Origin of the sequence: Belliella filtrata (assembly GCF_022549775.1) — a bacterium.
Taxonomy (GTDB): Bacteria; Bacteroidota; Bacteroidia; order Cytophagales; family Cyclobacteriaceae; genus Belliella; species Belliella filtrata.
The window spans coordinates 1-115343 of record NZ_JAKZGP010000005.1 but is presented as its reverse complement, the minus strand read 5'-3'; the positions used below and the strand labels follow the sequence as shown (position 1 = coordinate 115343).

97 protein-coding genes, 2 tRNA genes, 1 pseudogene and 1 riboswitch (1 of these 101 running past the window's edge) are annotated in these 115343 nt (G+C 36.5%); of the genes and pseudogenes, 48 read left to right on the top strand and 52 right to left on the bottom strand.

Annotated elements, in window-relative coordinates; translation table 11 throughout:
- The 6 genes from MM239_RS03880 to MM239_RS03855 all read left to right on the top strand — a co-directional run.
- On the top strand, positions 1–1171 hold the final stretch of the coding sequence (locus MM239_RS03880; RefSeq protein WP_241346753.1) for a SusC/RagA family TonB-linked outer membrane protein. The gene continues 2063 nt to the left of window position 1, outside the view; only the last 1171 of its 3234 coding nucleotides appear in the window; its start codon lies off the left edge, out of view; it ends in the stop codon at positions 1169–1171.
- A gap of 40 nt (positions 1172–1211) precedes the next feature.
- The gene (locus MM239_RS03875) at positions 1212–3269 is read left to right on the top strand and encodes a RagB/SusD family nutrient uptake outer membrane protein (RefSeq protein ID WP_241346751.1); all 2058 of its coding nucleotides are present in this window, start codon (positions 1212–1214) and stop codon (positions 3267–3269) included.
- Positions 3270–3297: 28 nt separating this feature from the next.
- On the top strand, positions 3298–4113 hold the full coding sequence (locus MM239_RS03870) for a DUF3823 domain-containing protein (RefSeq protein ID WP_241346749.1): 816 nt from the start codon (positions 3298–3300) through the stop codon (positions 4111–4113).
- Between the two features lie 154 nt (positions 4114–4267).
- On the top strand, positions 4268–6475 hold the full coding sequence (locus MM239_RS03865) for a hypothetical protein (RefSeq protein ID WP_241346748.1): 2208 nt from the start codon (positions 4268–4270) through the stop codon (positions 6473–6475).
- Positions 6476–6543: 68 nt separating this feature from the next.
- Complete coding sequence (locus tag MM239_RS03860; protein ID WP_241346746.1) at positions 6544–8862, top strand: GH92 family glycosyl hydrolase; 2319 nt, start codon at positions 6544–6546, stop codon at positions 8860–8862.
- A 65-nt stretch (positions 8863–8927) separates the two neighbouring features.
- Complete coding sequence (locus MM239_RS03855; protein WP_241346743.1) at positions 8928–11429, top strand: glutaminase family protein; 2502 nt, start codon at positions 8928–8930, stop codon at positions 11427–11429.
- 21 nt (positions 11430–11450) lie between these two features.
- Here the strand turns inward: MM239_RS03855 and MM239_RS03850 are convergent, their stop codons facing one another.
- From MM239_RS03850 to MM239_RS03815, 8 genes are all read right to left on the bottom strand, one after another.
- The gene (locus tag MM239_RS03850; protein ID WP_241346742.1) at positions 11451–13958 is read right to left on the bottom strand and encodes a Kelch repeat-containing protein; all 2508 of its coding nucleotides are present in this window, start codon (positions 13956–13958) and stop codon (positions 11451–11453) included.
- A 187-nt stretch (positions 13959–14145) separates the two neighbouring features.
- Positions 14146–14376, bottom strand: a complete 231-nt coding sequence (locus tag MM239_RS03845; protein WP_241346740.1) for an acyl carrier protein — start codon at positions 14374–14376, stop codon at positions 14146–14148.
- 152 nt (positions 14377–14528) lie between these two features.
- A complete protein-coding gene (locus MM239_RS03840) occupies positions 14529–17687 on the bottom strand; it encodes an efflux RND transporter permease subunit (RefSeq protein ID WP_241346739.1) in 3159 nt (1052 codons plus the stop codon).
- Between the two features lie 2 nt (positions 17688–17689).
- Positions 17690–18742 (bottom strand): efflux RND transporter periplasmic adaptor subunit, encoded by a 1053-nt coding sequence (locus MM239_RS03835; protein WP_241346737.1) that lies wholly within the window; start codon positions 18740–18742, stop codon positions 17690–17692.
- Between the two features lie 2 nt (positions 18743–18744).
- A complete protein-coding gene (locus MM239_RS03830; RefSeq protein WP_241346736.1) occupies positions 18745–20112 on the bottom strand; it encodes a TolC family protein in 1368 nt (455 codons plus the stop codon).
- Positions 20113–20183: 71 nt separating this feature from the next.
- On the bottom strand, positions 20184–20648 hold the full coding sequence (locus MM239_RS03825) for a GbsR/MarR family transcriptional regulator (RefSeq protein WP_241346735.1): 465 nt from the start codon (positions 20646–20648) through the stop codon (positions 20184–20186).
- A 152-nt stretch (positions 20649–20800) separates the two neighbouring features.
- Positions 20801–21205, bottom strand: a complete 405-nt coding sequence (locus MM239_RS03820) for a GNAT family N-acetyltransferase (protein ID WP_241346734.1) — start codon at positions 21203–21205, stop codon at positions 20801–20803.
- A gap of 49 nt (positions 21206–21254) precedes the next feature.
- Positions 21255–22700: a protein adenylyltransferase SelO gene (locus MM239_RS03815; protein WP_241346733.1), complete on the bottom strand. Its 1446-nt coding sequence runs from the start codon at positions 22698–22700 to the stop codon at positions 21255–21257.
- 173 nt (positions 22701–22873) lie between these two features.
- On the opposite strand from MM239_RS03815, the gene MM239_RS03810 reads away from it, so the two are divergent.
- The gene (locus MM239_RS03810) at positions 22874–23452 is read left to right on the top strand and encodes an RNA polymerase sigma factor (protein WP_241346731.1); all 579 of its coding nucleotides are present in this window, start codon (positions 22874–22876) and stop codon (positions 23450–23452) included.
- On the opposite strand, the gene MM239_RS20970 is transcribed toward MM239_RS03810, so the two are convergent.
- Both MM239_RS20970 and MM239_RS20965 read right to left on the bottom strand, forming a co-directional pair.
- Positions 23424–23537, bottom strand: coding sequence for a virulence RhuM family protein (locus MM239_RS20970; RefSeq protein ID WP_262918436.1), 114 nt, complete (start codon positions 23535–23537; stop codon positions 23424–23426). The genes MM239_RS03810 and MM239_RS20970 overlap by 29 nt on opposite strands.
- A gap of 113 nt (positions 23538–23650) precedes the next feature.
- A complete protein-coding gene (locus tag MM239_RS20965; RefSeq protein WP_262918433.1) occupies positions 23651–23866 on the bottom strand; it encodes a virulence RhuM family protein in 216 nt (71 codons plus the stop codon).
- A 181-nt stretch (positions 23867–24047) separates the two neighbouring features.
- Between MM239_RS20965 and MM239_RS03800 the strand changes: the two genes are divergently transcribed.
- The 5 genes from MM239_RS03800 to MM239_RS03780 all read left to right on the top strand — a co-directional run bounded on the left by MM239_RS03800 (position 24048) and on the right by MM239_RS03780 (position 33171).
- Entirely contained in the window at positions 24048–25010 is a 963-nt protein-coding gene (locus MM239_RS03800) for a FecR family protein (protein ID WP_241346729.1), read from the top strand.
- A 79-nt stretch (positions 25011–25089) separates the two neighbouring features.
- Positions 25090–28566, top strand: coding sequence for a SusC/RagA family TonB-linked outer membrane protein (locus MM239_RS03795; protein ID WP_241346727.1), 3477 nt, complete (start codon positions 25090–25092; stop codon positions 28564–28566).
- Positions 28567–28577: 11 nt separating this feature from the next.
- A complete protein-coding gene (locus MM239_RS03790) occupies positions 28578–30038 on the top strand; it encodes a SusD/RagB family nutrient-binding outer membrane lipoprotein (RefSeq protein ID WP_241346725.1) in 1461 nt (486 codons plus the stop codon).
- A gap of 11 nt (positions 30039–30049) precedes the next feature.
- A complete protein-coding gene (locus MM239_RS03785; protein WP_241346723.1) occupies positions 30050–31324 on the top strand; it encodes a DUF5689 domain-containing protein in 1275 nt (424 codons plus the stop codon).
- Positions 31325–31602: 278 nt separating this feature from the next.
- Entirely contained in the window at positions 31603–33171 is a 1569-nt protein-coding gene (locus MM239_RS03780; RefSeq protein WP_241346721.1) for a calcineurin-like phosphoesterase C-terminal domain-containing protein, read from the top strand.
- Between the two features lie 80 nt (positions 33172–33251).
- Here MM239_RS03780 and MM239_RS03775 read toward each other — a convergent pair whose 3' ends face one another.
- Together MM239_RS03775 and MM239_RS03770 are read right to left on the bottom strand one after the other, a co-directional pair.
- The gene (locus tag MM239_RS03775; protein ID WP_241346720.1) at positions 33252–34589 is read right to left on the bottom strand and encodes a S41 family peptidase; all 1338 of its coding nucleotides are present in this window, start codon (positions 34587–34589) and stop codon (positions 33252–33254) included.
- 55 nt (positions 34590–34644) lie between these two features.
- Positions 34645–35034 (bottom strand): Dabb family protein, encoded by a 390-nt coding sequence (locus MM239_RS03770; RefSeq protein WP_241346718.1) that lies wholly within the window; start codon positions 35032–35034, stop codon positions 34645–34647.
- 77 nt (positions 35035–35111) lie between these two features.
- On the opposite strand from MM239_RS03770, the gene MM239_RS03765 reads away from it, so the two are divergent.
- The 3 genes from MM239_RS03765 to MM239_RS03755 are packed head-to-tail and all read left to right on the top strand — an operon-like array spanning position 35112 to position 38493.
- A complete protein-coding gene (locus tag MM239_RS03765) occupies positions 35112–36098 on the top strand; it encodes an aldo/keto reductase (protein ID WP_241346716.1) in 987 nt (328 codons plus the stop codon).
- 18 nt (positions 36099–36116) lie between these two features.
- Positions 36117–37424 (top strand): glycosyltransferase family 4 protein, encoded by a 1308-nt coding sequence (locus MM239_RS03760; protein WP_241346714.1) that lies wholly within the window; start codon positions 36117–36119, stop codon positions 37422–37424.
- A complete protein-coding gene (locus MM239_RS03755; protein ID WP_241346712.1) occupies positions 37399–38493 on the top strand; it encodes a DegT/DnrJ/EryC1/StrS family aminotransferase in 1095 nt (364 codons plus the stop codon). Before MM239_RS03760 ends, MM239_RS03755 begins: the two co-directional genes overlap by 26 nt.
- 589 nt (positions 38494–39082) lie before the next feature.
- Here the strand turns inward: MM239_RS03755 and cas6 are convergent.
- A complete protein-coding gene (gene cas6, locus MM239_RS03750; RefSeq protein WP_241346710.1) occupies positions 39083–39865 on the bottom strand; it encodes a CRISPR-associated endoribonuclease Cas6 in 783 nt (260 codons plus the stop codon).
- 1072 nt (positions 39866–40937) lie between these two features.
- Between cas6 and MM239_RS03745 the strand changes: the two genes are divergently transcribed.
- Both MM239_RS03745 and MM239_RS03740 read left to right on the top strand, forming a co-directional pair.
- Positions 40938–41945: a HipA domain-containing protein gene (locus tag MM239_RS03745; protein WP_241346708.1), complete on the top strand. Its 1008-nt coding sequence runs from the start codon at positions 40938–40940 to the stop codon at positions 41943–41945.
- A gap of 4 nt (positions 41946–41949) precedes the next feature.
- Positions 41950–42372 carry a HipA N-terminal domain-containing protein gene (locus MM239_RS03740; RefSeq protein ID WP_241346705.1) on the top strand — a complete coding sequence of 141 codons (423 nt, stop codon included), beginning with the start codon at positions 41950–41952 and terminating at the stop codon, positions 42370–42372.
- Positions 42373–42826: 454 nt separating this feature from the next.
- On the opposite strand, the gene MM239_RS03735 is transcribed toward MM239_RS03740, so the two are convergent.
- Both MM239_RS03735 and MM239_RS03730 read right to left on the bottom strand, forming a co-directional pair.
- Positions 42827–44089 carry an IS4 family transposase gene (locus MM239_RS03735; protein ID WP_241346703.1) on the bottom strand — a complete coding sequence of 421 codons (1263 nt, stop codon included), beginning with the start codon at positions 44087–44089 and terminating at the stop codon, positions 42827–42829.
- A gap of 509 nt (positions 44090–44598) precedes the next feature.
- On the bottom strand, positions 44599–45069 hold the full coding sequence (locus tag MM239_RS03730) for an HIRAN domain-containing protein (RefSeq protein WP_241346702.1): 471 nt from the start codon (positions 45067–45069) through the stop codon (positions 44599–44601).
- A 414-nt stretch (positions 45070–45483) separates the two neighbouring features.
- On the opposite strand from MM239_RS03730, the gene MM239_RS03725 reads away from it, so the two are divergent.
- The 10 genes from MM239_RS03725 (at position 45484) to MM239_RS03680 (ending at position 55584) form a co-directional block, all read left to right on the top strand.
- A complete protein-coding gene (locus MM239_RS03725) occupies positions 45484–46059 on the top strand; it encodes a peptidylprolyl isomerase (RefSeq protein ID WP_241346700.1) in 576 nt (191 codons plus the stop codon).
- A gap of 28 nt (positions 46060–46087) precedes the next feature.
- Complete coding sequence (locus tag MM239_RS03720; protein ID WP_241346699.1) at positions 46088–47053, top strand: vWA domain-containing protein; 966 nt, start codon at positions 46088–46090, stop codon at positions 47051–47053.
- A gap of 15 nt (positions 47054–47068) precedes the next feature.
- Positions 47069–47929 (top strand): hypothetical protein, encoded by an 861-nt coding sequence (locus tag MM239_RS03715; RefSeq protein WP_241346698.1) that lies wholly within the window; start codon positions 47069–47071, stop codon positions 47927–47929.
- 250 nt (positions 47930–48179) lie between these two features.
- A complete protein-coding gene (locus MM239_RS03710) occupies positions 48180–49358 on the top strand; it encodes an acetyl-CoA C-acyltransferase (protein ID WP_241346697.1) in 1179 nt (392 codons plus the stop codon).
- A gap of 84 nt (positions 49359–49442) precedes the next feature.
- A complete protein-coding gene (locus MM239_RS03705) occupies positions 49443–50540 on the top strand; it encodes a toxin-antitoxin system YwqK family antitoxin (protein WP_241346696.1) in 1098 nt (365 codons plus the stop codon).
- A 104-nt stretch (positions 50541–50644) separates the two neighbouring features.
- Positions 50645–51580: a phosphoribosylaminoimidazolesuccinocarboxamide synthase gene (locus MM239_RS03700; RefSeq protein ID WP_241346695.1), complete on the top strand. Its 936-nt coding sequence runs from the start codon at positions 50645–50647 to the stop codon at positions 51578–51580.
- Between the two features lie 175 nt (positions 51581–51755).
- Entirely contained in the window at positions 51756–52136 is a 381-nt protein-coding gene (locus tag MM239_RS03695) for an STAS domain-containing protein (protein ID WP_241290745.1), read from the top strand.
- Positions 52137–52138: 2 nt separating this feature from the next.
- A complete protein-coding gene (locus tag MM239_RS03690; RefSeq protein ID WP_241346693.1) occupies positions 52139–53056 on the top strand; it encodes a ribonuclease Z in 918 nt (305 codons plus the stop codon).
- 2 nt (positions 53057–53058) lie between these two features.
- Positions 53059–53880 (top strand): queuosine precursor transporter, encoded by an 822-nt coding sequence (locus tag MM239_RS03685; protein ID WP_241346691.1) that lies wholly within the window; start codon positions 53059–53061, stop codon positions 53878–53880.
- A 432-nt stretch (positions 53881–54312) separates the two neighbouring features.
- A complete protein-coding gene (locus MM239_RS03680) occupies positions 54313–55584 on the top strand; it encodes a hypothetical protein (protein ID WP_241346689.1) in 1272 nt (423 codons plus the stop codon).
- A 93-nt stretch (positions 55585–55677) separates the two neighbouring features.
- Here the strand turns inward: MM239_RS03680 and MM239_RS03675 are convergent, their stop codons facing one another.
- From MM239_RS03675 to agaR, 4 genes and pseudogenes are all read right to left on the bottom strand, one after another.
- Complete coding sequence (locus MM239_RS03675) at positions 55678–56397, bottom strand: SDR family oxidoreductase (protein WP_241346687.1); 720 nt, start codon at positions 56395–56397, stop codon at positions 55678–55680.
- 17 nt (positions 56398–56414) lie between these two features.
- Positions 56415–56645 (bottom strand): annotated as a pseudogene (locus MM239_RS21140) (GlsB/YeaQ/YmgE family stress response membrane protein); the annotation flags it as partial.
- 12 nt (positions 56646–56657) lie between these two features.
- A complete protein-coding gene (locus MM239_RS20960; RefSeq protein WP_262918431.1) occupies positions 56658–56780 on the bottom strand; it encodes a GlsB/YeaQ/YmgE family stress response membrane protein in 123 nt (40 codons plus the stop codon).
- A gap of 116 nt (positions 56781–56896) precedes the next feature.
- Positions 56897–57658, bottom strand: a complete 762-nt coding sequence (gene agaR, locus MM239_RS03670; RefSeq protein WP_241346685.1) for a transcriptional repressor AgaR — start codon at positions 57656–57658, stop codon at positions 56897–56899.
- Positions 57659–58030: 372 nt separating this feature from the next.
- Between agaR and MM239_RS03665 the strand changes: the two genes are divergently transcribed.
- On the top strand, positions 58031–60358 hold the full coding sequence (locus MM239_RS03665) for a glucosamine-6-phosphate isomerase (protein ID WP_241346683.1): 2328 nt from the start codon (positions 58031–58033) through the stop codon (positions 60356–60358).
- 37 nt (positions 60359–60395) lie between these two features.
- Here MM239_RS03665 and MM239_RS03660 read toward each other — a convergent pair whose 3' ends face one another.
- From MM239_RS03660 to MM239_RS03635, 6 genes are all read right to left on the bottom strand, one after another.
- Positions 60396–62933, bottom strand: coding sequence for a phosphocholine-specific phospholipase C (locus MM239_RS03660; RefSeq protein ID WP_262918429.1), 2538 nt, complete (start codon positions 62931–62933; stop codon positions 60396–60398).
- Between the two features lie 84 nt (positions 62934–63017).
- Entirely contained in the window at positions 63018–64427 is a 1410-nt protein-coding gene (locus tag MM239_RS03655) for a Gfo/Idh/MocA family protein (protein ID WP_241346679.1), read from the bottom strand.
- A gap of 68 nt (positions 64428–64495) precedes the next feature.
- Complete coding sequence (locus MM239_RS03650; RefSeq protein ID WP_241346677.1) at positions 64496–66394, bottom strand: beta-N-acetylhexosaminidase; 1899 nt, start codon at positions 66392–66394, stop codon at positions 64496–64498.
- Between the two features lie 37 nt (positions 66395–66431).
- Positions 66432–67337 (bottom strand): hydroxypyruvate isomerase family protein, encoded by a 906-nt coding sequence (locus tag MM239_RS03645; RefSeq protein WP_241346675.1) that lies wholly within the window; start codon positions 67335–67337, stop codon positions 66432–66434.
- Between the two features lie 2 nt (positions 67338–67339).
- Positions 67340–68644 (bottom strand): Gfo/Idh/MocA family protein, encoded by a 1305-nt coding sequence (locus MM239_RS03640; RefSeq protein WP_241346674.1) that lies wholly within the window; start codon positions 68642–68644, stop codon positions 67340–67342.
- 136 nt (positions 68645–68780) lie between these two features.
- Positions 68781–69767, bottom strand: a complete 987-nt coding sequence (locus MM239_RS03635) for a formylglycine-generating enzyme family protein (protein WP_241346672.1) — start codon at positions 69765–69767, stop codon at positions 68781–68783.
- Positions 69768–70045: 278 nt separating this feature from the next.
- Between MM239_RS03635 and MM239_RS03630 the strand changes: the two genes are divergently transcribed.
- Together MM239_RS03630 and MM239_RS03625 are read left to right on the top strand one after the other, a co-directional pair.
- The gene (locus tag MM239_RS03630; RefSeq protein WP_241346773.1) at positions 70046–70399 is read left to right on the top strand and encodes a septal ring lytic transglycosylase RlpA family protein; all 354 of its coding nucleotides are present in this window, start codon (positions 70046–70048) and stop codon (positions 70397–70399) included.
- A gap of 27 nt (positions 70400–70426) precedes the next feature.
- On the top strand, positions 70427–71749 hold the full coding sequence (locus MM239_RS03625; protein ID WP_241346670.1) for a DEAD/DEAH box helicase: 1323 nt from the start codon (positions 70427–70429) through the stop codon (positions 71747–71749).
- A 94-nt stretch (positions 71750–71843) separates the two neighbouring features.
- Here MM239_RS03625 and ppk1 read toward each other — a convergent pair whose 3' ends face one another.
- From ppk1 to MM239_RS03600, 5 genes are all read right to left on the bottom strand, one after another.
- A complete protein-coding gene (gene ppk1 / locus MM239_RS03620) occupies positions 71844–73964 on the bottom strand; it encodes a polyphosphate kinase 1 (RefSeq protein WP_241346669.1) in 2121 nt (706 codons plus the stop codon).
- A gap of 137 nt (positions 73965–74101) precedes the next feature.
- On the bottom strand, positions 74102–76063 hold the full coding sequence (gene gyrB, locus MM239_RS03615) for a DNA topoisomerase (ATP-hydrolyzing) subunit B (RefSeq protein ID WP_241346667.1): 1962 nt from the start codon (positions 76061–76063) through the stop codon (positions 74102–74104).
- A gap of 227 nt (positions 76064–76290) precedes the next feature.
- Positions 76291–76656 carry a CoA-binding protein gene (locus MM239_RS03610; RefSeq protein ID WP_241346666.1) on the bottom strand — a complete coding sequence of 122 codons (366 nt, stop codon included), beginning with the start codon at positions 76654–76656 and terminating at the stop codon, positions 76291–76293.
- Positions 76653–77609, bottom strand: a complete 957-nt coding sequence (locus MM239_RS03605; protein WP_241346664.1) for a GNAT family N-acetyltransferase — start codon at positions 77607–77609, stop codon at positions 76653–76655. The genes MM239_RS03610 and MM239_RS03605 overlap by 4 nt, the downstream gene beginning before the upstream one ends.
- Positions 77610–77614: 5 nt before the next feature.
- A complete protein-coding gene (locus MM239_RS03600; RefSeq protein WP_241346661.1) occupies positions 77615–78436 on the bottom strand; it encodes a 1-acyl-sn-glycerol-3-phosphate acyltransferase in 822 nt (273 codons plus the stop codon).
- A 366-nt stretch (positions 78437–78802) separates the two neighbouring features.
- On the opposite strand from MM239_RS03600, the gene MM239_RS03595 reads away from it, so the two are divergent.
- The 3 genes from MM239_RS03595 to MM239_RS03585 all read left to right on the top strand — a co-directional run bounded on the left by MM239_RS03595 (position 78803) and on the right by MM239_RS03585 (position 82507).
- The gene (locus MM239_RS03595; RefSeq protein ID WP_241346659.1) at positions 78803–79702 is read left to right on the top strand and encodes a class I SAM-dependent methyltransferase; all 900 of its coding nucleotides are present in this window, start codon (positions 78803–78805) and stop codon (positions 79700–79702) included.
- A gap of 107 nt (positions 79703–79809) precedes the next feature.
- Positions 79810–80991, top strand: coding sequence for an aspartate aminotransferase family protein (locus tag MM239_RS03590; RefSeq protein ID WP_241346657.1), 1182 nt, complete (start codon positions 79810–79812; stop codon positions 80989–80991).
- Positions 80992–81121: 130 nt separating this feature from the next.
- Positions 81122–82507 carry an exonuclease domain-containing protein gene (locus MM239_RS03585; protein WP_241346655.1) on the top strand — a complete coding sequence of 462 codons (1386 nt, stop codon included), beginning with the start codon at positions 81122–81124 and terminating at the stop codon, positions 82505–82507.
- Between the two features lie 85 nt (positions 82508–82592).
- Here the strand turns inward: MM239_RS03585 and MM239_RS03580 are convergent, their stop codons facing one another.
- The gene (locus tag MM239_RS03580) at positions 82593–84146 is read right to left on the bottom strand and encodes an AbgT family transporter (RefSeq protein ID WP_241346653.1); all 1554 of its coding nucleotides are present in this window, start codon (positions 84144–84146) and stop codon (positions 82593–82595) included.
- 121 nt (positions 84147–84267) lie between these two features.
- Here MM239_RS03580 and MM239_RS03575 point away from each other — a divergent pair, with 121 nt between their 5' ends.
- On the top strand, positions 84268–85179 hold the full coding sequence (locus tag MM239_RS03575; protein WP_241346652.1) for an SMP-30/gluconolactonase/LRE family protein: 912 nt from the start codon (positions 84268–84270) through the stop codon (positions 85177–85179).
- 7 nt (positions 85180–85186) lie between these two features.
- Here MM239_RS03575 and MM239_RS03570 read toward each other — a convergent pair whose 3' ends face one another.
- The 6 genes from MM239_RS03570 to MM239_RS03545 all read right to left on the bottom strand — a co-directional run bounded on the left by MM239_RS03570 (position 85187) and on the right by MM239_RS03545 (position 92128).
- Positions 85187–85573: an acyl-CoA thioesterase gene (locus tag MM239_RS03570; protein ID WP_241346650.1), complete on the bottom strand. Its 387-nt coding sequence runs from the start codon at positions 85571–85573 to the stop codon at positions 85187–85189.
- Positions 85570–86052, bottom strand: a complete 483-nt coding sequence (locus tag MM239_RS03565) for a PAS domain-containing protein (RefSeq protein ID WP_241346648.1) — start codon at positions 86050–86052, stop codon at positions 85570–85572. Before MM239_RS03565 ends, MM239_RS03570 begins: the two co-directional genes overlap by 4 nt.
- Positions 86053–86227: 175 nt before the next feature.
- Positions 86228–88594 carry a 5-methyltetrahydropteroyltriglutamate--homocysteine S-methyltransferase gene (metE, locus tag MM239_RS03560; protein WP_241346647.1) on the bottom strand — a complete coding sequence of 789 codons (2367 nt, stop codon included), beginning with the start codon at positions 88592–88594 and terminating at the stop codon, positions 86228–86230.
- Positions 88595–88835: 241 nt separating this feature from the next.
- A riboswitch (cobalamin riboswitch) is annotated at positions 88836–89031 on the bottom strand.
- A gap of 266 nt (positions 89032–89297) precedes the next feature.
- Positions 89298–89921 carry a hypothetical protein gene (locus MM239_RS03555; RefSeq protein WP_241346646.1) on the bottom strand — a complete coding sequence of 208 codons (624 nt, stop codon included), beginning with the start codon at positions 89919–89921 and terminating at the stop codon, positions 89298–89300.
- 73 nt (positions 89922–89994) lie between these two features.
- The gene (locus MM239_RS03550; RefSeq protein WP_241346645.1) at positions 89995–90951 is read right to left on the bottom strand and encodes an aldo/keto reductase; all 957 of its coding nucleotides are present in this window, start codon (positions 90949–90951) and stop codon (positions 89995–89997) included.
- A gap of 229 nt (positions 90952–91180) precedes the next feature.
- Positions 91181–92128, bottom strand: coding sequence for a succinylglutamate desuccinylase/aspartoacylase family protein (locus MM239_RS03545; protein ID WP_241346642.1), 948 nt, complete (start codon positions 92126–92128; stop codon positions 91181–91183).
- Between the two features lie 87 nt (positions 92129–92215).
- On the opposite strand from MM239_RS03545, the gene murB reads away from it, so the two are divergent.
- Positions 92216–93229, top strand: coding sequence for a UDP-N-acetylmuramate dehydrogenase (murB, locus tag MM239_RS03540; RefSeq protein ID WP_241346640.1), 1014 nt, complete (start codon positions 92216–92218; stop codon positions 93227–93229).
- Positions 93230–93391: 162 nt separating this feature from the next.
- Here the strand turns inward: murB and MM239_RS03535 are convergent, their stop codons facing one another.
- Positions 93392–93874 (bottom strand): deoxycytidylate deaminase, encoded by a 483-nt coding sequence (locus tag MM239_RS03535; RefSeq protein WP_241346637.1) that lies wholly within the window; start codon positions 93872–93874, stop codon positions 93392–93394.
- Positions 93875–94006: 132 nt separating this feature from the next.
- Here MM239_RS03535 and MM239_RS03530 point away from each other — a divergent pair, with 132 nt between their 5' ends.
- From MM239_RS03530 to MM239_RS03515, 4 genes are all read left to right on the top strand, one after another.
- Entirely contained in the window at positions 94007–94288 is a 282-nt protein-coding gene (locus tag MM239_RS03530; protein ID WP_241346635.1) for a DUF202 domain-containing protein, read from the top strand.
- Between the two features lie 58 nt (positions 94289–94346).
- Entirely contained in the window at positions 94347–95333 is a 987-nt protein-coding gene (locus MM239_RS03525) for a TerC/Alx family metal homeostasis membrane protein (RefSeq protein WP_241346634.1), read from the top strand.
- Positions 95334–95380: 47 nt separating this feature from the next.
- Positions 95381–95590 (top strand): hypothetical protein, encoded by a 210-nt coding sequence (locus MM239_RS03520; RefSeq protein ID WP_241346632.1) that lies wholly within the window; start codon positions 95381–95383, stop codon positions 95588–95590.
- A 105-nt stretch (positions 95591–95695) separates the two neighbouring features.
- Positions 95696–96586 (top strand): Ppx/GppA phosphatase family protein, encoded by an 891-nt coding sequence (locus MM239_RS03515; protein WP_241346630.1) that lies wholly within the window; start codon positions 95696–95698, stop codon positions 96584–96586.
- A 110-nt stretch (positions 96587–96696) separates the two neighbouring features.
- Here the strand turns inward: MM239_RS03515 and fahA are convergent, their stop codons facing one another.
- The 8 genes from fahA to MM239_RS03475 all read right to left on the bottom strand — a co-directional run bounded on the left by fahA (position 96697) and on the right by MM239_RS03475 (position 101162).
- Positions 96697–97944, bottom strand: coding sequence for a fumarylacetoacetase (gene fahA / locus MM239_RS03510; protein ID WP_241346772.1), 1248 nt, complete (start codon positions 97942–97944; stop codon positions 96697–96699).
- A gap of 144 nt (positions 97945–98088) precedes the next feature.
- Positions 98089–98226, bottom strand: coding sequence for a DUF2256 domain-containing protein (locus MM239_RS03505; protein WP_241346629.1), 138 nt, complete (start codon positions 98224–98226; stop codon positions 98089–98091).
- A 74-nt stretch (positions 98227–98300) separates the two neighbouring features.
- A complete protein-coding gene (locus MM239_RS03500) occupies positions 98301–98639 on the bottom strand; it encodes a nucleotide pyrophosphohydrolase (protein ID WP_241346628.1) in 339 nt (112 codons plus the stop codon).
- On the bottom strand, positions 98636–99088 hold the full coding sequence (gene dtd / locus MM239_RS03495; RefSeq protein WP_241346627.1) for a D-aminoacyl-tRNA deacylase: 453 nt from the start codon (positions 99086–99088) through the stop codon (positions 98636–98638). Before dtd ends, MM239_RS03500 begins: the two co-directional genes overlap by 4 nt.
- A complete protein-coding gene (locus MM239_RS03490) occupies positions 99085–99813 on the bottom strand; it encodes a Rossmann-fold NAD(P)-binding domain-containing protein (protein ID WP_241346626.1) in 729 nt (242 codons plus the stop codon). Before MM239_RS03490 ends, dtd begins: the two co-directional genes overlap by 4 nt.
- Before the next feature lie 6 nt (positions 99814–99819).
- Positions 99820–100245 (bottom strand): YkvA family protein, encoded by a 426-nt coding sequence (locus MM239_RS03485; RefSeq protein ID WP_241346625.1) that lies wholly within the window; start codon positions 100243–100245, stop codon positions 99820–99822.
- Positions 100246–100248: 3 nt separating this feature from the next.
- Positions 100249–100770 carry a DUF7935 family protein gene (locus tag MM239_RS03480; RefSeq protein ID WP_241346624.1) on the bottom strand — a complete coding sequence of 174 codons (522 nt, stop codon included), beginning with the start codon at positions 100768–100770 and terminating at the stop codon, positions 100249–100251.
- Positions 100771–100883: 113 nt separating this feature from the next.
- The gene (locus MM239_RS03475) at positions 100884–101162 is read right to left on the bottom strand and encodes a hypothetical protein (RefSeq protein ID WP_241346623.1); all 279 of its coding nucleotides are present in this window, start codon (positions 101160–101162) and stop codon (positions 100884–100886) included.
- 768 nt (positions 101163–101930) lie between these two features.
- On the opposite strand from MM239_RS03475, the gene MM239_RS03470 reads away from it, so the two are divergent.
- The 8 genes from MM239_RS03470 (at position 101931) to MM239_RS03440 (ending at position 107000) form a co-directional block, all read left to right on the top strand.
- Positions 101931–102022, top strand: a tRNA-Ser gene (locus MM239_RS03470).
- A gap of 7 nt (positions 102023–102029) precedes the next feature.
- Positions 102030–102103 (top strand) — tRNA-Pro (locus MM239_RS03465).
- A 287-nt stretch (positions 102104–102390) separates the two neighbouring features.
- Positions 102391–102522, top strand: a complete 132-nt coding sequence (locus MM239_RS20955; protein ID WP_262918427.1) for a hypothetical protein — start codon at positions 102391–102393, stop codon at positions 102520–102522.
- 1497 nt (positions 102523–104019) lie between these two features.
- Positions 104020–104235, top strand: coding sequence for a hypothetical protein (locus MM239_RS03460; RefSeq protein ID WP_241346621.1), 216 nt, complete (start codon positions 104020–104022; stop codon positions 104233–104235).
- A 440-nt stretch (positions 104236–104675) separates the two neighbouring features.
- A complete protein-coding gene (locus tag MM239_RS03455) occupies positions 104676–104894 on the top strand; it encodes a helix-turn-helix domain-containing protein (protein WP_241295052.1) in 219 nt (72 codons plus the stop codon).
- On the top strand, positions 104891–105217 hold the full coding sequence (locus tag MM239_RS03450; protein ID WP_241346619.1) for a HipA N-terminal domain-containing protein: 327 nt from the start codon (positions 104891–104893) through the stop codon (positions 105215–105217). The genes MM239_RS03455 and MM239_RS03450 overlap by 4 nt, the downstream gene beginning before the upstream one ends.
- A gap of 83 nt (positions 105218–105300) precedes the next feature.
- The gene (locus MM239_RS03445; protein WP_241346618.1) at positions 105301–106287 is read left to right on the top strand and encodes a HipA domain-containing protein; all 987 of its coding nucleotides are present in this window, start codon (positions 105301–105303) and stop codon (positions 106285–106287) included.
- A gap of 371 nt (positions 106288–106658) precedes the next feature.
- Positions 106659–107000 carry an SdpI family protein gene (locus MM239_RS03440; protein ID WP_241346617.1) on the top strand — a complete coding sequence of 114 codons (342 nt, stop codon included), beginning with the start codon at positions 106659–106661 and terminating at the stop codon, positions 106998–107000.
- 67 nt (positions 107001–107067) lie between these two features.
- On the opposite strand, the gene MM239_RS03435 is transcribed toward MM239_RS03440, so the two are convergent.
- The gene (locus MM239_RS03435; protein WP_262918435.1) at positions 107068–107262 is read right to left on the bottom strand and encodes a winged helix-turn-helix domain-containing protein; all 195 of its coding nucleotides are present in this window, start codon (positions 107260–107262) and stop codon (positions 107068–107070) included.
- Positions 107263–107308: 46 nt separating this feature from the next.
- Positions 107309–108040 (bottom strand): flavodoxin family protein, encoded by a 732-nt coding sequence (locus MM239_RS03430; protein WP_241346615.1) that lies wholly within the window; start codon positions 108038–108040, stop codon positions 107309–107311.
- Positions 108041–108856: 816 nt separating this feature from the next.
- Here MM239_RS03430 and MM239_RS03425 point away from each other — a divergent pair.
- Complete coding sequence (locus MM239_RS03425) at positions 108857–109432, top strand: hypothetical protein (RefSeq protein ID WP_241346614.1); 576 nt, start codon at positions 108857–108859, stop codon at positions 109430–109432.
- Positions 109433–109551: 119 nt separating this feature from the next.
- On the opposite strand, the gene MM239_RS03420 is transcribed toward MM239_RS03425, so the two are convergent.
- The 4 genes from MM239_RS03420 to MM239_RS03405 form a co-directional block, all read right to left on the bottom strand.
- On the bottom strand, positions 109552–110685 hold the full coding sequence (locus tag MM239_RS03420) for a glycoside hydrolase family protein (RefSeq protein WP_241346613.1): 1134 nt from the start codon (positions 110683–110685) through the stop codon (positions 109552–109554).
- A gap of 3 nt (positions 110686–110688) precedes the next feature.
- Positions 110689–111828 carry a UDP-galactopyranose mutase gene (gene glf, locus MM239_RS03415; protein WP_241346612.1) on the bottom strand — a complete coding sequence of 380 codons (1140 nt, stop codon included), beginning with the start codon at positions 111826–111828 and terminating at the stop codon, positions 110689–110691.
- Entirely contained in the window at positions 111825–112979 is a 1155-nt protein-coding gene (locus tag MM239_RS03410) for a glycosyltransferase (protein ID WP_241346611.1), read from the bottom strand. Before MM239_RS03410 ends, glf begins: the two co-directional genes overlap by 4 nt.
- A gap of 711 nt (positions 112980–113690) precedes the next feature.
- Positions 113691–114539: an SDR family oxidoreductase gene (locus tag MM239_RS03405; protein WP_241346609.1), complete on the bottom strand. Its 849-nt coding sequence runs from the start codon at positions 114537–114539 to the stop codon at positions 113691–113693.
- Positions 114540–115343 lie beyond the last annotated feature (804 nt).

The window sequence follows — 115343 nt, the reverse complement described above, 5'->3', positions numbered from 1 at the left end:
CACTTTGGGTTATGATTGGTTCCCTGGTTGGATTTACCCAGAGACAAGTGGCAATGCAGAACAAGGGTACTACAATACTAGGCCTCCGGGATACATGTTTGACTCAAGATTTGTATATGGAGCTTCTTTAATTGTACCAAACGAATTACTTACTTGGTGGACTGCAAACACATTCAATATTGGTATGGACTTCGATGCTTGGAATGGTTTGTTTGGCTTCTCTTTCGATTACTTTGATAGAAGAAGGTCTGGTCTTTTTGCAAATCGATCTGGAGAAGTCCCGACAGTAGTAGGTACTGGAGCTCCAAGAGAAAACCTCAATAGTGATAGACAATTTGGGTTAGATTTAGAAATTTCACATCGGAACTCAATAGGTCTATTCAATTATCAAGTTCGAACAATTGGAACTGTAACCAGAAGGCAACATATGGTTGCTGTACAGCAAGGACCATATGGTAACTCATATGAAAGGTGGAGAAATGATAACCTAACCAATAGGTATCAAGGTGTTCAGTTTGGGTATCTCTCTGCAGGAAGATTTGAAAGCTGGGAAGATATATGGAATTTTCCTCAATATACTGGAAATGCTGTATTGCCAGGAGATTATAAATATGTTGATTGGAATGGTGATGGAGAAATCAATCACTTAGATCAGCATCCTTTTGCCTATGATCAAACTCCCTGGGTAAATTTCAGTTTGGCCTTCGATAGCAATTACAAGAATTTTGACATGAATTTTTTGATCCAAGGTACTGCTTTGGGGTCTATGCAATACCAAGAACCACTTTATTCCATTTGGGGAATAAATGGTGGTGGCACACTACAGCAGTTTATGGATAGGTGGCATCCAGTAGACCCGACCGCTGACCCATATGACCCTTCGATTGAGTGGAATAGTGGATATTATGGATATACAGGAAATTATCCTATAGGTAATTCTGAATTCAATAGAGTAAGAACTGATTATATCAGGTTGAAGAGTATTGAGCTCGGATATACATTAAGACCAAACAAAAACCCAAACACTAGTTTCAGATTCTTTGCAAATGCATACAATCTATTAACTTTTACAGGAGTGAGATTTGTAGATCCAGAGCATCCTGACGATGATTTGGGAAGAATGTATCCGTTGACTAGGACTTATACTGTAGGTGTCTCAGCTCAATTTTAATTTACTCTGAAAGTGTGTTAACATTAAATTGAAAGTAACCATGAAAATTCAAAATATATTTATTCTTATCAGTTTGTTATGCATAGCATCTTGTACAGACCTGGATGTCCCACCTCCAAATGTGATAGGTGATGAAACCTTGATGTCCAGCGAATCTGGAATGGATGTCTACATGGCTAGAATGTATGGTAGGATGCCATTCGAAGACTTCAAGTATATGGCACAATGGGGTGTTGAGTTCAATTCTTGGCTTGGCGCATTGGGCATAGAAGGTACAGGGGAGTCTTTAAATAGAGATGGAATTAGTGCTGCCTTTACAGGAGAAAGAACTGCATATTGGGGTCAAGCACTGGCCCTAATCAGAGATGCCAATTACCTTATCGAAAGATTGCCAGATTTCCAAAGTTCATTTCCAGAAGTTACTTATAATCACTACATAGGAGAAGCATACTTTGTTCGTGCATATGTATTTGCAGCTATGGCAAAGAGGTTTGGTGGTGTTCCTCTTGTTACCTCTGTATTGCGATACCCAAGCGCAGATAGTGATTTAGAAATCCCGAGATCTACAGAAGAAGAAACATGGGATCAAGTATTGTCAGATTTTGATACAGCGATTGAATTACTCCAACCAATAAGTCCTAAAAGAGGATATTCAAATAAGTATGTAGCCCTTTCATTCAAGGCAGAAGCCATGCTATATGCTGGAAGTGTTGCAAAATACAATGAAACTGTGCCAGGTAGGCTTACAGGAAATGGGGTCAAAACAGGTGTTAGGGTAATTGGCTTTTCAGAGCAAACAGCCTTGACTGCTTCTGCAAGATATTTTGGTGAGGCTTATAAGGCTGCCAATGAAGTGATCAATAGTGGTCAATATGATCTATACCGCAGAAGATGGGCTCCAGGAGATCGACAAGCTCAATATCAAAACATGGTGGACATGTTCAGTGATCTTACAAGTCCAGAAAATATTTATGTCAAGGAGTTTGAATTTCCAACAGTAACTCATGGCTATGATGCATATAGTGCTCCATTTATCTTCAAAGCACCATTAGCATCAGGAACATGCCCTACTCTTGATTTTATTGAATTGTTTGAAGGATTTGAAAGATATCCTGATGGGAAAATCAAAGTTACCACTGGAAATTCAATCACTGAAGGGAATTATTTAATGTATGATTCACCAATGGACTTTTTCGCAAATGCAGAGCCTAGACTCAGGGCTTATGTAATTTTCCCAAGTGATGTATTCAAAGGAAGGGAAATCGAAATTAGAGCTGGTGTTTACACAGGTTCCGAGCCTATTCGGCCTTTGTTTAATAATTATTCATTTGCAACTGCAGAAGAAAGATATCAACATTTGCCTGCATTTACAGGTAACCCAAAAACACTTTACTTAAGTCCCCGAGAAGGTAGCGGACAACAATCAGCACCATTCCAAGGAGGTACAATTCCAGCAGCAGGTGAAAATGGACCGTTCTTCGACAATGGTGAAGGGTGCTTGACTGGATTGTATGGCCGTAAATGGTTAAATCCTGATCCTTCTTTTGAAGCTGCGGAAGGTAGATCTGCTCAACATTTTGTAATCATGAGATATGCAGATGTATTACTTACAGCAGCAGAAGCAGGTGTGGAGCTTGCTATGGCGGGGGTGCCATCTCCTGATGGATCTGATATGCTTCAAGTAGCTACTATGGCTATCAATGATATTAGGGAACGAGCCGGGGCTTCGCTTTTGAATGGAAACCTTACTGGTGATATCACAGGAAGAAATATAGTGAGAAAAGAACGAAGAAAAGAGTTAGCACTAGAGCACAAAACCAAATGGGACCTAAGAAGATGGAGGGTTCAGCATTACGAAGGAAGAGATGGTTTTTGGGGTGAGAATCGTCCAAAAGAAGACTTTAGTGTAGATACAAGATATCGATTTAGAGGACTATATCCTTTCTTGTCAGCAGAGACTGGAAGATACTTCTTTGATGCAAGATTCCAATGGGTGAGTTTGAAGACATTCGAGTTCAATATTGTGGATTACTACTTCGGAATCCCAAATGGAGAAGTAGCCAAAAGTCCAGTCATAGATCAACAGCCTAACAGGTAGTATATTATTTATTTAAGGAAATACAAAAATGAAAAAGCTATCAATTAAAATATATATTCTCATACTTGCACTTACTAGCTCATGTGCATTCTTTGAGCTTGACAATTATGATGTTCCCTCTGAGACGATCAGAGGTGAAGTGGTAGATGTGGCTACTGGTGAGCCCATACTTACGGATCAAGGAAGTGAAGGAATCAGAGTGAGACTTACAGAATTGAGCTGGGGAGAAAATCCAACATGGAACCCTGATTTTTTTGCTATGCCTGATGGTACATTTCAAAATACACGATTGTTCAAGGGAACTTACAATGTCCAAATAGATGGGCCATTCATTCCACTTGTCAGGGAAGATGAAAGAGGTGTGCCTATTGCAAATGAATCTAAAACACTAGATATACATGGCGTACAAGATGTTAGATTTGAAGTACAACCATTTTTAAAAGTAGAATGGGTTGGAGAACCTGAGGTGATCAATGGAAGGGTGAGGGCTCAAGTTAGAGTTACCCGCGGTGTATCTACTGATGAGTTTCAAAGCAAAATTCAACCAATGGGTGGGTACAGCAGTAGTTTTCAAAACGTCACTGATGTGAGACTTTTTGTGAGCTACTCGTCTTCTGTAGGGTATAGAGCTCGTGATGAAAGGTGGTCAAACATGATTGAGTTCTCTGGATCTGCATTTAATGCTCAGCTGGGACAAATCATCACTATTGAATCTACAGGTACTATACCTGAAGGAAGAGTTGTGTTTGTAAGAGCCGCCGCACGTATCAATTATGATACACCGAGAGGTAGTGGTATAAGAAGATACAATTACAATGAAGCTAAACAATTGATGGTACTTTAAACCTCAAGCCTATTAAGGAAGCTAGTCTCATCATGATTAGCTTCCTTCCAATTTTCAATTGATTAAAAAGACTCTCTTCCAAAACCATGGAGAACATTTTAAAGCACATTAATTAAATGCAGGAGTCAATGTTAAAAACCTAGACAGCCAAAACATGAAGAAAAATATCAAGCTTTACCTTGTGATTTTGTCAATATGCTTCCAAGCTTGCTCACAAAACTCAGGTGAAGGCCAAGAAAAAACTTTAGTAAGAAAAGAAAAAACAGCATTTCAGACATCAAACCCATGGAAGTCAGTCACAGATGTTCGAGCTGACGTTGCCATTGTATATAGTATCAAAGATCACCACAAGAAAGGAAATATGACTTTCGAAGATAGGGTTCAATCATGGAGAGATAGAGGATACAATACACATTTTATGACAGGGATAGCTTGGGGAGAATACCAAGATTATTTTACTGGCAAGTGGGATGGAAAAATGCACCTAGATGAAGGTCAAGTCACGCAAAAAGGCGATACCATATGGCATGGTAAAATGATTCCTTACATAGTTCCATCTATGAATTTCATTGATTATATCAAAGAGACGGTAATTAAAAGAGTCATAGATGCTGGAATCGATGCCATATACTTAGAAGAGCCTGAGTTTTGGGCAAGAGCTGGGTATAGTGAAGCATTCAAGAGAGAATGGAAAGACTATTATGGTTTTGACTGGAGAGCTCAGCATGAGTCTGCAGAAAATACTTACTTGGCCAACAAACTGAAATATCATCTGTACTACCGTGCCTTAGACGAGTGCTTTACTTTCGCCAAAGAGTATGGCAAAAGTAAAGGTATGGAGGTAAGATGTTATGTTCCAACACACTCATTGGTGAATTATTCCCAATGGAAAATTGTGAGCCCTGAAGCCAGTCTTGCATCAATGCCTGCCATGGACGGTTACATAGCTCAAGTTTGGACTGGTACTTCTAGGGAACCAAATTTCTTTGATGGTAAAGAAAAGGAAAGGGTTTTTGAGACTGCCTTTTTGGAATATGGCTCCATGGAGTCAATGACTGCTCCAACTGGAAGAAAGATGTATTTTCTGACAGATCCTATAGAGGATTGGCCAAGAGATTGGGTTGATTATAAAAAGAACTATCAGGCCACTTTTGTTGCTCAGCTCCTATACCCTATGATAGCTGATTATGAAGTGATGCCTTGGCCCGATAGGATTTATGAGGGGCTTTATCGCACAAGTGCGGATACTGATCATAAAGAGCAGATACCTCGCTTCTACTCTACTCAGATGCAAGTGATGATCAATACACTCAATGACATGCCCCTTTCGGACAATAAAGTGAATGGCACACAAGGTATTGGTGTATTGATGGCCAATTCTTTGATGTTTCAGAGATATCCAACACATGAGGGGTATGATGATCCTCAACTATCTAACTTTTATGGTCAAGCATTACCTCTACTCAAGAGGGGAATACCCGTAAAGACAGTCCATTTGGAAAATGCTTCTTACTCCAAAACTTGGGAAGATATCAACATTCTTCTGATGTCTTACTCCAACATGAAGCCAGCTGATGAAGCGTCTCATACTCATGTAGCAAATTGGGTAAAAAAAGGTGGCATATTGGTATATACAGGTAGAGATGATGATCCATTCCAATCTGTACAAGAGTGGTGGAATACAAATGGGAAAGATTTTGAAGCACCTTCGGAGCATTTATTTCAATTATTGGGAATAGATCCCCCTTACTTAGCTGGTGAATATAAAGTTGGAAAGGGAAGGGTTTCAATTATCAGAAAGGATCCCAAAGAGTTTGTTCTCGAAAAAGGAAAAGATGAAGAATACATAAAACTTATAAATAATCTTCATAAGAACACCCTAAACAAAGGGAATATAGTATTAAAAAATCATTTTGTTCTTCAGAGAGGAGCATATGATATAGTCTCTGTATTGGACGAAAATTCAGATACATCCCCATTCATATTGAAAGGAACATTGATAGATCTTTTTGACCCAGAAATCCCTGTCTTGAATGAAAAAAGCGTGAAACCTGGCCAACAAGCCTTCTTATTCAATATTGACCGTGTCAAGGATAAGCAAAAAGCTCAGGTATTAGTAACAGCAGCCAGAGTTGAGCAAGAGCGACGCAACAAGAACAAATACGAATTTGTAGCTAAGAGTCCACTGAATACCAATAATGTCATGCGTGTATTGATTCCAAAATCACCTGAAGATGTGAAAATCACTAATCATCAAGGTATGAATGTAAATGCAAATACCTCATGGGATGATAAAAGTAAAACATATTTTATTGGATTTGAAAATGACCCAGAGGGAGTAAACGTTTCCATTACTTGGTAATTCAAATTCATTGAACCTAAGTCAACACTTCTACATCCGTCATGGAAACTCACAATTATAGTATAATAATGAATATAAAATCGCTTCATATCATTGGTCTCGTAGTCTTGTGTATTTCATTCCAATCATTTGCACAGGAAACAAAACCTATTGATCACGTAAATATCTTAATGGGTACAGACTCAAAGCCCAGTTTATCTAATGGTAATACCTATCCAGCAATTGCTTTACCATGGGGGATGAATTTCTGGATGCCACAGACTGGAAATATGGGCAGTGGGTGGGCATATACTTATACTGCAGATAAAATTAAAGGATTCAAACAAACTCATCAGCCTTCTCCATGGATGAATGACTACGGTCAATTCTCCATTATGCCAATGACCGGTAAGCCAATATTTGATGAAGAAGAACGAGCGAGCTGGTTTTCTCACAAATCTGAAATTGCTAAACCTCACTATTATAGCGTGTATCTTGCAGACCATGATATTATTACAGAAATCACACCTACAGAGCGTGCGGCTAGATTTAGGTTTACATTTCCAAAAACCGATAGTGCTTATGTGGTAATCGATGGATTTGATAAGGGATCATATATTAAAATCATACCAGATGAACAAAAGATCATAGGCTATACTACAAAAAACAGTGGGGGTGTTCCAGACAATTTTAAAAACTATTTTGTGATTTCATTTGATCAGCCTTTTGAGGGCAGTGGAATCTGGAATAATGGAGCATTTGATTTTAACTCAGATGAAATAGCGTCAGATCATGCAGGTGCTGTGGTTCGATTCAAATCAGCTCAAAGAGGTCAGCAATTGAACGCTAAAGTAGCATCATCCTTTATCAGTTTTGATCAGGCACTTTTAAATTTGGAGGAAATTGGAAATCGAGATTTTGAATCCGTAAGACAAAGCGGTGAAGAAATTTGGAATCGAGAATTAGGGAGAATTAATGTATCAGGTGGTTCTATAGACCAAATAAGGACTTTCTATTCCTGCTTATACCGAACACTTTTGTTCCCAAGAAAATTCTACGAAATTGATGAGAGTGGAAATGTAATGCACTACAGTCCCTACAATGGCGAAGTGCTCTCAGGTTTCATGTTTACAGATACGGGGTTTTGGGACACTTTCAGGTCATTATTTCCATTTCTCAACCTTATGTATCCTAGCCTTAATGCACAAATACAGGAAGGTCTTGTCAATGCTTATAAAGAAGGTGGATGGCTTCCAGAATGGGCTAGTCCAGGGTATAGGGATATAATGGTAGGAAACAACTCCGCTTCTGTAGTTGCAGATGCATACTTAAAAGGTGGCTCAGGATACGATATCAATACGCTTTACGAAGCGGTACTCAAAGGTGCTGAAAATGAGGGGCCATTGAGGGCTGTTGCAAGAGCTGGAGCATCATATTACACAGACTTAGGCTATGTACCATACGATGTGGGAATTCATGAAAGTGCAGCAAGGTCATTGGAATATGCCTATGATGATTTTGCAATCTATCAATTGGCTAAAAAACTAAATAGACCAAAAGATGAAATAGAAAAATTTGCTTTAAGAAGTCAAAACTATAGACACCTGTTTGATTCCGAAAGTGGTCTGATGAGGGGGAAAAATAAGAATGGAGATTTCCAATCACCATTTAACCCATTCAAATGGGGCGATGCTTTTACTGAGGGAAACAGTTGGCATTACACATGGTCTGTTTTTCACGATATAGCTGGTTTAATAGATTTGATGGGAGGACATGATCGCTTTATAAGTCAACTTGATACCGTTTTTTCTTTACCTCCTATTTTTGATGAAAGCTATTACAACAGTGTCATTCATGAAATCCGGGAGATGCAAATTGCAAATATGGGCCAATATGCTCATGGGAATCAACCAATCCAACACATGATCTATTTATACAATTATGCGGGAGAACCATGGAAGTCACAGTTTTGGGTAAGAGAAACTATGGATCGGATGTATTCGCCTATACCAGATGGATATTGTGGTGATGAAGACAATGGTCAGACCTCAGCTTGGTATGTTTTCTCTGCAATGGGTTTTTATCCAGTCTGTCCAGCAACTGATGAATACATTATTGGTGCACCTCTGTTCGAAAAAATCAACTTAACCTTAGAGAATGGGAAAAAAATAGAAATTGAAGCAAAAAATAACAGTAGGCAAAACAAATACATACAAAGTATGAAGGTCAATGGAAAGAAATATTCTAAAAATTGGCTAAGCCATGATGCTTTGATGAAAGGGACAAAAATAAAGTTCACCATGAATGATGTTCCCAATAAGGAAAGAGGTATTTCAGAATCTGACTTCCCCTACTCTATATCAAAGGAACTGGATTTGATTCAAAATGATAAAACCACGAAGAATTAATAATCTAAAAAACTAATAGCAATCTTAAAATCAAATTATCCTATTATAACCAAAAATTAAATTTCATGTATAATAAACCTTTGAATGGAATAATAGCCATTATTATAGCTTGCTTTACAGCAACCGCTTGTGCTCCTTCAAGTGCCCAAATGGAGGATACTGGAGCTTCACTTAGAGCTCCAGCATTTCCATTGATTACCATAGACCCATATATTAGTGCCTGGTCTACATCGGATAACCTTTATGATACCCCCATCAAGCATTGGACTGGAAAGAATCACTCACTTATAGGTGCTATTCGAGTAGATGGAAAGGTTTATAGGTTTCTGGGAAAAGAAGATATTCCGCTTGAGCCTATTTTACCTAATGCACAGTATGAGCCTTGGAGCGCAAAATTTGTCACAGAAAAGCCAAATGATGGATGGGAAAAACCAGATTTTGATGAAGCCTCTTGGAAATCAGGTCAAGCAGCTTTCGGAACTCCAAATACAGGTGACACCCAGACTTCATGGGAAACTGACGAAATTTGGGTCAGGAGAGCATTTGAAATAGAGGATGCATATGCAAATAGTGATCTTTATTTAGTTTATTCTCATGATGATGATTTTGAGTTGTATTTCAATGGTGAAAAAATTGTAGACACAGGGAATCGTGCTAAAAGTAACATTATCCTAAAGCTTGATAAAAGCCTTATCAAGCCAGGGCAAACAAACATTATTGCAGCTCATTGTTTAGATCGAGGTGGACTTGCATATGTTGATTTCGGTATATTCAAGGAAAGTGATATCAAACCTATATTTGGTGAATCGGCGATACAGAATGATGTAAAAATCACTGCTACAAAAACCAAATATAAATTTACATGCGGCCCTATAGACCTAAAAGTTGAATTTGTTTCTCCACTTATAATGGATGATTTAGATATCTTATCTCGTCCAGTAAACTATATCAATTATAGCACGACTTCCAATGATGGTGCAGATCACGAGGTTCAGATTTACTTTGAAGCTACTCCAGAATGGTCTGTAAACGAACTCAATCAAGAAGTTGAAGTCACAACTGGTCAAATTGGAAATGTCAAGTATGCCAAATCTGGCACAATCGAGCAGCCAATCCTTAAGAAAAGTGGTGATAATGTGAGAATTGATTGGGGATACTTCTACTTAGCTACTCAAGAGTCGGATAGCAAATCTGTTTCCATTGGAGACTTTGTGAGTGTAAAGGAACAATTTATAAATGAGGGAACAATCCAAAATGAAAAAAAGCAATTAAACGCTGTTATGTCTAAAAAAATGCCTGTCATGAGTATTACAGAAAATCTTGGAATAGTAGGTTCCAATTCTGAATACGGTTATGTAATGGTTGCCTATGATGATATAGAATCGATTCAGTATTTTGGTAACAACCTAAAAGCCTGGTGGACTCAAGATGGAAAGGTATCTTTCAATGAGGTGCTACAAGCATCTGCAGACGATCACAAAGAAATTTTAAAGCGTACAAACAGCCTTGATGAGCAAATCTACAACGAAGCTTTAAATGTTGGCGGGGAGAACTATGCAAGATTATGCCTCTTAGCTTACAGACAATCTATCGCCGCACATAAATTAGTCAGGGACAATAAAGGAAACATGCTGTTCTTATCGAAGGAAAATTTTAGTAATGGATCTATTGGAACTGTTGATGTAACCTATCCTTCAGCACCGCTATTTTTGAAATATAATCCTGATTTACTTAAGGGTATGCTCAACCCTATATTTTACTATTCCGAAAGTGGTAAATGGACAAAACCATTTGCAGCTCATGATGTGGGAACTTATCCTCATGCCAATGGTCAAACATACGGTGGAGATATGCCTGTGGAAGAGTCTGGTAACATGCTGATACTTACCACAGCAATAGCTGTGAAGGAAGGAAATCCAAAGTATGCCGAAGAACATTGGGAAACACTTACTACATGGGCCAATTATCTTATGGAGAAAGGATTAGACCCAGAAAATCAACTTTGTACTGATGATTTTGCTGGTCATTTTGCTCACAATGTCAATCTATCCGTAAAAGCCATAGTTGGAATAGCTGGGTATGGAAAACTAGCTGAAATGTTAGGTAAAAAAGATATCGCAGAAAAATATACCAATGAAGCTAAAAGAATGGCAAGAGAATGGATGAAAATGGCGGACGATGGAGATCATTATCGTTTGACTTTTGACAAGCCAAACACTTGGAGTCAAAAGTATAATTTGGTTTGGGATAAATTACTGGATTTGGAAATTTTTCCAAAAGAAGTTGCTCAGAAGGAAGTGGCTTACTACTTAACAAAGCAGCATAAATTTGGTTTACCTCTTGATAACAGACGGACCTATACCAAATCAGATTGGGTAATTTGGACTGCAACTTTGGCAGATGATAAGGAAACCTTCCAGCAGTTTATTAATCCTTTGTATGATTTTGTTGTTTCCACTCCAGATCGAGTTCCGATGACTGATTGGTATGAGACTCCAGATGCAGCTCAAGTAGGCTTTCAAGCCAGATCTGTTGTCGGTGGATACTTTATTAAAATGCTAGAATAATACTAAAAAAAAGTGAATAGCTTATTGAAGTTTGTATGGGTTCGGATAATCTGAACCCATTACTTTTTTATACCTTATCATAAAAGACTCTAGTTTAATCTTAGCTTCATCATGATGTTTCAATTTGTGAAACGATTGAACCTGATAATTAATAGCAATTTCACTCAAGGGGTCAATGTTGAATATGGCATCTGCTATTGCAATTGAATCTTTATATTCACCATTTGTAAAGCTTTTTTCTATAGCAAGAAGCAAATATGGCTCGAGTTCCTTTTCAATAGTATCTTTAAAGGAGTCGAATATTGGATGATCAAAAAAATGTAGAAATTTTCCTTTCCCAATGATCTCAATCATCTCTCTACGAGCATCCGAGTTACCTGGTAAGCCTACAATTTCATGACATCTGAAATAATCGCAATAAAACTCATCAGTGTATACAATTTTGAAATGTCCTTTTTCATAAATAAGCTCAATTCCATCAAGTTCATTTAGTGCCTTTCTTAAATTATTGATTGATACACCCCTAGAGTTTTTAACTTTATTTGCTGGCTTATCTGGCCAAAATACATTACTTAGGTACTGAGAAGTGATGCCGCTTTCTGAAATACTATATTGAATAACTAAGCATAATATTTGTTTAAGTTGCGTGCTAAACATATAGGTAATATCCCTATTCTTGCGATCCCTGACGGTGAATTCTCCAAACAAATAGATTGCATTCGGTCTATAGTATCTTTCTACAGGTTTGAATTCCAAAGCATTACTTGGTAATATGACTTGATTCTCTTCTATAGCCTTAAGTCTTCGCTTTTTGCGAATAAGAAGGATTGTACCTACTGAAATTATTGCGAAAATTAAAACGCCTAGAATTTGATACAATAATGATTTTGAATTTGGTTGTTGAAATGACGCTAATTGTTGAGCAGTAACTGGAGGAAAAGCTAATGAATAGACTTTCAACTCAGAAGAAATATCATCATCAAATTCTTGTACCAAGGCATATAAATTATTTAACCCTTGATCATAATACAGATTTGCATGGGTATTTATTTTATCAGAAAATATTGGAATTGAATCTCCTAATATTTCGAAACTTCCATCAGAAATTGAAAACTTGTATAACCTCAGTTTTGATTCTGAGAAATGCTCAGGATAGCAAAGTGTATAAAAATAGTTTTCATCTAAAAGAACCATACCACGTACAGGTACCATATTGTCATTTTCCCATGGGATTTCCCACAGTTTTGTAACTTCATTTGTGCTTAAGTTCACTTGATACAAATCATAATAATATCTCCTTCCTACAGTCTGTTCACCAGATTCATTGCCCATTCCACCAAATACATAAAGAGAATTATTTTTTTCCAAATAACCCATAGACGAAAAATAGCGAGGAGAAATCAAATCTCCGGTAAACCCATCTAAAACTCCCCAATCATTATCTTGGTATTTATAGACATAGAAATTTTTACTGTAGTGCATGTTTCCAAATCCACCAAAAATAGTATAATCTTGTGTATTATTATTATAAAATGTACCATGATGATGTAATTGGGTCGGTAATTGACTATCATTTTTAACTGTCCAAGTTAGCGTTTCCAAATCAAGCTTCGCAAAAGTAGAACCACTGTAAGGCACGTCATAGTAAACTTCATATGCATTGAGGGTATTATCTATGTAATCAATATAATTCGTTCCTAGTTTTAATTGAACTGGACATTGCTCTTCAAAAATCTTCAAAGACAATTGGCCTGACCTGACATTGTAGAATTGAATAGAATCTTTATTGAAATAAAGGATATCTTTAGTTATTGGATTATAATTCGAACCTGCTACTGATTGTGAATTGAAACTTTTAAGATATTTCCAATGATAAGCGTCATTCATCATCCATTCAGGATTCAGTACTCTCCCCAATACTTTATTTTCTATCTCGTGTACGACACTTCCTTCAACTTCTTTCAACGGGAAAATGTATTTTGTTTCATTACCTACCATAAGGTTTTTAATTGCAAAGGAAGGTACATCAATAATATGATCACTTTTGCCAAATAGAATAACTGGAGTATACTTTTCTGGTAGTTGAGGACTTGCAGCATGAAAAGTTTGATCATGAATTGTCATGTCTATAAATTTTTCTTGGAGATTAAATTGAACCTTTATGTCAAACCAATGAAGATCCAGCAACTCCTCCTTATTCATTCTAGCAACAGTTAATACACTTGTCCCTTCTTCGCTTAAAGTAAATACCAAATCACTACCTTCACCATTATAAAAAAGATTAAAGACTTTATTCGAGTCCTTATTTTTGATCCTAAAAATATAGCCAATTTCAGTTGAAGGATATAATGATAAACTAAAATTCAAGTCAAATTTATCAACAAAAGCTATGCTTTTGTCCCCAAATACATCATATGAGGTACGTTGATTTATAGGTTGATCACTACTTTGAAACATCAAACCTCCAGGTGATTGATCTTGAGCAAATAATTTTCCAGATCCTAAAAGGACAAAAACGCTCGAAGCCAAAAGGTTAATTAACCAATATTTTATTTCACTTGAATAATCTTCATGTATCACTGTTAATAGGGAATTTGTTGGTTAGTTTGGAAAGAACAAAGTAAACCAAAATATTTAATCTGGCAATTATAAATCAATTTAGCCATTTCCCTATTACAAAAAAAACTGCCACAATATCTGTGGCAGCCTTTAACGTCTAATTCATCAACAACTCAATTAACTGTGCTGGAGCATGAATTTCCTTGACATGCTCATCAGCTATCTCTTTTTGGAGCTGATATTCGAGTTCAAATATTAACCCCATTACAAACACCTTATCCATTTTTAAATCTTGGTCAAATCTCGCAAACTTTTTCCTGCCAGTAAGGACAATTCCATAATCATGGAAAACTCTAGATATTGTTTTTAATTCTTTATATCCTTTCATGATTTACATTTTTAAATAATCAAAACTTAAGTTGTTTGACAAGATGTATACTTCCATTGAGAAGACGTATAGTTGCCCAATCTTGTCTTACTAGTTTTCAGGATTTTTAATAAATAAACTATAAACTTAACTTTTATTAATATCTCATTTGATCAAACATACTCAGCAGCTTCTGATTCAAATTCCTCAATTGGAGTATCTTCTAGAATAATCTCTTTCTTTCCTCCTTTACCTAGTTTTGCCATCAATCGATCAAACAAATAGTAGATTACTGGTACCACAACCAAAGTCAAGAACATAGATGATATCAACCCACCTATAATCACCCATGCGAGCCCATTTTTCCATTCCGAACCGGCTCCACTCGCTAAGGCTATTGGAAGCATACCAAAAACCATCGCAAGCGTAGTCATCAAAATGGGTCTAAATCGTATTTCTACTGCTTTTACCAAAGCCTTCTTTACCTCAACACCTGCTTCCTTGAGCTGATTGGTAAAGTCAACCAGTAGGATTGCATTCTTAGCAACCAGACCCATCAGCATGATCAAACCCATGATACTGAATATACTTAATGTTCCTTTGGTCAAGGCCAAGGCTAAAAAAGACCCGATCAATGCCAATGGCAAAGAAAACATCACCACCAAAGGATACACATAAGAGTCATACAAGGCCACCATAATCAGGTAAATCATCAAAATAGAGGCTATCAATGCAAGTCCCAAACTTCCAAAACCTTCCGATTGATTCTTCATTTGACCTTCATAGTTGATCTCTACTTGATTTGGAAGATCTAAAGCTGCAACTCTCTTACTTACTTCTGCACCTACATCTCCTGTAGTAAATCCAGCTACTTGTGATGATACATTCACTGAAGGTACCCTATCTCTCCTTTCCAATCGTGTCGCACCCTCTGTCTGAACGATGGTAGCAAACTGTCCTAATTTGATCAATGATCCTTTGTTATTGAGTAAGGTAACATCTTCTAAATCAGAAATTGACTTTCGGTCAAAGTCATTTAACCTTACCAAAATATCATATTCATATTCTCCATCAGTGTACTTTGAATCATCATTTCCGTTGAATGCTACTTGCAGTGCACCTCCTACCACATCCATGGTTAATCCAAGTTCATTCATTTTCAATCTATCTACCTGCACCTGAAGTTCAGGATTGCCTTCTTCTAGAGATGAAGTCACTTTTCTTGTCCCTTTGATTTCTTCCAAAATTTCTTGAATCTGATAAGACGTCTCATAGACATCAGTACGCTCTGGCCCTGATACCACTACTTGAATAGGTGACTCATCTGCTGTTCCTAGGACAGAAATAGGTACTGCGGTATATTCTGCTCCATCTAGATGTTCTTCGAGATAGTTTTCTACCCGCCTAGAAAGCTCGGGAGCGGTAAAACTCCTATGTTTAGCATCTACCAATTTGACGGCTACTTCAGCTGTGTACGGAACTGATTGTGAGCCTGTAAGTGAACCACTTGTCACCCCTACCGTTGAATATATTTGTGTAACTTCTGGAATGGAGCTTAGGTATCGCTCTACCTCTTGAGTTTTGAAATTGGTCTGTTCTAGCGTGGCATCTTTGGGAAGTTCCACCCTTATGATGAATTCACCTCTATCCCCTTGACTGACGAATTCACTTCCTATAAAGCCATTGGTCACCAACAAAAAAGATGAGAAAAACAAAACAATGGTCATCACGATAAGTGCAAGTTTATTTCTAAAACCCCAATTCAATATTTCGACAAGCCATGCAACAAAAGCATCTAGCCCCTTTTCAAAACCATATATGATCTTACCAAAAAGAGAATCAGGATTTAAATGCTCCAATTTTGAGAACCTAGAAGTCAACAATGGGATCAAGGTAAACGCAACAATCAATGATATCAGGGTAGCTGTAGCAACTGTAATCGCAAATTGTGTCAAAATTCCAGCAATCAGACCACCTGTCATTGCCAAAGGAACGAATACTACCACAATCACCAAAGTAATAGAAACCACAGTAAATCCTATCTCTCTAATACCATCATAGGAAGCTTGAGCTATGCTTTTCCCTTTCTCCAAATGCCTATAAATATTCTCTATCACCACAATCGCATCATCAACGAGAATACCTACTACAAGAGACAAAGCCAATAAGCTCATCAAGTTCAAAGTGAACCCAGCCAAATACATCACTGTGAATGTGGCTATGATTGATGCTGGTACTGCGATCATCACAATGATTGCATTCCTGATACTGTGTAAAAACAATAGCATGATAAAGGCTACTAACACGATAGCTATTACCAAATCCATAATCACATGGTTTGCCGCTTCTAGTGTAAAAATTGAGCTGTCTTGATAGGTCTCGAAAACCAACCCTTCTGCCTTGAATGTTTCTTCAAGCTTTTTGAGTTCTTGGTTGACTACGTCTGATACTTCTACGGCATTGGCATCGGATTGCTTTTGGATAGTCAGGCCTATGGCTGCGTTTCCATTGAGTCTTACGAGGATTTCTGTGTCTTTGAAATCATCCCTTACCTCTGCAATTTCTTTTAGATAAATAGGAGACTCATCTGTTCTGTAAGCTATGGCCAAGTTTTTCATCTCTTCAATTGAAGAGAATTTCCCAGCAAGTCGAATCAGTATCTGAGTATCTTCATTTTTAATTTTACCAGTTGGAAAATCAAGGTTAGAGGTTTTGAGTACTTGTACTACTTGAAGTGGAGAAATACCAAATGCTTCAAGCTTGTTTCTATCCAAACTGACATTGATCTCTCTTTCTGTTCCACCTAACATGTTCACTTGGGCGATTCCTTGAATCTTGGATAGTGAAGGAAGTACCCTGTTTTTGACCAAATCATAAAACTGAGCTGGATCAAGATCAGCGTATACGGCCATTTGCATAATCGGAAGATCTGCAATATCAAATTTGCCTATACTTGGCCTTTCGGCAGACTCGGGTAAATCATTGAGTATTTTATTGATCTTTTGACTTGCATCTTGTACGGCAAAATCTATATCAATATCACCTTCCATCATGATCGTAACGACAGAAACACTCTCCTGAGACAAGGAGTTTATATTTTGGATACCTTCTAGGGAAGCTAAAGCATCTTCAATATGCTTGGTCACGGATGTCTCTACCTCCGAGGGGGCTGCACCAGGGTATATTGTTGTAACAGTGAGTACATTTTGCTCAAACTTGGGTAATAGCTCATAAGAAAGCTGATTGTAAGAGAACAAGCCAAGTAAGGTAAGTACGGTAAAAAGCACAACAACTAGTGTAGGCCTTTGTATAGATAGTTTGGTAATTTGCATGATTACTGAACTTTTACTTTTGTTCCTTCTTTGATATTGATCAATCCTGAAGAGATAACTTCATCACCTGAATTCAATCCTTCTACTACTTCTACAAAGCCGTCTTTAAGTGGGTTGATTTGAACTTTTCTATAGGCTGCTTTATCATTGTTGATGACATATACTCCAGGTTCTTTGAGACTTCCCACGATAGATTTCCTGCTTAATTGTAGTACATTTTCTTCTTGAGCAAATTCAAATGAGGCAGTTCCATACATTCCTGGTTTGATTTTCTCAACGTCTCCTTGATTAACCAAGATCCTCACTTCATACTTGAAAGCTGCATCAGCCTTTTCTGAAATGAACTCGACTTTTCCTTTGAACACTTCGTTGGGAATCGCATTGGCTGACAAGGTAACTTCTTCTCCAAGTTTGATCCTAGCTATTTCGCTTTCTGAAACTTGAACGCGAAGCTTCAAAGGATTCTTGTTGATTAAGTTGACCACAGGCATACCAGGATTCAGAAGAGTACCTGTTTCATAAAAGTCTTCATTGATAAATCCTGCTATTGGCGCCTTGATATTGGTATCATCGAGACGTTTCTCTAATGCGATGAGCTGATTTTCGGTGATTTGAAAGGACATCTCTATGTCCTCAAATTGCTTTCTGGTAATGGCTTCCGACTGAGCCAAATTGGTATATCGCTTTAGGTCTCGCTCGGATTGGTCTCTGTTCAATTTTGTGATATTATATTCTGACCTGATCAGTCTATCATCTATCTGAATGATTACCTCTCCTTTCTTCACATAATCTCCCTTTTTCTTGAAGATTTGTACAACTTTGCCACTAGCTTCTGACATGACTTGAAGCTCTTGAAAGGGCTCAAAGACTCCATTGGATGTGAAATTCCTAACAATTGACCTTGGTTGTACTTTTTCAGTCGTCACAGAGATATAGTCACTTGTTTTCATGGCGATTTCTGCAGTCTCATTTAGCTCGACTTTATTGTTGTACAAAGTATATGCTGTGGCGGCCACTCCACTGAGGAGTAAAACGACAATGATTAGTTTTTTCATTTTTATAGATTGATAAGGTTTTTGATATTACCGGTCGATTTTAGAATTTCCAGTTGGGCAATTCTCACTTGGATGATTTGATTATTGTAGTTGCTTTGTGCAGCTCTTAAAGTAGATTCTGCTTCAAGGACATCAGTAAGTGGGCTAATTCCTTCTTTGTATAAAAGCTCTGTCTCTTCCATTACTTCTTTTGCCAGTTTTAAATTTTCATGCAAAGCATTCAGCGTATGTATAGAATTGAAATATTTACTTGTTGCGCTGTGATAATCCAAGTTGGCAGATTCTTCAGCCATGGCAATATCATACTCCAGCTGTCTGGCCTTGACTTTGGATTGAGCAGCTTTAGATCTATTGACAAAGCCATCAAAAATGGGGATATCTAGTTTTAAGCCAACCAAAAAACCCTGATACCAACTTTTGCTTTGGCTGAACCAATCGAAGCTATTTCCGAAAGAGTTTGTATTAAAATCTGCAAACCCAACGAGCTGTGGCTGATTTGTAGCTCTTATATTTTTTAATTCATAATTGTATAACTGCTGCTGAACTGACAAAATCTGAAGGTCTTTTCTTCTTCCCAAATCAAGATCTTCAAGTTGAAAGCCTGGAAGATCATTGTCCTTTTCCCCAATCTCCAAATTCAAGGAAATGGGTGTATCTACTGGAATTCCCATTAGTAAATTGAGGTATCCTTTACTTCTTTCAATATTGATATCAAGATTCTCAAGCTCACTTTCTAAGCTTGTCAAATTGACCTTCACACGATTCAAATCGACTTTTCTACCCAACTCGTTTTTGTATTGAGCATGTAGTATTTTTTCTAAACCTTCCAATTGGTCAATATTTGCTAAAAGGTTCTCCCTTTGGAGCTCCATCTGAACTGTACTGAAATAGTTTAGCGAAATATCATAGATCACATCTTCCTCTGTTTGCTGAGAAAGTAGCTTATAAAACTCCTCTCCTGTTCTTGCAGCTTTTAATCCCACCAAATAGGAATTACTGAAAATCAGTTGGTTCAATTGGGCTCCAGCTTGTATTGATTGTGGTACACCAAATGCCACCACATCAATACTTCCAGGGGTTCCTCCGAAGAATTCACCTGGAAGCGCCTGCGGAAAAACATTGATAAAGTTTCTATACTGCCCATAGCCATTTAGCTGCGGAAGACCTGCACCTCTGATTTCATTTCTTTGAAATCTTGCACTTTCTTCATCCAAATAGGCCTTTTTCAATGATCGGCTATTTTCTAAACCTATTTTCAGACTTTCTGAAAATGTCAATTTGCCCTGACTTGGCCCCTGCATGTCCTGTTGAGCTTCCAGCTGTATTGGGCTGATCAAGAACATTGCGTAAAATAGATACTTCCGTAACATAGATTTAATTTATATAATATTATTAAAATGTAGTTGGTTCTGAAAATAAAGAACTAAAATTTCAAATTTTTTTAGCTCCCCTTTTGCTGCTTATATTTTTCGATAAGAACAGGAATTTCCATTTTTATAAATTTGATAAAATTCAAAAACTCTTTCAATGAACAATTAAAATCTGCATTGGTCTCTCCTCTTTCTACCAACACTTCTTCCAATACTTCTTCAAACTTGACTATTTCCATCAATTCTTTTTCCATATCACTGGTGAAGTCTTTCATCGGTAAGTGAAAATATCGCTTTCTATCTCCTGGCTTGGTATGATAAGCCACTTTACCAGTTGCTTGGAGAAAAGTAAGTGCATTACTCACTGCGCTTTTACTTACATTAAGTTCTTCAACGATTTCATCAAAAGTAACTTCTGCACGCTCATGCACCAGCATTAAGCCTAGTATCCTTCCGAATAAGGGTTGCATTCCTTTAAATTCAAAATGTACCCCTATCTTCTCTATCAATGCCCGCTTTTTCTCACTTAATGCCATAGGTTATTTTGTTAAAATATAGTTGATCAACATCACCTTGATAAGGATTGCTGTAATGTTCATAGGTCTATAACGGCACAAATATAATTAAGTTTTTTTAATTCTGTAATTACAGAACCAAAATTTAAAATATTTTTCCCCTTTCGATTTTTTCAAAGTTCTCTTTCCATTACAACGTATTCTAAACCAGACTTTTCAAAAGTTTTATTTGTAGTGCTTAATCCAAAGTTTGAATAAAAGTCAACCTTAGATGCACGTGCATTACACCAAATTCTAGATAAATTTTGCTTTTGTGCAAAGCCTATCATATAGACTAAAAGTTTGCTTCCATACCCTCGCCCTTGATAATTTGGCAATGTGGCAAACTTTCTAAATTGCGCTCCATCAGCTTTTTTGAAGATAGAGACAACTGAAATGAGCTTTCTATCTACAAACAATCCAAGATGTGTTGCTTGATCATCACCTGGCACCCTAACAAAATCGAGATCCTTGTCTGGCCACATGGCCACATGCCTTATGGGTAAAGCTTCATTTAGGGTTATTTCTTTAATTAGCATGTTCTATTGGGTTATTTTAGGTTTGGGTTTGCAAAATAAGAGAATAAACTTAAGTTCCACAGAAAGTTTGATACCCTAAATCTCCACCTACAGGTGGAAATTTATAAGCGGTAAATTTTTCATTGTTGTGGTATGGGTTGCTTATTATTTTTAACAACTCCTCAAACTGATCAAAATCGTTTGATTGACTTGCCTTGCTTAGTGCCGATTCTACCATGTGATTCCTCGGAATAAAAACTGGATTGTAGCCCTTCATTTTCTCAATTGCTTGATCCAATGCTCGCCCTTCAATGGTTGCTCTATACATCCAATGAATACTCCACTCTTGAAACTCAAAGCTATCAAGAAGCGAAGAATCAAAATTTTCTCTATTAGCTATTGCTAAAAATGTATTGGTATAGTCTGCGCTATATTTATGCATCATGTGCAGCAAATCATCTATCAAATGCTGATCTGCATCTTGTGCTCCCTCCCAGCCTAGCTTATTTCTCATCATATTAAGCCACTTGGATTCATATATTTTGGGAAAGGAATTGATAACTGCTTGGGCCATCTCTACGGCCTGCTTTGGATCTGGATGAATTTGATCTAAGAGCGCTATGGCCAATCTAGAAAGATTCCATTGAGCGATCCTAGGCTGGTTACCAAATGCGTACCTCCCTTGGGTATCAATAGAACTAAAGACTGTCTGCGGATCATAGCTGTTCATAAAAGCGCATGGCCCATAGTCAATCGTCTCTCCAGCTATACTCATGTTATCGGTATTCATTACGCCATGAATAAAACCTACTCTCATCCAATTGACAATCAAATCAGCCTGAACTTCCATCACTTTCTTGAGTAATTCCAAGGCATGATTTTCTGTCTCTTCTAACTCAGGATAATGCCTACGAATAGCATATGCTGTCAAAGCCTTTTGATCTTCGATAGTCCCGTATTGATAGGCATATTCAAATGTCCCAACACGAAGGTGACTTTTAGCTATCCTTGTCAATATACCACCTTCTTGCTCCAACTCTCTTTGTACTTTTTCGCCTGTTTTTACCACAGCAAGGGATCGCGTGGTGCTTATTCCCAGGTGATACATAGCTTCCGAAATCAAATATTCTCTAAGCATCGCAGCAATAGTAGCTCTTCCATCCCCTCCCCTAGAGTAAGGCGTCCTACCTGACCCTTTGAGTTGAATATCTACTATTGACTGACCTTTGGTCAAAAACTCTCCTAGCAAAACAGCTCTGCCATCACCAAGCATGGTAAAATTCCCAAACTGATGCCCAGCATAAGCTTGCGAAATGGGGTTGGTATCACTAATTACCTGATTCCCTGAAAGAATAGAAACCCATTTCTCTTGATTCATTTTAGGTAAATGAACGCTATTGGCCAATGAATCATTGAATATCAATAGGCTTGGATTTTTAACAGCAACAGGTCTTTGATAAGAATAAAACTTGTCTGGTAAGTTTGTATAATGGCTTTGAAGTTGTAAAGAAAGCATCTTTTTGGTAATAGGTTGAGCCTTTTTGTTCAGGTAAATTGTGAAAGTCGAATTTCTTCAAATTGTACTTTAGGAACGTAGACTTTCTTATAATGATTCAATTATGTTAGATGAAGTTTACCTTATGGGATTTTTGATAAAGAAAACATAACATCGAAATCAAAACATAATTTATGTGCTTATCTAACTTTATTGCCCGTAATGAGCAAGAGTCTTTAAGAATGTTACTGATCAAAAACCAAAAACAGTTTGAATCTATCTTCAATGAATATTGGGAGACTTTATATCAAGCTGCATACATACGTATCAAAGATCAAGCAATCACTGAAGATATTGTTCAAGAAGTTTTTATAGACCTTTGGCAGAGAAGATCAGCTATCACTATAAAAAGCTCACTTAAAGCCTACCTCCTGACTGCAGTTAAGTATAAGGTACTTAAGTACTTCAAAGTCACAAGTAAAGCTTCATTCGAAGTATTAGAAAGTATTGATGAATTGGCCGAAGAGACAGAGAACACTGAAAATTTTGAGATTCTTTATAGCCAATTAGAAGTTGCCATTGAGAAACTAAGTCCAAAATGCCGTTTGATTTTTCGCCTCAATAAAATAGAAGGATTGAGTACAGAAGAGATCGCCGTAAAGTTGAACCTATCAAAACAAACTATACACAATCAATTGAGTAAATCTCTCGCCTTGGTAAGAAGTGAAATGAAGCATGCAGCTCCTATTCTATTAGCTTTATTAAATGCCTAATTATTTTTTGTAAAAGCAATTTGTTTTGTGTTTCTGCAAAAAACATTTGTGTTGCATTGTCTGATGGATCATAATCGCTGCGCAAAGCAAACAATTCTCTAATTTTTTGATAAAAACTTTTTATTTAGCTCTTATCTCTGGAATTCGTTCTAGAAATTCATAAAAATAATGGAGTCTTCCGTCAGGATTCTTCAGACGTTAATCATCCATTAAAAAGCCTTTTATAGGATAATCATTTAGATGTTTGTTTGTCCAAATCCTGAATTGAGTGCCACCCTTGCTTCGCACCCTAAATCCAATTGCCAATACCATATCGAGCGAATAAAAAGTAACCTTGTAGTCTTTACCATCAAAGGCAGTTATTCGAAAATTTCGAATAACTGAATTTTCATCCTTCCAGGCTATCTTTATCATTCGCTATTTTAGTTAGCCTATTTTATATATCTCAAAAAACTGTGTTTGTAATATTTGCCTTCTCTTTACACATCATATTTTCTCTACATTAAGTCCTAGGACTTACAATTAACTTTTTGATAACCTCAAAACATGGTAATCACAGACCACTTTGGGAACATATTGGTAAGAAACCAAAAATATGCACCAAAATATATTAAGACTTTTACACAAGCTTTTTCAAGGAAAAGCTAATCCCGATGAGATTGAACAGATCAATAAATGGTATGAGGCTTTTGATAAGGAAGAAGATACGAGTATCACAGATCATCAAAACAGGACCAAAACTCAAATCAAAGCAGCGCTTTATCAAAATATCCTTCAACGCATTGATCATAAAAAAGCAAATCGTAGAAGAGTAATAAGATTGATCACAACTTTGGCTGCGTGTATTTCCATTGGTTTTTATGGACTGTTTAACATACTCAATCAGACAGAAGCTCAAGAAAACATGCTTATCCATGAAGTCCTTACTTTTTCTAATGAAGAAGGAATGATCAAAATGATCAAGTTACCTGACGGGTCCAAAGTGTATTTGCATCATAACAGTGAAATTGAAGTCAACCCTGATTTTTCGAATTCAAGAAGCATTTCTTTAAAGGGAAAAGCCTTCTTTGATGTGGTGCCAAACCCAAGCCTTCCATTTGTGATCAAGACAGAGAACCTTGAAACCAAGGTATTGGGTACATCTTTTAGCATCAGTGCTTATCAAGGAATGCCAGAATCTGTTGGGGTCAAAACTGGAAAAGTAGCGGTAAGCTCAAATGATAACCAATATCATGAGCTAACTCAAAATGATCTACTCCAATTTGAAAGCGCTAAAGTAGCGCTTTCCAAAATCCAAAAGCCTGATTTATTCTTTGGCTGGACAGAACAGACCCTTGTGCTGATCGACTCCGACATAGATAGCTTGGTAAAATCAATTGCAGCATGGTACGGTGTATCTGTTGCTTACGAAAAGCCGAATCAACACAATTGTAAGGTTACTGGCACTTATCAAAAGTTAAGCTTAGATGAGATGCTTCAAGCGCTAGAATTTATTATCCCACTCCAATATGAAATAAATGGTAAAGAAGTAAACATCAATTTCTCTGAATGCAAATAGGTGGAGTCGGTGCAACGACCCCACCATAAATACCCATGATTTAGTCTTAGTCAAAACTTAAACACGAATGTTCAAAATTATGAAAAAAAACTTACCCAGCTTATTTAAGCGAATAAAACAGAGGGCAATGTTGATTTGTTGCTTTCTGGGTTTATTGCAAAATTTTGCAATAGCAGCCAACACCAATGCTCAACAGCTTTCCAAAGTCATTATCAATCTGTCACAGAATAATCAAAAGGTAGAAAACCATTTCAGAGATATAGAATCTCAATCCAGCTTCAAGTTTTCTTATCAGTCTGGAACCAATTTGAAATCTGAAGTAAGTATTTCTAAGAAAGAAATGCCTCTAGATGAATTGCTCCAAGAAATAGCAACAAAAAGCAACTTGCGATTTAAGCAAGTCAACCAAGTCATAGCGGTCAATCAAGTAGCATCTACTCAAAATGAGCAACTTGTGATTGTCAAAGGAAGGGTGATAGAAGAGCTTACAGGAGAAGGACTTCCAGGGGTCAATGTGGTGATTCAAGGTAAAAATAAAGGAACTATTACTGGAATGGATGGTGAATACAGCATTTCAGTAGAGGTTGGTGATGTTTTGATATTTTCTTACGTAGGTTTCAAAAGACAAGAATATGTCATCGGAAATGAAACTACAATTGATGTTACCCTTACTGAAGATGATTCGCTTGCAGAGATAGTAGTCACTGCACTGGGAATCAAAAGAGAGGAAAAAGCACTTGGATATGCTTCTACAACTGTTAATGGCGAAGAACTTACTGATGCACTTCCTAACAATTGGAGTGATGCGCTTACTGGTAAAGTTGCAGGTCTTAATTTGATCAAATCTGGTGGTGGTCCAGCTGGTTCTACACAGATTATACTAAGAGGGGAAACTTCCCTAACTGGTGATAACTCAGCACTTATTGTAGTAGACGGTGTAGTGATTTCAGGAAGTAGTGGTCAGCTAACTGGCCAAGGAAGTGGTTCATATTTAAGTGCTGACTCACCCGTTGACTTTGGTTCAAGTCTTTCGGATATCAATCCAGATGATATAGCTAGTGTAACAGTACTCAAAGGTCCAGCAGCAGCGGCATTGTACGGAGCAAGAGGTGCCAATGGTGCTATCATGATCACTACAAAAAGCGGTAGCAGTACACAAACCAAAGGTCTAGGAATCACTTTTTCTTCCAATACAGCCTTTGACATGATCAATAGGTGGCCAGATTATCAAAACGAATATGGTCAAGGAAATGTGGGAGGAGATCTGTATTACAGCTATGGAGCGACAGAGGATGGACCTAGCACCTACTCTACCAGCTCAGCTTGGGGACCAAGATTTGACGGACAGTATTACTATCAATACAATCCAGATTTTCACAGACTTGCTCCTCCCGAAAGGACGCTGTGGCAAGCTTATCCAAATAACAGAAGAGCGTTTTTTGAAACTGGTAAAACATTTACAAACAACCTTGCCATACAGGGCGGGAATGCTAGAACGAGGACGAGGCTTTCATTTACAAACATGAGAAATGAATGGATCGTACCAAACACTGGTTATAACAGAACTACAGTCGCATTTAGCTTGAACCATGATATCACTGATAAATTAAGCATCAGCACTAAGGTAAATTATAACTACAGACAATCTGACAACTTACCTACCACAGGTTACAATAATCAAACGATTATGTACTTTATCAGAGGTTTGGTTCCCAATGCAAATATGGACTGGTTTAGAAATCCCTGGGTTCCTGGACAAGAAGGAGTTTTGCAAAACAGGCCATTCTCTAATTTACTAGATAACCCCTACTTACAGGCTTATGAAATGCTCAATGCTTCAGAAAGAAACGGGTATGTAGGAACGGCGCAAGCATATTACAGTTTCACAGATGAGTTGAAACTAATGGTAAGGACTACCATAGACATGATGTATGAGTCTAGAAGTCAACAAAGACCAATGGGAACTCAAAAGTTTGTCGATGGAATGTACAGAGAGCAAAATATATATGCGCATGAAATCAATTCAGACTTCCTTCTTTCTTACGATTACAAGCGGAATAAAGCTTTTGACTTTAGCATGTCAGTAGGTGGTAGTTTGATGAAAAATACCTACAAAAAGGACGAGTATAGAGCAGAGAGACTTCTTTTTCCAGGCATCTACAGCTTTGCCAATAGTAAAGATGTATTGATTTCTCTTCCTTTCAGAAGAAACTATGCAGTAAACAGCTTGTATGCTTTAGGTACCTTCAGTTATAAGAATGTTTTGTTCCTTGATGTCACCGGCAGACAAGATTGGGCAAGTACATTGGCATCGCCTGTCACAGGAAATGTATCTCCTTTCTTTTATCCTTCTGTCAACCTGAGTGCGATCCTATCTGATGCGATCAACATGCCAAGACAAATTGATTACCTTAAACTTAGAAGCTCTTATGCCTCTGTCGGAGGAGGTGGTACCACGGCATATTTGACAGATTATTCATATGGAGCTTTGGCCACTTTCCCAGGTGGGTTGACTAATCCAGGAGCAATACCTGATCCCAACCTAAGCTTTGAAAGAACCAGAAGTTATGAGATTGGTACAGATATGAAAATGTTCTCTAATAGATTTGGTCTGGATGTGACTTTATACCACAGCAACTCTTTTGATCAAATCTTGAGTACACCAGTAGATCCAGCGAGTGGTTACAATTCCAAGATTGTGAATGCAGGAAATGTACAGAACCAAGGGATAGAGATCGAATCATATGTAGTTCCTATAAGCATAAAAAATGGCTTGAATTGGAGAGTATATGGAAACTTTACACACAACATGAGTAAAGTTATTGCCCTTGCAGATGGAATGGAAAACATGGTACTGGGGACGGTTTTTGGCAGCCGAGGTACAGTGGAAGCTAGACCAGGTGGACGTTTTGGAGACCTATATGGTCTTGGCTATGAAAGAGCTCCAGATGGACAGATTTTGTATGAAAATGGCTACCCTGTTCTGGGAGATTCTATCTTGTTTTTAGGAAATGCTACTCCGATTTACAGATTTGGATTTGGAAATGAGTTCAAGTATAAGCAATTCAGGGTTTCTATACTATTTGATGGACAGTTTGGAGGTGAAGCTTACTCTTTGACACATGCTGTGCTTATGGAAGAAGGAAAATTGAATAAAACCCTACCCGGTAGATACAATGGCATCATTGGAGACGGTGTCATTGCAAACGGAGATGGTACCTATAGACCCAATGATGTAGTAGCTACGTCGATCAGAGATTACTACTTCAGACATTTCAATAGAGATAACTTAGAATCTAATATTTTCAGTACTGATTATATCAAGCTTCGAGAGATGAGGGTGGATTATAAGATCCCTCAAAAATACCTGCAAAGGTTAATGCTTCAAAATGCGACTGTTGGGGTTTATGGTAGAGACCTGTTTGTATTCACTCATTGGCCTTCATTTGATCCAGAGTTTGGAACCCTTGGCAATGGGGACATATCCAAAAGTGCTGAGATTGCACAGTTCCCTTCTACCCGTACGATAGGTTTCAATATATCCCTAGGCATTTAATATTCGAGATCATGAAAATCAAATCAATATACAAATCAATTTCAGCAGCTTTGATTATAGCTGTGACCGCTTCGTGTACTGCAGATTTTGTGGACATGAATATCAATCCTAATACTTCTGTAGTAGCCAATCCTGAATCGCTACTTGCCCCTACCCTTCACGACTTGGTTTGGAGAAATCAAAATCGTGCCATTAGGCTTACAAATGAAATCATGCAAGTGCATGTGACTACAGTGGACTCAAGAGAATTTCACAGGTATTTTATCAGACCTACAGAATCTGACTACATGTGGCGCAACTGGTACCTTAAGCTTACAGATATCAAGGATATCTATAACAAAGCTGAAGAGACCCGTACTGATGGTTTTGAAACTTTCAAGGGATTATCTAGGGTACTTGAGGCTTGGACCTTTTCACTACTCACAGATATGTTTGGAGATATACCATATTCAGAAGCAAATCAAGGAAGGATAGGAAACGTTACACCTATTTTTGACCCACAGCGCGATGTATATTTTGGACTATTCGAATTACTTGAAGAAGCCAATACCTTACTGGCTACTAGTGGTAATCTACCAGGAACTTTAGCAGAATATGACCCTTTGTATGAGGGAAATGCTTTATTATGGAGAAAATTTGGGAATTCAATATACTTAAGGCTTTTGCTGAGAGCATCAGATAAAGCAGAGGTAAATGCCGCTCAAAAGATCCGAGAAATCATTGAAAACCCTAGTCAGTATCCCATTTTCAATAGTCCATTAGAGTCTGCAGTTTTACCTTTAGGAAGTCAGCAGCCTTTGACAAGTGCTTTTTGGAACTTTAGAGATTTTGATTTCAATGGAGACAAAGGTTATACTGAATTCTTCATCAACAACTTGAACTCTTGGCAAGACCCAAGACTACCTATATGGTCTACTATGGCTTCAGGGATCTATGCAGGAATCCCCAGCGGCTGGTCTTCCGGACAAATTCCCGAGCGCCAGAGTACTTTACAGGTTGGGTTGAAAACTGACCCTAGGATGGGAAACATCATTAACCATGCTGAAGTACAATTTATACTCGCTGAATCAGCATTAAAAGGATACATCAATGGTAATCCACAAGACTACTATGAATCAGGAATTATAGCTGCACTTGCACATTGGGATTTAGAAGCTCCAGAAGGGTTTTTAGAAAGACAATTTTTGGCATGGGAGGATGATTGGACATTTGACGAAAAGATGGATGCTATTCTTAAGCAAAAGTATTATGCACTCTTCTTTACGGATTTTCAACAATGGTATGAACACAGGAGAACTGGTCACCCAATTTTGATTCCAGGAGAAGGAATGCTAAACGGAGGAAGGATGCCGGCTAGATTTGGCTACCCAATCAATGTTCAAGCTTTGAATGCCAGAAATTATAATGAAGCGATTCAAAGGATGGGACCTGACAATATCAATACTAAAGTTTGGTGGAATACTGAAGATTAATCTTAAATACCATGAAAAAATATTCAATCCTAAGTCTATACATATTGAGCGGCTTGCTCATCTTATCTTCTTGTCTCAAAGAAGACGATAATCCAGCCAGTGGCACTCCAAATCCAGTTGCTGCGCTTCCTGTAGTTCACAACCTATACAAAGGCGAGTCATTAGAAATCACCCGTGAGAGCCTATTTGGAGCTTACATCACACAAGGATATGTTATATCAGATCAAAGTGCTGGAAATATCCCCGCTGGTCAACTTACAATCAGCTACAACTGGAGAAGTGTCAACAGGGGTTTGACTTTGTTTCTCTCTCCAGAGGTAGCAGCAGGATATGAACCAGGAGATTTTATTGAAGTTAACTTAGAGAATACCAGGTTAGAAAGAGTGAATGGAACGCTAGGCGTTACAGGTCTTCAGAGTACACAGATCAGTCGTATAGATAGTAATAATTCTCTTGATGTTGCTGCATTGGATATCGCTAGGCTCAAATCTAATTTTTCTCAATTCGAAAATACACTCGTGATGGTTACGGCTGATCTTGTAGAATTTCCTGAGAATGGAAAGACACTTGCTGGACGCACCATGATCGTAGATGGAAGTGGAGAGTCTGTAGCAATCTATGTAGATCCTGCGGCTGATTTCAGTGACATAAGACTTGCTCCAAGCGCATCTTTTAGAGGAATTGCGTTTCAAGGTGAGGAAGGTATCGAAATACGATTGAGAAATGCAGCCGATCTTGTAGAGCCAAGTGGCCCTCTGTACTTAGGCTATCCTGAAGATTATGAAGATCCTGTAGCATCTACCAAGCCAAGCTATAACATGGTCGCTATAGACAATATTGTAGAATTGAAAACTGGTCCATGGCAGATGTTCCAATCGATTCTGGGAGATATTCAGAACAGAGACCGCCATGTTAGTGGTATTCAAGCGGTAAGATTTCAGCAAAATTTGACGGTGTCGGCTTTCCTAGAAATGAAATATGATCTACCAAAAGGAGCTTCAAAAGTTACTTTCTGGTACGGTTCATACTTTAACGATCAAGGTTGTACTTTCCAATTGGAGTATTCCACAGATCAAGGTGAAACTTGGGAAATCGTGGGCGAACCTATTACAGACGCTCATACTTTTGCAACAAGTGCGATTGCTAAGCAAGCTTCTTTTCTTGTAGATATTCGAGAACCAGTAAGGTTTAGGATCAACAAACTTGGACTTGGACCAAGCAATGGTACTACTGTCCGAAATGGAAGGTTAGGCATAGACGACTTTGCAGTTTATGAAAACTACTAATTTATGGATCATTTAACGGCTAAATATTCATAATACCATAAACAAATTGGCTTTTCTTCTATCTGGAGAAAAGCCAATTTCGTAAAGCCAAAAACTAAAGCCTAAAATCTATAAATTAGAAGAATTTCATCAGTACTAAATACTATATTAATCTAATTTTTAACACTATAACAACCTTGATATAAACCTTAAATTTAACATAGTGCTACATTTTAGATGGGCATTGATTCAGTGAAAAACTATTGTCATTAAATAATACTTTCTACAAAACAATGAAAATGAAAAAAATCACACTACTATTCATAGGAGTACTATGTAGTACGATGGGAATAGCTCAAGAGCTAGCCAAAGGCATAGTCTATGAAGATCTTAATGGAAATGGGAAAAAAGACAAAAATGAAAAAGGTGTTTCAGATGTAGCTATTTCCAATGGTAGAGATGTAGTAAAAACAGACACAAAGGGAGCCTACAGCATCGAAGTAAAAGATGGTGATTTGATCTTTTTGATCAAACCTTCTGGTTATGCTGTTGCATTAAACGAATTCAACTTCCCACAGCACTATTATATTCACAAACCTTCAGGTTCACCTTCTGGGTTGAAATACCCAGGTTCTGAGCCTACTGGGAAGCTTCCAAAGTCCATAGATTTCCCGATTACAAAACAAGAAGAGCCTAAGGCGTTCACCGCATTGGTTTTTGGTGACCCTCAACCTTACAACCTTACAGAAGTGGACTACTTCTACCAATCTGTGGTCAAAGAAGTAGAAGGAATCAAAGGAATTCCATTTGGAATTGCCCTTGGAGATATAGTAGGTGATGATTTGAGCCTATATCCGGCATACGCTAAAGTAATCGCTAAAGTTGGTGTTCCTTGGTATCATGTCATGGGAAATCATGATCAAAATTACGATGTAGAGGAAGATAAACTGACAGATGAGACCTTTTCTAATCATTTTGGCCCGGCCACCTATGCATTCAATTATGCAGATGCACACGTCATCGTTTTAGAAAATATACTGTATCCAGATCCACGAGATGGCAAAGGATATTGGGGAGGTTTCAGAGAAGATCAATTGAAGTTCGTAGAAAATAACTTGAAGCATGTCTCTAAAGATAAGCTTGTCATCGTGGCTATGCACATTCCTTTGTTTGAAGAAGGAGATTCATTTAGAGATGCTGACAGAGAGCGTTTATTTGAATTGCTTGAAGAATACCCACATACGATGAGTATGTCTGCACACACACACTACCAAAGACAAGACCTAATGGGAGAATCTTATGGTTGGAAAGGTGAAAATCCACATCATCACTACAATGCTGGAACACCTTCTGGAGACTGGTACAAGGGTCAGTTAGATGAAAACGGTCTACCTATAGCTACCATGAGAGATGGGTCACCAAGAGGTTATGCCTTTTTGGAAGTAAATGGTAATCAATATAAAATTAACTATAAAGTACCTGGAAAACCTTCTGATTATCAAATGGACATTTTTGCTCCTAAAGTAGTAGAAGCTGGCAAAAGAAATACCGCTGACATTTATGTCAATTTCTTTATGGGAACTGAAGAAAATGAGGTTCGCTTCAGAATCAACGATGGCAAATGGATCAAAATGGCTTATCTTGAAGACTATGATCCCAAATATATGCTTGATCTATTTGATTGGGACAGGTCAGAAACCTTACTTGAAGGTAGAAGGCCTTCATTACCTGCAAAAAGTACACATTTATGGCGAGCTAGTGTTCCAAACAATCTTCCAGCAGGTACTCACACGATAGAAGTCGAAGCGACAGACCTATTCGGTACAAAACATAAGTCTAAAGCACAAATTGAGGCTGTTGAAAAATAATACTCAACTCAAACCTAAATTAACCATATAGTCAGCTATTGACTGGCATTTAGACTTGCCAGTCAATAGCTGATTTTCATTTAATACACAGGAAATTCTTTCCAAAGTCCCTCAAAATCATCAATCATATTCCACTGTAAACTTGATGATTGCGGTGCTATTCTTACACTAGAAACAGAACCAGACCTGATGTATTGCAAAGCAGCAGATAACCTCAGCTCCTCAAGATTCCCCCAATCTCTACTAGGATCATCCATTACAGGGAAATTTACTGGAAAACCTTCAAAATAGTCAGCACGACCATTGGCATTATCAATTGCAAATGTGATTGGGACTACTTCCACATCATTTTCTACCAATAATCTATTGTCAAAAGATAGTGGAAAAGAACCCACTGGCTTACCAAAGGTATTTTCTCCAATTAAGATCACCTCAACATAAGGGTCAAGACAGTTAATCAACAATTCTGATGCTGAAGCAGAGCCTCTTGATGTTATGAAAATAATTCTACTCAGATTCAAATCACCTCTTTTACTGAAATTCACTGATCGATTATTATTTGATCTTGGCGCATTATGCCTGTTTGTGTACATCACTTGTCCAGAATTCGCCTGTGGCACCAAGTAATTTAGTATTTGCTCCGTCACTGCAACAGAACCACCACCATTGTACCTCAGGTCAATGATCAAATCATCTATTCCTTCCTGAGAAAAATAATTGAAAGTATCTTCTACTTCTTGGCTTCTGACAGGATTTGTCAGCCCTGGTGTTTGTCTGAAGCTTTGATAAACCCAATACCCAACCTTCTTATCATCTTGTTCTATTACATTGCTATACAATACCGAATTGGATTGAAATTGAGCTTTTGCTATTGTCGTTGATTTTTCTGAACCGTCAGGTAGCTTAAGCTTGAAGCTGTTTGTATAGCCGACTTCATTAGGTCCCAATTGAAAATTGAAACCATTACTAGTTCTGTACTCAGATATTGGCTTTCCATTGATCTCTATTACTTCCCAGCCCCTTTTCCAGCCATCTATACCAGCTGGAGCTTCATTATAGACAAATGAGATAAACATCCTATCATCCATCATAGAAAAACCAAAGCCATGAGCACCAGTAATGGTTCCCTGGAAAGATGCATTGAACGCTGCACGTGTAGTGATATAAGACCATCTATCGAGATCTTTATAGATGATGGCGTCCAAGAGCTCTTGATTCGAAGCATACCTTGTGACATCCACATTTTCAGGTAACCTTTCATTCCAAAAATACCACCGTCGCATCGACTCTACGATAGCATTTTGAACTGCATTTTCAACTCTCGAAGGATCTGGATTCTCTTCCTTTGGATTACATGAAATGATAAACCCAATGGTCAAAGCCAAAACAGCACATTTAAGAAAGAACCTGATAATCATAATTTTAATCTATAAATTTAACATCTATATAAACGATTTTTTTATATCATTCGGTTCATACTGTGTAATCATAAACTTTGACTTCGGCAAAAAGATGTCCATATTCTTCTATGAATTGTAAATGAAGTGGGTCTACTTGATAGGCATCATGATCCTCTACCGAATCAAAAATAACCAAACAGGATACATGGAAGCTGTGATCTACCACATCTCTGCGCTTGGTAGGTGCTGGAGTTCCTATTACAGATTCAGCTACAGTTTTGCATCTCCCAAGCATTTTTACACCTTCCAAAAAATTTGGAATTTCATCTTCTGAAGTAAGCCAAAAAAAGACTTGATGGTACATTTGTTTTTTGGGAGCAGTTTTTGCGATCAAACTGCTTGATAACGAGGTTGTAGCTCCAGCTAATGCTACTTTTTTGATAAAGTTTCTTCTAGATTTCATAGGATTTGATTTGAAAGTTATAAATATAAAAATTTAAATTGCTTCCTCATCTCCCATTACTCAAAAGATTATTAAATATGCAGTACAGAAAATTAGGTAAAACAAATCTTCAAATATCAGAAGTAAGTCTAGGCACGTGGCAAGTCGGAGGAGGCTGGGGTGGTCAGTTTGATCATCAAGTGGCTTATCAAATACTTCACAAAGCATTGGATGAGGGAGTTAATTTTCTGGATACCGCTGACGTTTATGATAGTGGCTTGAGTGAAGCGTCCGTAGGAAAAGTGGTTAGAGAACGCAGCGAGCGTGTTTTTGTCGCTACCAAATGTGGTAGACAAATCAATCCACATGTTAATGAAGGCTATACCCCTACTGTTTTAAGAAAGTATGTGGAGGCATCTTTAATCAATCTTGGGCTAGAGACAATAGATTTGATTCAGCTACATTGCCCACCATCAGAAGTGTATCAAAGGGATGAAATTTTTGAGCTTTTTGATAGGTTGAAAACAGAAGGGAAAATTCAAAATCTAGGGGTTAGCGTAGAGCTTGTGGATGAAGCTAAGGCAGCGTTGAAATATGAAAATGTTAATTCAGTGCAAATCATTTTCAACATGTTTAGACATAAGCCGGCTGAGGAATTCTTTGCTCTTGCAGATAAAAATAATGTAGGTATCATCGCTAGAGTACCTTTAGCAAGCGGTTTATTAACTGGAAAACTTACTGCAAGCACAAAGTTTGACCCTGAAGACCACAGAGCGTTCAATCGGGATGGTGCTGCATTTGATAAAGGAGAAACTTTCTCTGGTGTTCCTCTTGAATTAGGGCTTCAAGCTGTTGAAGAACTAAAAGAAATTTTCAAAGGAGATCACCCTTTAGCACTTTGGGCATTGCGCTGGATATTGATGTTCCCCGAGGTTAGCACTGTCATTCCAGGAGCATCTAGTATAGATCAGCTAAGTGCCAACATCACAGCTGGCAACCTTCCTTCGATCTCTACTCAAGATATGAATGCGGTAAGATCTGTTTATCAAAAGTATATAGAAAGTGAAGTAGCACATCAGTGGTAATTCAGGAAACCTAAAATCATGAACGTAGGAAAGAATAAAAAGGTATTGATCATTACTTATTACTGGCCTCCTTCGGCTGGATCTGGTGTTCAGCGATGGCTAAAATTTGCCAAATACCTTCCTGAATATGGTTGGGAACCTGTGATTTTCACTCCAGAGAACCCTGACTTTGACTTGCATGATGAAGGTTTACTTAAAGAAATTTCAAGTCAATTGGAAGTCATAAAGTTTCCAATTTGGGAACCATATGCTATTTTCAGAAAGCTGAAAAAGGAAAAACTTGCTGATACTTCAAAAGTACTTGAAAAAAAGAAGAAGTCATTTGTTGACAAGATTGGTATTTGGTTGAGGGCAAATTTCCTTGTTCCTGATCCACGGATTTTTTGGGTAAGACCCTCTGTTACCTTCCTTGAAGATATCATTCAAAATAATAAAATCGATGCTATCATTACCACTGGGCCACCTCACAGCTTGCACTTGATAGGTAGGAACCTGAAAAGAAAGCTTGACACGCCTTGGTTGGCTGATTTCAGAGACCCATGGTCGCAGTGGGAGTTTTTAGACACCCTTCCAATGAGCAAATTCGTGAGGAATCGGCATGCACAACTTGAGCAGTCAGTCCTTCATGAAGCAGATGCTGTCACTACGATAAGTCCTACCTTCCAATCTGATCTTGAGCGTACTGCGAATAGGCCCGTACATTTACTTACAAATGGCTTTGATCCTGCAGACCTACCTGATGATTGGCAACGTGAAAAAATAGCAGATATCAATCAGCTTGAAATTGTTTATACAGGTGTGATAGATGCGATAAGAAATCCCATTCCTTTTCTCCAAGCTTACCAGAACAGCTTTCAGTATCAAGAAAGGAATGTAATGTTAAGATTTGTCGGCAAAGTATCTTCAAATGTCCTTGATTATGTAAACCAAGATGAATGGCTTAAAATTCATGTTTCGTTTGAAGGTTATGTAAGCCATGAGCAGGTATTTGATTACTACAGAAAAGCAGACATTTTACTATTGATTTTGACAGATACTAAGAATGCCAAAGGAAATATCCCTGGAAAACTTTTTGAGTATATCGCAACAGGAAGGAGGATTATTGCTTTAGGAGACAAAGAAGGTGATTCTGCCAAAATCCTTAAATCGGCTCATGCAGGAGAAGTTTTTGCGCATCATGATCTTGAAGGGATTCAAAAAAGGCTGGAGACTTTTGACCAATGGTCAAGTTCATTGAACACAAAGACAAGCACACAATATTCAAGAAAAAATCTTTCGAAAAACTTAGCCAATATCTTAGATGATATCAAAGATCCCATTTCTTAACTTGGCCAGATTTCCAGAGCCGGTAAAAGAAGACCTAAGGTCTAAATTTGATCAAATTTTAGACAAGGGAATTTTTTCAGGATCAGACGAAGTGCTTCTATTAGAAAAGCAACTTGGGGAATATCTAGATTCACCTCATGTGGTAAGTTGTGCCAATGGTACAGATGCCTTAGAAATGGCATTAAGAGCTTTGGAAATTGGAATTGGAGATGATGTGATCGTCCCTGCCATGTCATGGGTATCAACAGCAGAAGTTGTACTATTGGTGGGTGCAAAACCTATTTTTATCGATACGGATGATAATGGTTTATTAGATTTGAATCTTTTAGATCAAGTAGTCACATCAAAGACTAAAGCGATCATACCTGTGCACCTGTATGGGAAAATGGTCGACATGGAAACTTTGATGGCTTGGGCTAGAAAGCGAAATTGTAAAGTAATAGAAGATGCGGCGCAAGCATTTGGAGCATTCCAAAATAAGATCAGTGCAGGTATGTATGGGGATATGGGTTGCTTTAGTTTTTATCCCAGCAAAAATTTAGGCGCATTGGGTGAGGCAGGTGCGTTAGTTTGTAAAGATAAGTCGATTGCTGAAAAGTTGAAAATGCTACGAAACCATGGTCAGATTCAAAGAGATAAACACATCATCATAGGGAGAAACTCTAGGATTGATACCCTTCAAGCTGGCTTTTTGAATGTACTTCTACCCTACTTTGGTGCTTGGCAAGATCGCCGAAAATTTATAGCCCAAATTTACCTAGATCAATTAAAAGCCTTGGATTGGTTAAAGCTTCCATTAGGTTTGGAATCTCCTTCACACAATGTGCATTTGTTTGTGATAAGCACCACATTTAGAGATCAATTAAAGCAATTTTTGAAAGAAAATGAAATCGAAACTGCTATTCACTATCCATTGCCGATTCCATTAATGTCACCTTATAAGGATCCTAAGGAATTTCCGAAGAGCCTAAAAATGTCCAAAGAAATATTGTCTTTACCACTCAATCCTTGGTTAAGTGATGAAGAAGTATATCGGATTTGTGATGTACTTAGGAGATTTAAATTTTGAATTTGAAAGTGCAAAATAAATGCAGGAGGCCCTTTCCCTTCCAAGATTTCGACTGCTTTTCGTTTGTTGTGATATACATAGGGATGGTTTGGGGTAATATAAGATGCAATCAACTCTGGCATTACCTCAAATCCTCCGAAGTGTTCTAAGGGTTGAATATCAATTTGAAAACGCTCTTGATTAGCTACGTTTTCACCTTCCAAGATTTCTACAGTGACGGATACTTGCTCACTTCCTGAAACTGACTGTAAATAGCTACGATTGATTTTGAGTGCCTTTGTTGGAATTTTGACATTACCATTGGCAGGTAAGTAAGCCAGAGAAAATTCAAATGGATCAATAAAAGGAGAATCTGCGAAGATTTTTATCATTAATTCACCTGATCTTTCCTTTGAATTATTCTGAATAGTTAGGTTTCTGATAAAGCTTCTACCCGTTTGAAAAACAGAAATATTAAAAAGGTAAGTGCTCAAGTTGTATTTTTAAAGTGTTGGATGCATTCATGTTTTCAGAAAAATTCTAAAGTCATTTTAATATTAGCAATTTAAAGCTAATTCCTGGGGTCTATAAAAAAAATGATTTTTGAAATTTATTTTACTTCAACACATCCAAAGCCTAAGGAACTTTGTGCACCAAAACCCGCATAATATCCAAACTCCTGAAGAATTGGAGAAGCCTTGAGTTTAAAGTCAAATTGAAACCCTTTGAGTTCTATTAATTCCAAATCAAACAAATTGAACACAAGCTCCTTTTCCTCAATGTGAGAAACGGGCTTAAACTCAATCTCTGGGCAGCAATTAGATACATCCTTTAATCCTCTCAATTCTGGAAAAAGCCTAGAAAACCTCTTTAATAAATTAGTCTTAAAAACTTCAGAATACCTTTCATCCATAGGTGAAATTACTTGTTGGTCTCCCGATCCTCCAAATTGATTTGTGAGAAACAAAGGTGTAATTGCACTATAAGTCATTTCCCCTTTAAAACTTGGAGGCTTGATTGTTTCAACCTTGTTGACACAATACTCCACAGTCTCCTTTCCAAAAGTAAAGCTCAACCTCTGCCCTAACAAAAGTTCACTCAAATAATCACTTACATTAGTTCCTACCAATATCCTTACGTCAAGTGTAGCTAATTCCCCTGTATGATGTATGTATTCTTGATCACTACATGCTTCTAACTGGTCAAAACTAAACTGAGAAAAAGTAAAGGGTATATGGTTTGTGTTTAATTTTAGTCCATCAACGAAGTCTTGAATTTTCTCAAAATCAGCTTGTTCAAAAATACTCTCAAGGCAGGCCGATAATTGATATTGATAATTGACAGCCAGCCTATTAGCATTACTTATACGTCTAAGTTTAACCAGCAATTGCATAATCAGGACTTTGGGAGAAATGACAAAGTTACGTGGAATAAAACTCTCAAAAAATACCGTGATCAGGGTATTTTTTAAGTTCGAAATTCATGAATTTCTTTGTTAATGGGGACTTGAGATTCAAAGTGTAATAATTGAAGCTGTAATAGTGCTGCATAATAATTTAAGGAAATATACTGATGCGATATGTAGTTAATATATGCCTTCAGCGAAATATTTTTGGTTGACTGTAAATAGTAATCGTATATGGGTTTATATCCTTGAAGCAAGGATAATTGAGCATAAAAATTTTGGATTGATTCTTACTACTAACCCAGAAGATTTTGAAAAGGAATCATTTGTTGCGAGCAATTATTTTATTTTGGTTCCATGTAACTGGAATTTTTCCTGTAGTCCTGATTCAATTGTAATTATCAATGATAATAAAAAGAGTTGTTGTAGTCTTTTGATTCCACCTTATTTTAACCGTGGCGGTTTCGAATGTAAATTCGAAATCACTTCTATCGAGGCAATAACTGAGTATTAATATTAGAATAATTTTATTTCTATTTATTTATAACGATCTGGCTAAATAACGACATACTAGCACAGGGAGCCTGTGGCTCGGAAATATACCTTCAATCCATTCAACAAATTGATCCTGAGAGATACCAAAGGATTATGCAGATGGAGCAACATGTGACCAATTTTAAAAATCAAGGAGTTTAGGATTGCTATTAGATCAGGAAGCGATAAAAATACCTGTGGTAGTCCATGTTTTGCTTTCGAGTCAACCGATTGGGCAGGTTTGAATATAAGTATGATCAAATTCAATCTCATATGGTATTACGGCAACCTGTCAAGAGATTATAAATCACTTCCTGATCAAAAAAATACTATTTCAAAAAACACAGTAAAGATAAAATCAATCTTTTAATTAGCTCAAAATACCTACTTTTGATTGTAATTTTATTAATTGTTATTAAGTTATTGATAATAAGAGACTTATTTAGTTTTATTGATGTGTGTTTCTTGAAGGAATATTTAAAAACTAACATTAATAAAATAAAGCTTTTGCTATAAAATTCTACTTATGAAATCTATGTTAAGGAGAGAGCGCTACCATAACAACTCAGGTGAAATACTTAATGAGTCAAAAATCAAAACCTTAAAGTCAAAAGACTATATCGTTTTGGATTTTCCTTTAGACGGTGATGCTCCTAAGCAATTCATAAAAGTTTATGAATATTTAGAAGATGGGAAAGTGAAGAGAGGCAATACCAAAACCTGGAACTCTTACATAGCAAAAACAGCTGAAAAATGGTATCCACACGAGTCAATCATTGAATATATGATTAATAAAATTGGCGAAGTACTTGGTTTAAATATGAATGAAGTTAAGTTAGTTAAAGCTAATGGGCAGATTAGATTTTTAAGTAAATACTTTTTGAACCCTAATGAAGAGAAGTTAGTCCATGGAGCAGAAATTTGTAGTGAATATTTGGGTGATTATGAAGAAGGACAAAGAATTGCCAATAATAAAGGTGAAGCAAGAAAAGTATTTACTTTTGAATTTATTAAGAATGCTATCAGGAATGTTTTTCCGCAAGATTTTGAATCTATTTTAAGAGATTTTGTAAGTATGTTGGTTTTTGATGCATTAGTAGGAAATAATGATAGACATTTCTATAATTGGGGAGTGATACAAAATGCTAGAAATACAAATAAAAGAGTTATTTTTGCACCCTTGTATGATTCTGCTAGAGGATTATTATGGAATTTTGATGAAGATAATATTAAAATGAATTTAGAAAATTATTCTTCAACTAATGGTAGAAAAGTAATAAATTACATAAAATTATCAAAGCCAAGAGTTAGTATAGAAGATAATAAAAAAGCAAATCACATTGAACTTATTGAATTTGTAAAAAGAGATAGTGATGACTTTAAGAAAATAGTTAAACATTTGTCAAACGAAACCAAAGAAAAGGACGTTATAAAAATGCTTGAGAAAGAAATTTTTATTTTTTTCTCAAAACCTAGAATTGAATTGATAAAAATTGTTCTAAGTGAAAGATTTAAGTTGATAAGAAACGCTTAGTAATATGACCTACTGGAATAAAATAAAAAAATGGATTACGAAAGGTGATGATATTCACCTTAAAGACTATTCCGAAGCAAAACTTAATTGGGGAGGTGAGTCTGCAAAGTTTTATCTTCACTTGGATGATTTTAAAGTAGGAGAGTTAACATTTAAAAATGATAAATGGAGTTTCCAATACTCTGAAGAATTTAAGACCACTAGTAATAACTTAAATCTAATAATTGGATTTCCTGATGTAAATAAAGTTTATCTAAGCCAAGAACTATGGCCATTTTTTAAAATTAGAATTCCTGGATTAAAACAACCAATGGTTAGGGAAATTCTTATAAAAGAAAATATAGAAGACAACAACCAGGTAAAGCTTCTAAAGCGATTCGGTAAACGTTCCATTTCTAATCCATATGAATTAGACGTAGTTTCATGATATTTTTTTAACATAACACTCAGAAATTTCAATAAGTCAAAGACCTCTATTTAAAAAAGGTTTGACTTATTGATTTTATAGTAAACTAATTTTACAATCAATAGCGAAATTCAAAACTCAATTTCCACAATAAAACTAAAATAAATATACAAAATCTACCAATATTGCTAAATCCATAGATGCAAAGGCGGATACAATACATTGGGAAAATAAAACGTTTAAGGTTAAAACCTATATCTTGTTAACTACCCGACCCATTGCACAGGTGAGGTCTGAACAAGTTCAAGCTGTTCAAAGGAAGATGGTCAAAGCATTTAATTGGCTTAGACCTTTTACATTCACTTATTCAAATATGTTGTAACCTGAGAACTGGAAAACAAAATTGTTTATTACTGTCGTCCGACTAATTTTAAAGATAGACTAAAACCTGCGATTTTTGGTTGATTTGGGCTGTTTAGCTTGAGTTCAGAAAACCACCCCCTCTGTTCTGAGCAAACAGATCCAGTTGTACATTTTCAAGATTGTCAAGCTTCCTACTGATCTGGGTTGTTGACATCCTGAGGAATGTCAACAGGTTTACATAGCTTGCTGTATGTTTTGCCGCCAGTTTGACCATTGTGGAAAAATCCTCTGCTTCCTTGGACATTTTATGGATCACAGTAAAGATCAGGTTCAGTATCAGTGCTATCCATATTTGGGACTTTATACCGTTCTCGCTGTCTGAGAGGAAATAGGTGAGTTCGAAGTTCTGCTTCAACTGCCTAAAAAGTGGCTCAATGGTCCATCTGTTCTTGTAGAGCATGCAAACTGTCATTGCTTTTAGGTCCATCAGGTTGGTTAGGAAAACCATCCTTTTCCCGCTGGCGGGGTCAATGTAGGCGACCATTCTGGCTCTGGTCCTGCATGTACCCTTCTGGCCACACAGGTACTCCAACTCGATGACGGCATCCATCTGTACCCCCGACTCGCAGGTTTCCTCCAGCTTCCTCTGCTCCAGGATTGTGAATCTGGCGTTTTTGTTCATCATGGTAAGGAAAAATACACCGTTTTGGGTCCATTCGGTATATTGGCTGAACTTCTGGAAACCCTTGTCAAATACAGCGATGGTGCCCTTGGCAAGGTCAAACATGGAAAGAAAAACCTTTTCGTTGGTTACAGCGGCCTTCAGGCAGATAAAGTTCGGTACCCTTTCGGAAAGCGTTATCTTGGTGAAGGCCTTCAGCCCACCTTTTTTCCTGCCGTCCAGCGGAAGCCTCCCGCATGCCTTGAACACTTCCTTGAAAAGAGTCACCACCGTCGAATCGAATATCTCGACCATGCTAGGGGCAACCTCCCCGTTGATTTTTAGCGACAGATAGCTGTCCGACAAAAAATCCCTGTAATGACCGTAAAGCAGCATGTAAAGGTGACCGAACACATCGGCACTCCTTCTGGAATTCGCATCGGAGACACTGCTGCGCTTAGGTATACTGAAAATGCCGCAATGAACCAGTTTGTCGCCCATGAGCATGAAATTCTTGATGATCTCGCGCAAAGTCGAGCTCCCAGTCAATACCCCGTAAAGCATGAAAACGAACTGGTCCCAGGTTTTAACCCTCTTGTACCACTTGTCGGAATGGAATTGTTCGACGCTCTGCTTGACAAGTTCTCTGGGTATGAATGATAAAAGCTGTCCGAGAATTGGAAGGGAACTGTTATTGGTTGTATTTTTACCCATGGTTAGGTTGTTTTGTCGTGATTACAACAATAACCATAGGGTGGGGCTTTTCAAAGCCCTACCCTTAAATTTGTACTATTCCTAGAACTGAAAAATTATCCCTAGATTTTCTCGGACACCAGTAATTGTTTATATGATTGACTATTAACCGAATGCTTATTAAGTCCGTATGAATCTAAAGAATTAAGTGTGTGATTCCTATTTGACTACGACTACACACTTTAAATTTTTAGATTTGATTTTGTTAGAATACTTTTTCAACCCTAAGTCAAATTTAAATCTATTGGAGTTGCGGTCATATTGACTAAAGGGATTAAAACAATTGATTTTATGAGTATTCGCAATGTTGCACGTAGTATATGAAGTGGCTTTATTTAGCTGTGAATACTCAACATTAGAAAACAATTCCCGTCAGTAGAATATCAAATTGCTAATCCAATAATCTATTAATTGGCTAATTGCAAGAAAGTGGATAGTCATAATTGATTTTATCATTCGGTGTCGTTTTTTTACCTCCTATACCAATCTTCCACATCATCTGCTGCTTGGTGTGTCAAGGGTTCTAGGGATTCGTATTGGGATGTGACCAGTGAAGCCCAGATACCTACTCCTACACTTCTATAGGTGTCAATTGAGGTGATCTTTGCGTACATAGGTACCCCTGCATCCAGGAGATTTGCCAATACGATATTCTCGTAAGCTGGTATATATCCTAGAAAATTCTCCCCTCTTCGGATGCCTACGGCAAACTTGTCAAATTTATGGTTTGGAAACCTCTCGATCTCTAGCTCATCCCCTACTTCAGTTTCATTAAAAACCTTAGAAAAATCGTAGTACTGGATTCCTTTCAAGTAATTATCATATACCTGAACATCTCTCATTTGTAAGGTTTCTTGAGAACCCTTTGCACTTGACACTTCAGGCAACAAAAACCCTGTACTCACTAATCCAAATACCCTTAAAAATTCCTTCCTTTTCATTTTTTCAATATTGTCTAACTTATAAAATCACCTTTCTTACACCTTCTAGCACTATTTCAATTCCACTTATAGCAATCAAAATTAACTTTGCATAGTTTTGAGTAGTTTGTTTAATTCAAAATAATACTAACATGAATTTCCATTACAAACATTTAAATTTCAGATCATTATCAAAAACTAAAATACTCATCTCCTAAACTAATACTAAATTTTAATTAAAAAAAATAACCCAGACAGCGTAACAAGCACTATTGACATCAATTGTCTCAAAACTATCAAAACCTATTATTTTTTAATTGAAAGCTAAAAGCATTAACTTAAATATGTAATTCATTATACTATGTTTTTTGAGTAGATATCATGGTAATTCATTACTTCTGAAAAATGTTACACTCCTTTTATTATATTAGCCGAATGATAAGAATTTGGCTAATATTATTCCTTTGCTTTGGGCTATATTACAAGGGTCAAACACAAAGTAAAGAAGCTATAGGATTGATTAAAACCAGTCAAGGGGATATTTACATCAAGCTTTTCAATGAAACACCTAAACATAAGGAGAGCTTTATTGACTTAGCGGAGAAAAATTATTGGGATTCTTTGACGTTCAATCGGGTAATTCCAAACTTTGTAGCGCAAGCAGGTTGTCCTGATACTGAAGAGGGTTTCAATGATCCCGAATTCCTTCTAGGGCCAGAGTTTGTCAAAGGAATCACGCACGTCTACGGTGCTGTAGGTGCAGGCCGAGATGATAATCCCGAAAAACTATCTGCAACTTGTCAGTTTTATATCGTACACAACCAGGCTGGTCTGCATCGGCTCGATAATGAGTACACTGTATTTGGACAAGTTATTAAAGGTATGGACGTTGTAGACAAGATTGTCTTCGCTAAAAGAGATGAAAAGGACTTACCATTGGAGCCTGTAAGTATGGAAATTAACATTATTTATCTAACTAATTCTGAAATCAAAAAATTAATCGACTCGTAAATTCGTTATTATTTTATAATTTCAAGGCATGATTTGGGCTTATCCTGACGGAAAATTAATATTAGGGCTGGCAATTGTATTCGGATTGCTTTACGCCATTTACTTGTACAGATTTTATTTGATCAATAGAAAACTCAAGGTCAAAAGGCATAGACTGATCCTGAAACTTTTTCTCAGGATTTGCTATTTTGCCTTATTTCTAATTGCTATAGCCGGGCCTTCGGTGGGCACTTCTATGAAAGAGATCAAAGAAGAAGGCAAAGACATCTATTTTGTAGTAGACCTTTCCCAGTCGATGAATGCCACTGATATTGGCCCAAGCCGACTTCAGAAAGTGAAATTTGAATTAAAAAACTTAGCAAAGCAGTTTGCTGGTGATAGGCTAGGATTGATTATTTTTAGTTCTGAAGCATTTATCCAATGTCCATTGACATTTGATCAAAATGTATTCAATTTACACATTGATGGCCTGAACACCAACTTGGTACCCAATCAAGGAACAGATCTCATGGCACCTCTTCAGCTAGCAATTGGTAAATTCACCAGTGATGAGAGGCCAGAGGCAAATAGCAAATCAATCATTTTGATTTCAGATGGAGAAGATTTCGGAGAAAATTTCAGAGCCGTTATCAATGATCTCAATACAGCCGGAATCAAAGTTTTCAGTCTAGGTGTTGGAACTTCACAAGGAAGCACAATACCCAAAGGAAATAGCTTGATTGTAGATCCTAAAACCAATCAACCTGCTGTAACTCGACTAGAACCTAGCAACTTGAAATACCTCGCCGCACAAACTGACGGAGGATATTTTGAATTGAGTGATGAAAATCAAGAAATACCTAACCTTATAGCTGCCATTGAAAGACAAGAGGGAGCAGTAACAGGAAGTAGAATGATCGAAGCTTCTGCCAACAAGTACTTCTACTTCCTCTTAGCTGGATTAGCCCTGGCATTGGTTGACATGATTTTACCATTCAGAACTATAAATCTATAAGTGACCAAATCAATTATGATAGCTACCATTAGAACTATATTTTTGCTTTTATTATTGATCCCAAGTTCTTGGCTTCTGATCACTAAGATGAATAAGGCGATCAAAAATGCCAAAACCAGCTATGCTTCTGCCGAATATGAAAAATCAGTGGCTGATCATTTGATATTGATCTCTGATTTTGAAATGGACTCTCCAGAAGTGCAATTCAACCTTGGCTTAAGCTACATGAACAATGAACAAAGAGAAGAAGCCCAAAGGACTTTTACAGGATTGATCAGTTCGAAAAATAAATACATTGCTTCATTTTCATTCAATCACAATGGTATATTACTTGCCCAAGATCAGCAATTTGAAGAAGCACTTGAAGCTTTTAAGTTTTCTTTGATCAAAGATCCTAGTAATGAAGCTGCAAGGTATAATTATGAGCTTCTCGCTCGATGGATGGAAGAAAATCCAGACCAGGATCAGCAAGATCAAGAAGGTGAAAATGATGAAAATCAGGATGATCAAGAAGATCAAGATCAAGAAGATCAAGATCAAGATCAAAATCAAGACAAGAGCGATGAAAACAAGAAGGATGGTGAAGGTGATGAGCAAACTAACGAAGATGAAGCTTCTAAGTCAGAGCAAAAAGAAGATAAGGATGGTCAGCAATCTCAAGATGAATCTGACAATCAGGAAAGTAATCTAGATAGTGACCTTAGCGACAGAGAGAAAGCAAAAGAGCAATTGAAAGAAAGGCTGAAAGAAATGAATTTGACGCCCGAGCAAGCTGCCCAAATTCTTGAAGCGATGAATGCCGCAGAATTACGTTACATCCAACAAAACAGAAAGAACCCAACCAAAAGACCTGAAAGAGGGTTGCCGGAATGGTAGGCTTGGGATAGCTCTTAGTCCCGATAGCTATCGGGTTTAGATTTCAGATTTTAGATTTGATTATAGAGGAGAGATGAAGTCCGTCCAGCCAATCATTTAGATGTGAAAAATAGGACTGATTCTCAAATCTCACGTCTTTAAGATATCTTCGAGACAAAAGCACCTAATTGAATAGAGGATTGCCATTGTTGCAATTCTCAAATTCAAAAGTCTTATAATTATAAAACATTCTAATTTAAATATAAACCCAATGAAAGAAGTATTTATTGTAGCAGCTGTAAGAACTCCACTAGGAAGCTTCGGAGGTAAGCTATCAGGACTGTCGGCCACCGAATTAGGAAGTATAGCTATCAAAGGAGCTTTAGACAAAGCTGGCGTTAAGGCAGAATCAGTTGATGAAGTTTTGATGGGTAATGTCCTGTCAGCAAACCTTGGCCAAGCCCCAGCAAGGCAAGCCGCAATCGGTGCTGGTATTGGCTATAATGTACCTTGTACCACGATCAACAAGGTGTGCTCATCAGGAATGAAAGCTGTCATGTTTGGCGCACAAAGCATCATGACTGGACAAAATGAAATAGTAGTAGCAGGAGGAATGGAAAGCATGTCCAATGTGCCTTATTATATTCCAAAAGCTAGGTTCGGATATAAATTTGGAAATGCCGAATTCATTGATGGATTGGCAAAAGATGGTCTTTTTGAGGTTTACAACAAGTTTCCTATGGGAAATTGTGCAGAACATACAGCCAAAGAGATGAGCATCAGCCGTGAGGATCAAGACGAATATGCCATTCAATCTTACAATAGATCCGCTGAATCATGGAAAAATGGTGTTTTCAAAGACGAAGTCGTACCTGTAGAGATTACTGGAAGAAAAGGTGAAAAAATCGTCATAGATGAAGATGAGGAATTCAAGAATGTCATGTTTGATAAAATAGCCAGTTTAAGGCCAGTTTTTGATAAAGAAGGAACAGTGACCGCAGCCAATGCTTCGACCATGAATGATGGAGCTTCTGCATTGATCTTGGTGTCAAAAGAAAAAGCTCAAGAATTAGGTTTGAAGCCAATTGCGAAGATTAGAGGATTTGCAGATGCAGCACAAGACCCACTTTGGTTTACTACAGCACCTGCATTAGCCATTCCAAAAGCTATCAAGAATGCTGGTCTTACAGAAAATGATGTGGATTTCTACGAAATCAATGAAGCATTTGCGGCAGTAGCTTTGGCTAACAAAAAACAACTTAACTTAGACAATGATAAATTAAATGTTTTTGGAGGAGCTGTTTCATTAGGTCACCCACTTGGAGCTTCAGGAGCGAGGATCATTGCTACTTTGAACACTGTCTTGACAGCAAAAAAGGGGAAAATTGGAGTGGCTGGTATCTGTAATGGAGGTGGCGGTGCTTCTGCCATTGTTATTGAGAAGTTGTAATTGTATTCAAGTTTTAGGATATGAAAAGTTGGCTTCTTGAATTGGCTATATCAAATTAAGTTGTGTCTAACACTTAGAAGCATCATGAATAGACTGTGTCTTACTTTAATCATTACTTTATCAATAAGTAAATTACTTGCTCAAAATCAGCAAGTAAAAACATATTATAATGAAGAGAAGACAAAAGTCAAAGAGGTTTTTGAGCTAGTTAATGGTGTCAAAGAAGGGGATTACCATTTGTATTATGAAAGTGGCAACTTGGCTGTAAAAGGTCAATTTGAAGCTGGTCAAAGGCAAGGTTCGTTTGTTGACTTTTTCCCCGGCACTCAAGACACCCTACGCGTTACAACCTATCTGAATGATAAGAAAGAAGGCGTTTCCAAAACCTATGATGAGCAAGGAATCAAAACTCAAGAAGTCACTTACCTAGATAATCAAATTGAAGGGGAGTTGCTTACATTCTATCCTAATGGGAAAATAAAGCAAAAAGCAAATTTTGCGAAAAATAAGCCACATGGTGAAACTATAATGTACAATGAAGAGGGTTCCTCCCTTCAAAAGTCAAATTACAATTATGGTGTGCTAGAAGGTGATCAGAATCAATATTACAGTAATGGTGTCCTCAAATCCGTTACTCCTTACAAAAAAGGGCTGATTCAAGGTGAAGTAGTAAGTTATTACGAGTCTGGAAAAATCAAGTCAAACATAAGCTTTAAATCTGGTTATCAACATGGTAACTACATCCAGTATCATGAAACTGGTCAAATTTCCAAAGTGGGGAAATATAAAAAAGGTGATCCAAATGGCACATTCAAGAGCTTCTATGAAGATGGCCAAATTGCTGAAAGCAGTCAATACAAGAATGGTTTATCCATTGGAACTACCGAGAGCTTCTACCCTACTGGTCAGCTTGAAGAACAAGTTTTTTTTGATAAGCTAAGTAATATCGGAAAAGTCATTTCTTTCTATGAATCAGGGCAAACAAAGCAAGAAGAAACTTATGTGAATGGTCGACAGCAAGGTATCACGAAAGTATATCATGCCAATGGAAACATCAAAGAAGAACTTCCCTATATCCGAGGAATAATTCACGGTAACCAAAAGATTTACAATGAGATGGGTGAATTAATCATGGAGCGTGTATTCAGAGAAGGAAAATTTGTAAGTGAACAAAGTAAATAAATGATTAGAATTATCTCAAAAAGCTTGTCAAACTTGGTATATAAATTCAAAAAACCAGTTCTATTACCACTTGCTTTTTTTATTTTTGTCCAAAGAAAATTAAGATGAAAGGCGCAATTAAAGAGACCAATTTTCAGTTTCCCAATCAGACGGGATTTTATAAAGGTAAAGTCAGAGACGTTTACAAGTTTGAAAAGTCAATAGTAGTGGTAGCAACAGACAGAATTTCAGCTTTTGATGTTGTACTTCCAAAACCAATACCTTTCAAAGGGCAAGTGTTGAATCAGATTGCTGCCAAGTTTCTCGACGCTACAGCTGATATTGTGCCCAATTGGGTCACTGCACATCCTGACCCAAATGTCACAATGGGTAAAAAATGTGAGCCTTTCAAAGTAGAAATGGTGATCAGAGGATATTTGGCTGGGCATGCAGCTCGTGAATATGCAGCAGGAAAAAGAACAATCTGTGGCGTGGCATTACCTGATGGATTAAGAGAAAACGATAAATTACCTCAACCTATCATTACACCGACTACAAAGGCAGATGAGGGACATGATGAGGATATTTCTAGAGAATCCATACTTGCCAAAGGTATCGTTTCTGAAGAAGATTATTTGATTTTGGAAAAATATACCCATGCATTGTATGCAAGAGGTACAGAGATAGCTGCACAGAAAGGCCTAATTTTGGTAGATACAAAATATGAATTCGGAAAATATGAAGGTCAAATATACCTGATCGATGAGATCCATACACCTGATTCATCAAGATACTTCTATGCAGATAGCTTTCAAGCAAATCAGTCGGCTGGATTACCCCAGAAGCAATTATCCAAAGAGTTTGTAAGGCAATGGCTGATTAGCAATGGATTCCAAGGAAAAGAGGGGCAACAAGTACCTGATATGCCTGCGGCATTTGTTCAAGAAATTTCAGATAGATACATTGAGCTTTATGAAAAAATCACAGGAGAATCATTCGTGAAAGCTGAAACATGGAACCTAGAAAGCAGAATTGAAGAAGCTGTTTTGAAAAGTATCTAATGTTTTCGAAGTCTCAACCTATGATTTGATATTTCTTTGAAAAAATCATAAAACATCGAACAATTGAGGCAGAAGATTACTTTAATTGTTCAAAGGATAAAAAATACTTTGGCTCATTCAAGTGAAGAATGAACCATATTACTTTCAAACGCATTATTGAAAACAAAAACAGGATATGAAATATACAGTAGATAAAAAAGAGCAATATGTGGTATTCACACCACAAGAAGAGAAATTAGATTCATCTTTGTCTCCAAAGTTAAAATCAGAATTACTTACCGTACATGCCGAAGGATATGAGAATTTGATCCTAGACATGAGCCATGTAAAATATGCAGACTCTAGTGGTCTTAGCGCTTTGCTTGTCGGCAATAGGGAGTTTAACAGAGAAGGTGGGATTTTTGTAATCGTAGCACCACAAGAACATGTCTTGAAATTGATTAAAATTTCTATGCTAGACAAAGTGTTTACAATAGTAGATACCCTAGAAGAGGCAGCTGAAGCTGTGTTCATGCATACGATCAAAACTGCTGGAGCTGAAGAAGAAGAAGATTAATTTTGGAGTTTAGCGTCACTATTCTAGGTTCAAACGCTGCCATTCCTGCTCATGGTAGGAATCAGACTGCGCAATTGGTTAATATTGGAATGTCTTACCTACTTATAGACTGTGGTGAGGGTACTCAAAACCAATTGCGCGGCTTCAAACTGCGATACAGTAAAATCGATTACATATTTATTTCTCACCTTCACGGAGACCATTACTATGGACTCATGGGGTTGATTACAACTTTTCATCTACACAGAAGGACTAAGCTTTTGACTATTTTTGGACCAAAAGGTCTCGATGAAATCATCACCATACAGTTAAAGTATAGCAATACAAAACTCAATTACCCCATCAGGTTTGTCGCAACAGAACCAGATAAAAAAACTTTGATTTTAGAAGAGAGAAATTTCCGAGTTCATTCCTTTCCTTTGAAGCATAGAATACCCTGTACTGGATTTCTAATTCAAGAAAAACAAGGCTTGCTAAATATGAACAAGCCAAAACTTCTTGAAAAAAAAATAAGTGTGGAAGCTATAAATACTTTGCGCAAGGGAAAGGATTATGTCAATGAAAATGGAGAAACCTACCTAGTTTCAGAGTTTACTCTCCCACCTCCTCCATTGAGGTCTTATGCATTCTGCTCTGATACTATCTTTGATCCTATTGATCTGACAGCATACATCAAGGGAGTAACGACGATTTATCACGAGTCTACATTTGGAGATGAAGAGTGCGAAAGAGCTGAAGATACTTTTCACAGTACAGCCAGACAAGCAGGACTTATTGCAGCAGCAGTACAAGCGAAGAAATTGATTTTGGGTCACTTTTCTACCAGGTACCTTAGTTTGACTCCGCTACTAGAACAAGCACAAGTTTCATTTTCCAATAGTATTATAGGAGAAGAAGGAGTTACTTATCCAATAGCTTAAATATGAGAGAACCTTTACCTATCAATTCTGATAAAGCTGCCGCATTCCAATCGAAGAAAACCAACCTATTTATCATTCTTTCTGGAATATTTCTCACCAATGCAATTTTGGCAGAGATTATCGGTGTAAAGATTTTCTCAGGAGAGTTGACACTGGGATTTCAACCAGTTGGGTGGACTTTTTTTGGTGATTATGTTTTAGACTTTAACCTCACCGCTGGTGCTATCATTTGGCCTATAGTATTTATTACGACAGATATAATCAATGAATATTTTGGAAAAAAAGGAGTAAGAAAAATCAGCTTTATCACTGCTTTTTTTATCGCTTACATCTTTATAATCATAGCCGTTGTCACTAAGCTAGCACCTGCACCTTTCTGGCTAGATGTCAATACACCTGACACAGATGGAAATGATTTCAATATACATTATGCATTCAACACCATTTTTAGACAAGGTTTAGGAATCATCATAGGCTCATTGATTGCATTTCTTTTAGGGCAGCTCATTGATGTCTATGTCTTCCAAAAGCTGCGACTAATCACTGGTTCAAAGATGATCTGGCTGAGAGCCACTGGATCCACTTTAGTATCCCAATTCATTGATTCTTTTGTGGTTTTAGGAATAGCATTTTACGTATTTGGAAATTGGAGTTGGGAGCAGGTGGTATCAGTTGGAATAATCAACTACATCTACAAGTTCTCCGTAGCCATACTTCTAACCCCCCTTTTATACCTTGGACATCATTTTATAGATCGCTATTTGGGCAAAGATATAGCAGAAAAAATGACCCAAGAAGCGATGGAAGACACCTCATTTTTATAATATTACGCTAACAATGAGCTTAAAATTTGATAAATAGGTTCAACTTCCAAGTTATCAGGAACTTAGTACTTCACTGTATGTATGGTATGTTGCCAGTAGAATAACTAATTGCTGTTTCTTGATTCATTTCGATACAAATTGATATTTGATACTTGTAGATAGTTTATTCTGGTTTTTTTGAAATGATCAAATGCAAATATTTATTTCACAATTTGAAGATACTAGGAAAGTTGATTATGCCAAATTTCATGTAATTGATATACTTCTTATCCCATCCTATGTTAAGTTTTTAGGAAACGCTAACTTTTATAAAAAGTTGACGTTAGTTTTTAAGAACAATCCAGCAAAATCATGAACAACAGACTAATAATTTTCACCCTCCTTTTTTTAATCTCTCTTCCCTCCTTTGCACAGAAACACAAACAGGGTATAGTGAACAGAAAGTTTTCATCATATCAGGTTGGAGATACTGTAAATATTCTTGGGTATAAGGAAACCGAGTTTTCAGAGAAGACACAATACCTTGTCAAAAGCTCTTTTCAAAATATTCACGTCAATACAGATCGAATTGATCTGATCGATGATGACTTTACATTTTGGGAAAACCAATGGTTCCAACACAGAGCTCGTGATGTGCAAAACAATGGTTGGCATAGTTCAAATAGAGATCTTTTACACATCGATGCCATGGAGTTTTTTGAAGAAGTAAAACAGAATAATTTGGTTTTTGAGGATGAAGTTCTATACGATTATTTGTATCAGTTAATCTTTAAAATTCATCCAAGTCACTTGATTAAAGATAAGAATAGGATTGTACATTTGGCGATAATCAAATCGACAGAACCCACCTATTTTTCATTTGATAATGGAATGATAATCTTGACAACAGGTGCGATTTCTTTGGCTAAAAATGAATCTGATATTGTAAAAATGCTATCAGAGTGCTTGGCAAACACCGTTCTTGATCATAACTTGGTCAACTTGAATCAAGCAATCAAGGCAGAAAATAGAGCAAGAACCTGGGGTACTATCACCACCCTGGCATCTTCTGCTGTAATGGCTTATGGAAATGCAAAAAATGGAACCTACTATAATTTTGACGATGCACTTACCCTTGGATTGGCTGCTTCTTATCTTACTGCTGAGAATATGCAAAGGATAGGTGCAAACTATAATGATGAGCAAAATAGACTTGTAAAAAGTGTGGCTGCTCAATATTGGAAGGAACACAAAGATCAATATAGTACTTCAGACAAGCAAGTAATGGCCATCTTGTCCAATGCGGTAAGTTATACTGCTTGGCAAGAGTTTTATAGTAAAAATTATGAATATGCCTTACTTCTGGCTGAGCAAATAGAAAATATGGGAATGGCCACAGAAGATGAATACCTTCTTTTGAGCAAACTTTACAGAAGGCTTGGAAACGACCTAGATACAAATCTACAAGCTTTAGCATATTTAAAGGATGCAAGAGCCATGGCTTTAGAAACAATGGTTGATTTAGATTTAGAAGAAGGTATGATATATTTAAGAATGGAAGATTTCAAAAATGCAAAAGCCTCATTTCTAAAGTATAGAGAGAACCTTATCGCCATGCAAAATGCTAATGCTACAATGCCTAAAACTGACCTTAAATACATCAATCAGCTTTTAAGAAGGTTCAATATGTATGAAGACAATAAAAATGTGAGTGCTTTGGACTAAAATGGAGATTTTCAGCAGCGCCTCTTATGACTTTTGAATTGGCGCTGCTGTAAACCTCAACTTCACGTTTAACTACTTTTCAACATGTCCTAACTAAGCACTAGGAGGCATTGTAGGTCTTACCTCTATTTTACTTGGAAGTGTTCTTGGATTCATATTCAACAAATCCACCACCATTTGACCTAAGTCTTCGATTTGGATTTTCCATGCATCAGCATCACTTGGCTGGTGGTCATTGAAATATGTAGCAACAGAACCTGGCATTATGGTAGATACCTTAATACCATGTTTTCTAAGGTCCAACATCACTGCTTGCGAAAACCCAGTCACTCCAAACTTGCTTGCATTGTATGCAGATCCATTGGCAAAAAAGTTTGTTCCAGCAAGACTGGAAATTGTAATAAAATAACCTTTAGAATCTTTAAGGCTTTTTAAGCCTGCCTTGATGCTAAAAAACACACCAGATAAATTGGTATCTATGGTCTCCTGCCATTGCTCTTCTGTCAAATCTTCGATCGAAGCAAAGTGACCTATGCCCGCATTGGCAATAACTACATCAAGCTTACCAAAACGATCAATCACTTTGCTAACTGCATTTTCTTGAGATGCTAAGCTCCTAACATCTGCTTCTATTCCAATAATTTCTCCTTTGCCTAACTTTTCCAATTTGGAAACTGCCTCATCAGCTGCTTTTTGAGACCTGCTGGTGATCGCTACTCGCATACCTTCTGCTAATAAAGCCTCTGCAATGCCAAATCCTATCCCCTTACTCCCACCTGTGATTAAAACTGTTTTGTTTACTAAATCTTGCATAATTTATAGTTCTAAGTTTATATTTTCGTTCGAAAATGTAGTCTTAGAACCATTGATCGCATGAAAAAGTTTGCTTCAAACTCAAAAGAAGCCGTGTATTTCACAGCACAACCAAGAATATTAAAAGGCTCTTTTTTACTCAATTTAGCATAAACAAATAATAAAATCACTGCACCGGTTTTAGATACAACCCAATTCATAGGGCTCCAAAAACTTTCACTCACCACCAATCCAAAAATTCCAGCTAAGCACCTTCCTACTTAGGAACCTAAAATACCTACTAAAATCGCAAGCAACCAGCCTCCAAGGTCTTTTATAGGATGTACCATTTTAGCTATCACTCCTGCAATCAATCCAAAAATAATGTATGCTAACAAACCCATAAAACAAGTTTTAAAATTCAGACTTGAAGATAGTCTTCATCTTTGCTGTTTTGCAAGTATAGTATGGTACACAATATTACGTAAGAATTTAAAAACACGATTTTTTTTAATAGTAATCATTTGGCAACGATTACTTCTACATTATTTCTTTGAAGCATCTTTAGAGACTCTTCATCTATACCATTATCAGTGATCACTTTGTGAATCTTATTAAAACCGGCAATAAAAGCAAAACCGATCTTCTTAAACTTAGAGGAATCTGCAACAACAATAACTTCTTCAGCTACTTCTATCATAAATTGATTGAGGTATGCTTCTTCCATATTGTATGTATAAACTCCGAAGTCAGCCTTAAATCCATCTACACCAAGAAAAAGTTTGTTACAATGTAGTTGCTTGAAGTTTTTTTCAGCTAGTGGACCAACCAAAGACATAGAGAATTTCCTCAAATAACCTCCTGGTACAATCACTTCAATATTTTCCGAATTAGCGAGGTGATTAATGATGTCCAAGGCATTACTTATTACAGATAGTCGCTCAAAAGCCACTAAGTTTTTTGCAATCTCAAAAGTAGTCGTACCTGAATCTAGAATTATTGAATCACCTTCTTGAATCAGTTGAGCTGCAGTTTTACCGATCAATCTTTTGGCGTCTAAGTTTGTTTTTTTTCTTTCAGCAACATGAATAGCGATAGTATTTGTTTTGAATGCACCTCCATGTGCTCTGACCAGCAACTTATTCCTTTCAAGATTTGCAAGATCATTTCTTATAGTAACCTCGCTGACATCAAACTCCCTACTCAGTTCAGTAACATTCACTTGACCATTTGACTCCAACTCCTCAAGTATTTTTGATCTTCTAAGTGCTGTCTTTTTCATCTACCTTTTATAATTATTTAACAAGCTATCAAACTTTCGTATTATTTGAGATTGTAAATATAAGAATGATATCTTTCAAAATACCATAAATCAAAAGGAATTAAAATATATATGAAATTTATCTATGTTTAAATGCATTTTATTTGCTTTTTTATCACTAATTATTTTCATATTCATTCGTTTTATTAGTACTTTTATTTCATAAAATTTCTATTTCAACAGTACAGTATTAGGTTATTGACTTAAAATATGACTTCCCAACACCAAGTCAATGATGAATATGATAATATGCTCACAGTATCTTAAACAGTAGAAGAAATAGCCCCTGAATTCATAAAGTATATTTGAACAATCACTTTAATTAGTATAACCATGAGTATTCAACCAAACTTCAGTCAGACAGAACTTGCCTTTATTAAGGAATCTAATCAAAAGGAAAACAATACTTTGACACCGTATATTACAGTAGATAATTTCCCAAAACTTGGGTTAATAACTGCATGTAGATTCCTAGAATGGGTATCTTGTAACCCAGACGGCGTTATCAGTCTGCCTACAGGAAAAACTCCAGAGTATTTTATAAAATGGACCAAATATATCCTTGAAAATTGGGATAATCAAAGAGGTAAAGAGATTCGAAAAAAATACAACTTAGACAAGTGTGACAAGCCAAACTTACGAAACCTTACATTTGTTCAAATCGATGAATTTTTCCCAATTTCTTCAAGACAGGCTAATAGCTTTTTTCATTACGTGAATAAATTCTACATTGAAGGGTTTGGGCTGAACCCTGAGAATGCTATCCTTATAAATTCGGATGAAATACCATTGGCTGGTGGAAGGCATTTCAATGAAGTATTTCCAAAGCTTCATGTAGATCTAACATTGAGATTTAGAGAACCAAATGATGATCTTGAGAAGATTCAGCAAGAGTCAATATATCTCATAGATAAGTGGTGTGGCGAATATGAAGATAGCATAAGGGCAAAAGGAGGTATTGGATTCTTTTTGGGAGGAATTGGTCCTGATGGTCATATAGCCTTCAATACCCGAGGGACACACATGTATTCAGCCACTCGATTGACTGAAACAAATTTTGAGACTCAGGCAGTCGCCGCAGGAGATTTGGGAGGAATTGAAGTTTCATCTAATAGACTTGTAATTACTATTGGGCTCGAATCTATAACCTATAATCCAGATGCAGTAGCAATTATCATTGCAGCTGGAGAAGCCAAAGCACAGATCATCAAAGACTCTCTTGAGTCACCACTCAATAACATTTACCCTGCTACGAGTATACAAAAATTAAAAAATGGAAGATTCTATCTTACTAAAGGTGCTGCCATCAAACTTACTGATTCGCTTGACTCCTATTATTCTGAAGGTGAGTGGACTTGGGAAAAAACTGAACGAGCAGTGATGTCGCTTTGTAAAAAGCTAAAAAAGTATGGCGATAGACTGAAATTAGAAGACCTAAAAAAGGACAAGTATACAGCCATGATACCCGACCTTTCTGAAAATACAGTTGAAAAAGTAATGGAAAGTATCATTGCTAAGATGAAAAAGGGCACTGAAAGACAAAGTAATGAAGTGATTCTACATACAGGTCCTCATCACGATGATATTTCCCTAGGCATTTTACCACAAATTACTACCCAGCTGCAGGAGAACTCAAACGAAGCTCATTTTTCTGTTCTTACCTCAGGTTTTACTGCGGTGACAAACACCTTTATCATTGACACCTTGCTTCATACCAAAAAACTTTTGGATAATAATGAGATTCAAATGGTCAAATATGATGACTTCTTTGAGGTAGGCTATAAGCTAAAAACAGATAAAGATGTCTATCATTTTCTTACCAATGTAGCCTCTGAAAATCATAATCAGCGTTTGAGAGGTTTATGTCATAGGATTGTCCGAGCTATAGTTGGTATTTATGAAGTGAAAAACCAACAGAGCTTAAGAGAAACAATCAATGACCTGATCAGCATTTTGAGAAATTCATACGATGGGGAAAAAAACCCATCAAAAATTCAGAAGTTAAAAGGAATGGTCAGAGAGTTTGAGGAAGAATTAGTTTGGGCGCATTTTGGGGTTCAAGTAAAAAATGTTCATCACCTACGTTTAGGATTTTACACTGGTGATATTTTTACCGAACAGCCAGATAAGAAAAGAGATGTTGAACCTATTTTGGAATTGCTGAGAAAGGTAAAGCCAACTATTCTTAGCCTAACACTTGATCCTGAAGGGTCTGGACCTGATACTCATTACAAAGTTTTACAAGCCACAGCTGAAGCTGTTAGGCAATGGAATGAAGAGGAAAACTTAGAGAATTTTAGGATCGTTGGGTATAGAAATGTATGGTTCAAATTTGAACCATTTGAAGCTAATGTAATTATCCCAGTTTCCCTTGGTGATATGTCTGTCATGGAAGATTCTTTTGCGAATTGCTATCTAAGTCAAGTAAATGCATCTTTCCCTAGCTATGCTCATAATGGCAAGTTTAGTACAGTAGCTAAAAGAATTTGGGTAGATCAGCTCCAAGATATTCAATTGCTTCTTGGAAAAAATTACTTCTATCTCCATGAATCCGCCAAAGTGAGAGCAAGTCATGGGTTGATTTACACCAAAGACATGAATGTAGAAGAGTTTTTGACGCATGCTAGAGAGCTTGAAAAATCCATTGAGGGATTTATATAATCATTCAATCAAATTGATACACAAAAAGCCAGTCAATTTACGTTGATTGGCTTTTTGTTGTCACATGCCCCATTTGAGGATCTGTAATTGTATGGAATGGTCCATCTACTCTTCCAGCCAAGTGATATTCAAAGCTTTTGTCATGGTCGCTCATTGAGAGATCATACCATCCTGTAGATTTTGAAAGATCAACTTGCCAAAGGTGCTTCTGATTTGGTTGAAAGCATATTTTCTTTGAAAACTCAGGAAATTGATTATCAATCAATAGTACAGAAAAAGCATGATTGCTATTGTTGCTAATTGATATTGATACCATCACATGATTTGAATCATCTGCTTTATAAGTTGTTCTAAACCTCAATTTCACGTTCTTTGATTTTTTCGATTTTATAGACCTCCAGAAACCATTTGGCCCTTGAACATCGAGTGCGGCTCCATCGCCTTCAAATCCTTCATAATTCCAAATATAAGATAAGGTATCTCCACTCTTTACAGCAAAATCCCAAGCAAATTGATTAGAATTTTTTTGAAGATTTCGGTATCCTTCTCTTGCAAACACTTTGAATGGTGCTCCTTTAGATTGCTCTCCAAAAATCTCTTTTCCACATGAAAAGAAAGCCTCCATTTTATCTGAATCTAATTCAAAATCACAATAATTCTCGTAAGGAATAATGTTGGATGGCTTCACTCCTACTTCTTGTGGACTGATAAAATTAGGCACATGGCCATGAGTTAACTCATCATCGTTGAGTACATTAAATCCCTTTGGAAGATTTGTTCTTTTGGCGGTATGTATCATTTCAATGTGAGACTTTTGATCAATAGGCTTCAAATCAAAATTCTGTTCATCAGCATCTCTAAATATTGAAGTCAGGTCTCCACAAATCTCCCTTCTCCAAGAGCTTATATTGGGACAATGAATTACTTTTCCTGTTTTATGACTTAAGAAAGTTTCTAAAAACATTAATGTTGATGTCAAATCACAAACTTGAGAATTCACCCATCCCCCTTTCGACCAGGGAGAAGCTACTATTAGAGGAACTCTATACCCCAACCCAACAGGACTTTCTCGTGCATCATCTTGATCAAATCCTGCCTGAATCTCTTGTTGATAACTCACCCATTCTCCTTTTGTACTCAAGCCATTTGAAAGCTTACCTGTAAGCTGGTCTTGTTCATTAGGAGCTAAAAATGGAGGAACATGATCAAAATAACCGTCATTCTCATCATAGTTTAATATGAAAATTGTTTTTTTCCATACCTCAGGGTTTTCTGTTAGTATATTTATCACTTCGGAAACATACCATGCACCATACCATGGAGAAGATGGGTGATCTGAAAATTTCTGGGGTGCAACAAGCCAAGATACCGTTGGCAATGTTCCATTTTTGACATCCGCTCTGAAAGATTTAAGGATATCACCTTTTGGTATATTTACCTCATGACTCTCACCATTATGCTCATATGTAAAGGAATCCAACTTATGGTAGTCTGGATCATTTTCATTGGTAACAAAGGCTCGTTCATGGATTTTTTTTGACCTATGGTCAAGCTTGAGGAAATTTACATCATTGTAATCATCTAAAGTTTTGATGGCATATGAAAGTGTATCTTTCCTTTTACTTAACTCCCGCTCAAGATCAATTATCTTTTCTAGATCAGCAGTACGTATCTCATTTTCTGCCTTACTTATGATCTCAGGGAACGTGTCAATTACTGTTTTACAATAATTCAAATGTCCCTTACAGAACCTAACTTGATACTGGCTAAACCATTCTAGATTATTATCTGTAAAATTAGCCAAAAGGCTTTCAGCTTCCCCAGAAAGTTCTGTTTTGATACTCACTTCATTTTGATAAATTCTCCATGAAATCTGATTATCTTCTAATATTTCTGGGAATGTTAACCAATCTACTTCCTTTTCATAACCAACTTCTGAATTTCTGACTTTTGGTTTTTCACCATCAGCGCCATGAGTTTTACCTGTCCAGAAATACATCCTGTTGGTAGTAGTTCCTGTCAGAGAGGAACAAAAGTGTTGATCTGCAACAGTGAAAGCATCAGCCAAAGCGTAATAGAAAGGAATATCTTGTCGCTGATAATACCCCATGGTCAATGGAATATGATTGAACTCCTTGTTCCATGGCTTTTTGGCAATAATCCATTTATCAAACTTTCCTGCATGATATGCATCGACTTGATTTTCCCATGAATGTGGTAAATCTCCTAACCAGGTCGCATTAGACTCCTTGATGTTCAATCGAAAAGGAGGGTAAGACTTGCCATCACCATCAGGCTGAAACCAAACTGGATTTCCATTCGGCAGCTTAATAGCCCGAGGATCATTGAAGCCCCTGACTCCCTTTAAAGATCCAAAACAATGATCAAATGATCGATTCTCTTGCATCAAGAAGACAACATGTTCAGCATCATAAAAGCTACTGCCAGGATTCGATTGAATGTCATAGGCTTTTTGAATAGCTGCTATTAGTGGGCTGGAAACAGATAATCCACCCATTAAAATGCTGGCTTTCTTAAAAAATTCTCTCCTTGATTGATCTGTTGTTGATGTCATAAATATAAATAGCGCAAGTTTTAGCCAAACCAAAAGTAGTATCAAATCAGCACATCGATCATAATTTCATATTAAGAAATTGTTTTAGATTTTGACAGAAGTAGTTCCACCTCCATTTAGGGTAATATCGATTGGTTTGTTTGTTTCCCAGGCTCCTTGAGTGAAATCAGGAATATCAATTGAATTTGATCTATTCAATACTGACCATTCACTAAGTGGGGATATGCAAGACCATAATGCAGCGTCATAGACATCCTGATCAAGAGGAAGTCCATTTCGAAGACAATCTATAAGACGCCACTCCATCATAAAGTCCATGCCACCATGTCCACCGATTTTTTGAGCCAACTCCCCAACTTTCTTTATGATTTGTGGGGTATATTTCTCCTTTAATGCTTCAACTTCCTTTTCTGTAAGCCAAGAATGACCGTTTGATATTCTTTCCTTAGGGTATTTTTGTGCATAAGCCTTTGTACCACTTATCGCATGAAGTCTAGAGTATGGTCTTGGTGAAGAGACGTCATGCTGTAACATCAAAGATTTCCCTTGCTTAGTCCTAATTAGTGTAGTATTCATATTTCCTCCAAAATCTTTATTCTTGAAGAAATCATAAAAAACATCACTATTTGCTAGTTCCTTGGCCTTATTGCCCATGTGAAAATCTGCAGAAGAAAGTGAAGATAAATAATCAAATTGATCACCTCTATTGATATTCATAAGTTGAGCAATCGGACCTAGCCCATGGGTAGGGTATAAATTCCCATCTCTAAAATTCTCTTTCAATCGCCACATATCTTGATAGGCTTCTTTAGAGAAATTCAAATCTAATAAGTCATGTATATAGGCTCCCTCTGCATGTAAAATTTCTCCAAAAAACCCATCTCTGGCCATACTTAATGTAATCAATTCAAAGAAATCATAACAGCAATTTTCAAGCATCATGCAGTGCTTTTTTGTTCGCTCTGAGGTTTCTACCAATTGCCAGCATTCCTCAATAGTCTTTGCGGCAGGCACTTCTACAGCAACATGTTTGCCTGATTTCATAGCATATACAGCCATAGGCGTATGCCATTCCCATGGAGTGGCTATGTATATCAAATCCAAATCATCTCTATCTACCAAATCTTTCCATATATCAGGGGTCCCAGCATATTGTAAAGGTTGATGTCTTTCGCTTTCTAATGAAGCTATTACTTTCTTTACTTTTTCTTCCTTAAGATCACATAATGCAACGATATCGACCCCTTCAATTTTGCTCATTCTAGAAACAGCTGATGGTCCTCTCATTCCCAAACCAATGAATCCCACCCTTACTTTATCAAGTTTAGGTGCAGCATATCCAGACATATTAAATTTCTGGTTAAATGGGCTTTGGATTTTATTAGGCACATTTAGCAGTTCCTCAGCTGAACTAAAATTGCTGAAAGAAGTACCGAAAAGCCCAAGTCCACTTATTCCTGCCGTTCTCAAAAAATCTCTCCTGTTTTTATTCATAGCACTTTAACTAAATCAGCAAATAAACTATTGGCACATACTTTTAAATTTATTTTTTAAATCCCACTTTATTCAATCACAACAGAATACATACCACTTGCTCTATTAGCAGGCGTTACAATAATGTAATTCAATTTTAGAGGATCTTGTCCTTTTGCTACGATTGGCATCAAAATACTTCCTTGGTATAGCTGAGAACTTCTATCAGCTTGATGTCCATCAAAAGTGTAATAAATTTTTGCCCCTGCTACACTTGAGTAAAGTTTCACTTCCTTTCTATTTCCACGTATTGAAACATCCACTTGTGCTTCAGGAATTCTGAAATTTACACCTAATTTTTCCAATTTCGCTAGATTTTCTGGAAGTCTAAATTTAGAAAATTGCTCAAAATCCTTTTTCCCATTTTCCATCCATGCTACTTCGGCTACCGCCAAAAGCCGAGGAAAAATCATGTATTGAAGTTTCTCAAATGAAGGGACATACTCTGTCCACATGTTGGTTTGAACGCCAAGGATATGCCTTTGCTGATCTGCTGTGAGATCTTTTGGTCTTGGATGATAGCTATATACTTTTTCTAGAGGCAGGTAACAACATATGAAAAGAGGCTCATCGGATTGTTTCCCTTGACCATGATCTATATACATGTGGCTATTTGGAGTCATAATCACGTCATGTCCCATCTTCGCCGCAGCTATACCCCCTGCTTCTCCTCTCCAGCTCATTACCGTAGCATTTGGAGCAAGTCCACCTTCTAAAATCTCGTCCCAACCTATCAGGTTTCTGTCATTTTTATTCAAAAACTTCTCAATTCTTTTAATAAAATAACTTTGAAGTTCATGCTCATCCTTTAGATTCTCTCTTTTGATTACTTCTTGAGCAATACTTGATGTTATCCAATGATCCTTAGGAACCTCATCACCTCCTATATGAATGTATTTACTTGGAAAAATATCCATCACCTCAGTGAGTACATCTTCCAAAAAACCAAAGGTCTCCTCTTTTGGTCCAAAAATATTATAAAGAACTCCCCAATAGCCTGGCACAAAACCCAAAATCTCATTATTGTAAGGTTTACCGTTTTCTCTTTTGGCATCTATTGTACCTTTTAAGGCTACACCATTGACCACTTCAAAACTTCCAAACTCTGGATAAGCTGCTAAAACGGCAGAAGTATGGCCAGGAAGTTCAATTTCTGGAATTATGGTAATGTGCCTTTTTGCAGCATAAGCAACAAGTTCCCTAGCTTCATTTTGAGTATAAAATCCTCCATGTGGCGTGCCATCATAGATAAATGGTGAAAAATCTCCGTATTGACCAATGATAGTGGAATCTCTCCAAGCAGCCTGTTGCGTAAGTTTAGGATATTTTTTTATCTCTAATCTCCAGCCTTGATCATCTGTCAAATGCCAATGTAGGCGGTTTAGCTTGAAAAGTGCCATTAGGTCTACGATTTCTTTCATTTCGTCTAGAGACCTAAAATGTCTGCTTACATCAATCATCAAACCTCGATATCCAAATTCAGGCTTGTCTTTAATCTTAACACTAGAAATTATAAATTTACCTTCTTCCTCTTTTATGAGCTGCAATAAAGATTGCAGTCCATAATATACTCCAGCTTCTCCACCTGTAATTTCAATACCATTTCTATCTACTTTTAAGTTATAGGATTCATTATCTACCTCGGGGTCAAAATTTAGTTTGATTTTGATTTCATTATCTACTCGAGAAGTAGTATTTAACTTAATACCATAAAGAGCTTCCAGTTGGGTATTAAATAGAGTAACAGAACTCCTTAATGATTCGCTTTCTGCAAAAACTCGCATTCTATCTTCTAATAGAAAAACACCATCTCCTTTTTCAAATTCTTTAGGATGTGGGATGATTGAAAGTGACTCAACATCTTGTGCAAAGGAAGGTTTACTACTAAGTAGCAATGCTATCAATAATAGCTGGAGTTTAAATTTCATAGGGTGTTTATGATTATATATGAGTATTTAATTTTTTTCAAAAACTATCTGCTTCTACATACGAAGCTATCAATTTCTTCTCTCCTTCCAAATTTCTTTGTGACAGACCGTGTTCCATACCTATAATTCCATCAAAGCCTTTTTCATGGAGGTATTTGAACAAGTTTTTGTGATTGATCTCTCCAGTGCCAGGCTCGTTTCTTCCAGGGTTATCTCCAACTTGAAAATAAGCGATCTCATCCCAGCATTTATCTATATTAGCTATCAAATTACCTTCATTTCTTTGCATATGGTACGAATCATAGAGGATCTTACAAGCTGGGCTTCCCACTGCTTTACATATGGCGTAGCTTTGATCGGAGTGTCTCAAAAACAATTCAGGTGTATCACTCAAAGGCTCCAATACCATCGACATGCCATGAGGTTCGAAAATCTCAGCCCCTCTTTTCAATGCTTCTATTACATTACCAGTTTGTATTCCAATGGGTAAGTTTCTTTCATAGAAACCTGGGACTACTGTCATCCACTTTGCATTCACGCTTTTGGCTACTTCTACTGATTTTTTACAAGTTTCAAGAAAATTATCTAAGAACTCTTTTTTGCCTGTTGTCAACGAAACTTTCCAGTTATCTCCACCATCTACGACGAAGACACCCATTTTCATGTTTAGCTTTTCTAATCTTTCCGCTATCTTTTGCTGTTCGGCTGAAGACCTAGCGAGCATCCCATTGTCTTCTAAAGATCGAAAACCTTGATCTGCCATAAAGTCTAATTGGGACATCAAATCTTTTCCAGCATGATGCTCGAACATCCCAAAATGAGGGCCATAATTCAGCTTGAAATTTCTGACTGCACTCTGGGATTTTGCTTCTAAGGCAAATGGGATCATAGTACTCAATGCAGTGGCCCATGATATCTGCCCTATGAATTTTCTCCTTTTCATCATCATATCATTTTGGATTTACCTGGCACAGCTATAGGATAGAATCCTTCCTCATTTGGAAGTGATTTTGGAAGCTCTGACCAGCCTAACTTATCTGGCATCAAGTTCAATTCAGAAGCCATGCAATCATCCCATGACACTACTTTTCCAGAATAAGTGGCTGCTCGACCCATGATAGCTGTCAAAGTACTTTTGGCAGCATAGTCTGTATCATGAAATTTATATTCACCAGAAGATATAGCCTTGAAAAGTTCGTCATGTTCAGTCTGGAATGGATTTCGATTTCCTTTACCATCATGTTCAAAAAGTGAATTTCCTTTAGCATCCCAAAGTTGACCTCTATTTCCTGCATTCATATATGCTCGTCCTTTTGTACCTTGGAAAGATTCATCTACCCGATTGTGTGCGCCTGAAAAGTGTCTGCACTCGCCTAATATCACCGACCCATCTTCAAATGTATAGGTCACAGAATGATGATCAAATATCTCTCCGTATTCCTTTCCTGTACGAGTAAATCTACCCCCTGTCCCTTCAGCCTTGACAGGATATGAACCTTTCACCCAATTCATCACATCTATGTTATGCACATGTTGTTCAAGAATGTGATCACCACATAGCCAGTTGAAATAGTACCAGTTACGTAATTGATATTCCATCTCAGTCATGTCTGCTGTACGCTGGTTGACCCATACTCCTCCATCATTCCAATATACTTGGCCAGAGACAATATCTCCAATCGCTCCATCTTGAATCCGACCAATTGTCTCTTTGTAATTATCTTGATATCTTCTTTGAAGTCCTACCACTACATTTAGCTTTTTTTCTTTAGCTTCCTTTGAAGCTTGAAGTACTTTACGAATACCTACAGCATCTACGGCAACTGGCTTCTCCATAAATACTTGCTTGTTTTGTCGGATAGCTTCTGCAAAATGATCTGGTCTAAAACCAGGAGGTGTTGTTAGAATCACAACATCTGCTTCTTTCATAGCCTCCTTATAAGCATCGAAGCCTATAAACTTTCTATCCTCAGGAACATCTACTTTATCCTTTCCATATTTTTGAAAAATAGGAGCGAAACTACCATCTAATCGATCTCGAAAGACATCAGCCATCGCTACGAGTTTGATGTTATACCCTGTATCAAATGCTTGAAAAACTGCACCTGTGCCTCTACCCCCACAGCCTATCAAAGCTATTTTGATCACATCATCTCCTGTAGCAAAAGCCTTTGGCAATACATAAGGATTGAGCAAGGTGGATCCTGCAATCAGAGCGGAAGTTTTAATAAATTTTCTTCTTTGGTTCATTTGGTAATTGTTAAATAGGTTATTGAGTTTTTATAATTTTCATTTTTGTTCAATCTTTCAGTGACAATTGACCCTAATGATTAAACAAAACATGCTTTTTGCTTTAAATCGCAGAGACCCATTCACTTTAACTTCATTAAAAGTCTGCGGGTGGTACACGATCAAAATAAGCGTGAATCTCTGATTCTGAAGGTACTTTCAAAGGCCTGACCACTCTCATTCCGACGAAAGGAGCTTCTGGAAACCACCATCTGCTCTTAGGAATCTGTGGGTCAAGCTGCTTCCAAACTGGGTCAGAAGCAAACCTCCTACCTACACGTAAATCCTCAGCCTCACTTTCATAGTGTCCACCTCTCAAAACTTGAGGATAAAGCTGTTCTGATACTACCTTAGGGTTTATATTTTGATTGGAATCATCTTCGTAGGCAGCATAAAAATCTCCTGTCCATTCCATCACGTTGCCTAACATATCATAAAGTCCCCATGGATTTGGAGCTTTTGATCCTATGGTACTTGTCGTTTTGTTACTGTTTTCAATGTAAATTGCATAATCATTGATCAAGTTAGCATCACTTCCAAAGAAATAGCTTTCATTACTCCCAGCTCTAGCAGCATACTCCCACTCTGCCTCTGTTGGAAGCCTATAGAAAATGCCTGTTTTTAGATACAACCACCTGCAATATTGAATAGCGCCATACTGGGTCATGCCTACTGCTGGCTTGGAAGCTTTCCCCATACCAAATGTCATGTCTAAGTATGGTGTCGAAGGCCTCGAAAGTCCATCAACTTGATGAGACAAAGGTTTTGTACTTATGCCTATTTCGAGGTTTTTATCTAAAAATAACTCAAACAAATCCCATGTAACTTCATGTGTCCCCATCCAGAATGCATCCAGTTGAATTTTCCTTTGTGGAGCTTCATCTACTTGGTGCCCTTTTTGCTCAGAAGGTGTACCCATGATAAATGCCCCCGCGGGGATCGGTACCATTGAAAAACTTAAGTCAGTATTTGGAATTTTCTGATCATATGGTTCAAAAGGTTCAATTTGAAGCCTGAATCCAAAAAGGGCAATTACTAGTAAAAATGAGCCAAAAAGCACCATTCTAATTTGATTTAATTTCATTACTACAGTTACTGGGTGGATTGTACATTAAAATGAATAGCAAGCAATATAAAAATTTGCAATTTGGGAAACAATACGAATTTACACCAGTGGCTTTAACCAAAATGCATAATAACTGAGGACTATATATGGAAATATCCAATTCTTCATGCTATTTGAACAGCAGAAGCATTTTGAATAAGTAAAAAGCTAACCTTTAAATAACGGCATCGTGTTTGATTATCACTTTCAAAACTGAAATAACACAACATTTAATTTGATTAAAATTACCCATAATGATGAAGAATATCGGTTACCTAGTACTTTTCATATTGATAATGGCAGCTTCATGTAGTCCAAAGGTTACCCAAAATGGTAAAGCTTCATACTATCACGATAAGTTTCATGGAAGGACAACTGCCAACGGTGAAAAATACCGTAAGCATAAATTGACAGCTGCGCACAAAACTTTACCTTTTGGTACCAAAGTAAAGGTGATCAATCAGAGGAATGGAAAAAGAGTTAAGGTACGCATCAATGATCGTGGTCCATTTGTAAGTGGTAGAATCATCGATCTTTCTAAAAAGGCAGCTCGCAAAATAGACCTCATCGATGCTGGTGTAGCTGATGTAAAAATAAAATACAAGAAGTAATCCTGTAGAAAACCCTACATTTGTAGGATGAAAGATTACCAAAGGATTGTAAGCCATGTTTTATCCCAATTGGGATTTGAGGAATTGAAAGAGATACAGAAAGAGATCATCACTAAATTCCAAGATCATAAAGATGTCATCTTGTTGGCTCCAACCGGCTCTGGGAAGACCCTGGGTTTTCTAATCCCAATGCTTCAATCTTTTGACCTGGATTCAAAAAGTATTCAAGGACTCATCATTGTGCCTACTAGAGAACTAGCACTACAGGTTCTTGAAGTGTTCAAGTCAATAAAATCACAATACAAAGCTACATGCGTATATGGTGGTCATGAAATGAGGATTGAGAGAAATTCGCTACTTGACACCCCTGCCCTGGTCATAGGAACACCTGGTAGATTGATAGACCATATTGCTCAAGAAAACATTGAGCTTTCTAATACCAAGCTTGTAGTCTTAGATGAGTTTGATAAATCACTCGAACTGGGTTTTGAAGACCAAATTGGTGAGATCTTTAAAGCCATCAAGCAAAAGCAAGGTTTTATCTTAACCTCTGCCACAGATTTGAAAAGGTTGCCGGATTTTCTACCATTTGAAAAATCCGTCAAACTAAATTTCATAGCAGAGACGGAAAAAAACCTGCTCAAGCAGAAGGTTGTTCATGCGCAAACAAAGGTGAAAGGTGATATTTTGCTAAACTTAGTATCTGGTTTTCAGGGTGAGCCATGCATAATTTTTTGTAATCATAGAGAAGCTGTAAATAGGTTAAGCCAATTTTTTAAAGATTTTGAATATCCACATGCTATCCTACATGGGGGCCTAGAGCAGCAAGATAGAGAGATTAACCTGATCAAGTTCCGAACGGGTACTTCAAGCATACTTATAGCTACTGACTTGGCATCTAGAGGGCTAGATATTCCTGATATCAAACATGTGATTCACTATCAGCTACCAAAACAAGAAGATGCCTACATACATAGAAATGGTAGAACTGCAAGAATGGAAGCTGAAGGAACTAGTTATGTATTCCTTACAGATGATGAGTATTTACCAAGATTCATAGAAGGCGAAATCGAGACTTTCATACCTGATGAGACCCATGAAGACTTGGTCTTACCTGCCTTTGAATGTCTTTTTATCAGTGCAGGCAAAAGTGATAAGATAAGCAAAGGTGATATTGTTGGGCTATTGACCAAAAAAGGCGGTATAAAAGGTGATGAAATCGGTCAAATATATATCCAAGATAAAGCTTCCTATGTAGCTGTAAAAAGAAATCTTGCCGAAAAACTTGCACGTATTGTAAACAAAGAAAAACTGAAAAAAGTAAAGGTCAAAGTAGACATAGCTAAATAGACCTCTAATATTTCAGTTTTAAACAAAAATTTACCCTCCTTATTTCTTCAATACTGAAAATTTAAGGAGGGTAAAAAACTTCATTTTCTTCATATTATACAAGCTTTACCTTCATTACATCATCCACATTGAGATTGAAAAATTCTTTGTGGATATTAAACGTTGGCTCTCCATCTGCTGGGACTTTTGCCTCGTAGCTTCCATCTTCTAGCATACGATAGGAGTTTACATTGTCTCGTAAGTTGTAAGAAAGGATGTTCATCAGTTGCTTTTCCAAAAGTGGTGCGTCAACCCTAAACAAAGACTCTAACCTCTTATCGAAACTTCTCACCATCATGTCAGCACTACCAGCATAGGTTCGTGTTTTACCATTGTTGTGGAAGTGGTATATTCTGGAATGTTCCAAGTAATCACCCACGATAGAAAGTACTTCAATGTTTTCACTTAGATTTTCTCTACCTGGTCTAAGACAACAAATGCCCCTGATGATTAATTTTACTTTCACACCAGCCTGAGATGCCCTATATAAGGCATAGATAATTTCGGAATCTTCCAAGGAGTTTACTTTGATGAAAATACCACTTGGTAACCCTTGTTTAGCATTTTCTGACTCTTGGTCAATAAAACTGATAAGTTGATTTCTCATATCCCTAGGTGCTGTAATCAAGCTATCATAGGTATCAGGAATAGAGTGACCAGTGATTACATTGAAGAACTCTGATACATCATTGGCTAACACCTCATTGGTCGTCAATAATCCAATATCAGTATAAAGTCTGGCAGTATCTTCATTGTAATTCCCCGACCCTAAGTGTACAAATCGTGTGATTTTATTTTCATCTTTCTTGACAATCAGCATCAGCTTTGTATGTGTCTTGAGATTAGAGATTCCATAGATTACAAAGCAACCAGCTTTTTGAAGTTTCTTGGCTTCTCTGATATTGTTCTCTTCATCAAACCTAGCCTTTACTTCAAACAATACAGAGACGTGTTTTCCATTTTCTGCCGCTCTAAGTAATGCTTTTGTAATTCTAGAATCACTTGCAAGCCTGTAAATGGTCATCTTGATGGCCATTACATTGACATCATCTGCCGCTTTTTCTATGAGATCAAGTATAGAATCAATATTATTATAAGGATGATGTAACAGGATATCTCTGTTCTTTAGCACTTGGAAAATATCTTCCGTACCTTCTTCTGGGTAAGATAAAGGATGAACTGGAGCTGGCATTTGAGGCATTCTGTCTTTGAATCGCCTGTTGCCTATCACTTGCCATAAGCCAGTGAAATCCATCATACTTCTTCGATCAACTTTGAATATACTATCATCTTGGATATTCCATCTTTCCTTGAGCAAATTGATCATCCATTTGCTATATCCTTCCTCTATTTCTATACGAACTACTCTACCTGACTTTCTTTCATTCAATTTACGCTTTACTTCTTCCAGAAAGTTAGCATCCATGTCTTCACTTTCTTCAAGTGTAAAGTCACCGTTTCTCGTAATTCTAAAAAGGTTAATGGATTCAATGTTTACATTTCTAAACAATGAAACCAAGTTTTCTCTGATCACCTCTTCTATTGGAATATAGATAACAACATCTTCACGCTCTACTTCAAAAAACCTTGGAATATTGGCTGGAATTTGAACAAATGAAAGTTTTCTGTTTTCTTTCTTTTCGCCTGGCGCCAAAGTGACAATACCAAAAACCAAAAGCTTGTTCATCAAAATAGGAAAAGTCCTATACCCATCATACACCATCGGAGTCAACATGGGATAGATAGCTTTTGTAAAATAGGATCTGATGTATTCTTGTTCTTCAGGAGTAAGGTTTTTGACATTGCTCAACCTGAATCCAGAATCTTCCATGTTGGGAAGCAAATTCTTTTGAAAATGCTCTTGCTGAGCTTTATGGAATGCTTGACACTCGAGCATCAATTTCATTTTGAAAGGCTCTTCTCTCAAGCCCGAATAATCCACCCTTTCTTTGTCATAGTCTAGGTAGTTGTATAATGATCCTACTCGAATCATGAAAAACTCATCTAAATTGGAAGCTGTGATTGCTAAAAACTTGAGCTTTTCAAAAATAGAACGGTTCTCTTTCACAGATTGGTCAAAAACTCTCTCATTGAACTTGATCCAGCTCAAATCTCTACTTACCAAGTCACTGGAATAAATAATGCTATCGAACTTATCTCTGGTTGTTATTTGCATAATATTGATAAACTTAAGACAAAGCTAATTAATAATTGTCCGTAAAATCTTTCCGAAGTTTAAGAATTTATTAACGAAATAAAAAAAAGGGAGCTTGTGCTCCCCTTAAATAATTTATCAATAGGCTAAGATCAATATCAAGTATCAATTTTAGCATACTTGGCATTTTTCTCGATAAAATCTCTCCTAGGAGGCACTTCATCACCCATCAACATACTGAACAAATGATCAGCTTCTGCTGCTGATTCTATGGTCACTTGCTTCAAGGTTCTTGTATTTGGATCCATGGTAGTAGTCCACAACTGTTCTGGGTTCATTTCCCCAAGACCTTTGTAGCGCTGTAAGTTTATACTATCTTCTTTTCCAGTATCACCTACCATATCACGAGTGATGATTTTTCTATCCTCCTCATTGTAAGCGTATCTTTCATCTTTCCCTTTTTTCAATAGATATAGAGGTGGCTGTGCGATATACACATAACCATTCTCTATCAGGCTTCTCAAATACCTGAAGAACAATGTCAAAATCAAGGTACGAATGTGTGATCCATCAATATCGGCATCCGTCATGATGATGATTTTGTGGTATCTTAGATTGGTCAGGTCAAGTTCTCTGTCCCCATTGATCGTACCGAATTTCACACCAAGGGCAGTAAGGATGTTTTTAATCTCATCATTATCATAGATCTTATGCTCATGGGCTTTTTCTACGTTTAGGATTTTACCCTTCAATGGAAGTATAGCTTGAAAATCTCTATCTCTACCTTGCTTTGCAGAGCCTCCCGCAGAGTCACCCTCTACAAGATACAATTCACAAACCGTAGGGTCAGAATTTGCACAATCTGCCAATTTACCAGGAAGTCCACCACCACCGAGTACGTTCTTTCTTTGAACCATCTCACGGGCCTTGCGGGCTGCATGTCTAGCTTGAGCTGCAAGCACCACTTTACCTACTATGATTTTAGCTTCCTTAGGATGCTCTTCTAGCCAAATCTGAAGTACTTCTGACACAGCACTATCTACAGCACCTACTACATCAGAGTTTCCAAGCTTAGTTTTCGTCTGTCCTTCAAACTGCGGCTCTGCTACTTTCACAGAAATTACTGCTGTCAATCCTTCTCTAAAGTCATCCCCAGACACTTCTATTTTCAACTTTTCCAGCATGCCTGATTTGTCTGCATAGCTTTTCAAAGTTCTTGTCAATGCCCTTCGAAAACCTGATACGTGAGAACCTCCCTCATAGGTATTGATGGTATTGACATAAGACACCACATTCTCAGAGTAAGAAGAATTGTAGCTCATTGCCACCTGCACTGGAACAGCGTTCTTTTCAGACTCAATATAAATAGGTTCTTCTATGATTTTTTCTTTAGTATCATCCAGGTACTGTACGAACTCAACCAACCCACCTTCAGAATAAAACTCATTGGATCTAGGTGTACCATCATCTTCGAGTTCTCTCAAATCCTTCAAGAAGATTCTGATTCCAGCATTCAAGAATGCCATTTCCCTAAGCCTATTAGCTATAGTTTCGTACTTGTATTCTGTGACATTAAAGATGCTACCATCTGGTTTAAAATGGATGATTGTACCTCTCTTGTCTGTAGTTCCGATTTCTCTTACTTCATATTGAGGTACGCCGATAGCATATTCTTGTTCAAATACTTTTCCTCCTCTATGTACAGTAGCTTTAAGCATGGTCGATAGGGCATTCACACAGGATACCCCAACACCATGAAGACCTCCCGACACTTTGTAAGTGTCCTTGTCAAATTTACCTCCAGCATGGAGGACTGTCATTACTACTTCTAATGCTGATTTCTTTTCCTTGGGGTGATAATCTGTAGGAATTCCTCTACCATTATCTTCTACTGTTACTGAATTGTCCTCATTGACTGTGACATAGATTGTGTCACAGTGTCCAGCAAGAGCTTCATCGATAGAGTTATCTACCACCTCCCAAATCAAATGGTGAAGTCCTTTGATCCCTACATCACCAATGTACATCGCAGGTCTCTTCCTAACGGCTTCCAACCCTTCTAATACCTGAATATTACCTGCTGAATAATCCTTATTGTTTTCTTGTTTGTTATCGCTCATAACTAATTTTAAGCTCCTACTTTTATCTTAAAAAGAGAATTCATGGTCTATGAATTAATCCGTAATAATACACAAAAAAATCGAGAGCACACAGCTTTAAATTTTCAAAATTAGGAAGAAACCCAGGTCAGACTAAAGACCTAAAGTTGTGCACAGCTCATTTTTACTTATAGTTAAAACCAGTACTGACTCAATACCGCTGATATTCAGACACTACTGTTATAATTCTAATATTGACCTGTGCTTAGCAGCACCAAGGTGCAGGCTTTGGCAACTTCAATACCTTTTTCAGCAGCTTTCATTTCAAAAATTGGATTTTCTGTTCCAGGATTAAATATGATTCTGGAAGGCTTCAAACCAAGTAAATAATCATACCACTCTTCCTGATGCTGGGGACCTATGTACAGGGTGATTGTATCTAAATCTTCGATTTGAGGTTTAGCTTTAAGATCCAAAATATCCTGTCCAAATAAATTCCCGGTTTTGATTCCAATAGGTACAAATGGCTGTCCTTTTTTACCTAAAAGTTCAGCTGCCAAGTAAGCATATCTCGAAGGGTTTGTAGTGGCTCCTACTATCAGTGTCTTTTTCATGCTCTGCTTCCAAATTGTCTATCTCTATCAAACGTATCCATATGTCTATGCTTCTTGCTTTCATAGATATCATCGATGGTAATCAAAATACCTGTTTCCTCTACTGCACCAAACTCATCATTGAGTGCTGTACCGAAAGTTTTCATAGTAGGCGACAAGTTCATGTAAGTATTGATCAATGGTGGGATATTCTCTCCATTGGCCCTTACTTTTGTATTGAGCAATTTGTATCCTTCTTTATAATTCAATCCTTCAAAGCAGTCTCTCAATTCCGATATATCGGTCTCATATCCTAGCTTCAAATCCTCCAAAGGTCTTACCAATTCCATTTGATCTGGAAAATAGTAGTTCATAAAATACAACAAAAGGTCTCTTGACTGCCGGTGATAATGTGGATACATGGTCACTTTTCCAAATAAATACTTTACATCTGGATGAAGTTTTACAACTGCTCCTAAGCCATCCCATAGATTGTCCAAAGAGAACAAACCCTTTCGATTATCCAAGCTAGGCTGATACTTTGGCTGAACAAATGAACGACCCAACTCAATGGTATGAGGAATATAATCTTGTATGAAGGTTTCTGAAAACTTGAATAAATGAGCTGTGGAAAGATTAATCAATCCATTATCATCTATGCTTGCATATTTACAGTAAATCAATCTATAGCCAGCTACTATCTCTTCGTCCTCTGGGTTCCATGTGATCAATTGTTGGTAACAGTGCTCACAGGTATCATTTTCATCGATATCAATTTCCAAACCTGTTCCCCCACCCGCTCCTCGAAAAGTCAATTCTCGTAAACGGCCTATTTCTCTGACTACATTGGGAGCATTGTGATAATCTACCAGATAAATATGATTATTACCATTGTTAGTATATCGAAGAAACCTTTCCTCTGTCAATTCCTTTTTGAGAAGTTTTCTATCTACTGCAGGTATTATTTTTTGCATAATTCTTAATTTTTGGCAATTCGATACACCGTTTCTTTTACAACTTCAGCCCAATCCTTTTCATTTTTTGAAGCATCGAAATATTGATAAGGTATTGGTTTTCCGATGTGTATCACTACCTTTTTCCCTCGTTGTGAGAACATTTCATCAGCTAAATAAAACATCTCAATATTGGATTTAATTCCTATTTGTTTTCTAAACCTTGCTAAGTTATAAAAGAATCCAGAATTCTTGCCCTCAATATAAACAGGTACTACGTCTTTTTGATATTTTTTTGCTTTTGAAATAAAACTTTTTTTCCATTCCAGGTCTTTTATTCCTGCATGCTGCTTCCTTGAGACCAACCCAGCTGGAAATACTAGTACAGCATGATCTCCAGCATATGTGTCTTCTATCAACTTACTAACTTCCCTGCTATTGGCTCCATGCTTATTTACTGGAATGAACATCGGTTCAAAATTGGTAATGTTTGTCAAAATATCATTCACCAAAAACCTGATGTCTTCTCTGTATTTTCCAAGAGCATACATGAATGCAATTCCATCCATTCCTCCCAAAGGATGATTTGAAGCAAATATTACAGGTTTTTCCAATGGTATGTTTTCTGCTCCTGTGAGCTCTACATTGACCCCGAACTCTTCAATGAGAGCATTGACAAAATCCAATCCGTGCAAATGTCCATTCTTTAGCATGATTCGATTCACCTCTTTCTCATGAACGATACGCTTGACGTACTTCAATACAAAAGAAGGCAACCATCTATGAAGAGTGGGATTTTTGTCCTTTAAGATTTTTTCTACATCTACAAATGGCTCTTTCGCTTTCACTTTTTCATCATTTACGCTATTACTTACTTCTATGAGTTCCCTTTAATCCTCTGATAATCATCTATTTTTAAAGTAACACATCAAGAAGAAGTTTCTATTAATCTTGAAATCTTAAAATTTCAAAAGCCTAAAATTAAAAAAATTTGCTAGAAATATATGTTTTATTTCAATCTGCAAAATTTAATTATTAACTATGAAATTGCCTCACATAGATAAGATGCAGGTATTCTTGTACCTGCAATTGTTTTGGAAATTTGAAAAACAAATCAGTTTAAATGCAAGGTTTTGAAGTATGCAATAGAACAAAATTGAATTCAAAAACTATTTTTTAGCCACTCACTTAAATTATATCCATATTTTTGTGTCATGAAGGAAACTATTTTATCTCTTACACCCCAGCATTGGGAAGATTATGAGTTGATCGATACAGGTGGATTTGAAAAACTTGAACGGTTTGGCCCATATATCCTTAGTAGGCCTGAGCCGCAAGCGATTTGGGACAAAAGTATGAGTGCAGAAGATTGGAAGAAGCAAGCTCATGCTATTTTTTCAAAAGAGAAAAACAACCCAGAGAAAGGTCAATGGATAGAGCAAAAGAAAATTCCTCACAATTGGCAAATCAAGTACCAGGTGCCCAAGGGGTCTGCATTGAGCTTAAACTTAGCAATGACTTCATTTAAGCATATCGGTCTGTTTCCAGAGCAAGCTGTCAACTGGGATTACATCTTAGATACTGTAGACAAACTTCAAGTAGCGCATCCTAAAATCCTTAATCTTTTTGCATATACTGGTGCTGCAAGTATTGCCGCACGCGCTGCTGGCGCTGAAGTGACACATCTCGATGCAGTGAAACAAGTAGTAACTTGGTCAAAACACAATATGGAATCTTCTGGCTTGGACGGCATCAGGTGGATTGTGGATGATGCTATGAAGTTCATCAAAAGAGAAGTCAGAAGAGGAAATAAATATCATGGAATTATCCTAGATCCCCCTGCTTATGGAAGAGGTCCAGATGGAGAAAAATGGATACTGGAAGAGCAAATCAATGAAATGCTTAAACTGTGTGCGGAACTATTAGAGCCTGATCAGCATTTCTTGATCCTAAATATGTATTCTCTGAGTTTCAGCTCTATCATCGCTGCAAACTTGGTTCACTCCAATTTCAAGGAAGTCAACAATGCAGAGCATGGTGAGTTATATTTGGTGGATAATTTCAACAAAAAACTCCCGCTTGGAATCTTCTTTAGGTTCAGAAAAGTGAAATAAATCTAAAAATCACGAAGCTAGACTTACACAAAATTAATCCAAACGCTCTTCATAATCGTTGAGAAAAAAAAGGGAAAAATCTAGCTACATTAAAATTAAATCCATTCATGAATAATAGGCAACTATTCCTTTCTCATCTTGCTCAAACTACTGATTTTCCACTTCTTATTGAGATTGAAAAAGCTGAGGGAGTCTACATGTATGGAGCTAATGGAGAGAAATATATAGACTTAATCTCAGGAATAGGTGTAAGCAATGTTGGGCATAGACATCCAAAAATACTTGCTGCAATTCAAGAACAGCTGGACAAGTATCTTCATCTTATGGTTTATGGAGAATATGTACAAAGTCCTCAAGCCCAATTAGCTAAAGCATTGACAGACACCCTTCCTTCGAGCTTGAACAATGTCTATTTGGTCAATAGTGGTAGCGAAGCTGTGGAAGGAGCCCTGAAGCTAGCAAAACGATACACCAATAGAAGGGAAATTATTTCTTGTGTCAATGCCTATCATGGCTCTTCACATGGTGCGCTGTCCATCGGAGGAAATGAAATTTTTAAAAGGGCATATAGGCCCCTTTTGCCAGGTATTCGGAACATTGAATTTGGTTCAATAGCTGAGCTTTCACATATAAACACGCAAACAGCTGCCATAATTTTAGAAACTGTACAAGGTGAGGCTGGAATTCGTGTGGCAGAATCAGCGTATTTTCAAGCATTGAGAAAAAAGTGTGATGAAACAGGCACACTTCTAATTTTGGATGAAATCCAGGCTGGTTTCGGAAGAACTGGAAAGTTCTGGGCTTTTGAGCATTATGGAATAGTACCCGACATCTTGGTCTGCGCCAAAGGCATGGGTGGCGGAATGCCAATTGGAGCTTTTATTTCAAATCAAGCGGTAATGGCTGTTTTCAAAAACAACCCATTGCTTGGCCACATTACTACTTTTGGGGGACATCCTGTGAGTGCAGCTGCATCATTAGCAACTATCAAAGTCATTTTAGAAGAAAGGCTAATTGAAGGAGTAGACAAAAAAGCTGAACTATTCAAATCTCTTTTGATTCACCCAAGAATAAAAGGAATCAGAAATAAAGGACTTATGATGGCTGTGGAGTTTGATTCATTTGATGCGCTAAAACCCATCATAGATCATGCTATAGCTAATGGAGTCATTACTGATTGGTTTCTGTTTTGTGATGATGCGATGAGAATAGCCCCTCCGCTAACAATTTCTAATGATCAAATCAAAGAAGCCTGCGACATTATCTTACATGCAATAGACCAAGCTTAAAGATCAAACTTTTCTACATCAAGTAAGTTATCATACTGCTTGATGTTCATGATTTGATTACAAAAAATCTTTTGAGTCAATTACTGTCATGTGATGAGATGAACTGATGGCTGTTTTATAAATTTACAGCATGCTTGATAGAGAATTCGCCATAGTAGATATAGAAACCACTGGAGGAAATCCCGGTGTTGGATTAGGGATTACAGAGATTGCAATTTTGGTTCATAATGGCAAGGAGGTGATTGACCGGTATCAGACTTTGATCAATCCAGAGCGTTTTATTCCTGGGTTTATCACTGGTTTGACGGGAATAGATGCAAAAATGGTTGCCGATGCACCAACTTTTGAAGAAGTTGCGCCTACTATATATGAATTGCTGAACAACAGGGTTTTTGTAGCACACAATGTAAACTTCGATTGTACTTTTATTCAAAAAGCTTTTGATCGTGTTGGCATTGTTTTCAAACCTGAAAAAATATGTACAGTAAGGCAAAGTAGAAAAATCTTTCCAGGCATGAAATCTTACAGCTTAGGTTTGCTTTGTGAGCAGCTGGATATACCTATTCATTCCCGCCATAGAGCATTTGGAGATGCAGAGGCCACAGTTCTATTGTTTGAAAAATTACTAGCAACAGCACCAGATACCATCAAAAGTGCTTTGAAAAAGAATAATGGTGAAGCGTTTTTGCCACCACATATTTCAAAACAACAATATGAAGAACTGCCTGAGAAGACAGGAATCTACTTTTTTCATGATGTTCATGGTAAGATTATCTACGTGGGAAAAGCACTGAATATCAAAAGTAGGTTTAAAGGACATTTCACAGGTAGCACACAAGGAAATGCAAAGCACAAACTCAAGCAAGAAATCCATAAAGTAACTTGGAAACTCACAGGAAGCGAAATGCTTGCCTATTTGATAGAAATGCAAGAGATCAAGAAGCTTTGGCCTAAGTATAACAAATCTCAAAAGTTTATCAGTGCTGGTTGGCATGTGATCCAATACCTTGACGGTGCTGGATACATGCGGTTTCAAGTGGCAAAAGGTATAAACCTCCCCTCTTCGATTAGGGAATTTGAAAGTAATTTTGAAGCTCGGAAATTTTTGACAGAAGCAGTTTCAACATATAACCTATGCCCAAAACTTGCAAGCTTGCAAACACCAAAAGGTGCTTGCTACGACTATCAAATCAATGCATGCAAAGGAGCTTGTTGTAATCAAGAGACACCTTCAGCATACAATGAGCGAGTAGAGCAGTTTTTGAATAGTATTCAAGAAAAGGCTGATAGTATAATCATCAGAGACCAAGGGAGATCCCATTCAGAAAAATCCGCCATGCTGTTTGAAAAAGGAATTTTCAAAGGCTATTGCTTTATAGATAATCAAGAAGACATCAATCAACAAAGTGATATCATCGACAGGCTGGAGTTATTTACCAGCCATAAAGAGACCAAATTTATTTTACGAGCATTTCTCCCTAAGATAAAGATGTCAGATATCATCGTTTTAGAATAATTCTAAAATATTTTTTTCAAATGGTATTGTTAACCCCATCATAGACCAGATCCAAGCCAAAGGGGAATGTGTTTTCTACTAGACCCTATTTCACCATCACATACTCATAGGTCGATTGGAATCCTAGAGGAATTCCCAAGGTCCAATATACCAATAAGAAAATCGTCCAAACAATCAGCAGGGTAATGGCATAAGGCAGCATGATGGAAACGAGTGTGCCGATTCCTGTTGATTTTACATATTTTTGACAGAATACCACAATTAAAGGAAAATAAGGTAGTAGTGGGGTGATGATGTTAGAAACAGAGTCTCCTACCCTATACGCCGCTTGTGTAAGGTCTGGTGAAATTCCCAACTGCATGAGCATAGGAACAAAAATCGGGCTGATAAGGGCCCATTTAGCCGATGCAGATCCTACAAACAAGTTAACAATAGCTGTAAGCAAAATGATACCGATAATTGTCAGTTGTGCTGGAAGACCAAGTGATTGAAGGAATTCTGCTCCTTTTAATGCGGCAATACTACCCATTTTTGAAGCTGTAAAAGCATAAATAAACAAAGCACAGAAAAAAGCCATCACGATGTAATGAGCCATACTCCCCATTGCTTTGCTCATGCCTTCTACCATGTTTTTCATGGAAGTATATGCTCCACTTGCAAAACCATATACCAAACCTGGAATCCAAAACAGAATAAATATCAAAGGGACGATAGATGCCATTAATGGTGCTGTTCGAGAAGTAATGTTTCCTTCAGGATCTCTCATTGCAGAATCTTCTGGAAGCACCCAAAAGAATAGCAAAACTGAACCTAAAATCAAAGTACCGAAAGCAATCCAAAAGGCTCTTTTCTCTTTGGACTCCAATGTCTGCATCTCTGGAATATCCGTTAGATTGGCATCTACTTTATTATTTTTACTCAACCTAGGCTCAATAACTCTATCAGTCAAAAACCACACAACTGCTATCACTACGACACTAGATAACCCTGTGAATATAATATTGTTAAGTGGGTTTAGTGAAATATCTGCTTCAACAATCTGCGCCGCTGCTTGGGTATAACTCTGAATCATGGGATCGATACTAGATGGGATAAAATTGGCACTAAACCCACCCGAAACTCCAGCAAATGCCGCTGCTATTCCAGCCAATGGGTGTCTTCCCGCAGCATAAAATATCACTCCTCCCAGGGGTATCACCAATACATATCCTGCATCTGCAGCCGTATGACTTACTATGGCCACCAATACCAAAATAGGCGTGATCAACATCCTGGGAGTGACGCTAAGCAGGTACTTCAGGCCGGCATTGATAAACCCTGAATGCTCTGCTAAACCCACACCTAGCATGGCCAATAGCACTACTCCTAATGGCGGAAATCCAATAAAAATCCCAATCATGTTGGAAAGAAAATCAGCAAATCTATCACTTTGAAGCAAGTTGACAACACGTAGATCTTGTCCTGATATAGGGTCAAAGGCATTGAAATCAATAGGTGATAAAATAGCAGAGAATATCCATGTCAAAATCAATAAGATCAAAAATAACATGGCTGGATCAGGCAGTTTATTTCCAGCTTTTTCTATGACATCTAAAAAGATGTCAAGGGTCGATCTGCTCTTTTTTTCTAATTTTTCCATGGTTTACGCTTAGAATTGTTCAAAAGTAATAAGCTATCCTGCATTTACAATGTATAGATTAGAAAAAACAGCCAGAGTGTCTTATCTTGCCAATCAAATTTATTTATCAAATCAAGTATCAATGAAACTTCAATCAACGCTTCTAAGCTTAGCCATATGTTTATGTTCATCTATTGCTTTTGGACAAATTGTAGATAAGAAGAACTTAATCGAAAAAAATGCAAGTCTTGAAAAAGTAGCTGATGGCTTTGGCTTCACAGAAGGACCAGCAGTTACCAGGTTGGGAGATGTTTATTTTTCAGATCAGCCAAACAATAAAATTTTCAAATGGTCCTTTTTCACAAATAAAACGGAGCTGTTTAAAGAGAATGCAGGACGATCAAATGGAATGTTTGTAGATAAAGACGGGAAGATAATCGCTTGTGCTGATGAAAAAAACCAAATATGGAGTATAGATGAAGACGGAAGCCATGAAGTGATCATAGAAAGTTTTCAAGGTAAAAAATTAAATGGGCCAAATGATCTTTTCATCACGCCAACTGGCACCATGTACGTGACTGATCCACTTTACAAAAGAGATTATTGGACTAGAGAAGCCGTGTCTGAGCAAGGTGGCGAGCACCTTTATTTAGTATCTGCCGATCGTCTTCAAATCTTCAAAGTAGATGAAAACCTGGTGAAGCCTAATGGCATCGTAGGCACATATGATGGGAAAACGCTGTATGTAGCAGATATAGAAGCAAATAAAACCTACAAGTATGACATCATTGAAGATGGATTCCTGACCAATAGACAGCTCTTCACAGAAAGAGGTTCGGATGGAATGACCTTGGATGTAAAAGGGAATGTATACCTTACTGGAGATAAAGGGGTATGGATCTACAATAAAAAAGGAGAAGAGATTGGACACATTCCAGTTCCAGAGAAGTGGACAGCAAATGTGGTATTTGCTGGCCCTGATAGGAAAACCCTTTTTATTACGGCTTCAGAATCCGTATATAAAATCAGAATGAAAGTTCATGGAACCTATTAAGCATAAACTATACTATAGGTATAGGCTTTTTATCCTTATCTAAAGCCACAAAAGTAAACTCTCCGCTTACTGCCTTTTCTCTTAGATCCTGATACATTTCTTCTATGAAGATATCTACATGAACTTTGAGGCTAGTATTGCCTACAGATTTTACTTTCCCAACCAATTCCACAAATGTACCTTCAGGAATGGGCTTTGTAAAGTCTATTCTATCACTACAAACCGTTACTACTCTTTGCCTACTAAATCTTGTAGCCGTGATAAATGCGACTTCGTCCATGAGCTGCATGGCAGTACCTCCAAACAAGGTCCCATAATGATTAGTTGTATTTGGAAATACTGCTTTGAAAATATGGGTTTCTGAAGCTATAATCCTCTCTTCTATTGTTTTCATAAGATTTCTTTTTCGAATGCAACGAATGCCACGATAATTTCTTGATCATTTTTTATTGGGTGAATAGTCAATTCACAATTATAACTTGATTGATCTATCCTGTAATTAATGATAGATTCTGTAAATGATATCCCCAATTTCAGTTTGCTTTTGATATTGGTTCTAGAAACCTGTGTAGTATCTTCACCTTGTAATATTCTTGGTCTTTTTCCAATAGCAAAGGACTTGTTATATCCAGTCATTTGCTTAAAACCATCATTTACCCAGATGATCTGTTGAAATTTGTCAGTTATTACTATCGCTTCATAGTCATAGTCGAACAAAATATTCCAATCAAACACCCAACCATGATCCTGACTTAATTTTGTGATGAACCTAAGTTCAGCCTTTTTCTTAATACTATCTGCATCAGAGCACCTTTGCTCTACAACGATATCCCAGCACCAAAGTGGAAATTTCACTTTTTCTAATTCAGACATTTTATGAAATGATTTTCAAATGAATACAATTACTTTTTCTTTAATAAACTCTAAAACTCATGATGAATCTACTACTGAGTTAATAAGTGCCTTTATAGGATTGGAGCAACATTTAAATCACAAATCCAATCACTACAAAGGCACATTTTTAATTTTGATTCTCCCCTATCTCCAATTAATTACTCGAGATAGTGTTTAAGGTAAACGCCTTCTCTTTAGCATGAAGGCGCATTTCTTTTGCAGCTAACACCATTTGCTCCAAAGCCTTTCGGGTTTCATCCCACTTTCTAGTCTTTAAACCACAATCTGGGTTTACCCAAAGTTGTTGGTCTGGAATTACTAAAGCTGCCTTTTGAAGCAATTCCACCATTTCATTTGCGGAAGGAATTCTAGGTGAATGAATATCATATACTCCAGGGCCAATTTCATTTGGGTATTTGAAATCTGCAAATGCATCCAAAAGCTCCATTTGTGAACGAGAACACTCGATGGTGATTACATCTGCATCCATATTTGCAATATGGTTGATGATATCATTGAACTCAGAATAGCACATGTGTGTATGGATCTGGGTTTGATCTCTTACACCACTTGCAGAAAGCTTGAAAGAACCGATAGCCCAACTCAAGTAAGACTCCCAGTCTTTTTGTCGGATGGGTAATCCTTCTCTCAAGGCAGGTTCATCGATCTGTATGATCTTCACACCTTCACTCTCCAGGTCTTTTACTTCATCTCTTATGGCCAGAGCTATTTGCTGACATGTCTGACTTCTAGGCTGATCATCGCGAACAAAAGACCATTGCAATATTGTCACGGGTCCAGTTAGCATTCCTTTTACAAATTTGTCAGTAAGAGATTGAGCATACTTGGTCCAATATATCGTCATCGGTTCAGGCCTTGAGACGTCTCCATAGATGATGGGTGGCTTCACACACCTGCTTCCATAACTTTGGACCCAGCCATAAGCTGTAAAGGCAAAACCTCTCAATCTTTCGCCAAAGTATTCGACCATATCATTTCTTTCAAACTCACCATGAACCAACACATCCAATCCAATTTCTTCTTGTGCTGAAATGGTTTTTCTGGTTTCATCTTGAATAAATGTTTGATATTCATCAGCAGTTATTCTACCAAATTTGAAATCAGCTCTTGCCTTTCTCACCTCTTTGGTTTGAGGAAATGAACCAATTGTTGTAGTAGGATACTTTGGTAGATTCAAAATTTTTCTTTGAATTGTTCTTCTAATAGAAAACTCGCTATTTCTCTCAAAATCAGAATTATTTACTTCTTTTAATCTTTGCTTTACATTTTGGTGATGAATTAAACTTGAATTCTTCCTGCTTTCAATGGCTTTCTGGTTGTTTTCATAGGTTTCAGCGGTCAATTCACCTTCAGGGCTACCTGTAAGTAATTTATTTAACACTGAATCTTGTGCTAGCACTTTTAAATCTTGAAGTTCATTCAATTTTTGCTTAGCAAAAGAAAGCCAAGATTTGATAGATGTATCGAGGGTGCTTTCACTATCTAGATCACATGGACTATGCAATAAAGAACATGAAGGAGCTAAAAAAACTTGATCATTGGCTACAACTGACTTTACCTTTTGAATCAAAGTCAAAGATTTTCGGTAATCGTTTTTCCACACATTTCTTCCATCTATTATACCCAGAGAAAGTGAAAGATTTTGAGGCTTCTTGGCTAGTAATTCAGCCAGTTGGTCTACACCTCTTACCAAGTCTACGTGAAGACAGCAAACAGGTAATGAGACAGCAAATGATAAATTTTCCTCTAAACTACCAAAGTAAGTTGCTAAGAGTGTCTTGAGATGCGGAAATTCCTTTTTGATTTTGCTATAAGTAGTTAGAAAAGCTTGTTTCTCTTTTTCCTTCAAGTCTAAGGCTAAAAACGGCTCATCAAACTGTACCCACTCGACTCCATGAGCAATAAGCTTCTCTAAGATTTGAAAATAAACAGGTAGAAGGTTATCGATCAAGTCGATGCTATCAAATCCTGCTTCCTTTTCCTTACCCAACAACAAAAACGAAACTGGGCCTAATATTACAGGTTTTGTTTTGAAACCTGCAAGTTTGGCTTCAGCAAATTCCTGAATGATTTTGGTAGAAAACAGTTTGAATGTCTGTCCTTTATGAAACTCAGGAACTATATAATGATAATTGGTATCAAACCATTTTGTCATTTCCATGGCTTTGATATCAAGTCCTTTAGCTTGATAACCCCTTGCCATGGCAAAATATAGGTCGATCTCAGCATTAGATTTGTCTAAAATCACAGGGTGATATCGCTCTGGAATAGCACCAAGGCTAAATGCCATGTCCAAGACATGATCATAATAAGAGAAATCATTGGAAGGAATCAAGTCTATTCCATTATCCTGCTGAATTGTCCAGTTTGCAAGTTTGATTTCATTGCCTCTCTGAAAGAGTTCTTGACGAGAGATTTTTCCGGCCCAATAGTTTTCACAAGCCTTTTTCAATTCACGCTGACTACCTATTCGCGGATAGCCTAAGTTATGCGTTTGCATGGTCTTTTAACTTTATTTGTTTGAAAATAAATAGGTTAAAAGCTCATCACAAGATTCAGCAATGCTTTTGGGTAAGATGCAATTGAAAAGTAATTGGAAAATGAGGTGACAAGACACAGCATTTCCATTTGAGAACATGTCCATATGTTCTCATGAATCTGTTTTACCAGAAGAATTAGCAATACTTCTCTTTTAAGGTAAACAGAACCATACTTGACCATAAGCTTCAAATCGCGAAAGCATTGTCATTTCGAAAAAGGCAGGTCTCCTGACTTGTAACGGATTTTGCCATCCTTCCCATTCTCAAATTAGAGAACAGTGGATATGCACGGGCAAAAACCTTTGGTATGTTACTTACAGTTGCGCGACAGCTCGTGATTTACACACGATTCCCTTTTAATACACCGCTAAGTATAACCGATTTCGGATGATAAAGAATGATGTAAAGAACTTCAATTCTCAAAGCTAGCAAAAAGCCTATAGTAAATTTATCATTCTTTAAGTTTTAAGTAAATCTTTGTGGATTTAGCCAGATTGATAAAAGGTGGAATTCAATCACCAAATTTTATTTGGTGATTGAATTTGTTTTTTTAGACAATGTTCATCCAAACCAGAGGCAATGGCTAAGACATTTCTACTTTACTAAGCTTTATTTTGTAAGGTAAATGAGGTCATTGGAAATGTCTTCAAAGGAAAATAAAATTTAAAATCTCATTCTAATCCCAGTATTTACATTTCCGATGGTACCTAATCCAAACTCAAGAAAAACACCAAAACTATTTACAGGATAATATGTTGCTCCTGTCAATAGACCTGCATGATAACTGATATCCTCATTTGTAAGGTAGTAGGTGTAGTCTATATTGGTATCAGGAGAATTATGAGCATTTCTATCGAATCTATCTGTTACTTTATTGACCACCATGCCAGCGAAATAGCTGAGGTAAACCTCCCACTTGTTAGCTGGAAGTATACTTTTGCTAACTTTTTCGTTAATAAAGGAAGTGAGGTTAAAATTAGCCCTGATACCGACAGGTGTTAAGTTTTGGTTGTATTGAAAAAATCTTAATCCAGTAGAATTCATAGACGGAAAAGAATATGATCTATCTTGATGACCAATATACACCCCCGTACTGAAATAATCGGTTAAGGAATAATCTACTGTCAATTCTTTATAAATGCCATTATCTCCCTGTACGAAACTATGCGCATTTAGAGAAGTTCCTAGTCCTACCCTCCAAGATTTTTGAAAATCAACGCCAGTTTGCTGTCCAAAACATGTCACGACCAGGCTTAAGCTCAACAATAAAGTGAATATTTTTCTCATTAGTAGAAAGTGAATATTTTAAAAAAGCAATTGAAACAACTAAAGTTTGATTTTGGGATATTCGACAGCATTCCTAAAACTCTTCCCACAGATCCGCTAGTTTATAAGGGCTTTTGGAACCAGTAAAAAAAGTACCATCAATAAACCGATATTGGGTTGTGATAGCATTCAATGCCTTGAAATCTTCTACTTCAAATTTAATAGCGCCAGCTTCCAAATTCTGTTTGATCCTTTCTTCGTTTACTGACTTAGGGATCACAGCAATATTCCTATGCACCGAAAAAGCTATCAATATTTGAGCTGGACTAACTTTGTACTTATCTGCCAAGCTCGATACCAGATGATCTTCGAAAAGTTTTGGTTCATCTGATTTTTTGCTTGATGAAGACCTATCGCCTGATCCTAATGGGGAATAGGCTGTCATTAGCATCCCCTTTTCCTTACAAAATTTCACTAGTTTTTCTTGTTTCAGATAAGGATGCATTTCTACTTGATTCAATTCTGGACCTTGCCCTCCCACTGCAAACAACTCTTTGAGTTTGGCGATATTGAAATTAGAAACCCCAATATGCCTGGTCATACCTTCTTGCTGAACCTGTTGCATTCCCTGCCAAGTCTGTGCAAGTGGAACGTCCTCATAGGTGTAATACTGCTCTCTATTCTCAGCAAAGCCTACTCCTTTTTTGAAACTAACAGGCCAATGTACTAAATATAGGTCCAGGTAATCAAGCTGCAACTCTTTTAGAGATTTTTGAATACCAACCTTCACATCTTCTATTCTGTGACTATCATTCCAAAGTTTTGAGGTGATAAATAGATCCTTTCTAGCTACAATCCCTTCTGCAAATGCATGGCTTAAAGCTTTCCCTACTTCCACTTCATTGTTGTAAATAGCAGCACAATCTATATGTCTATAGCCTGATTTCAATGCCCATAATACAGCTTGGTATACTTCCCCAGGTTTAGACTTCCAAGTACCCAACCCAATGATTGGAAACTGGTCTCCATTTGCAAATGATAAAGAATTCATAGATTATTCTAGTTGGCTTATGACAAATATAAATATACATATAAAACCACTACGCGGTACTAAAAAGAAAGTAATTTATTAGAATTATTAAATTTTTATTCTAGTAGAAACTTAACTATTCCTCTAACTCAAATCATCGTTAATAAAAACCTGAAAGGTTTGCGGATTTTAGGAAAAGAGAAAACCTCCAAAACATTTTAATTTGAATTGGAGGTTGAAGCAACATAGATCAGATCAACCCACCTTTTCCCACGTGAATTAATGCATCACCTGCGTTCACGACTGGATTATTATTGAGTCCTACTATGTAGCCATTTGTAGTACATTTGACAGGTACTTTCACTTGCCCATAGGGATCAGAAATACGTGCCAGTACTTGACCTTTCTTTACTTGATCTCCCAACTGTACAGATGTCATGAAAATCCCTGAAATCTTGGCTCTCAACCAAGAACTTTCTGTCAAAAGGTGTCCTTGTTTGGGTTCTGGCGCACTATCCAGCATACCCAGATGATGCAGAAGTCTTTTAGTACCCGAAATAGCCTCCTCTACTGCAAAGTCATCAATGCGCATGGATTCCCCACCTTCATACACAAGAATACTTTTCCGCATTTTATAAGCTTCTTTTCTGAAGGATTTGTCAATGTGAGGAGAGTTAAGAATATAATGAGTTCCAAAAGCTTTAGCCAATTCAACACCTTTCTTGTCTTTATAATCCACTCTTATTTGAGGGTAATTAGACAGCATTCTTCCCCCAGTGTGAATATCTATACCATAGTCTATCAGTGGTATAATTTCATTGGTCAAAATAAATGCAATTTGTGAAGCCAGAGATCCCTTTTTACTTCCAGGAAAACTCCTGTTGAGATCTCTACCATCTGGGAAAGTCCTCGAATTGCTCAAAAATCCATAAATATTAACCAATGGTATCAAAATCACTGTTCCTTTTTTTGGGGTAATATCATCCTCTTCTAACATCCTTTTTACAGCAACAATACCATTGATCTCATCACCATGTACTCCTCCAGAAATCAATACTACTGGACCATCTTCTTTGGCCCGTTTGATTATAATTGGTAAATCGATCAAGGTGTGTGTTGGTAATCTAGCAATTGCAATTTCAATATTGACGCTTTGTCCCGGCCTGATTCTTATGCCGTTGATAACCATTTCTTTCATGCTACTAAAATTTAATCATACTTTAAAATACTGCGAACCTTTCTATTTGAACAAAATCTTGTTTACTTCGCAGGAAGAATTTTAACCATGAATATACAAGAAAACATTTCACTTCTACCCTATAATACCTTCGGAATTGATAAAAAAGCAAAGTTTTTTTCGGTTGCAGAATCAATTGATGATGTTAAAAATGCCATTGAGGGAGCAAAATCAAAAGATGTTTCGCTCATCGTTTTGGGTGGTGGTAGCAATATACTCTTGACTCAAGATATCGATGCATGGGTACTTAAAATAGAGCTAAAAGGTATAGAGATTACTCAAGAGAAGGATGGATATCTTCAAGTAGCTGTGGGAGCTGGTGAAGTATGGCATGATTTCGTAATGCATTGTATAGCCAATGATTGGGCTGGAGTAGAAAACCTTTCCTTGATTCCAGGCACTGTGGGAGCATCGCCAATGCAAAACATAGGAGCTTATGGTATTGAGATTAAAGAAGTATTTGATAAACTTGAAGCGATCAACAGAGCGACTTTAGCCTTAGAAACTTTTGATTGGGATAGTTGTAAATTTGGGTATCGTGAGAGTGTCTTTAAAAATGAATTGAAAGATCAGTACATCATAACCAAGGTGTACTTCAAACTCGATAAAACACCAAAATTCAATGTGTCTTACGGTGCAATTGCTGAGACTTTGAAACAAATGGGAAATACAACTCTCTCGATCAGGTCAATATCAGATGCAGTCATCCAAATCAGGCAGCAAAAGCTTCCTGACCCAAAGGTCATTGGTAATGCTGGAAGTTTTTTCAAAAACCCAACCATTTCTACAGATCAATATGATGAGTTGAAAGAGAAGTACTCAAGCATACCAGGGTATCCTGTGGAAGGAGGTATAAAAGTACCTGCAGCATGGCTTATTGAGCAAGATGGCTGGAAAGGTAAAACTTTTGGAAGTATTGGTGTTCACAAAAATCAACCCTTGGTATTGGTGAACTATGGAAATGGTGATGGTTTGGAAATTGCCAAGTTGAGTAAAGAAATCCGAACTTCGGTATTCAACAAATTTGGGATCATGCTTCACCCAGAAGTAAATTTCCTATAAGTTTGAACCGTATTCAACTAAGGTAAGTCTACTTGAAAACCTTGATATATTATGGATTTCAAATACTACCAATCTATGAAGTATAAGAAGTATTGCAAGAAATTTGTAACAAGCTCATTTAAAACTTTCTAAAAATACATACAATCAATTTTTTAGCTAGCCTTAAATCAATGGATCTTCCATAGCAATAGTTTTCTCATATTTTTCGACTGTAACTCCAAATTTTTTCAGGAATTCAACACCTTCATCAAAAGGTAAGCCTTTGTATTCTGCATAAGAATACAGGTAAATTACGCGATGTATTCCCATTGAAAATATGATTCTAGCACATGCCAAACAAGGCGCTAAAGTCACATAAAGTGTTGATCCTTCTACAGAGGTATTGTTCTTTACAGCGTATAAGATAGCATTTTGCTCTGCATGAATCGCCAAAGTACAGCTTCCTTTACTATCTCTAGCACATCCTTCGTGAGGAAATTCCTCGTCGCAATTGTGTGTGCCTGAAGGAGGTCCGTTATATCCAATAGATATGATTCTAGTTTCCTTGGTCAATACTGCACCTACATGCTTTTTGATACAATGAGATCTCTTGGCTAGATTCACTGCCAATTCCATAAAAATATCATCAAAATTCGGTTTATCCATCTCTAAAGCTGTACGGTATTTAAGGGAAATTAAGTTGAATTGGCAAAGAAAACAAATCTTCATCGGATTGTGAGCTTTATTTCACAAATTTCAGAGGATAAATTTTTACTTTTGTATCAAAGGTTTTACAACATGGAAAAAGAGAAATTACCTGAAGAACAAATGATAGTCCGAGATTATCTTGCCAGACAGCGAACCACACTTGCCAATGATAGAACGCTTCTTTCATATATCAGAACATCCCTTTATTTTTTGGTCAGTGGTACAGCCCTTATGGAAGTAAACGTATTGAGTCACATCAGTGACTTGGGTTACCTGGCATTTGCTTTAAGTATTGGTTTGATGTTTTTAGGCTTTTTCAATTATTTCAAGGTAAAAAAGAAGTTAAAAAAAGGCGTTTACAACACCATGTAAGCTATTTTTATTCATCATTTTTACTTATTAATTCTTATAAATTGTAAATATTATTTCATTGGAATACATTCAAGATAAAAGCTATGCGCTTATAGGATTCGCTGTAATTATAATAGCATTGCTCGCTATTGATTTATTTGTTTTCAATAAGGAAGCACATAAGGTATCTACAAAAGAAGCATTAAATTGGTCTATCGTTTGGATCGGGATTGGTTTACTTTTCGGTGGCTATATTTACTTAGACTTTGGAGCAGAAAAAGCATCTGACTATTATGCTGCATTTATCATAGAAAAAGCATTGAGTGTTGATAATCTCTTCGTCTTTATTTTAGTATTCAAGTATTTCAAAGTACCTGATAAATATCAACACAAAGTATTGTTTTATGGGATTTTAGGAGCCATCATTTTACGTGCTTTATTCATATTCTTTGGAGTTGCTCTTATTGAGCTTACTTTCCTGCCTACATTTAGTGTACTGGGATATGAGGTGAAAATCAATGTGATATTAACCATTTTTGGTTTCTTTTTGATCTATGCAGGAATTCAGACATTTGGCCAAAATGATCAAGATGATTCAGCTAAAGACTTTTCCAGGTCGCTGGGCACTAGACTGATTCACAAAATATTCCGAGTAGACAGCAATTATCATGGAAGCAATTTTTTCGTTAGGATAAACGGCAAAAGGTTTGCGACTCAACTCTTGGTAGTAGTGGCTGTTATTGAATTCACAGATCTATTATTTGCCGTTGACTCTATACCTGCAATATTTGCCATTTCTAATGATCCTGTGATATTGTATACCTCCAATATTTTTGCAATTCTTGGACTTAGGTCTTTGTATTTTTTACTTGCCAATAGCTTTGATATGTTTCATTACCTTCATTATGGGTTATCTTTCATTTTAGGCTTTGTTGGAGTAAAAATGCTTATTTCGGCATTTTATCATCCGCCAGCATACATTTCGCTGACAGTAATCATTTCCATTCTTGCCATAAGTATTATAGCTTCATGGAAAAGGTATAAATCCTTGCAAGAAAGCAAGTAGTTTGGTAAACTTCTTGCTTTAAGTGTTAGAAAAAACCAACTAACATTATGAAAGCATTTGGAATTATATTAATCGTCGTAGGCATTGCCATGTTTATCTTTTCAGGATTTTCATTCAATACGGAAGAAAACATTATCGATGCAGGTCCTATTCAAGTTAATAAAGAAAAGGAAAATGAAGTAAGTTGGCCAAACTATGCAGGTGGTATTAGCATAGCAGCTGGAATTATTTTACTTATCACCACAAGAAAAAAATAGGATTTTATAATCCTATTCAATCATTTTTGGCTATTTTCGATATGATTTGTCATTTGCACAAATCATATCGAAATAATTTTGTTATCATCAAACCTAAATCAAACCTTGAAACTAGCCGCTGTAGACATCGGATCAAATGCCATTAGACTGCAAATCACCAATGTAACTCATTATGAAGGCAGCATCAACTTCAAAAAACTTGAGTATTTAAGATTTCCGCTCAGACTAGGCATGGATGTGTTTCATGTCCAAAAAATTAGCGAGAAAAATAGGAGAAAGTTTGTCAAATTAATGAAGGCTTTCAAACTTTTAATTGATCTTTATGAAGTCGATGATTATATGGTCTGCGCAACTTCGGCCATGAGAGAGTCTTCTAATGGTAAAGAAATTGTAGACGAAGTAAAGCAAGACATAGGATTGAAAATTCAAATCATAGATGGAAATCGGGAAGCCGAGCTGATTAACCTAGCTTTATGGTCTTATATAGATGATAAGCCCTATTTACATATAGATGTAGGTGGCGGGAGTACAGAGCTTAATATTTACAATAAGCAACAGAAGGTTGCTTCTAAATCATTCAAGATTGGATCCGTCAGGGCACTAGATGATAACATTCCTGAAACCGTCTGGAGGAGTATGAATAAGTTCATCAGTGATCATATTTCTAAAAAAGATAAAATCACTTGTATTGGAACTGGTGGTAACATTAATAAAATATTTGAGCTCAGTAATCCATCCAAAAACAAAAGATACATAAGTATTGAAAAGATCACCGAGATCAAAGCTTATTTAGAGACTTTTTCTTATGATGATAGGGTAAATAAGCTCAATTTGAACCCCGATCGGGCTGATGTGATTATACCAGCCAGTAAAATTTACCTTGCCGCTATGTCAGCCGCGTCCTCAAAAAGAATGATAGTACCCGATGTGGGGTTGAAGGATGGCTTGATGAATGTACTCTATGAAAGAAATAAAATGAAAAAGTCTAACAATTAACTTTTTGTTTTCAATTTACTTTCTTATTTCATTACTATAAGAACAAGCGAGGGTTTTAGAATTAGCTTCTAAAACCCTCGCTTTTATATATATTCAATCTCCGTTGGTCTTTAATTGGATGGTAACACTTTTGTGCTAACCTCACCAAAGCCTACTCTTATTCCATCACGCTCACTGTAACCTTTCAGTGTTACTGTATCTCCATCCTCTATAAAGGTTCTCTCCTCTCCATCCTTTAGTTGAATTGGTTTTGTGCCTTTCCAAGCTAGTTCTAGCATTGATCCATAACTATCTTCTGTAGATCCAGAAATTGTTCCTGAGGCATACAAATCTCCAACATTGATATTGCATCCATTGACAGTATGATGAGCCAATTGCTGGGCAATGTTCCAATACATGTGTTTAAAATTAGAAGTACAAACCTTACTTGCTTCATTATTCTCAGGTTTGATATAGACTTCCAAATTGATGTCAAATGCATGATTATTTTGACATTGAAGGTAGGGTAAGACAGGCGTATCTTGATTAGGCCCAGCCATCCTGACGAACTCTAAAGCCTCCAAAGTAACAATCCAGGGAGATATACTTGATGCGAAATTCTTACCTAGAAAGGGACCCAAGGGAACATACTCCCAAGATTGAATATCTCTTGCAGACCAATCATTGAACAAAACAAATCCGAAAATATATTCTTCAGCTTCTTCTGTACTTACACTTTCACCCATCTTTGTTTGTCTACCGGTGATAAATGCCAACTCTAGTTCAAAGTCTAACCTTCTGCTAGGTCCAAATGCTGGAACATCCATATCAGGATCTTTAAACTGTCCTTTCGGTCTAGTAATAGGAATTCCTGAAGGAATGATTGAAGAAGCTCTTCCGTGATATCCTACTGGCAAATGTTTCCAATTGGGCAACAGCGCATTATTAGGATCTCTAAACATGGTACCTACATTAGTAGCATGCTCGATACTGCTATAAAAATCAGTATAATCGCCTATTTTCACTGGCAGCAACATTGTCGCTTCTTTTCTTCCCACCATCGCTTTCCCTCTGCACTGATGCTCTCGAAGATTCTCATTCTCTTCAAGAAGCAACTCTTGAACCCTTTCCCTTACTTTTTTAGTAACAGGTTTACCTAATGCTATAAAGTCATTAAGAGAACTCCTTAAGAAAATATCATTTGGCAATTGGGTGATATCAGAAAAAAAGCCTTCATCATGCAATACAGAAAGATCAACAATTTTGTCACCTATAGCAACCCCTGCCCTTGCAGAAATTCTCTTCGTTTCAAAAACTCCAAAAGGAAGATTGTAAATAGTAAAGTCTGAATTTTTGGGTACCTGAACCCAAGTGGTCATGGGTTTAATATTCTGATCACTCATCTTTGAAAGTTTAATGATGGAGCAAAGTTAATATTTAAAATCATATGTAAAAAAGTAGTCCAAATACTGTAAAAAATATTAAAAATCAAATAGTAAAATACTACCTGACTTGCTTCATTTCTACTTTACTTTTTTATTCCCTTTGCACTTTTTGGAACAATAAGTTACCGAGTCCCAATTTTTCTCCCACTTTTTCCTCCAAGAAAATGGTCTATTACATACAGGGCAAATCTTTTGCGGCAAAAATTCCTTTTTCATTCATTTCAAACCCGGCTTAGTTGAAAAAGTTTTAGGTTATTAACCCTTAAATAAATTCAAAATAAGTTAAGACGTCATAATTTGTCATTATTCTTATGTCTATCTATATCCCTTACATTCTTCTTTTCAAAATTCTTTTTCAAAGCGTCTGTGAGGTCTATGCCTGTCTGATTTGCCAGGCAAATCAATACCCATAGTACATCCGCCATTTCATCTCCAAGATCACTTCCTTTGTCTGATTCTTTGAATGATTGCTCACCATATTTTCTAGCCATAATGCGAGCCAATTCTCCAACCTCCTCCATTAGGATCGTCATATTTGTCAGTTCATTAAAATACCTAACTCCGATAGTTTTTATCCAATGATCCACCGCCTCTTGTGCCTCCTTTATGGTAATATCTTCTTTTTTCATACCCTGTTTTTTGAATCAATGTGAATAGTAACTGGCCCATCATTCACCAAAGACACTTTCATATCCGCTCCAAACTTCCCAGTTTCTATAGGTCTATTAATAAGTGAGGAGAGTTTTAATATCATGTTTTCATATAAAGGAATCGCTACATCTGGTTTAGCAGCTTTGATATATGATGGCCGGTTTCCCTTCTTAGTGCTCGCATGTAAAGTAAATTGAGAAACTAAAAGTATATCACCTTTGATATCAAGAAGACTTCTGTTCATTACATCTTTATCATCTGGAAAAATCCGCATATTTACTATTTTATTACAAAGCCAATCGATATCACTCTGGTCATCTGCATCTTCCATACCAATTAATATCATCAAGCCATCTCCTATACTTCCTATAGTTTCATTATCCACTATCACATGGGCTGAAGATACGCGTTGAATCACAGCTATCATCCTTTCTTATTTATATCTTGCATTACAGATGAGGGAATCTCCTCTACCCGAAGTTGACTTTCATTTAGTGCATACTTAATCATTGATTTGGCTACTTGATAATCATAAATCGGTCTTACTTTTTTAAGTAACTTCAACCAAATCAAAGGTTTCATCACAACTTTGGCCAGCTCTTCACCAAGCCGAAAATCTGACCTACTTCCCATCAGAAGTGATGGTTGAAATATTCCAAGGTAATCAAATGAAAATACTTTTAAGTCTTCCTCTGTTTCACCTTTTACTTTATTGTAGAATATCTTTGAAGTAGGGTCTGCACCTAGAGCACTGACATATAAAAATTTACTAGCACCCAGTTTTTTGACAAATTTAGCATAACCGATCACCAAGTCATGATCAACTTTATAAAACTGATCCTTAGATCCAGCTTGTTTGATGGTTGTTCCTAAAGAGCAATATGCATGAATTTCATGAGTCCCTTTGTTTAAAGCATCAACAAGTGGAAACATTATACCTCCAATATCTTCTTGTCTCAACAAAAATTCCAAGTTCCAATCACTTATGATTCCCATATCACCAGAGATTTGGATAAGTTTATCATGTTTCAATGCCAATTTTCTCCTACCAACCGAAAGAATATACTCATAATTAGAGTTTTGGATCAACTTATGTAAAAGTTGCATTCCAATCATCCCAGAGGTACCTGATATTATTGCAATTTTAGTCATAATGGCTTAGATAGTTTTTTTCCCATTCACTTTCTCCCACTCCAAAAACGCCTCAACTTCCACCTTCAATGCATTAAAAATTGCAATAATCACCGAGATATCATCCGCATACCCTATCACAGGTAAGAAGTCTGGAATGATATCAATTGGAGTAACAAAGTAAAATAAACCAAGCACTAAAAGTCCTAAGGTTTTCATTGATAACTTATGTTCTCCAGATTTGTGAGCATATATCATTCGCTTGAAAATCATTAAAGGTTCCATAGCAAGTTGGACTTTTGGATGATCTTTTAGCTGTTGAACCCTTTTGGCAGCATTATGCATTAGCTGTTTCAATTTGCCCTCTTCGCCTATGATAGCATTGACTTGATTCATATAGCGCTGTTTAGCCTTTTCGAAGTATTCTTGTGATTTTCCTATTTTGATTCCCATAACTTAAAAGTAAATGCTAATTTCAGATTTCACCTGAGACAGTGCATTTTGTATGCCATCATTGCGATGTTCGAGGGATTTTTGAAAAATTCTCTTGCCTAAATCGATTCCTCTGGCATCCTCATTCAAATCTTGATATGCTGTATTGACCATGGTGACTACTGACTCGACGGCACTTCTGACAGTTTGCCAAGTAGCATCAGAAAAGTAAACTTGTTGAGAGAGATTATGATTAAACTCTTCCCTAATCTCGAAAAGTAACTGTCCATGTAAGTCTTTTGCCGAAAAATCTGGTTGATTGATTCTTCTCACAAGATTATTTGGAGTCACCCTTTCCAGAAAAAGGCAAATTCTTTCAGCAGCTTGTAATCTTACAGGGATAATTAATTCAGAATTTTTTGTTTTGATTTGTATAAGTTGATTTTCTCTTTCTTTTTTCAAAAATGAAACAACTGTCAAATACATGCCATATATCACCAGTCCAGCTGGAAGTACTATTTTAAAAAGGTCTGTTACAAATTCCATAAATCGATAATTCATCAATGAGGATGTGAATATCCGAAATTTAGAATGTAATCGAGAAAAATCTCTTCTGAAAAAAGAAAATTGTTTTTCTATTTGCTACTAAACGATCAAAATTAGGCAAAAATTCTATCAGAAGACAAGTCCAATTCAGAAAGGTATTTTTCAAAATCCATATAATCGATCTCTTTGATCATCATGATTAATGTATGAGCAAACTCTTGCTTACACAAGCTTACAAAAAAACCAAAATCATCATCCTTGCTTTTAACTATCCTTTTTTCATCAAAAATCCTAGTTAACTCAACTTTGCTTTTAGATTTAACTAAAAGTTGATCTTGAGCATTTTCATTTATCACGATAGAAAAAGTACCGTGAAGTGAATTAATTACCATAATTAATAATATTATTTTTCTAAAACCTAATAAGTACTAACCGTTAATAACTCTCATTTCACCAAATATCAAACTAATAATCAGTCTAAAATAAAGCGCACCATAATTCAACAACTTAAGAACGTAAAGTTAATGAGTACTGGACTTATTAAAAATACCCTGATCATGGTATTTTTTTAACTTCAAGCCTAAAACATGTCAAAAACATATTTCAAATTTAATAAACATAAATTAAAAAAATGACAAATGTAAGTTGATTTTATTGTTAATTTTTGGATAAAACATTTTGAGATTAAGAAATAACGTATTTGAATATTTATTATGAATAAAACATGTATTCTTCACTTATTTGCTTTATAACACCCTTACGAAAACTTTATCAAATTATAATTACCTTCAAATTCGTGAAACTATACCTTATAATTAGATCCTATATGCCTAAACATTTTCTAACAAGAGAGTCAGAAGCTAAAATTAATTTGATGTTATAGCAAAATTTTCTAATTGATAAACAAGCGATTAAAATTCTAGAATATAAATACCTTAATTTTATCACTCAATATGCTTTTTATGTTTTGCTTATTTCAATAATAATCCTTTATATTTGCATCACTTTAGAAGGAAGAAAAATCTAATATTGACTTTCATTCGATAGTTTTGGTAGTTTAGCATATACCAAAATATGTCATGAGGTAAGTATCAAAAAGTAGATTAACAAATATAATTCGTTTTTCACTCATTGATAAATTGTCATACGGACGTTAAAATAGAGAGTTGGGTGAGTGGCTTAAACCAGCAGTTTGCTAAACTGTCGTGCGGGTAATTCCGTACCGGGGGTTCGAATCCCCCACTCTCTGCCATTAAGTTCGGGGTGTAGCGTAGCCCGGTATCGCGCCACATTTGGGATGTGGAGGTCGTAGGTTCGAATCCTGCCACCCCGACAACAAGGGAGTCTAACTCCTTTTAAAAGCCTGTAAATCGTATGATTTACAGGCTTTTCTGTTTTTTTCGATATCAATACAATACAAGCAATTTCAAGAAAAATGAGAACAATACGGTGAACAAAATATACTTGTATATTTGTTCACTGGAATCGAGTTAAATATCTGTAAGTCTGTTTTTTAACTCGTTTATTTTGATCTGTTTTTGTTCTGTTTGAGTAGCCATTTGAGAACAGCTCATCGGAAACGAATACAAACAGTTCTAAAACCTCATAAATGAAATTGCCATGAGATCGACAAACAATTTCGGGAATCGGTTTATTTTAAGTGAGTATTCCAATACAAAGTATACCACTATTCCAAGGGAAAGTATACCAGCATTCCGAGGCAAAGTAGACCAGTATTCCAAAGGAAAGTAGACCAGAAATTCCGTGGCAAAGTATACCATTCAAGGATCAGACGATTTTGGTTTGCCCGTTGGTCTGTTTGGTTAAAACCTGCCATTCCGACATAAAATACACCAAAAATCCCGAAGGAAAGTATCCCTCTTAAGAGGTTTATCCATCAGTTATTATATTTTCGGGTTCCACCAAACCGAAGAAATATTGGCCAAAAAACCACTTAGTATGGGCAGGATAAGACAGATTTTATTGATGCTTGACAGAAGATTATCCAAAAGGATAATCTCCAGGGAGCTTAAAATTTCCAGAAAGACCGTTCGGCAGTAAGGGAGGAAAATGCACCACCTTCATAAACAACCTACTTTCAATATTTTATATTTAATAACTTTGCAAATACTCACCGAATTACTCACCTTAACAAACAATCACAAATAACTGTTTTTCAATATGTTTTGAGAATATTGAAAAATATTTTGAAAAAATTTAAGCAGTTTTTCTTTTAATTTTAGTGCCCGTAATCAAATAACCCAAATCCTTATAATATCCAAAAAACTTACTTCCTTCTCTCACCAAAAACCTGCCCTTTAATAACAGCCCGTTCTTTAAATTTTACCATTTCAGATTCGATACAAACAACATAATAGCTTTCGAATATTAGGGTTAAGATCTAGCAGGCTTACTTTGCAGAGCTATGGAGTTAGAATTGGTTTGAAAGCATCTCCTCCAAAACCCAAAACTTCTTTTAGAGCCTATTTTTTGAACTTGGAGTAAAAATAGGATGTGTTCTTATTGTTCCAAATAGTTTGAGGATATATTCGATGGACAAAATGAAAAAATACTAACCGTGTTTTTCACACCTAGTTCCTAATACCATAAAATTGTGATCTCCCTTCATGCAATTTCATCCATATCAGTCACCAAAATGTAAGCCTATGCTGAAAACTCAATAAAGACTGTCGCTTTCATGCTATCATTTCACCTTTAAAAAACTCATTTTGAATAATGTTACAGGGATAAAAAAAAAGATAACTGGCTTTATTAGATTTTTACGACATAGTTTTGTCGCAATAACCTGTATCGCGACAAAATTCTATTATCGAGTTAATAATCTACTGACTTTATCGAAATATTAATTATCACGACATGAGAAACCAAAATGAACTGCGGATAATTGAAGAAAGAATTGCCCCATCTTCCAATGGTTCAGGCATATAGGGAATCCTAACGATTTGAGCAGGCTTTTTTCATTCTTGTACAACTCCCCTATTTGCAATCTTTTGATGATGTCAATAAGCGCGTTTCAAGATTAGCCGCAAACCTTCCATTTAACCGTTAAAATTTTGCCCCCTTTCATTTATTGATGTCCCTGAAGAAAGTTACATCAAAGGGTTACATGGTATCTATGAATTAAATCGCATAGAGTTATTCAAAGATGTGTTTTTATGGGCTTATCAGCGATCCGCATTACGCTATGCAGCGATTCGTCAATCAATTGGCGAACCCGATCCATTCCGTATGAAATATCGGGAAGAAATACGCGGTACTGTAGCGAATATTGTTAGAAATGAGATTGGAAAAGCAGAAGCATCCAAGATAATTAAAACAGAATCTCAAAAGCTTACTATCGAAGATCAGTTGAAATTCAACGAGGTCGTTGCCATTGAGCTTATGGGACTTCCTGAAGGGAGTTATGTACGCTATCGAATTAAACCTTCTGAGTTTACAGCATGAAAAAAACACTGGGGGTCTTAAAAAATCAATATTTACATTCGTAATAAAGCACAATTTTTAAAATGTTGTTATTATCACAGTAAATTTTCTTGAAAGCCTCTTAAATGGGGCTTTTATTTGTTTTACCTTAAAAAACACCCAGTTGTTAGAATTTTTGGCAAGATTGGAATACTTATGTTTGGAAAAGGGGAAATATCGGAAATATAATTGATATCACACTAGAATAGAATGATACCAACTATTGTCGAAAGTATATGTTACCACCAATACTGTAAAAACTGAGAGAAATGCTCATACTCAAAGTAATAGTGCTTTAAGACGCACCTTTTTTAGTAATTACATATGAAAAACCAAGATATGTAAAACATAGTGCTATTTAATGCTCTTTTTATTGACATTGTAAAAATTAGTATTACATTTGCATAAAATAATGCACTATAATGCACTTTTCAGAATTAATAAAAACCATAAAAGAACGTAGGGAAGCACTACAAGTAACACAGGAGGGCTTGGCAGAACTGTCTGGTGTTGGATTGAGAACTTTAAAACAGTTTGAAAGCGGAAAAGGAAATCCTACGCTGTCAACATTGCATAAGATATCTGATGTGTTAGGCATGGAGATTTGCCTAAAAATTAAAAATGTGACGCATACTAAATGAGAAAAGCCAAAGTTTTATTCAAAAATGAAGAAGCGGGTATCTTGACACAACACGATGATGGTTCGTTTTCATTTCGATATCACGATGACTGGGTAGCCAATAACGATAGGCAAAGCATCAGTCTAACTTTACCTAAAACCGAAAAAGAATTTCATTCTAAATACCTGTTTCCATTTTTTTTCAACATGCTTCCTGAAGGTTCTAATAAGGAAGTGGTATGCAAACTAAATAGAATCGACAGAGAGGACTATTTCGGATTGCTTATGACTACTGCAAAAAATGACAGCATAGGTGCTGTTAGAATAATTAAACTCAAAAATTAATGAGCTTACCCGAAACGAGCTTTTGTAATAAAATTACTTCCTAACTATGAAATGCGAGTTCCATTTGACCTTCGAAAAAAAATATGATGACAAATGAAATTAAACATTGTCCTGGCACATTATCTGAAGGTTTTAATACCTTTAGCAGAACAGCTTTGAATAGAGTTTTTCAGGGCAAGAAGGTGCATCATGTTTTGCCTTACGATTCTCCAGCATCCAACCCAGAAACTAATCAGATGTTTGAAGAGAATCGAAATCGCATGTCAATATCTGGTGTACAAGAAAAATTTTCTGTATTGCTTGACATAAACAAGTTAAGGCTTATTAATGAAAATGAACAAGGGACTTATATTCTGAAACCAATTCCAGGTGCCGGTAAAAAGCCAGATCAAATGCCTGCCAACGAGCATCTAACCATGCAAATTGCACGTCAAGTTTATGGAATAGAGACTGCAGAAAATGCATTGATATTTTTTAAAGATGGCACACCTGCATACATAACAAAAAGATTTGATGTAAAAGAGGATGGTTCAAAATTAGCTCAAGATGACTTTGCTTCCTTAGCAAAAAGAACCCCGCAAACACATGGAGAACATTACAAATATCTCGGGAATTATTTAGATATATTTGAATTAATGCGCAACTATTTAACAACTTACAAGATAGAAGCGCCAAAACTTTTAAGAATACTTGTCTTTAATTATCTTTTTTCAAATGGAGATGCACACTTTAAAAATTTCTCTATATTAGAAACACCCTTTGGAGATTATCGACTGAGTCCGGCTTATGACTTATTAAATAGCCATATTCATATAGAAGGTAAAGACTTTGCATTAGATGATGGTCTATTGCCTAGAAATCTAGCCCAAGGCAAAATCGGTTTGCAATTTGCTAAACTAGCAGAGAAAGCAGAAATAAGAGAAAAAACTTTTCAGGAAATCATAGCATTGATGACTTCCAAATCAGATTTAGTTGAAAAAATGGTAGCTGCTTCATTTCTAAATGATGCCACAAAAAGAAATTATTACCAATCGTATCAGGGAAAATTAAAACAATTGATTAAAGTTTAAGATCGAATAGAACGCTGATTTATCGGATCGAACAGATGGTCACAGATTCTAAAAAGAAAAATACTATTCAAAGTCGATTCAAAAAAATATTGAAGTTGTAGATACAATCTACACCTAGCCGTGGAGACAGATACAATCTACACTTAGCCGCTGAAACAAAATCTTTGAAATCCCTCAAGAACAGGATAAGGATAGCGCTTTTTTTATTAGTATGGGATAATTACATGTGTCAATTTTTTATTTTATTGTTTTAATAAATTATAATTAGATTTGATTTCACAGTTATCAATAAAAGAGAAATTAGTAGTAGTTCATATTGATTGATTTCAAAAATAATAGAATTTAAAATTTCAATTCTTTAATTTCTAAAAATGAATAAATTTCTAGTTGCAATTTTGGTGTTAAACATTGTCATTACTTTAATAGTCATTCTTTTCTATTTTGTTAGGCCAAAGACTATAAATCCAATTGTTGGCTATAGGACTAAATTGTCAATGAAGAACCAAGTAAACTGGGATGTCTCACAAAATTATTTTTTTAAGAATTGGATTTTCTTACTTCCTATTATCTATCTAACTCAAATATTAATGCTTTTTGGCGAAATACCGTTTAAATTTATCGGTTACATAGTTTTCTCAGAATTTATAGTTTTTACGCTAGCATTAATTTTTGCTACAGAAAAAAAATTGAAGAAAATTGATATGATAAAATAACTACTATGACACAGTGCAAAAAATAATGATACTGCCTTTAGTTTTCACTAGTTTATTTGTTAATTACTCAGAATCCTTTTTTAGAACCTTCTCTATTTATAACTCCACTTTTTTGCATTTCAGCCAAGTTATATTCTACCCGTTCGTAAGAAATTTTGAGGGAATTAGCCAACTCCTTGGTAGTGATATCTGGTCGTTTTTTTATCAGATCGATCATCTTTATAGCTGTTTTACTAAAGATAATTGGATAACAAACACACAAAGAACTAGAAAACAAGGTTTATTCCCTTTGAAGATTTATCCCATAACTAAAATGGCGCTTTGAATTGCCATCGATTACCTTCATTCCATTGATCATTCGAGTTTCCGTAAGCTGGATATCCTCCGTGTTGCTTCAATATTGAGGATAAATGTAAAAGGTTGTAAGTCATGAATGTTGTCATTTTGTTAGTAAAATCAGCATCATAACCTTTGGGTGGAAATATTTTCTCTCCATTATATTCTGTATCACCGTAACTTGGACCTGGCCCAACCTCTCCTATCCAACCGCTATCTGCTTGCGGAGGAATGGTAAATCCTAAATGCTGTAAAGAATACAAAATCCCCATTGCACTATGCTTTATCCCATCTTCATTTCCCGTAATAAGACATCCTGCAACTTTGCCATAGTATATATTTTGCCCTTTTTCGTTGGTCTTATCACTCATTGCATCTAACCTTTCAATTAACTTCTTGGCTTCCGATGATTTTTCACCTAACCAAATTGGACTTGCCAAAATCAAAATATCTGCAACTATTATTTTCTGATAAATTGACATCCATTCATCAATTTCCCAACCATATTTAGTCATGTCTGGATATATTCCAGGAGGAATTTGATGGTCAATCAGCCTTATTTCTTCTACTTTTACACCTTCTCGCTCCATGATTCCTTTGGATACATTAATCAGCCTTGAGGTATGACTTATCCTAGGTGACTTTTCTAAAGTACAGTTAACAAATACTGCACTTATTTCATTAAAATTATTTGATCCACTCATCTTAACATCCAATTTAAATAGTTGAAAATTTTAATTCGGTTCAGCTTTAGATAGATTCAAATAAGACACCAGAAAAGAAAGAAAAAATAGAATCTTCCTAAGCTATCTTAATTTTAATTTTGTCAAAATTTAAAAGCATTATTCCTATATATAAAAAACCTAATGGTCACAAAAGAGCCTTATAAATTAGCTTTAAAGCACTTGTTACACTTCAAATTGTTGCTATTAAAAAGAAGAATATTCATCTAATTTCTGTCTTCTTTACTCCATGATTTCAGTGTAAAAAATTATTTCTGTGGTCTTGAAGTAACAATTTGCCCTTATAAAACCACTATTTACTTTTAAATTCATCAATACAGCTTCTCAAGACTATCAAAATTTAAAAGCTTACTTTTTAAGCTAAAATTAGCCTTAATTACGAATATCTCATGTTTTGATTGGGTTAAGATCTCATTTCAGTTAGCATCAATACACCTTGTTAAATTTAATGGTTACACTCTTGCACTGGTTCAAATCATAAAACTAATTCAAAGAGTTGGCTTTATGATTTTATTAAAATTCTAAAAATAGAAATTATGGGAATCGAATTAATAATACTCGGCCTGTTCCTTTTCCTAGGAATATTGATTGTCATTGGAGTAATAGGAAAACGTAAAAGAAATAGATAATAAACCGCAAGCTTCTCCTTTTCAATAAATGAACATAAAGACAAAAACAAACTACAAACTCGCTTTTTACCTATGAAGTTAGCGGACAGTACTTAAAATTTATTGATTGTAAAACATTCATAACCATAACTACATAAACATATAAATTATGAATATCATGAATATTGGTTTCAATATACCTTGCATACAAATATCATTAAAAAAAGTATTTGGCCTACTAGAATTTGCCCAAATTCCTAGAAAAGATGGGAGAGCACAACCAAGAATTGAAGAGCCCGATGAAGAAAACAGAGGGTATGATGACATATTTCCTGGTAGCGATAATACACCTGATAGTGGGGGGCAAACTGACAAATCAAATCCTGAAGATCCAGTACATCCAGATACCAATACAGAAGAAACCGACCATGAAGATTCATCAAAAAAAGAGGATATATTTCCTTTAGAGGAAGATGATGATTGGGACAAAGATATCACAGAGGAAGAAATAACTCAAACAGACGAAGTTTGGGAATCAGAAAAAAACAAAAAAAATGATGAATTCGATATCCCTGATGATATCGATGAATATGATCCTGACCATCCATTGAAAGAACTTCCAGATTCAGATGAAACTAATGAAGAATTTGAGGAAACCCAAGAGAAACCTATCGTGGAAACACCTGATGAAGAAGTTCCTCCAATTGATTTCCCTGATGAAGACGAACTCGATCTCAAACCATAAAATAAATTCAAGAATGATAAGCAAATCCACATCAATGCCTTAACAGATTTAACCTATGAGTAATGTTCATTGGAAAAAAATGTATAAACAAATAATTGCTTAAAATATGACAATCATAATCAAGAAGTTCTATTCGTCTCAATTATTACTTCTTTAACTAAGTTGTATTTTTCTTTAATCGATTTATAATATGACTGGTATGGAAGTCTGTTTTTATTTTTGTCCAAATCAAAAATACCCGAATTGTGAAAACAAGATAGATCATCCCAATCTGGCCTATCGATCACTGGATATAGGCAAATTCCTCGAAGATCTACCCCTAAATACACTGCTTCTAAGCATTCTTCTATTATTTCTTCAAACCAAGTAGTACGTCCAATACCAATATGACCTGTCTCACTAATAAACAAAGGTTTATCATATCTAGCATAGCTATTTAAAAGCAATGCAGAAAGTCTTTTTCTTTTATTGGATAAGTCTGGCCATGGAAGAGGCCCTGAATTTATTTCCCATTGACAATTCCAATAATAATTAAAGCCTAATCCGTCTACAAGACTTGAGTTACCGCCTAATTCTGGACATATCCTACCCAAAATTATATCCATAGCTTGGTATTGGTAACTATTTTCTTGATTTGCACTTTGAAAATCTTCACTAGATTCATGATGCACCCATACCAAAGGCTCTACAAGGTATATAAATGCTGAGGGTAGTATTTTGCGGACACATTTGATGCCTAGAATAGCCGCTTCACATAGTTTGTATTTCATTTCCCAACCATTGTTTTTTAGAAAAGGAGCTGTACTGGCTACTTCTCCAGACAACCAGGAAAGGAATCCAATTTCATTAATAGGAACCAAATGTAATTCTTGATCGGAGTTTGCCTTAAAGAACTTACAGAATTCTAGACAAAGGTTTACAAACCGCCTGCAAAACTGAGGATGGGAAGGATAAAGGTCATCTGGATAACCAAAATGAATGATATCCCATATTTGCTGAATTCCCAATTTGTCCGCCGCTTGGATTCTTGACAGCACTTCTCCAAAATTGTAGCACCCAGGTGCATATTCAACATTACTCCAACATAGACCTTCCCTGACGGTATAAATCCCAAGTTTTTTTAACTCCATGTAATCTTCAAGGACTCGTATATCATGAGCTGTTTCCTTAAGCAGATTAACCCTTTCACCATGTATATTTATATGATCTGCACACTCAAAGCCACCCATCAAAATAGACTTAAAATCTTTCATCTTTTATGAAGTTAAATTGCTATTTTGTTCTCCAAGGGATTCCAGCTTGTCATACAATTTAAGCGCATTTTTAAACGCTTGATCCATGTTAAAGTATTTGTAGTTTGCAAGTCTTCCAACAAAGTATATGTTTTTGAGTTTTTCGGCTTCAGCTTTGTATGCTTGATAAACCTTTCTATTTCTCTCGTTAGGAACAGGATAATAGGGCTCCCCACTTGCTACGGTATACTCTCTTGAGATTGTTGTCTTCTCTGCAGTTTGGTTTCCGAAATGCTTGTATTCGACTATTCTGGTAAAACCATGTTCCATTCCAGGATAATTTACTACTGAATTTTCTTGAAAAAACGCAGCATCTATAGATTCAAATTCAAAATTGATAGATCTATATTCAAGCTTTTCGTCGAACTCTTTTTTGAAAGCAAAAAATTGATCAATAGGTCCTGTGAAAAAAAGTTTTTCAAAATCGGCTAAGTGATCTTCAATGTCAAAATAGTCGGTATTGAGTCGCACGGAAATGTTTGGATTTGAAAGCATTTTTTCAAATAATTTGGTGTAACCTTCTTTAGGTAATGCCTGATATTTATCAGAAAAATAGCGACAATCATCATCGATTCTTACAGGAATTCTTTCCAATACCTCAGCGTCAAGCTCAATCGGGTATTTATCCCATTGTTTTTTGGTATAATGCTTAAACATTTTTTCATAAATCACAGGGCCAACTTTATTCAAAACTGTTTCTTCTCCATTTTTCGGATTATCAAAAGGTATCCTGTTATTTTGAAGCCATTTTTCCATATCCTCCTTAGTCTGAAGTTTTAAATCAAAAAGCATGTTTACTGTTTTGATATTTACTGGAATAGGCACAGTTTTATCATCCACCTTAGCAATTACCTTATGCTCCCAAGGATACCACTGTGTGAAACGATTCACATATTCCCACACTTCTTGATCATTTGTGTGAAAAAGGTGAGCTCCATACTTGGACACTAAAATCCCATTATCATCAACATAATCATAACAATTTCCAGCTATATGCTCGCGTTTTTCTAACAGCATAACTTTCTTTCCTGCATTGGCATACCTTTCTGCTAAGACAGCTCCTGAAATACCTGCTCCAACGATAACTATTTCATTTTTCTTCATTTCTCTATGGTCTCATTTATTATGGATTTCATACTACTTACCGTAATATCCCAAGAAGTCCTTTTGAGAATTGCTTCGTAGTGATCATTCATTTTTTGTGCTTCATCAGCCAATATTCTCTTGACCTCAAAAGCAAAATCATCTGCAGATGAAATAAATTTTACAATACTTGAATAATCTCTAACAACGTCTTTAATTGCAGTTGAAATAATTGGTTTTCCAGCACTCATGTATTCCAAGGTCTTAGTGGGACTTATAAACCTTGTCGATTCGTTCAAAGCAAAAGGCATCATGGCTATATCGAAGCCTTTAAGGTAATATGGTAACTGTGTATAAGGTTTGATTCCCAAGTAGTGTATATTAGTGAGTCTGGGGAGTTCTTCCATACCAATTTTCACCACGGGACCAATAAAGACAAACGAACATTTAGGTAGTATTTCTGCTGTTTTCCTTATCAATTCAAAATCAAGTCTTTCATCTAGTACCCCAAAGTATCCTATGACTGGTGAAGGTATTGATGACAATTCAGAAGGAATTGATATACCATTTTTTGCTTTTGAAAAATGTGCAATATCGACAGAGCTAGGGAAACAAAACACATTAGGGTGCAAGATAGATTTTGCTTCAAAGAGTGATTTCCCTCCTGTAAATACTATTGATGCCCTACTAAGCAATAACTTTTCCTGGAAGATCAACTCTGAAGAAGCTCCCTTAAAAAGCGATAGCTCATCCATACAATCGTACACAACTAATGAGAATAAAAACTCGCTCAAAACTCCTACAAATGAAGGTGAATAAAACCAAGCAATGGCCGTATTATTAATCCTAAAAAATTTCGAAAGCAAATCAGGTAGCTTTGTTAAATCTGAAATATTGGGTTGAAAAACATGCAGGTTTGGATTTACTTCAAAAACTAAGCTTCCTTTTTCAATTCTATCAACAGGCTCCTCGACAAAAAGCACTTTCAATTCATGAGAAAACCTGCTGATGATGTGTTGTGGTCTCTGGTAGACAAAGTCCCACCTTAGATGGCAAAAGACAACCATATCATAATCACATTGATTCGAGAATACTTTTTTAGATTGATTCAAGACAAAATTATTTATTGTTTTATCCTCACATAATTCTGCTGCTACATTTTCTAAATTCATTTCTTTGAAATTTAAGGTTAAAGTTGAAATACTAGGGTTAGCCAAATGGATGTGTCAAAAGACTAAAATGACATTAGAACTCCTATTGAGGTTAAGAAATTAAATTATTGATTTCGCTTATTTGTCAGCCATTATGGAAAATCAGTACCATATCCTTAAAAAAAGAAATGGTGTTCAATTAGCTGAAAACCTCAATAGCTATTTCTATAAACTTTAGCAGAATAATATCATTTAATAAGGTTTTCCAAATAATGAACCAAATAATAATTCTCCTTAAAGACGCTTTAAAGGGGTAAGATGTAATTTTTCACTAAAAAATTTGTTTCATTTTGTCACCCATTAATCACAAAATGACACATTCCTAATACCAATAATTTTTACTAGCCGTGATGATAATAGCAAATATTCTAGACTAGCTTTTTCAATTTTGATTGATGGTTATACCAGAATTTCTAGAATAGATTCAAAGTATGGTTTAAGTTCTATCATACCTTTTCAAATTTAAAAGAGACTACTCGTAAGATTTGGTTTTATTTTGCTAAGATGATATTTCATTTGGGACAAGTCTTTTTTCAATGTGGAAGTTTGAAAAAAAAGAGAACGACTACATCACTTATTGAACAATATTATTTACGAAATATCGATTCTTCAGAAATCAATTCTGTCATAGCTTTGAATTCGTTCTCAAAATGGATTAAATGTGATTCAATGTCAACCCCCAATAATCTTACCCCCATTAATGTGCAATACCTGACCTGTCATGTAGCTACTATCTTCAGAAGCCAAAAATACAAAGGCAGGTCCAACTTCAGATGGTTGTCCGGCACGTTGCATCGGTGTATCTTGCCCAAACTCTTTATTGTCTTCAAAAGTCGCAACAATAAGTGGTGTCCAGATTGGCCCTGGAGCTACGGCATTTACCCTTATACCTTTACTTGCCAAACTTTGAGAAAGTGATCTAGTGAATGCCATTATTGCTCCTTTGGTACTTGAATAATCAATCAATGACTGATTGCCTTCATATGCAGTAACTGAGGTGGTATTAATGATGGAATCTCCTGAAGTCATTTGAGGTAAAATCTCTTGAACCAAATAAAAGAATGAATAAATATTAGTTTCAAATGTCTCCTTCAAATCTTCAATTTCAATATCCAAAATAGAATCCTTAGGATGTTGAATGGCTGCATTATTTATAAGCACATCTACTTTACCAAATGCTTCCACAACCTTCTTCACTGCCATTTTACAAAATTCTCTATCTCTAATATCACCCATCAGCAGGATACATTTGGCACCTTCATATTCAATCAAACGTTGTGATTCTTTAGCATCTTCTTCCTCACTTAAGAAAATTATCGCAAGGTTAGCACCTTCTCTAGCTGCATGTACAGCTGCACTCCTACCGATTCCACTGTCTCCACCTGTAATCAATACTGTTTTCTCTTTTAATTTACCATTCCCTTTATAAGAGTCTTTAATAACCTCCGGTTTAGGTTTCATTTCATTTTCATACCCAGGCAAATCCTGATGTTGTTCTGGAAATTCAGTTGGCTTTTTCATAGTTTTTTTTTGGCTTTTTTATTTTTTATAGCAAATGGTATTTGAGGATTTTTAATTTTTGACCAACATCTAGTATGGTCATATGTAATTAACTTTACAAAAGTTTCGCCAAGTGATTAAGGTGGCTCCACTATTATGCCCATCCATTAATTGTATGGTAGCCTCTAGGGTTATACCAGTTTTTATAAATTTGATTTACTAAGTTTTTGTGAGACAAATCAAATAAATACATTCATATATGTATAAATAAGGATAATTACATATAAAGGCTTTTTGAACTCGTGTTGATTATACCCTCTCTCTTTTGTAATCAAAAACTAACTCTTTGATTGTCTTAAAATCTAGAAGATATCTTCCAATGGAAATTGATTGAGACGCAAAAAAGCTACAGAATGTGTAAATTCTACCTCAAAAGGCAAGATCACTTGCCTTTTTAAACTTGACTAATGAGAATTACATTTACATTTTCAAAGCGTAAAAGAAATTAATTTACCAGTTGGCATGAAAGCATTTGATCATTGCTAAAGCACTGTAAACGACCTCTAATTGACAGTAAATTAAACAAATAGAGTTATCTAAAGAAATCTTCATTCAAACTGATAACAGTTTTGTTTTTTTGAGGACTATTAAAATTAGTGTAACTACTCAGGTACATTATTTACTGACCAATATTCAAATATTTGGAGTCTTGTGCTCCTTTGTAGCGTATTGACGCGTATTTGTATGTTAATGTACGAAAATCAGCTTTAAAGTTGGTTTATCCACATTTTTTTGTGGGGAAAAACAGCGTGGATTATTGGTATT

Coding starts and splice junctions, on each gene's coding strand:
- MM239_RS03875 (WP_241346751.1), top strand. CDS start 1,212: ATGAAAATTCAAAATATATTTATTCTTATCAGTTTGTTATGCATAGCA.
- MM239_RS03870 (WP_241346749.1), top strand. CDS start 3,298: ATGAAAAAGCTATCAATTAAAATATATATTCTCATACTTGCACTTACT.
- MM239_RS03865 (WP_241346748.1), top strand. CDS start 4,268: ATGAAGAAAAATATCAAGCTTTACCTTGTGATTTTGTCAATATGCTTC.
- MM239_RS03860 (WP_241346746.1), top strand. CDS start 6,544: ATGAATATAAAATCGCTTCATATCATTGGTCTCGTAGTCTTGTGTATT.
- MM239_RS03855 (WP_241346743.1), top strand. CDS start 8,928: ATGTATAATAAACCTTTGAATGGAATAATAGCCATTATTATAGCTTGC.
- MM239_RS03845 (WP_241346740.1), bottom strand. CDS start 14,376: ATGAAAGGATATAAAGAATTAAAAACAATATCTAGAGTTTTCCATGAT.
- MM239_RS03840 (WP_241346739.1), bottom strand. CDS start 17,687: ATGCAAATTACCAAACTATCTATACAAAGGCCTACACTAGTTGTTGTG.
- MM239_RS03835 (WP_241346737.1), bottom strand. CDS start 18,742: ATGAAAAAACTAATCATTGTCGTTTTACTCCTCAGTGGAGTGGCCGCC.
- MM239_RS03830 (WP_241346736.1), bottom strand. CDS start 20,112: ATGTTACGGAAGTATCTATTTTACGCAATGTTCTTGATCAGCCCAATA.
- MM239_RS03825 (WP_241346735.1), bottom strand. CDS start 20,648: ATGGCATTAAGTGAGAAAAAGCGGGCATTGATAGAGAAGATAGGGGTA.
- MM239_RS03820 (WP_241346734.1), bottom strand. CDS start 21,205: ATGCTAATTAAAGAAATAACCCTAAATGAAGCTTTACCCATAAGGCAT.
- MM239_RS03815 (WP_241346733.1), bottom strand. CDS start 22,700: ATGCTTTCTTTACAACTTCAAAGCCATTATACAAACTTACCAGACAAG.
- MM239_RS03810 (WP_241346731.1), top strand. CDS start 22,874: ATGTGCTTATCTAACTTTATTGCCCGTAATGAGCAAGAGTCTTTAAGA.
- MM239_RS20965 (WP_262918433.1), bottom strand. CDS start 23,866: ATGATAAAGATAGCCTGGAAGGATGAAAATTCAGTTATTCGAAATTTT.
- MM239_RS03800 (WP_241346729.1), top strand. CDS start 24,048: ATGCACCAAAATATATTAAGACTTTTACACAAGCTTTTTCAAGGAAAA.
- MM239_RS03795 (WP_241346727.1), top strand. CDS start 25,090: ATGAAAAAAAACTTACCCAGCTTATTTAAGCGAATAAAACAGAGGGCA.
- MM239_RS03790 (WP_241346725.1), top strand. CDS start 28,578: ATGAAAATCAAATCAATATACAAATCAATTTCAGCAGCTTTGATTATA.
- MM239_RS03785 (WP_241346723.1), top strand. CDS start 30,050: ATGAAAAAATATTCAATCCTAAGTCTATACATATTGAGCGGCTTGCTC.
- MM239_RS03780 (WP_241346721.1), top strand. CDS start 31,603: ATGAAAAAAATCACACTACTATTCATAGGAGTACTATGTAGTACGATG.
- MM239_RS03775 (WP_241346720.1), bottom strand. CDS start 34,589: ATGATTATCAGGTTCTTTCTTAAATGTGCTGTTTTGGCTTTGACCATT.
- MM239_RS03770 (WP_241346718.1), bottom strand. CDS start 35,034: ATGAAATCTAGAAGAAACTTTATCAAAAAAGTAGCATTAGCTGGAGCT.
- MM239_RS03765 (WP_241346716.1), top strand. CDS start 35,112: ATGCAGTACAGAAAATTAGGTAAAACAAATCTTCAAATATCAGAAGTA.
- MM239_RS03760 (WP_241346714.1), top strand. CDS start 36,117: ATGAACGTAGGAAAGAATAAAAAGGTATTGATCATTACTTATTACTGG.
- MM239_RS03755 (WP_241346712.1), top strand. CDS start 37,399: ATGATATCAAAGATCCCATTTCTTAACTTGGCCAGATTTCCAGAGCCG.
- cas6 (WP_241346710.1), bottom strand. CDS start 39,865: ATGCAATTGCTGGTTAAACTTAGACGTATAAGTAATGCTAATAGGCTG.
- MM239_RS03745 (WP_241346708.1), top strand. CDS start 40,938: ATGAAATCTATGTTAAGGAGAGAGCGCTACCATAACAACTCAGGTGAA.
- MM239_RS03740 (WP_241346705.1), top strand. CDS start 41,950: ATGACCTACTGGAATAAAATAAAAAAATGGATTACGAAAGGTGATGAT.
- MM239_RS03735 (WP_241346703.1), bottom strand. CDS start 44,089: ATGGGTAAAAATACAACCAATAACAGTTCCCTTCCAATTCTCGGACAG.
- MM239_RS03730 (WP_241346702.1), bottom strand. CDS start 45,069: ATGAAAAGGAAGGAATTTTTAAGGGTATTTGGATTAGTGAGTACAGGG.
- MM239_RS03725 (WP_241346700.1), top strand. CDS start 45,484: ATGATAAGAATTTGGCTAATATTATTCCTTTGCTTTGGGCTATATTAC.
- MM239_RS03720 (WP_241346699.1), top strand. CDS start 46,088: ATGATTTGGGCTTATCCTGACGGAAAATTAATATTAGGGCTGGCAATT.
- MM239_RS03715 (WP_241346698.1), top strand. CDS start 47,069: ATGATAGCTACCATTAGAACTATATTTTTGCTTTTATTATTGATCCCA.
- MM239_RS03710 (WP_241346697.1), top strand. CDS start 48,180: ATGAAAGAAGTATTTATTGTAGCAGCTGTAAGAACTCCACTAGGAAGC.
- MM239_RS03705 (WP_241346696.1), top strand. CDS start 49,443: ATGAATAGACTGTGTCTTACTTTAATCATTACTTTATCAATAAGTAAA.
- MM239_RS03700 (WP_241346695.1), top strand. CDS start 50,645: ATGAAAGGCGCAATTAAAGAGACCAATTTTCAGTTTCCCAATCAGACG.
- MM239_RS03695 (WP_241290745.1), top strand. CDS start 51,756: ATGAAATATACAGTAGATAAAAAAGAGCAATATGTGGTATTCACACCA.
- MM239_RS03685 (WP_241346691.1), top strand. CDS start 53,059: ATGAGAGAACCTTTACCTATCAATTCTGATAAAGCTGCCGCATTCCAA.
- MM239_RS03675 (WP_241346687.1), bottom strand. CDS start 56,397: ATGCAAGATTTAGTAAACAAAACAGTTTTAATCACAGGTGGGAGTAAG.
- MM239_RS20960 (WP_262918431.1), bottom strand. CDS start 56,780: ATGGGTTTGTTAGCATACATTATTTTTGGATTGATTGCAGGAGTGATA.
- agaR (WP_241346685.1), bottom strand. CDS start 57,658: ATGAAAAAGACAGCACTTAGAAGATCAAAAATACTTGAGGAGTTGGAG.
- MM239_RS03665 (WP_241346683.1), top strand. CDS start 58,031: ATGAGTATTCAACCAAACTTCAGTCAGACAGAACTTGCCTTTATTAAG.
- MM239_RS03660 (WP_262918429.1), bottom strand. CDS start 62,933: ATGACATCAACAACAGATCAATCAAGGAGAGAATTTTTTAAGAAAGCC.
- MM239_RS03655 (WP_241346679.1), bottom strand. CDS start 64,427: ATGAATAAAAACAGGAGAGATTTTTTGAGAACGGCAGGAATAAGTGGA.
- MM239_RS03650 (WP_241346677.1), bottom strand. CDS start 66,394: ATGAAATTTAAACTCCAGCTATTATTGATAGCATTGCTACTTAGTAGT.
- MM239_RS03645 (WP_241346675.1), bottom strand. CDS start 67,337: ATGAAAAGGAGAAAATTCATAGGGCAGATATCATGGGCCACTGCATTG.
- MM239_RS03640 (WP_241346674.1), bottom strand. CDS start 68,644: ATGAACCAAAGAAGAAAATTTATTAAAACTTCCGCTCTGATTGCAGGA.
- MM239_RS03635 (WP_241346672.1), bottom strand. CDS start 69,767: ATGAAATTAAATCAAATTAGAATGGTGCTTTTTGGCTCATTTTTACTA.
- MM239_RS03630 (WP_241346773.1), top strand. CDS start 70,046: ATGAAGAATATCGGTTACCTAGTACTTTTCATATTGATAATGGCAGCT.
- MM239_RS03625 (WP_241346670.1), top strand. CDS start 70,427: ATGAAAGATTACCAAAGGATTGTAAGCCATGTTTTATCCCAATTGGGA.
- ppk1 (WP_241346669.1), bottom strand. CDS start 73,964: ATGCAAATAACAACCAGAGATAAGTTCGATAGCATTATTTATTCCAGT.
- gyrB (WP_241346667.1), bottom strand. CDS start 76,063: ATGAGCGATAACAAACAAGAAAACAATAAGGATTATTCAGCAGGTAAT.
- MM239_RS03610 (WP_241346666.1), bottom strand. CDS start 76,656: ATGAAAAAGACACTGATAGTAGGAGCCACTACAAACCCTTCGAGATAT.
- MM239_RS03605 (WP_241346664.1), bottom strand. CDS start 77,609: ATGCAAAAAATAATACCTGCAGTAGATAGAAAACTTCTCAAAAAGGAA.
- MM239_RS03595 (WP_241346659.1), top strand. CDS start 78,803: ATGAAGGAAACTATTTTATCTCTTACACCCCAGCATTGGGAAGATTAT.
- MM239_RS03590 (WP_241346657.1), top strand. CDS start 79,810: ATGAATAATAGGCAACTATTCCTTTCTCATCTTGCTCAAACTACTGAT.
- MM239_RS03585 (WP_241346655.1), top strand. CDS start 81,122: ATGCTTGATAGAGAATTCGCCATAGTAGATATAGAAACCACTGGAGGA.
- MM239_RS03580 (WP_241346653.1), bottom strand. CDS start 84,146: ATGGAAAAATTAGAAAAAAAGAGCAGATCGACCCTTGACATCTTTTTA.
- MM239_RS03575 (WP_241346652.1), top strand. CDS start 84,268: ATGAAACTTCAATCAACGCTTCTAAGCTTAGCCATATGTTTATGTTCA.
- MM239_RS03570 (WP_241346650.1), bottom strand. CDS start 85,573: ATGAAAACAATAGAAGAGAGGATTATAGCTTCAGAAACCCATATTTTC.
- MM239_RS03565 (WP_241346648.1), bottom strand. CDS start 86,052: ATGTCTGAATTAGAAAAAGTGAAATTTCCACTTTGGTGCTGGGATATC.
- metE (WP_241346647.1), bottom strand. CDS start 88,594: ATGCAAACGCATAACTTAGGCTATCCGCGAATAGGTAGTCAGCGTGAA.
- MM239_RS03555 (WP_241346646.1), bottom strand. CDS start 89,921: ATGAGAAAAATATTCACTTTATTGTTGAGCTTAAGCCTGGTCGTGACA.
- MM239_RS03550 (WP_241346645.1), bottom strand. CDS start 90,951: ATGAATTCTTTATCATTTGCAAATGGAGACCAGTTTCCAATCATTGGG.
- MM239_RS03545 (WP_241346642.1), bottom strand. CDS start 92,128: ATGAAAGAAATGGTTATCAACGGCATAAGAATCAGGCCGGGACAAAGC.
- murB (WP_241346640.1), top strand. CDS start 92,216: ATGAATATACAAGAAAACATTTCACTTCTACCCTATAATACCTTCGGA.
- MM239_RS03535 (WP_241346637.1), bottom strand. CDS start 93,874: ATGGATAAACCGAATTTTGATGATATTTTTATGGAATTGGCAGTGAAT.
- MM239_RS03530 (WP_241346635.1), top strand. CDS start 94,007: ATGGAAAAAGAGAAATTACCTGAAGAACAAATGATAGTCCGAGATTAT.
- MM239_RS03520 (WP_241346632.1), top strand. CDS start 95,381: ATGAAAGCATTTGGAATTATATTAATCGTCGTAGGCATTGCCATGTTT.
- fahA (WP_241346772.1), bottom strand. CDS start 97,944: ATGACCACTTGGGTTCAGGTACCCAAAAATTCAGACTTTACTATTTAC.
- MM239_RS03505 (WP_241346629.1), bottom strand. CDS start 98,226: ATGAAAAAGGAATTTTTGCCGCAAAAGATTTGCCCTGTATGTAATAGA.
- MM239_RS03500 (WP_241346628.1), bottom strand. CDS start 98,639: ATGAAAAAAGAAGATATTACCATAAAGGAGGCACAAGAGGCGGTGGAT.
- dtd (WP_241346627.1), bottom strand. CDS start 99,088: ATGATAGCTGTGATTCAACGCGTATCTTCAGCCCATGTGATAGTGGAT.
- MM239_RS03490 (WP_241346626.1), bottom strand. CDS start 99,813: ATGACTAAAATTGCAATAATATCAGGTACCTCTGGGATGATTGGAATG.
- MM239_RS03485 (WP_241346625.1), bottom strand. CDS start 100,245: ATGGGAATCAAAATAGGAAAATCACAAGAATACTTCGAAAAGGCTAAA.
- MM239_RS03480 (WP_241346624.1), bottom strand. CDS start 100,770: ATGGAATTTGTAACAGACCTTTTTAAAATAGTACTTCCAGCTGGACTG.
- MM239_RS03475 (WP_241346623.1), bottom strand. CDS start 101,162: ATGGTAATTAATTCACTTCACGGTACTTTTTCTATCGTGATAAATGAA.
- MM239_RS20955 (WP_262918427.1), top strand. CDS start 102,391: ATGAGATCGACAAACAATTTCGGGAATCGGTTTATTTTAAGTGAGTAT.
- MM239_RS03460 (WP_241346621.1), top strand. CDS start 104,020: ATGAAATATCGGGAAGAAATACGCGGTACTGTAGCGAATATTGTTAGA.
- MM239_RS03455 (WP_241295052.1), top strand. CDS start 104,676: ATGCACTTTTCAGAATTAATAAAAACCATAAAAGAACGTAGGGAAGCA.
- MM239_RS03450 (WP_241346619.1), top strand. CDS start 104,891: ATGAGAAAAGCCAAAGTTTTATTCAAAAATGAAGAAGCGGGTATCTTG.
- MM239_RS03445 (WP_241346618.1), top strand. CDS start 105,301: ATGATGACAAATGAAATTAAACATTGTCCTGGCACATTATCTGAAGGT.
- MM239_RS03440 (WP_241346617.1), top strand. CDS start 106,659: ATGAATAAATTTCTAGTTGCAATTTTGGTGTTAAACATTGTCATTACT.
- MM239_RS03430 (WP_241346615.1), bottom strand. CDS start 108,040: ATGAGTGGATCAAATAATTTTAATGAAATAAGTGCAGTATTTGTTAAC.
- MM239_RS03425 (WP_241346614.1), top strand. CDS start 108,857: ATGAATATCATGAATATTGGTTTCAATATACCTTGCATACAAATATCA.
- MM239_RS03420 (WP_241346613.1), bottom strand. CDS start 110,685: ATGAAAGATTTTAAGTCTATTTTGATGGGTGGCTTTGAGTGTGCAGAT.
- glf (WP_241346612.1), bottom strand. CDS start 111,828: ATGAAGAAAAATGAAATAGTTATCGTTGGAGCAGGTATTTCAGGAGCT.
- MM239_RS03410 (WP_241346611.1), bottom strand. CDS start 112,979: ATGAATTTAGAAAATGTAGCAGCAGAATTATGTGAGGATAAAACAATA.
- MM239_RS03405 (WP_241346609.1), bottom strand. CDS start 114,539: ATGAAAAAGCCAACTGAATTTCCAGAACAACATCAGGATTTGCCTGGG.